The following is an 81692-nucleotide window of genomic DNA, read 5'->3' on the forward strand; positions in this document are numbered from 1 at the left end:
AACCGGCTGGGCGGCAAGTCAAACACCGGTGAGGGCGGCGAGGACGTCGACCGGCTGCTCGACCCGACCCGCCGCTCAGCGGTCAAGCAGATCGCCTCCGGCCGCTTCGGCGTGACCAGCCTCTACCTGACCAACGCCGAGGACATCCAGATCAAGATGGCGCAGGGTGCCAAGCCCGGCGAAGGCGGCCAGCTGATGGCCCAAAAGGTCTACCCCTGGGTGGCCCGGACCCGGCACTCGACCCCCGGCGTCGGACTCATCTCCCCGCCCCCGCACCACGACATCTACTCGATCGAGGACCTCGCCCAGCTGATCTACGACGCGAAGCGGGCCAACCCCTCGGCCCGGGTGCACGTCAAGCTCGTCTCCGAGGTCGGGATCGGCACGGTGGCCGCCGGCGTCACGAAGGCCAAGGCCGACGTCGTCCTCGTTTCCGGGCACGACGGCGGCACCGGCGCCTCGCCGCTCAACTCGCTCAAGCACGCCGGCGTGCCCTGGGAACTCGGTCTCGCCGAAACCCAGCAGACGCTCATGCTCAACGGCCTGCGCGACCGCGTGGTGGTGCAGGTGGACGGCCAGCTCAAGACCGGCCGCGACGTCGTGATCGCCGCGCTGCTCGGCGGCGAGGAGTTCGGATTCGCCACCGCGCCGCTGGTGGTTTCCGGCTGCATCATGATGCGCGTCTGCCACCTGGACACCTGCCCGGTGGGCGTCGCGACGCAGAACCCCGAGCTGCGCTCCCGTTTCAGCGGCAAGCCGGAATTCGTGGTCAACTTCTTCGAGTTCCTCGCCGAGGAGGTCCGGGAGATCCTGGCCGAACTTGGCTTCCGGAGCATCGAGGAAGCGATCGGCCACGCCGAAATGCTCGACACCCGTGAGGCGATCAACCACTGGAAGGCCGAAGGGCTGGACCTGGACCCGATCCTGCACGGTCTGGAGTTCGACGACGACGCACCGCTGCGCAACCTCACCGGCCAGAACCATGAGCTGGACAAGCACTTCGACCAGCGCCTGATCGCGATGGCCGCCGAATCCCTGACTGACCGCACCCCGGTCAAGATCGCCGTCAACGTGATCAACACGGACCGCTCGGTCGGAACCATGCTGGGCCACGTGGTCACCAAGACCTTCAGCACGGACGTGCTGGCCACCGACACCATCGACATCACGCTGACCGGCACCGCCGGCCAGTCACTCGGTGCGTTCCTGCCGGCCGGCATCACCCTGCGGCTGTTTGGTGACTCGAACGACTACGTCGGCAAGGGGCTTTCCGGCGGGCGGATCATCGTCCGGCCGGACCGCACCAACGTGTTCAAGGCGGAAAGCAACGTGATCGCCGGAAACGTGATCGGCTACGGCGCCACCAGCGGTGAGATGTTCCTGCGCGGCCAGGTCGGCGAACGCTTCCTGGTCCGCAACTCCGGTGCCACCGCGGTGGTCGAGGGGATCGGCGACCACGGCTGCGAGTACATGACCGGCGGTCAGACGCTGATCATCGGGCGCACCGGCCGCAACTTCGGTGCCGGCATGTCCGGCGGCACGGCCTATGTGCTGGACCTGAAGACCGAACGCGTCAACAAGCAGGCCCTCGAATCCGGTGAGCTGCAGCTGCGGGAACTGGACGCCGAGGACCGCGACATTGTCCATGGACTGCTCCTGAAGCACGCCGAGGAGACCGAGTCGCTGCTGGCGGCACGGCTGCTGGAGAACTTCGACGACACCGCAGCCCGCATAACCAAGGTGCTGCCGCGCGATTACGCGGCCGTCCTGCAAACCCGCCTTGACGCCATCGAAGAGGGTCTTGACCCCGACGGCGAAGAAGTTTGGGCTCGAATCCTGGAGGTTACCGGTGGCTGATCCACGCGGATTTCTTAAAGTACGTCAGCGCGAAACCCAGCCCCGCCGTCCCGTTCCGGTCCGCATCATGGACTGGAAGGAAGTCTACGAAGCCCAGGAAAAGGGTGTCCTGAAGGCCCAGGCCGGCCGCTGCATGGACTGCGGTGTGCCGTTCTGCCACCAGGGCTGCCCGCTGGGCAACCTCATTCCGGAGTGGAACGACCTCATCTGGCGGGACAAGGGCGAGGAAGCGATGGAGCGGCTGCACGCCACCAACAACTTCCCCGAATTCACCGGGCGGCTCTGCCCCGCGCCCTGCGAGGCGTCCTGCGTGCTCGGCATCAACCAGCCCGCCGTGACCATCAAGCAGGTTGAGGTCTCCATCGTGGACCAGGCCTTCGAAAACGGCTGGGTCAACCCGCTGCCGCCGGCCCGGCTCAGCGGCAAGACCGTCGCCGTCGTCGGATCCGGACCCGCCGGGCTCGCCGTCGCGCAGCAGCTGACCCGGGTGGGGCACACCGTCGCCGTGTATGAACGCGACGACAAGATCGGCGGCCTGCTGCGCTACGGGATCCCCGATTTCAAGATGGAAAAGGAGCACGTCGACCGCCGGCTCGAGCAGATGAAGGCCGAAGGCACCCGCTTCCGGACCGGCGTCGCCGTCGGCACCGACGTGACCTGGGAGCAGCTGCGCCGCCGTTACGACGCCGTCGTGGTCGCCACCGGTGCCACCGTCCCGCGTGACCTGCCGATCCCGGGCCGCGAGCTCGAGGGTGTGCACTTCGCGATGGATTACCTTGTCCCGGCCAACCGGATCGTGGCGGGGGAGACGGTCGAAAACCAGATCAACGCCGCCGGTAAGCACGTTGTCATCCTCGGCGGCGGCGACACCGGCGCGGACTGCCTCGGCACCGCGCACCGGCACCAGGCCGCATCCGTCACCACCCTGGCCATCGGCAAGCAGCCGCCGGCCGAACGTGCCAGCCACCAGCCGTGGCCGACGTTCCCCACCCTCTTCGAAGTGGCCAGCGCCCACGAGGAAGGCGGCGAACGCACCTACCTCGCCTCCACCGTGGAGTTCGTCGGGGAGAACGGCAAACTGACCGGCGTGAAGGTGGCCGAAACCGAATTCGTCGACGGCAGGCGCCTCCCGAAGGCCGGCACCGAGCGGATCATCCCGGCGGACCTCGTCTTCCTGTCGCTGGGCTTCACAGGCCCGGAACCGGCAGGAATCACCGAACAGGTCAGTGCCGAGTTCGACGGCCGCGGCAACGTGGCCCGCGACGGGTACTACATGACCAACACGGAGGGCATCTTCGTCGCCGGGGACGCCGGCCGCGGCCAGTCGCTGATCGTCTGGGCCATTGCCGAGGGGCGAGCCTGCGCCGCCGCGGTGGACAAGTTCCTGATGGGCAGCACCATCCTTCCGGCCCCCGTGGCCCCGACCGACCGGGCGATGGCTGTTCTGTAGGCCGTCAGATCCGGGTCTTCAGGTCATCAGGGGTTCACATCCGCTTCAGCTTCATCCATGCAACAGACCACTAGGGTAGGTATATGAGACGCGCTAAAATCGTGGCCACGTTCGGACCGGCAATCGCAAGCTTTGAGAACACTCTCGCGGTGCTGGAGGCCGGCGTCGACGTGGCCCGCATGAACATGAGCCATGGCGATTACGCCGTGCACGACACGACCTATGAAAACGTCCGCAAGGCAGCCGGGCAGCTCGGCAAGGCCGTCGCCATCATGGCCGACCTGCAGGGCCCGAAGATCCGCCTCGGCCGGTTCGTGGACGGACCGCACCTGCTCGCCGTCGGTGACACGTTCACGATCACCACCGAGGACGTCCCGGGCACCAAGGACATCTGTTCCACGACGCTCAAGACCCTCACCGAGGACGTCAACCCCGGCGATGCCCTGCTGATCGACGACGGCAAGGTCGCCCTCCGCGCGATCGACGTCGACGACGTCAAGGTCGTCGCCCAGGTGATCGTCGGCGGGTATGTCTCGAACAACAAGGGCATCAACCTGCCCGGCGTTGCCGTCAACGTCCCGGCCTTGAGCGAAAAGGACGAGGACGATCTGCGCTGGGCCATGCGCCGCGGCGTGGACATGGTGGCACTCTCCTTCGTCCGCGACGCTTCGGACATCAAGCGCGTGCACGAGATCATGGACGAGGAAGGCCGCCGCGTGCCGGTGATCGCCAAGATCGAGAAGCCGCAGGCTGTCGAGCAGCTGCACGAGATCATTGACGCGTTCGACGCCATCATGGTGGCCCGTGGCGACCTCGGCGTGGAACTTCCGCTCGAGGAAGTGCCGATCGTGCAGAAGCGCGCCATCGAACTGGCGCGTCGCTGGGCCAAGCCGGTCATCGTGGCAACCCAGGTGCTGGAATCCATGATCGACAACCCGCGCCCCACCCGCGCCGAGGCCTCCGACTGCGCCAACGCCGTGCTCGACGGCGCCGACGCGGTGATGCTCTCCGGCGAGACCAGCGTGGGCAAGTTCCCGATCGAGACGGTGAAGACGATGGCCCGGATCATCGAATCCACCGAGGTCCACGGACTGGAGCGCGTCCCCCCGCTGGGCACCAAGCCCAAGACCCGCGGTGGCGCCATCACCCGTGCCGCCGTCGAAATCGCCGACCAGCTGGATGCCAAGTACATCTGCGCGTTCACCCAGTCGGGTGACTCCGCGCGGCGCCTGTCGCGGTTGCGTCCGACCCGGCCGGTCTTCGCCTTCACCCCGGTGGAGCACGTCTGGAACCAGCTGGCGCTGACCTGGGGCATCCAGCCGGTACTGGTCCCCATGGTGAACCACACGGACGCCATGACGGCACAGGTTGACCGCAGCCTGCTGAGCATGGACCTCGTCGAGGACGGCGACATGGTGGTCATTGCCGCCGGTTCGCCTCCCGGAAAGGCCGGCTCGACCAACATGCTCAAGGTCCACAAGGTCGGCGACCTGGCCGACGCCGGCCTCGGCGAAGCCGAGGTCACCAAGGACAAGCTCGGCCCCTGGCCGGAAAAGAAGAAGCGGAACGGGAAAGCCTAGTTCCGTAGATTCAGAGGAAAAGGGAGGGTCCCCGCCACGCGGTTAGCGCGGCGGGGACCCTCCCTTTTTAGTTGCTGGGTGCCCGGGTCTTAGGGGCCGGGAACTTTCTGTTGCCGGGCCGGTCAGTTGACCTGGTTGATGATGGTCTCGGCGACTTCACGCATGCTCAGGCGGCGGTCCATCGAGGTCTTCTGGATCCAGCGGAAGGCTTCCGGCTCGGTCAGACCCATTTTCGTGGTCAGCAGGCTCTTGGCCCGTTCCACGAGCTTGCGGGTGGCGAACTGCTCCTGCAGGTCCGTCACTTCGCTTTCGAGGGCCTTGATTTCCTCGTGGCGGGAGAGCGCGATCTCCAGGGCGGGAATCAGGTCCGCCGGGGTGAAGGGCTTGACCACGTAGGCCATGGCGCCGGCGTCGCGGGCGCGTTCGACGAGTTCCTTCTGGCTGAACGCCGTCAGCAGGACCACGGGGGCGATCCGGGCCTTGACGATCTTCTCGGCGGCCGTGATGCCATCCATGATGGGCATCTTGACGTCCATCAGGACGAGGTCCGGCTTGAGTTCTTCGGCGAGCTGCACGGCCTTCTCGCCATTGTCAGCCTCGCCGACGACGTCGTAGCCTTCACCGCGCAGGATCTCGATGATGTCGAGCCGGATGAGGGTCTCGTCCTCGGCGACGACCACGCGGCGCGCCGGCTTGGTCGTGGGGTTTGACTCCGTCTGTTCTGACACGGGAACTCCTTGGAAAGGTACGGCGGGAACTAGACCATCTTAGGTTGTTACCGCTGGTGTACTGGGACCGATTGTTGGGTTCGATGCGGCGTCACTGGCGCGATTCTGGAATTCAGCCTATCTGGAGGTAGAGTAATTCCGCGCACTGGAAGCGATCGCGTTGCCCGCAGCACTGTTGCGGGGGCGATTGTGACACCGGTGTACTCCGCGCCCGAGTGGCGGAATGGCAGACGCGCCGCACTCAAAATGCGGTATCGAAAGGTGTGTGGGTTCGAGTCCCACCTCGGGCACGTGTTTTCCCTGTTCAGGGGCTTTTTGATGTTTTTTCGTGTGCACATTGTGCACACTCTCGCCTCTGATCTGATGTTCCGGGTGTGTGGGGTCCCGGGTAGACCTATTTGGTTGTGTGGGGGAGCGGCTGACTACGGCGGACCGCGTACCGCCCTGTTGGGTCCCTTCTGGGTGTTCATCCTCGTTCGTCCTTCCGTTGGGTTTTCGCGTTCACCACTTCATGGTGGCTAGGGCCGCCTACAACATGACTTGCTGATTATTCTTTGGATCGAGCCAGGGTTGCGGCCGGTCCGGAATTTCCGCTCTGATACCTGTTCATGGAGGAACGCGGGGGAACGGCATGACATGGCCACTGATCTGGAGCAGACCACGAGCTCGCTGAGCCTGGCCAGTCGGTAGGCGGGGCCGGCTGCTTCGAGGGCGAGTTGCAGGAGCTGCTGGGCTTTGCTGCCATGGCCTTACCACCAGTTAACCGGCCGCCGCAGCCATCATTTTCGCCGTCGTCGCCGCATCCGGATTTTGGGTATCCGGCTTCGCTGTCTTCGCTGTTTCGCGGTTGGAGCCGGCCTCCGGATCCAAAGCCAGCACCCCCGACGATCTCGGCCTCCGCCGTGATAACGCATGCTGGGCGAGCAGCGCGGCGACGATCCAGACCGGATCTTGACCGATCGCCTGTGTGATCGCGTCGGTCGTTCGTGGATACTCGGGCGTATCAGATGAGGAGTCCGTGGGGACCGGCTTGCGGGACGCATGGCATGCTATCCAAGGGACGCCCGTGGGAGACATTCGTTGCACGCGAATCGTGGTGGGACTGATCGATGAGGAAGAGAGCGAGTGCAGACCAAGATGAATGGATGGCTGCTGCGCGCCGCGGCATTCATCGCCGAAGTCGCCCGACAACTGTCATTGAAGGCGCCCAGGATACCTCTGGGCTCTACCCGATTGTCGCCGGCAGGAGGAATAGCTCGTGACCATTGATGACGACTGGCTGCGTGAGGATCGCATCAAACGGATGCGCTCGCTCGTCCGCTCGGGAGTAAAACACCTCATCTTCCTCCATGAGGCTGTACCGTTCTACCTCAGACAAGGGCAGGCTTCCGAGGAGCGAGTCGGAGAGCTAATGGGAGGACGGCAGGGCCAGTCATTTCGTGCACGCTTAGGCCCAGAGTCGCTACGCGACCACGAGATCGCCGTGGGGATGTTCATCGACAATCGACAGAACCGCGCCTTCGATAAAATCTACAAGTGGATTTCTGACGTCAACGCGGCGGCTCTGCGAACCTTCACTGATGAGCGTTTCAGGAACTATCAAGTTCTCGGTGACCCACCGCAGCTAACAACAAACCGCGGCGAAACCGGTGCAGCTGAGAGAGGGCTAATCGAACTCATCGCCGACATCCGAGGGCGGGTTCTCGAACTTACAGGGGCCCTTAGCGATCTTGGAGAACATGAAGATGTTGCGCCGGCGATACGCGATGCGTCAGGCGGTTGGCCCCATCTGCGCGGGCTAGTTGCAGACTCGATCATCGACGGTCACCTACGGCAAATGCGTGCGCGCCGGACACGAACGGAGATCTCAAGCGCAGTCGGCGCTTCCAAGGAAATCGTTGAGGCGACCTTCAAGGCACTCTCGGCGAAACATAACGAAGCGCCGTCGAAGGCTGCCCCCGATCTGAGCGACTGGTGGAGAGTTCTGCGTCCCCTACTAGCTGACCAAGATATCGACAAAGCCCTTGGGTCGACGGACGGAGCGCTCATCAAACTCGTGAGTAGTCAGGTGGCATTGGTGCAGAATCTGGGCGAACTTCGGAACAAGGTAGGGTCAGGCCACGGCAAAGCAGAGCACCCCGCGGGTTTGGGATCATCGCATGCACTTCTCGCCGTGGACACTGCCCACACGCTGACGCGCTTCCTCGCTCACTGACATGCAGCACGCGCTCCCGGCCATGGCGAAGACGCTCAGTGTGCCTGAGATGTATGCGCTCCAAACGCACAGTCGCATCCCGAAAGACCCGGCAAAAGCTATCGAGATGCTGGCTTGTTGTTGCCTGCGGCGCAGTGTCTCCGTCGAGTCAGGTGGAGCATTAGCTTTGCTCCTTGGGGCGTCCAAATCGAAAGCACTGCCAGGGCCGCACCAGCTAAACTGGGCAGCGCGCTCAGCAGGATTCCGAAACCTAGGTAATTGACGTTCTATTGCCGTTAAAACCTCTGAATCAGTCCGCAGGCGACTAGCAGTGCGCCGCCTACACCTCCAAGTGTCATCGACAGCTGTACCCACCTGTGCTTCTGCCAGGCAATGTCGGCCATCACGACAATCTGCCTAGTGATCACGGGGAGGATGTCGCGTTCCCTTAGTGCCTTGGCTAGATCGTCACTTTCCCAATACTGAGCATGCCCGAAGTAGATGAAGTTATCATCTGCCATTTTTTTGACGGCGTCAGCTTTGAGGCGGGGTCTGACGACGACAAGAGCGAAGAAAGCGCCAGCTAGCAGGGATAGGATGCCGAGCCAGAAAAAGGCCCCATTAAGCCAACCATTGAGATTTGAAAAGAGCCGTCCATTGGCGGACAGCGCCACAGTGGTCGCTATGATGGCCGATTCGATGGTGAAGGCGAATGAGGCTTTGGCGTCCACTTTGCCCGTCCATTCAGCTTGGGCTGCATGGATCTTCCAGGCATTGTCAATGGCATCGTTATCGTTCACGAAATCTTCCAGTGATAAGAAGACGAGTAATACGAGTAACTTCCCCCACCCATGGGTTGGCTGTGCGGGCCTGTCCACATATTCAACTTGTCAGATCCGATGAGCGCTCGTTCTTCAAGTTCGCTATACGTTCCGGCGCCTATGAACGTCTTGTGATTGCTTGTCCGGATGTCGCTGAGCTTGGCGGCCAAGTTGGGGCCGACTCCGATGGACACAAGATCGCTGTTGTTCCTGATACCAGACCTAACCATCAGTGTCGGGCTTGTCGCGATTCCAGAAGCATGAGCCAGGTGCCAGCCAGCCGCCTTTATGTCCGCAAAACTGCTCTGAATCATAGGGTCAAGAAGAAACGTCACCGCATGGTGGATCTGTAGCGCGGCAACAGCAGCCCGGGTCTCTTTACCCGCTCCACTGAAGACACCCATCACCCGATCGCCGTCGAAACTTCGTATGTGGCCATCATGGAATCTGATTATCCGTACACACGACTTGAGGAAGCCGGAGACCACGCTGGCCACGACTTCTTGGTCTGTCGTCGCCGCGACAAGCCCAGAGGAATTGACCATATCTGCGTAGAGAAACGTGGCACTGATCAACTTGCCGTCCGAGAACCCCATGTCATCGGGATCAGGAACGTCTTTTCGGGCCCCACTCCATAGCGTTGTCGACCATGTCTTCATTAGTTCGTCTACTGCCTGATCGACGTCTGCCTTGAGCGTCATGACCCATGCCCCAATCCTTGATCTAGTTGAGCTTGAAGCCTACTAACAGGCTCCGACAAGTTTCCGACTCGGCGGCCGTTGTCAGTCACCCCCAATACACTGATGACATGCCGCCCAAAATTCGAGCCTCATTTCGACCCCACTCCCGGTGGAAGTTTCAGAGACCGTCAGGTAGCGGCGACGATGACGCTGGAAATATCGACCAGTTGAAGTTGGTTCACGCGGAAGTTGACCGACAGCGAGCAGCCGTCATGCAGCGCACCAGCAACATGTACACACGAGCTGCCATCTTGATTACTGCGTCCGGAGTTTTCAGTACAGTTCAAGCAAATAACTGGGTAACAGGTTGGCAGTTCATCAGCATTAGCTTTTCCGTGGCAGCTGCAGTCATCGGCCTGTTGGCCATGCGCCCATCGAAGGGCGTTGAGGCTGATGCCACGCTCTCTTTCCAGGAGCGTCTTGATGCTGATCCTTTCAGCACTGAATACAGCATCGTCAGGGACAGCATGGCGGGTCTGACAGACGACATGAAGCGAATAGAGCGGGCAGCCAAGTTGATTCTCGTAGGCTATGGGATACTTGCGTTGGCGTGGATGGCGATGCCAATCACAGTGGGACTTATGCACGCGAAACTTATCTAGGAAGTAGAAACCGTGGGGAATAGCGACAAATCGGGAAGCCAGCCTCGGGTTCAGATCCCGTCGACAACGGTGATCATTCAAAAGGGTGGCGGCACGTTCAGCGAGAGCCGGAACACTCCAACGAAGCCGACGGCACCGCAGCCGCTGGCTCCGAAAAGGAAGTAAGCGCAGCAAAGCCCCTGTCATCGAGCCAAGGGCTTTGCTCTTTTAATTGTCAGCCATTTGTGCATAATAGGGGCAGACACGAATGAGGTTTCCGTGCAACGATGATCCGACGGCGATGTGGTCCATGACGGGTGATTCTGTGTCATGGACGATAGCGCTACGAGTGTCCGCCAGGAACCAATACCAGTGGCCAAAAGAGCAGTATATTTCGGTGGCTTTGTTGAATTCGCGAGGAAAGCTCGGGCCCGACTCCTGCCGCAAAAACTCATCGGCACCGATTGTCCCCACCAGTGGGCGGTAGATACCTTCGAGAGCCGCGTGAAGGACGGAACCGATGGAAAACGAACGGATCTCTCGCGCCGCGCTGTCGTGGCTCATGGAACCCCAGGGCGTAGCCGGGCTCGCGCTCACGCGGGCCACCGGCGCTAGGAGTGTGCTGAACTAAGTGGTTTTGAGGGGTTGGTGCGGGGCGTGTGAGCGCTTTGCCTGGCCCTTCAGGCATGTGCGGGTGGTCCGTGCGGCTTTCGTTCGGCGGTCGGTTATCGGTCCGGGCGGACACAGGGCCGCGATTGGGGTGGCTCTGGCCGTTCCGGGGCCCTGCGGGTGGCCCTGCCGGCCTTCACACGGTGGCCCAGGATCCGTTTTGGGTGGTGAGTCCGAGTTTCAGGAGTCGTTTGAGGTTCACCGCGGCGATGCGCAGCTGCCACCAGGCGTGGTTCTTCGTGGTCCCGCGGTAGCGCAGGCGCCGGTTGTCTCTCACGAGCCAGGCGATGGAGCGTTCGACCATGGGCCGGTGGCGGGTGTAGTCGGCTTGGAATCGCTCGTCCCGGGCTGCGGCGCGGTGTTCGCGCATCAGCGCGTGCTCCGGATGCAGCTCGATCGTCCGGCCCCGGGTTGCGGTCGTGCAGCGGGACCGCAGCGGGCAGCCCGTGCAGCCGGCACCGAACGTGGCCCGGCCCTTCGCGGTGATCGTGCGCACCAACCCGTTGGGGCAGGTCAGCGTCCCGGCTTGTCCATCAAAAGCGAAGTCATCGATCGTGAAGCCGTCCTCGATGGCCCTGGCCAGGGGCTTGGGCTTGATCAACGCGGTATGACCGGCCGTGGCGAGGGTCCTGAGCAGTTCCCCGGTCCCGTATGCGGAGTCCGCCAGCACCTGGACATCTGTGGTGATCGTCGGGTCCTGGCCCAGCAGCACGGCGCCGGCTTCCGCGTCGGTGGCGCCCTCGCCGGCGGCCTTTGTGATCGCCGCGGCGGTGACCAGGCCGGTGTCCGGTTCGATCACGATGTGGGCCTTGTATCCGTCCCGGCGCTCTGCCCGGGTCTTGTGTGCATGCCGGGACTCGGTGTCCACGGTGGAGATCACCCGGTCCGGGGCGACCCTGCGGGCGATCCGCCACCGACCGTCCGTGCCGTCGGAGCCGTCCGCGGGCTCGACGTCCTGCCCGGCGACCAGCGCCAGCAGCGCGTAGGCGTCGGCCGCCTTGGCGTCCAGGGTGTCGGGATCGACCGCGGCCAGCAGCGCCAGGGCGTCGGTCACGAGCGCGGAGACCAGCGCTTCTTTGGCGTCGGCATCGTCCCAGGCGATGTCGGGTTTGCCGGTGCGCGTGTAGTCATACCCGGTGGCGTGGGCGGCGAGCAGCTCCTTGCCGCCGGGGACATCGCGGCCGAACCGGCGGATCGCGGCGATCAGCTGCGTGATGGTGTCTTGCCGGGCCACGGCGTCATCGAGGACCGTCGAATCCAAGGCCCGCCGGCGACGGCCATTCAGCACGCCGGTGGAGGCGATGACGTCGGCGATGGCCGTCATGATCCGGTGCGGATCCGGGCTCGCGGCGAGCCGTTTACGCCAATACGTCAACGTGGTCGGGTGGAACGCGGTCTCGTTCAGCCCGTACCCGCAGGCTGCCTTCCACCGGAGGTCAAACGTCAACGCCTCCGCGGTTTCCCGGTCCGAAAGCCCCCGCAACGCCTGGAGCACCAGGACCGAGCCGATCACCGGAGCCGGCACCGACGGGCGCCCCCGCCCGGAGGGGAACAGATCCTCCATCATCGAATCCGGGAACAACCGCCCCCGGTGTTCGGCCAGGAACGCGAAAACGCTGCCCGGGACCAACAACTCCCCGGCCAGCGCCTCCACATCCAAATACCCGCGTTGCCCATCCTCACGACCCTGCATGACACCAGTCTTAAATCACCGGCCCCCAAAATCCAGCAGGCACGCCAGCATCCCCCAAATTATTCAGCGCACTCCTAGGGCGCCCTGCAAATCGCCTCGGGCCAAGCTGCTGCCGGTCCGGCGCTGGAACAGGAATCACCGGCCTCCTGGCTGACAGCAGCGCGGGAACCAGCGCCCCGTCATACAAGGGCCTTTGCAGTGCATACAGGAAGATCTTCGTGGCGCTCACGGGCGCTGAATGAGACTCACAGTAGGGTCAACGTCGTGATGAATGAAGGTTTGATCCACACGAGGGCTGCTGATTGGCTGTATGAAGCCATCGGGGACGTCGACGGTGACGTGTTCTTGGCCAGCCCGTTTCTTTCGTTTGACGTCTGTAACCGGCTGGCGCGAACCGCCGGCCCGTCTGATTCCAGCTGGCAGCTTTTCACGTGCCTTGATCCGAGCGCAGTTGCCAACGGCTACCTGTCAATCGAAGGTTTAAGGGAACTCAAACAAAGCGGCGTCACCATTAGCCATGTTGAACGGCTGCATGCCAAGACGTTCATTGTTGGAAGTCGTGGCTTCCTTGGATCGGCGAACTTGACCGGTGCCGGTCTGGGCAGCTCCAAGGCTGCCAACGTGGAGCTGGGTGTTGATCTGGGGGCAGCTCAAGTTGAAGCTGTCAGGAAAGCCATGGGCAAGTGGGTTAGCCGCGACGTTACAGAGCAGGATCTCGAGAAGCTGCTCAGTCAGGCGCAGCATCTGACCAGGGCAGACACGTCCGCTTCCGATGACTTGGATAGTGAGTCTGCTCTGGTTCTTGTGGAGCAGCTCCTGCTGGATGCGCGCGACAAGAATCGAACACTGTGGCTGAAGTCCGAGTACGGTGAGCCGGCGCTGGACCAGTGGCGCAGTGATTGGTTCTTCGGCAGCCCCGCGAAGGGCCGACCAAGCATCAAGACCGGAGATTTGGTTGTTATTTGCGCGCAGACCCGTGACTGCTACGCCGTCTTAGAAGTGACCTCCGAACCGGAGCTCCTGCCTGATGATTACCGTGAGGAAAGGGGTGGCGAAGCCGATCGGTGGCCATGGGTCAGCCGCACGATGCCGCGCTTTGTGCCGGATGAATTGCTGGAGCTCAAGGCCCATGAACTCGTCCGTAGCACCGGCGGTCTCCAGAACGGCCACATCAGGTTGAGGTTCGACCAGTTCACAAACGCGGTTCGCTCCCTTGCCAGGCTTGTCACTGACTAAGTCCGGCGTCTCAGCGGCTGATGCGTAGGTCCGAGGTCACAGATGGTCGCTTCATCCACGTGAAACGGGAATCTTGCGGTTAGGCGAGGCGACGAGTGCATCCTTCTTTGCTGAGCTGCGATCAGGCTCCACGGTACAGACAGCAAGGGCTTTGACGTTAGGCTGTAGTGTGCGCGTGTGCTATGCCAAGTTGTCGGGCTTAGCGGCCAGTCCCTCCGCCGGGCTTCGTATTTGGATCTGCAGTCAACACCTCATGAAGGAGAAGTTTGGTGGGCCACTCAGACCCTCGGTTTGAAGTTGTGGACCTCACGGCTTGGCTGTTGGACAGGGATGAGCCAGCTGGTGAGAATGAAAAGACTTGGTTCAGGGACCCTTTCGCACCTGATCACCGCTGGATCTACAAACCCAATCGACAACATCGAAGTGAGTTTGAGGACAGGTCAGAGCTTGTGGCAAGCATACTTGCCCAGCAATTCGGGATACCAGCTGCCGTCGTTCGACTAGCGACACTTAGGAGCTCCCAAGGGTGTCTTTCTCGGAATGTTGTTGTCGATGAAAAAAACGAACTCGAGCACGCATCACTGTACTTGTCAGAGTTCGTTGAGAACTTCGACCCGCGAGCAAAGGACTCAAAGGGCCATAGCCAGCAGTGGATCAGGACGATCTTGGAGCAGCTTGAGCCACCTATTGCAGGTCCGGTGAAGGGGCTGGCCGCTGTCGATTGGTTCGCTGGCTATCTGATTTTCGACGCACTTATAGGGAACACGGACCGCCACAGCGAAAACTGGGCAATAGAAATCACGCCCAGGGGAACAATGCATCTGGCGCCGTCCTATGATCACGCCACGTCTCTCGGCGTCACCACGCGAGGACCACGTCTGGAGAAGGTCCTCGCTTCGGAAGAGCTGTTGAGGCAGTTTGCGACCAGAGCCACGAGTCATCGGTTCGAGGGGGAGTCGAAGACGTCTTTGGTTGATTTCGCGGTTCAATTTCTAGCCGGCTGCAGTACCGAAGCGCAGCGACACTGGGCCGCGACCGTGCTTGAGTTCGACGTTGACACGGCGACTCGGATCATCGAGCAAAGTAGAATGTCAGTGCAGGCAACTAGGCTGGCCGCTAAGATCGTCAGTATCAACAAAGAAAGATTGGTCTCATGTCTCGGCTGCTGAATCGGCCATCGACGCCGGCTACCCTTCCTCAGACGAATTCGCTCCTCGTATCCTGGCAGAATCCTGAAACGCGCGCCTATGTCTTGCTTGGGCGTGCTGAGGAGCACAATGGGACGTACACCTTTCGGTACTTTCCGGGGGTAGAGAATAACCCCCATTTCCGAGCAATTCCCGGTTTCCGTGATGTCTCGCGCACGTATGAATCTACTGTTCTCTTCCCATTCTTTTCTGGGAGGTTGATGAGCCATAAGCGTCCCGATCGTGATGAGTGGCTCAAGAAGCTCAGGCTCCCTGCCGATGCTGCGCCATTTGAAATACTGGCTCGCTCTTTTGGAAGGCGTGTCGCAGACACGTACGAGATGTTCGCTGAGCCAGAGATCGATTCGGCTGAAGAGTCATTGCGCTTCTTGGTGCCCGTTCACGGCCTCAAGTACCAACAAGACGAGTCTCGTGAACTTGTTGACTCTGGGCGTCTGAAGCCAGGCGGACGCCTTCGTGTCGTGGCGGAGATGGAGAACATTGCCGACCCACGAGCGCGGGCAATCTACACTGAGACAGGCGAACGGATCGGATATATTCCAGCGCCCGTATTGGACTACGTGGACCTGCTGGATCAGCCTGGGTTGTTCGAAGCGACCGTTGCCGCTGTAAACCCTGCATCAGACGGCTTGCACCTCCGAGTTCTCATGTGGCTCAAGTGGAAGACGTTGCGGGCACATCTCCTTACGTGAGACTTACCTGCCTGGGCTAGCTTCTTGCCGTCTATTGCCACTGCTAACTTCTTACGTAGTGATTCGATGTTGTTGCCTAATGGTTGCCGGTCGCGATATCGGAAGAGCGGCTCCGTGGCGACGAGGCACCGATCACCTTCGAAGCGGGACCGGCGCATGCAGTTCGTCGATGTGCATCTGCCTGTTTCTGCTTTCACGACTATTCATGGCACTGCTCCAGGGCAGCTGCATGACGGGCATTATGCGTGGGATTCGAGTGGTGCTCTTCACAAGCGGGCGCAGTCCCTAGTGCACGTCTTCTGTCATTGCGGCCGCGCTATGTCGCTAACGCTTCGGGCGGAAGGCCATTTTTTTAATATCGGTAATGTTGATTGAAAGCTTTTTAGCCCCTTGCTTCGTTGCTCCCTCAACAATTACATGCGAATCCATGAGCTCATGAGCCTTGGTTATACCCAGCGCCGTGAAAAGCTCGCCTTTCATGTCATGCTCAAGGCGTATTGTTATTAGACTGCCTCGATTATCGCAATTGATCCATAGGGTTTCCTTGCCTTTTTCTTCCCAGCCTTCATGAGCGCTGCTGATCTGCCCCCAGTATGCTCGCGTGACTCCATCCGCGCTCGTGTCCGGCGTGATGTCCGCAATCCTGCGGAAGTAGTCAACGGCACGTACAGCCGTACCTCTGGCTGGCACGTCCAGCCAAAGGTTGGCGGGCGGGTAGTCTGCGCCGTTTCTCAGGTTGCTAAGGAGGCGGCTCAGTCCCGTTGTCTCGTGAGCTTGGGGGGCGTTGTTTGGGGACACCGCGTGCGCAGCCCCCGCACCTTGGTTGTTAGTGCCGACTGCGGGCGCACTCCCCGCGGGCGCGCCGGCGATCGGGTTAAGGGGCCGGGGTGCCTCATAGCGAATTTCCTTGTTTCCGCCGACGTTCAACTGCTGCGCGGCTGGATCAGCCGGGGCATCATTCTTCAGCCCGCCAGTAGGGTCATTGTAGAAGTCGCATTCTTCTTCGTGGGGGGCTCCGAAATGCGGAATCCGGCCGCTGGAGCTGTGGTTTACAAATCGTGCTTTTTGCTCGCAGCTTCGACATAGGAAGGTTGGACGGCGGTCTTTCAGCCAATGGTCTGGTTCTTGCTTTGCCTCTTTGCTGAGCATGGCTGCGTCCCATGCTCTATCGTCCTTGGTGCAGTAGGCTGTATCCATTCTATTTTTCCTCCCCATCTCTGATATCCCGCTTATCCTACCGTCAATGCAAACGCTCTCTTGAGGCCGCTGGATAGCGGTAAATTTTAGAGTGGACCAGGTTCTAGTGGAAACTTCGGCCGCGGGTGTCGCGCTCCGCTTTGAGCATCACGGGAGTACTTGGGGTGTAGCTGCTAGCCGGTGCGCTGGTACGAAAGAATCGACTGGTGGCACGGGTTCAAGCGCTACCCCTGCGAGAATGCATCGAGGGTTGTTCTTGGAGTGTGGGCGTATAGGACAAGCTTCGGCTTCAACTTCTGCGGCGTCTGAATCAGTGCAGCGCGGGCAGGGGCGAGGGGTTCCTTGTTGGTCTGGGCGCTGTATTTGTGCAAGGTGCCGTCCCTGGCGGTCAGCGAACAGGCTGGATCAGAAGCGATCAACGTATGAGTCACTTGCTCGGTTAGGGCGGGCAGGGAACCGTGGCGCGCCAGCCCTGGGCCGCCAAACACGCTGCTGCACCTTCGGGAAGGGTTCCGGTCATGCAGGTTTCTATTCCTTCGCCCATGAGGTGTCCGAAGGAGGCGTAACGCCATGACGCTCGTTGATTCCCAGCCTGATATGTGCCCCTACGTCGGGTGCTCGGTAGTGGCCGGGCGCCAGGCCCCGGCCAAGACGCCGAGGCCTGGTGGCACAGCGCGGGACGAAGGTGCAGCAGGCCGTTCCATCGAGTCCGAAGGGCCTCGGCCACTCGCCGGAGGCTGCATGCAGGTCGTCAAAAGAGAGGGTGTGCACAATGTGCACACCTTGGGCTTCGGATTCGGTTGTACTGGTGCCGGACTGGGCCGGATTCCGTATGTTTCGGCGGGAGTCCAGTGTTTGCAAGGGCTGGAACCCGGTTCGAGTCCCACCTCGGGCACGTGTTTTCCCTGTTCAGGGGCTTTTTTGTGTTTCTTCGTGTGGACAGTGTCCAAACTCTCCAGCCTCTGATCTGATGTTCCGGGCGTGTGGGGTCCCGGATAGACCTATTCGGTTGTATGGGGGAGCGGCCAGCTACGGTGGACCGCGTACCGCCCTGTGGGGGCTTTGTTGGGAGTTCATCTTTGTTCGTTCTTCCGTTGGGTTTTCGCGTTCACCACTTCATGGTGGCTAGGGCCGCGTGCAACATGACTTGCCGAATATTCTTTCGATCGGCCTCGTGCTGGGGCCGGTCCGGAATTTCGTGGACCAGAACGCGCCAAGGACGAAACAACAGATTGAAATCTTCAGCGGGCTCGGCCACGACGCAGTGGCCCGCGCATTCCGGCAGACGCGACCGAGCCGGACAACCCGTACCGGCTCAACGAGAAATTCAACGATTCCGTGACGAGCCGCGACCCGCGCATCGCCATGATCTGGGGCCAGGCCTCCAACGGTGTCATCGGCACCGGCGGGACCATGCCCTGGCACCTGCCTGAAGACTTCCGGCACTTCCGCAGCCGCACAGCCGGGCAGCCCGTCATCATGGGCCGCCGCACCTGGGATTCCCTCCCGGAGAACGCCCGGCCGCTGCCGGGGCGCCCCAACATCGTCATCACCAGCCTGCCCGGCTGGGCAGCTGACGGCAGTGCGCGGGCCTCAAGCCTGTTCCACGCCCTGGAGCTGGGGGCGGGCGCCGCGGGCCCGGGAGACCGGATGTGGGTCATCGGCGGGGGCGCGTCTACAGCGAGGCCATGAACGCTGCCGGCACGGCGGTCATCACAGTCATCGATAAGGTCGTCGTCGGTGACACCTACGCCCCAACCCTCGGGCCTGAATGGGTCATGGACGACGTGGACCCGGACCAAGATTGGCATGTCGGGGCCGACGGCAGCCGCTACCCGCCAGGCGCAGTCGGGCCGGCCACAATGCCGGGCTGGCGCCACGAAGTGCGCGGATGAAAGGGGAGGGACGGCGGGAGTCCCGGGTGCTCAAGCTCCATTATGTGTGCGGAGCCGGCGTAACCCTCCCCGCCGCTAACGGCACAATCCGCGGCTGTCACCATAGACTTCTGAAAACGCCCCTCACGCGAAGGAATCGACCAGCAAGCATGGACAACTATGCAGAGTTCCTGCACCGGCTCGATGCCGCCGCCAAAAACCTGAAAGAGCGTCACGACGCGCTCGGCCGCGCACGGGCAGTCGTCGCCGCGGTGCTGGAAGACAACGATTACGGCTACCGGCAGTGGACGCTGCGCCTGGACCAGGTGGAAAAGCTCCTCGCCGGCAAAGCAACAACGGGCAGAGCCGGACTCCAGGAACTGCACACCGTCGCCACCAACATGCAATCGATGTTTCGGACGCGGAGCGAGCGCGTCGAAGCGCGCCTTGCCAGAGTGGACGTGCGGATCGGCGAACTCGACGGTCCGCTCCACGATCTCAACCTCAACAAAGTCAGGCTTACCACGTCCCGGAGAGTGGCGGAGGAGCGCGAGAAGCTCGGCAGCGCTATGCAGGATCTGGCCGGGACTGCGGAAGGCGCCGACTCCGCAGGGACCGATGTCGGGCTGAGCAACGATCTGAAGAGAGCCCGCGAGGCCGTTGTCCTTGCCGAGGCGCTCCTGGAACTGAAGGAGAGCTAGGAATGCCGACAAAGACCACAGAGCGCTACGTCGCCGGGTTCAGTCCCAAAGAATGGACGGGGAAACCCCTCAAAGACTCGGCATCGATGTTCATCGGCGCCGGGTTCGTGACTTTCCTCCTGTGCTTGTTTTTCATGATCTTCATCCCGCTGCTGCGCGACATTGCAGTAGTCATCATTATCTGCAACCTCGTGGCCATCATCGTGATGTGCTCCACCATTGCCTCCAACGTGAAACGAGACAAGAGATGCCTGCAGCGCATGACGGATCAGGTCAACGCCTTCATCGTTGAGACGACCGGCGACCCGAAGGCCCAGATCAATCTGGGCAGGATGCAGACCATGGTCGAGAACAAACGGCACGTGGTGCAGCTGAGCATCAACGGGGTGCCCGGCATCGAGGTCAGGGTCCTGACAAAGCCCGATCAGACGACGCACATCAGCGCTCTGCTGACGTCGCCGGACTACGGGCTTGAAAGCTTTGACGTGCTGCTGGCCGACGAAAGCAAACGAAAACCCTAACGGGGCGGGGGCGGCCTCAGTACAGCCGGATGTTCGACTCCCGGTAGCCGCGGGAGGCGAAGCTGCCCGAATTCGAAGCTGCGGTCGTCCTTCCCCGGCCGGCGGCGGCGGTGGCCTTGGCCATCCGGTTCTGGAGCTTGCGCTTGGGCGTCCCACAGCTCCTGCTGGAGCTTGTGCAGCTCGTTTCGGGTGACCCGGTTGCCTTTCGAGTCGGTGTACTCCTCGCAGAGGGTGGGCTCCTGGGCGGCGCCGATCGGTCCGTAGGCGGTGTGACGTATTCGCCCCGGTCGGTCTCTTCGTTGCTGATCTCGTTGTCGCCGTGGAAGACACCGCCGGTGCCGCGGGTCCACTTCACGGTTTTGATCCGGTTGAACAGAGCCTCGCCGGCCACCGAACTGCGCGCCTTGTCGATGACGTTGCGGTACTGCCCGGTCTCCCAGTTGACGGTGTTGCTGCCTTGTCGAAGGTCACGGACCCTTCACCGGCTGAGAACTCGGTCGTCCGGTTGGTCGGGAACGGCAGGTCGGCTTTGAGCACCCGGGTCGGCTTAGCGTCGCGGGGGAGGGAGAGCCGCAAGTCAACGTCCTCGATGATCTCTTCGGCGTCAACTGGTCCTGGCCGTGGTCGAAGCCGGCCGCAGCCCCGGCACCGCCCGTCGTTCATGGTGACGTGCACGCCGACAACGTCATCAACACCGGCAACCGGGCGGTCCTGATCGACTTCGACACCTCCTGCTGGGCCCCGTCTCTCTGGGACCTGACCCACGTGCTGCACCGGGCCGGAACAAGCGGCAACACCGGGTACACGGCGGCCGGTCTCGTGTCCCTGTTTCCGTTCACGGACACTGAAATCGCCGCGGCCCTGGAACTGCGGAAGGTCGCAGCGATGATCGCCCGGGAGCACCGGAATTGCGCCGCGCTGGAGGCAACACCGCCCCGCGCTGGGGCCGCGGCTTAGGCTGAAGGCATGACGCCGAACCCTTCACCGACGCCGGCCCCAGTCGAAGTCTTCGTTCAATCCGGCCCGGCCGAGTGGTGGCAGAATTGCTGTGTGTGGGCGCCCGTCAGATCCGAGATGATGATCGAAACCTCATCCGACTGGGTGTACGCGAACTGCGCCCCGTCCATGGCTGTAGTCGTCATGAATCCATGTATGCGGATTGCCCGGCAGCTCTGCCCGGGTCATGCTTTCCGGGCGGCGGTCCCATCGTCTATCCTCAAGGAAGCCGTGTCAGCTGCCGCTTGACCGGATGAATTGGGGGAACATGTCCGAGCACAAGCCTGCCGCTGAACCTGAGGTTCGGCCCCGAGTACGACGCCGCGTCTTCGTGATCGTCGTGCTGCTGGTCTTAGCCGTGGTGGCCGGTGGGGGCGCATGGTGGTTCGGTTCCGAACTCCCGGACCGGCAGGCTGTAGCTGCCCGGGCGTCCGCCCAGGCTTCCGAGCAGGCGCTTGCGGACGAAGCCGCGAAGAAGAAGGCGGACGATTCGGCGGCGTTCTGGGCCGGTGTCGAGAAGGAGAACAAGGCGGCCGCCGAGAAGGAGGCCGCTCGACGGGCCGCCGCCGCACAAGCTCCGCCCGTCGACCGGATCAAGCCGCAAATGGAGGCCCAGGGCTGGACCCAGTTCTCGGGGGTGTTCTACTACCAGTACGCGGCCCCGTCTGAGTTCTCGTGCGGCTATTTCAACTGCATCGTCGTTCACGTCACCACCATGGCCGCGAACGGGTGCCCGGGCGGGCTCTACGTTGAAGCCACCGTGGACATGGGCAACGCGACCGTGGGAAGGGCCAACAGCATCACGGCCGCGCTGCCGCAGGGGAAAGACGCCATCGTGAAGCTTCAGGACACCACCGGCCACGGCGACAAATTCTCGCTGACCGACCTTCACTGCCTCGGCGGCTAGTACGGGCTTTCCGGGGCTGATACCAGCTGGGAGGGGCAACCGGTTAGCGCCACAATTGCTTGCCAGCAGGCGGACAGCCCACATAGGCTCAAGCAGGTGAGTGGCGGGGACGGCAATCCGAAAAGCGGAACCGACCAGCGACCCGTGAAGGAAACAAGCAGCATGGCTACAGGTACTGTCAAGTGGTTCAACGCCGAAAAGGGCTTCGGCTTCATCGCCCCCGACGACGGAAGCGCTGACGTGTTCGCACACTATTCGGCAATCGCCTCCAGCGGTTACAAGTCCCTGGACGAGAACCAGAAGGTCCAGTTCGACGTCACCCAGGGCCCCAAGGGACCCCAGGCGGAGAACATCCAGCCGCTGTAGCGTCACCGCAGGAGACCGGCCGGTCGGTGATCGCCTGGCCGGTCTCCTGCTATGTCCACACCCCCTTGCGACACCGCGCGGGCTGGGTTGGGCAGCAGTGCCCATACTTACCGGGCCGGACCATTTCCCCGAAATGCTCAACGGAAAAACGTTGTTCTAGCTAGTATCCACGCCAGCGCCACTCGCCCAAGTTGAAGCACACCCACTTTCGGTTAGCCGTGCCGTCAGCGTAACCGCAGCTAACGTCCACCGGGACGGACTCGCCAAGGCGTGGGTTTGTCCCGCAGGTGGATCCCCAAACGAAACGGAGTCTACGGCGCCGGACACTCGAACCCTACTGCCCCTCTTTGGCCTCCATAGCCTGCAGGAGACCGTCTAGTTAGCCCCTGCGTAGGCGAAGGACCCGGACGTTGTGAAAAATGATCAACCCCACTCCAACGCTGACGAATATGGCGTCTGGCCAGCGAGGCGGTTCCGTGGCAAGCCTGTATACGGCTGGAACCATGATGAATATGGCGAGGCCGATACCGAGCCAGGCTGAGAACCTGATTCGCTTTTGCTCTTCCCACGTTTTGGCAGCGGGCTCACTGCTGGTGGTGTGATCGTTGACCGGTCTGCTGTGATGCTCGGATTCCATGCGGCTGCCCCCTCAGGCTTGGTGTCCCGAGCCTACCCGAGCCACCCATCCCCTTCAGGAGCGGCTGCTGGTCGGTGTCGGTCCCGTAGAGGGTTCCTCTCACGGGACACGACAACGTTATGCCGTCGTGGGGCAGTTCGTGCTGCGTTCGGGCAAGGCCTTGAACGTGGACACCGTGCTGTCGGCGGCTGGTGACGCCGCCGGGGTTCCGTTGTCTTCGTGTGGCTCTGCTAGTCCGCGGTCAGCGTCTGAAGGGTCGCTGCCAGGTCAGGCAGCTGTCGACGCTTCCGCCCATGAAGGGGATGAACGGAGGTGGAATCGTTATGAGGTGCCTAGCGCCCGACAACCCTGCGCGGTCAGTCCCCGCACTGAGCGAGCGCATGACCAGGTGGCTGCCGCTCGTGGAGTCCAACGGCTTGTTCAACTTTGTCGAGACAGAGAAATGCCGCACCCTGTCAACGCTGGGTGCGGCAGTTTGGGGGAGGTCTTTGGTGGGGAGATTTGGGGGTGTGGACAGTGTCCACACTTTGGGTCTCGGACTGGGCCGTTCCGGGGCCGGACTGGGCCGGATTCCGTATGTTTGGGCGGGAGTCCAGTGTTTGCAGGGGCTGGAACCCGGTTCGAGTCCCACCTCGGGCACAGTGTTTTCCCTGGTCAGGGGCCTTTTTGTGCTTTTTTCGTGTGGACAGTGTCCACACTTTTGCCTCTGATGTGATGTTCCGGGTGTGTGGGGTCCCGGAACGGCCAATTCGGTTGTGTGGGGGAGCGGCTGCCTACGGCGGACCGGGTACCGCCCGTTGTGGTCCTGGGCTGCTGCGGGGATTTCGGACAGCGGAATGAGTGGATTCTTCTACGCTGCCAAGGCTGGCTGTTGATAACCATAGTGGACTTCGTTGGGGCGGCGGTAACCGAGCGCGGAGTGACGGCGCCGGCTGTTGTAAAACCCCTCGATATAGCGAATGACGTCGCTCCGGGCTTGTGATTTAGTAGCGTAAACGGTCCGATAAACACGCTCGTTTTTCAGGACGGAGAAGAACGATTCGGCCATGCTGTTGTCCCAGCACACGCCGGTGCGTCCCATCGAAGAGCGCATGCCCAGGCCGGCCACCAGGGCCCTGAAATCCGTCGAGGTATAAACGCTGCCCCGGTCGGAGTGCCAGATCGCGGACGGCTCGATCCGGGTCGTCGCGGCGGCGTTCTTGAGTGCGTCGGCGACGAGCTCGGTGCGCATGTGATCGGCGATGGACCAGCCGACGACTTTCTTGGAGTAGCAGTCGATGACGGTTGCGAGGTAGACGAACCCTTGCCACGTGTGGATGTAGGTAATGTCCTATGCCGACGAACTTCACCCCGGGCCGGTCGGCGGTGAAGTCCCGGCGGACCACGTCGGGCATGGCCGCGGCGGCCTCAGCGTCAGCCTCGGTCGTGATGCGGAACGGGCGTGGTTGACAGGCCACCAGGCCCTGGTGGCGCATGATCTGCCGCACCAACTCAGGTGAACACTCGGTCTGTTCCGCGGCGAGATCGGCGTGGATGCGCCGATACCCGTAGGTACCCTCGGACTCCTCGAAGAAGTGCTCGATCCGCGCTGTCAGGCCCTGCCGGCGCCCCGAGGTGGCCGATTGCGGACGGGTGGCCCAGTGATAGAAACCGGACGTCGAGACGGCCAGCCAGCGGCACATTCTCACCACCGAATTCAGATTGGCGGGCTCAGCTTTTTGGGAATCGATGAATTCATACTTGCTCACTACCGCTGCTCGCGCGCGAAGTAAGCGCTGGCTTTTTTCAAGAAGGCAGTCTCCGCCCGCAGCTCCTGATTTTCACGCTCGAGCTCCTTCAGACGGGCCCTTTCCGACACCGTCAGGTCCGCCTCCGTGCCGCCGTTGGCCTCACGGTACTTGACTAGCCAGTTGCGGAGAGTCTCGGGGCCGACACCATAGGCGGTGGCCACGTCCTTGATGGGCTTGGACGTGTTGATCACCTCGCGGAACAACTCGTCCTTGAACTCCTGGGGGAATCGCTTCCGTGATGCGGTCATGCTGATCTCTACTTTCGGTAGACCCCCATTTTAAGAGGGCTCACTGTCCGAGATCTCCGCGGCAGCCCATCCCTTATGGGTGTTCATCCTGGTTCTTCCTTTCCTTTGGGTTTTCGCGTTCACCACTTCATGGGGGCTAGAGACGCCTACAACATGACTTGTTGATTATTCTTTAGATCGGGCCAGGTATCGGCCGGTCCGGAATTTCTGCTTTGATACCTGTTCATGCAGGAATGCGTCGGGAACAGCATGACGCGGCAACTGATCCGGATCGGTCATGAGCTCGCTGAGCCTGGCCAGTCGGTAGGCGGAGCCGGCTTTGAGGCGCGTTGCAGGAATTGGTGGGCTTTGCGCCTCGTCGCCGGCCTGATCCACTAAAGGTTAAATCCGGGACCCGTATCTGGTTTGATCACTTTCTGATAGCAGCCCAGGTTGCCGGGCGTATGAGGAAAGCCTCCGCGCGAGTCCAGGGACTCAAGCGCGGAGGCTCCCGGCTCTCCAAGCTGGGGGGACTGGAGAGCCGGTCTAAGTCTACTGGCAGGGTGAGTTCATGACCGGTGGGCGGTGGGGAAGCTCGGCCTATAGGCCGGGTCGAGGTCCTTCGGCTGCTTGGCGCGGCGTCCGGACAGCCACCGCGCCATCGACCGTTCACACCTGTCACCGGAGCGGCCGCCACCTTGGACACTTCGCAGGGGTGAGCACACCACGACGAAGGGATCTTCCGGACGGTGGCGCCGCACGGCATCGCCGGGGACTTGGCGCACCAGCCCGGAATGGACGTCGCAGAATCCGGCAAGGGCTTCCTCCGCGAACTCAGGGATCGTTGAAAATCTTGGTCATGATGGGCTCTCTGACGTGGCCGGGCCGCTAATGGATGTGGCTTCCGCCGTTGATGTCGATGGTGGTGCCCGTGAGGTACGCGGATTCCTCGGAGGACAGGAAGGTGATGACGGCGGCGATCTCATCCGTGGTGGCGTTGCGGCCCAGGGGGATGCCGGCGTTGATGGCGGCCTCCTGCTCGTCCGTGCTGCCCACGCGGATGTTGGTGTCCACGGCGCCGGGCGTGATGGCGTTGACCGTGACGCCGGTGGCGCCGATTTCGCGGGCCAGCGCCTTGGTCAGGCCCAGGATGGCGGCCTTCGCTGCGGAGTAGGGGACCTTCCCGAACACGCCGCCGCCGCGCTGGGCGGACACTGAGGACATGTTCACGATCCGGCCCCAGCCGTTCTCAATCATGTCCGGCAGGAACGCCTTGGTGACCAGGTAGGTTCCGGTGGCGTTGACGTTCATGACCTTGTGCCAGAGCTCCAGCGTGGTTTCCAGGAAGGGGACCGGGGAGGTGATGCCGGCGATGTTGGCCACGGCGCCCACCGGGGGCAGGACGCCGGCGGCGACCTCGGCCTTGACGGCTTCGTAGGCGGCTTGGACGGAGCTCTCATCGGCGACATCGATCTCGTGGCCGAACGCCGGCACGTTGAACTCATTGCCGATGTCGGCGGCGACCTTGGCGGACTTCTCGCCGTCGAGGTCCAGGATCACCACGCCCCAGCCCTGGCTGGCGTAGCGGCGTGCGGTGGTGATCCCGATGCCCCGGTCCGAGGTGGCTCCGGTGAGGACGGCGGTGCGCTGGATAGTGGTGGTCATGATGCTCCTTGGATTACTTGGTGGTGGTTCAGATGAGGTCGGTGATGAAGCTTGCCGCTTTTGCTGCGGCGGCGGGTCGTTCGTCGTCCGTGATGTCCCGGGTTTCGAGTTCGAGGGAGAAATGGCCGGTGTAGCCGCTCACCACGAGGGCGCGGAGCCCGGCCGTGAAGTCTGCCTGCCCGTTGCCGATGCTGAGGTTGATGTTTCCCGGCACGGCGTCGCGAAGGTGGACGTGGGAGATGCGGCCCTTGTGGCGGGTGAGGTATTCCTGCGGGTCATCGCCGGCTGCCACGATGTGGCTGAAGTCCATGACGATGCCGACGCCGGAGCCCGCCAGCCGTCGCGCCAGCAGTTCTCCGCGCTCGAGGTTCCAGCAGAACCTTAGGAAGTGCAGTGATTCGGTCCAGAGTTCGACGCCGAATTCCGCCGCGCGTTGCGCGGCGTGGATGAGCTGGGCGGCGATTTCGTCCAGGTCCTCCTCGAGGCTTTTTACAGGTTCGTGGCTGAGGGCGCCGCAGGGTAGGACCAGCGCCTTCGCGCCGGTGGTGGCGGCGAGGGTGAGGAGGGCGTCCAGGTGCCGTTCGCGGGCGAGCCGTGCAGTGTCGTCGAGCACTGCGTTGAGGTCTCCGATGTCCCCGTTGACCGAGCGGACGGTCAGCCCTGAGGCAGCAACGTCCGCGGTCACCGAGGCAACTGCGGAGTCATCCAGGTTGTACGGGACATGGTTGCAGACGCCGGGGAGGGCGCCGAGGTCGATTTCATTAAAGCCCAGGCCGGTGATGGTCCGCAGGGCGGCCGGGAGCTCTTGGTGCCGGAAGCTGATGGATGAGCAGCCGAGCCGAGAGTTGAACATCGTCGTTGCTCCTCTGAACGAGCGGGGTGATGTGAATCACTGTAAGTGGATCTAGTGTCAACAGTCAACCTCGAACATTGACTGTTGACATTGCACCATGATGCCGGTCACACTGGCATATCATTTGTTAACAGTCGACAGCGGCGGTGCGGAAGCGCGGCCGGTTCCTCGAAAGGGATCAGAAATGAGCAATGAAGCTCTGAAGATGCGCGGCCACGTGCATGGCACAAAGGACGCAAGGCGCGTCGCCATTGGCTCCAGCGTCGGCGCAGTCATCGAGACGTACGACTTCATCGGCTTCGGCACGGCCGCAGCCCTGTACTTCGGCACGGCGTTCTTCCCCACCGGAGACCCTGTGACCGGGACACTGGCCGCCTTCGCTACCCTGGGCGTCGGCTTTGCCGCCCGCCCGATCGGCGGCATCATCGGCGGCCACCTCGGTGACAAGCTGGGCCGCAAACCCGTCCTGGTCGCCTCCCTGATCCTCATGGGCGTCGCCACCTTCATCATCGGCCTCCTCCCCACCTACAGCCAGGTCGGCCTCCTGGCCCCTGCCCTGCTGGTGTTCGTCCGCATCGTCCAGGGCCTGGCCTTCGGCGCTGAATGGGGCGGCGCCATCCTGATGAGCTACGAGCACGCTCCCTGGAAAACCAAGGGCAAATACACCGGAATGGTCCAGGCCGGTTTCCCGGTCGGACTGCTGCTGGCGAACCTCGTGTTCCTCTTCAGCGTCCAGCTCGGCGGCGAACTCGCCTGGCGCATTCCGTTCCTCGCCAGCATCGTGCTCGTCGTCGTCGGCCTGATCATCCGCTCCAAGGTCCCCGAGTCCCCCGTCTTCGAGGAAGTCAAGGACAGCGGCACCATCGTGAAGTCCCCCATCAAGGAGGTCCTCAAGACCGACTGGCGCAACATCGTCAAGGGCATCGGCCTGCGCATCGCCGAGACCGCAGGCTACGCAGTCTCCATCACCTACATGATCTCCTACCTCAACAGCCAGCACCTGGCCGACAAGACCCAGACGCTCGTGGCCCTGTGCATCGCCTCCGCTATCGGCATCTTCGCCACCCAAGCCTGGGCCAGGCTCACGGACAGGATCGGCCGGCGCCCGCTCTACATCTGGTCCTGCGCCTTCGCAGTGCTGTTCGCCATCCCGATGTTCCTGCTCGTCAACACCGGCATGTTCATCTTCATCATCGCCACCCTCGTGATCTCCTACGCCGTCTGCCAGAACTCCCTCGCCGGCGCCCAGGGTGCCTGGTTCCCGGAGCTCTTCCAAGCGAAGACCCGCGCCTCGGGCGCCTCGCTGGCCTACCAGATCTCGGCCATGGTCTCCGGCTTCACCCCCTTCATCACCACCCTCCTGTTCGTCAGCTTCGGCTGGATGGGCCCGGCGCTGCTCTTCGGCTTCTACGCAGCCATCGGCCTCTGGGCCGCCATGGTCACCCGGGAAACCTGGGGCAAGCGGGAACGGCAACTCGCCGACGAGGCCACCAAAAGCACCCCCCAGTCGGTGAACGTCTGATGACTGCGACACAGGAACTACACACACCCGAACTCCCTTCCAAGGAACGAATGACTCAGGAAACTGCCTCAGCACGCCTCGAACGCGTCAGCTCCGCGGCGTTCCGGATCCGCCACCACGCACTGAACATGGGCGAAGTCCAGGGCCAGGGCTACGTGGGCCAGGCCCTCGGCGCCGCTGACATGCTCGCCGCCGTGTACTCCGACCAGCTCCGCTACCGCGCCGAGGACCCGGAATGGGAGGCCCGGGACCGGTTCCTGCTCTCCACAGGCCACTACGCGATCGGCCACTACGCGGCCCTGGCCGAAGCCGGGATCATCCCGGTCGAGGAACTGGACACGTATGGCTCGGACGATTCCCGGCTGCCGATGTCCGGGATGTCCACCTACACCCCCGGCATGGAAATCTCCGGTGGCTCCCTGGGCCACGGGCTTTCCATCGCGGTGGGCATCGCGCTGGGCCTGCGCCACCAGGGCTCCGCGGCGAGGATCTACAACTTCCTTTCCGACGGCGAACTCGACGAGGGCTCCACCTGGGAGGCCGCGATGGGCGCCCACCACCACCAGCTCGGCAACCTCACCGCGATGGTGGACATCAATGCCCTGCAGGCCGACGGCAAAACCGACACCGTGCTCCGCACCGAACCTGTCACGGAAAAGTGGGAGGCCTTCGGCTGGTACACCCAGCGCGTGGACGGCAACAACATGGCCGATCTCCTGCAGGCCTTCGACAACGCAGCCGCCCAGGCCGCCGTCACCGGTCGGCCCTCCGTGATCCTCTGCGACACGAAGGTCGGCCGCGGCGTGCCGCTGCTGGAGGAACGCGAAAAAGCGCACTTCATGCGCATCGAAGAACACGAATGGCAGACCTGCCGCGAACAACTCACCGCAGGATTTGAAGGGACGGCCGGACGATGAGCACCACCACCACAGCAGTGAAGGGCACCGCCCCCAAGCTCAAGACCTCGGCCATGATCGCCTCCTTCGCCGACGCCGACCAGAAAACCGCCTCCGCACCGTTCGGACACGCCCTGGTCAAGGCAGCGCAGGAGAACGACAAGATCGTCGGCCTCACCGCGGACCTGGGCAAATACACCGACATGCACATCTTCGCCCAGGCCTACCCGGAGCGGTTCTTCCAGATGGGCATGGCCGAACAACTGCTCTTCGGCGCCGCCGCCGGCCTGGCCGAAACCGGCCTGATCCCGTTCGCATCCACATATTCCGTGTTCGCCGCCCGCCGCGCCTACGACTTCCTCTGCCTCGATTCCGCCGAACCGAACCTGAACGTGAACATCGTCGGCGGGCTGCCCGGCCTCACCACCGGCTACGGTCCCAGCCACCAGGCCACCGAGGACATGGCTATCTTCCGCGGCATGCCCAACCTGACCATCGTGGACCCCTGCGACTCGATCGACATCGAACAAGCCGTCCCCCAACTCGCCGCGTCCGACGGACCCACCTACCTGCGGCTGCTCCGCGGCAACGTACCCACCGTCCTGGACGAATACGACTACACCTTCGAACTCGGCAAAGCCAAAGTCCTGCGTGGCGGCAACGACGTGGTGTTCATCTCCTCCGGGCTGATGACCATGCGCGCCCTCCAGGCAGCGAAGGCGCTGGCGGCTCACAACGTGGACGTCGCCGTCGTCCACGCCCCGACGATCAAGCCGTTCGATGCCGCCACCGTCCTCGCCGAGATCAACACCGACCGCCTTGCCGTCACCCTCGAAAACCACAGCGTGATCGGCGGCCTGTTCGAAACCGTCGCATCCGCCGTCGTCACCGCAGGACTCGGCAAACGCGTGGTACCGGTGGCCCTGCCGGATGAGTTCCTCGACGCCGGTGCTCTCCCCACCCTCCATGACCGCTACGGACTGACGGTCCAGAAGATCGTGGCGAAGGTCCTTGCCGAACTGAAGTAGGACCGTTTCGATCGGATGTGCGGCGCCGAGCCAGCCGGCGTCGCGCATCTGTCGTAGGATCGACAGTTAACAAATCGACTGTAAACAGTCGACCACTGACATTGAGGATGTATGACGATGGCCGGAGCTACAGCACCGCTGCTGGGACTGCAGAAGAAGAGCCTTCGCGAGCAGGCCCTTGCCGCGTTGCGCGCCGCCATCACCAGCGGGGAACTGGAACCGGGCCGGCATCTGGTGGAAACGGAGCTGTCGGAGATGCTGCAGATCAGCCGCGGCACCCTCCGGGAAGCGCTGCGTCAACTGGAACAGGAAGGGCTGCTGTCCGCCGGGCCGCGGGGCAGGCTGTCGGTGCGTCACCTCGACGCCAAGGAAATCCGCGATATCTTCGCCGTGCGTGCCGCGCTCGAATCACTCGCCGCCCGGACCCTGTGCGAACTGCCGGACCGGGGGCAGGTCACGACTTCGCTTCGCACCGCGATAGAAGCCATGGCGGCGGCGGCGCAAGGCAGCCTGGAAGTGAGGATCGAATCCGACCTCGAGTTCCACAGGACGATGTGCCGGCTCACTGGCAACGAAACGCTGCTCCATTCCTGGGAATCACTGGAAGGGTCCATCCGGATGTCCATCATGTTCGCGGGCCAGGAGAAGGGCGTGAAAAACATGAGCGTGGACCGACACTACGACATCGTTGCGGCCATCGAGACAGGCGATGCATCCCTGGCCTGGAACACGATCCGGGAGCACATGGACACCGCCGCCGCGACTCTCGTGGCGTAATACTCGGTTCCCACGTTCGGACTGGAAGTCGCGCAGAGTCACATCACGCGTCGTGCGCAACAACCACTTGCTACTGTTTTCCGATGCCGATATCGGGTCTTCCGTCATTTAGTGGAGTGAGCCCACGACAAAGAAGTGCCGCACCCGGCCAATGCGGGGGCGGCAGGTGGGGGGTGTCATGTCGGTTTCTGCCGGTTCCGCCATGAGATGAGGGAGAGGAGGTAGATGGCCGTGAGTACAGTTCTTGAAGCAGACGAAGATGTTAGCGGGGCGCGAAATCAGTCTCTGCGGACCCCAGATCTCGAAGCGGAAAATGCAGGTAGCCGGGCGACAGCGGAGGTATCCTCACCTGCTTCGGTGCTGCTGCCGCAAGGCAGTAAAGAGGGTGTGCACAATGTGCACACCCTGGGCGTCGGATCGGGTCGTACTGGTGCCGGACTGGGCCGGATTGCGGAGGTTTTCGGGAGAATGGCGGAAATTCAAGGGCTGGAACCCGGTTCGAGTCCCACCTCGGGCACAGTGTTTTCCCTGGTCAGGGGCCTTTTTGTGCTTTTTTCGTGTGGACAGTGTCCACACTTTTGCCTCTGATGTGATGTTCCGGGTGTGTGGGGTCCCGGAACGGCCAATTCGGTTGTGTGGGGGAGCGGCTGCCTACGGCGGACCGGGTACCGCCCTAGGGGGTCTCTTCTGGGTGTTCATCCTCCTTCGTCCTTTCGTCGGGCTTTCGCGTTCACTACTTCATGGTGGCTAGAGACGCCTACAACATGATTTGCTGATAATTTTTTGGATCGACCCAGGGTTGTGGCTGGTCCGGATTTTCGGATCTGATACCTGTTCATGCAGGACTGCGGGGGGAACGGCATGACATGGCCACTGATCCGGAGCAGGTCATGAGGTCGCTGAGCCTGGCCAGTCGGTAGGCGGGGCAGGCTTCGAGGGCGAGTCGCAGGCATTGGTGGGCTTTGCTGCCGTGGCCTTCTCGCCAGAGAACCCGCAGACGCAGCCATCATTTTTCCCGTCATCGCCGCATCCGGATTCTGGGTATCCGACGTCGGGGCCTGGTCCCTGCCGCCAAGGGCCCGGTCTCCGCCGGCCGGGGCCGACAGCCGGGATGACCGTATTGGGCCCGCCGGCAGTTATCAGCGCGGCGAAGTCCTCCATCTCCGGGTCGTACTCGGTCTCCGGCGCACCGTTGGTCCATGACGCCGAGCAGGTAGTGGGCGTTCAGACGTTCGGTGATGGCGGCGCGCAGGCGGGCGTATTCCGGGGTGACAGTATCCAGTGGCGTCAGTCTGGGAGCAATCGGGGGGCAATCGGTACGGGCCGTGTGGGAGACGGCGGCCAATCCAGCACCGATACGGGGCCAGGCCTTGAAACGCCGAGGTGGTCGATACGCGTAGTTGGTATCGGCCACCCTTGCTACCCGGGACGCTGCCGGGGACTCAACGTCCTCTGGGCCATGCTCCGCGACGGCACCACTTACGCTCCTGCTGCTGTGGGGCTGAAGGTTGCGTGATGGGTTGCTAGCCGCTGTCGGAGGTGAGGTGCGGCAAGTGGAGCTCTGTCAGGCGCTCGTTGATGACCAATGCCAGCGGATTGCAGTCCTGGGTCGGTAACGGTTTTAGTCCGTTCAGATATGCATCCACGGCCCAATCGGCCGCGGTTGCCCCCGTACGAGAGATACGCCCACCAGGCTTCATGGACTTGGAGGTCTGCGAGCAGGGAGGCAATTTGGGTCAATTCCTGCTGGTATTCATCCACCGGGATCCGTACTTTCTGACCTCCCGAACTTCTCAGACCGTGCGGACGTCTGCAAGCCTCGGTAACCGAGCATGCCGGAACGTTCCGCAATCGGGACATGCCTGGCGTGGCCAAATTTGGCGTCATTCCTCCCGGAAACCAGCGCGAACTGGGCCCGGGGCTAGAAGGCGATACTGAGCTAGTACGCGGGGCTGTGTTCTATCCGCCGGGCCGAATCTCCCCATGTACCTGGATCGTAGGTCTCCGGCAAATCGTTGACCCGCCGGTCAGGGGATGTCCATCTCCCCTGAGTGCTCTCGTAGTTGTTGGAAGAGCACCGTCCCCTGGGCATCCGATGTCGGCCTGGTCCTAGTTCCTGGGTCCGCCGGACTTCACGACGCGGAGCATGCGGTGCAGGCTCAGGAGGATGGATTCGACGGCACTGGGGGCGTCCGTTGCTGCTTCCTCCGTGCCGGTGCGGGCGGTCAATTTCTTCACGGCAACGCCGGCCGTGTCCATCAGCTCGGCCTGCCGTTCCGGGCTCTCCTCTTCGAGGGAACGCAGGACGTCGGCCACGGCGGCCATGGCGTCGGCGAGCGGGACGGTGTATTCATCCGGTATAATGAAGGGTGTGTCTCCGGCCCAGATGACATCCGAGAGGACCTGCGTGACGTCCTGGACGTGGAACGTCACCCGCTCCAGGTCCCGGAGATTCCGGTAGTCCAGGTCCACATCCCGCGGATGGAGCCGTCGCCGGAGGTTGGCCTGCCGGCTGGCATCCGCTTTTTCGACCGCGAGTCTGACCATGCGGGCCGAGCCTGCCAATTCCTCGGAACGGCCCGACCAGTCCTCATACTCCGGCGGCCAGTTCTCCTTCAACGCCTTGCCCATGTCCCCCAATTGCCGGGCCAGGGCCAGACGCAACTCAGCGATTCTGAGGGCGGCGGCATTGAAATACAGCGGCGGGAACACGAGGAGGTTGACCAGGATTCCCACAGTGACCCCTGCGCCCATCTGAACGAGGTAGCCGAAGGAGAAGCTATCGGGGTTGTTCCCGCCGACCAGCAGGACCAGGAGAGCAGCCGTCGGGATCCAGTCGCTGCCGGATCCAATCCACGGGAGCCCGGCGAGGATGACTCCAAAGCCCATAACGATGGCAACCGACACCGGGGTGGGGTCCCCGAGGCTGACGAGCACGAAGGCCAGGCCGATGCCGATCGCCAGTCCCGCCAGCGTCTGGACACCCCGGCGGATGGACCCGGACACGTTCTCGTACATGGCGACGAGGGCGCCGAGCGGAGCGTAGTAGGGGTAGTCGGCTGCGGACCCGGGCATAAAGGGTGCAATTGCGAAGGCTATGCCGGCGGCCAGCCCCGCCTTCATGGCCAGCTGCAGCCGGGGCCACAGCAACGCCTGGGCCACGCTGCCGGACCCGATCCGCCAGAGTCTCGCCGCGGCGGAAGGCCGCGGAGTGCTTGCGTCGCTTACGTTGCCCATCCTGGTTCACCCTAGGGCGGGGGCGTTGTTACGACAAGTCGGCTCATTCAAACTGCAGAAGTGGTCTCCATTCAAAACTGCCATAATCAGCCGGACGGCCGCGGAGGAGCGGGGGTGAACCCGCGGGTGCGGCCCTTTTAGCTCGGGCGGGAACGTATCCGAATCCAAGCCCGTAGGCATTGTCCGTGAAGCCGGGCGCCGCGTTGGCTCCCTCATGGTCGAAAGCCCGACGGCTGCCGAAGTTGCGGCCGGGCTGTGGTTTCATGAACACGATGGCAGAGGCATTGTCCTTGCCCGAGGCCCGGGTTGATCAGCAACAGAGGCACCCCCGGTTTGCCGTCGGCAAAGCCCAGGTACCTCTGACGGTAAGAAAAAACCCGGCAACCAACAACCAGACGCCAATAACCGGGAACCAGCAACCCGTACCCCGAGACCAACAACCAGGGGCTCTACCGCTGGTTCCTGTCGGAGACCGGCCGTTCGGTCAGAAGACGATGACCGAACAGCAACCCTTCGAACTGCTCCGACGCTACCCGGCCCACGTGCTGGCCGAGGTTCAGGTTAACGCCCCGTTTGACCGGGCAGGGAACGCCGCCTTCCGCTGCCTCTTCAAAGACATCAGCGGCAACAACACCGCCCGGGAATCAATCGCGATGACCGCCCCGTGGTCCAGGGATTCGGCGCGCCGCAGAAACTCGCCATGACCGCCCCGGTCCTTCAAAGCGGCTCCCCGCCGGTGGACGACGAGGCCGAGGAGTATGTAGTTGCCTTTGCAGCGAGGACGTCGGCACTGACAGCACCAACTCTCAGCGCCGCGGTGATCCAGGCGTGGATGTCGCCGGAGTTCATTGAGCGGTGGAGCAGCAGAACGTCGATGAGCTCACGGGTCCCATCGGCATCGCCGTTGACCCTGCGGGAGGCAGCCCAGAACGCCTCGTGGGCGTTGGTGAAGGACCCGGACTCCCGCGTCAGGGCCAGGGCGGAAGAGCAGAAACTACCTGAACTGGTTCTACGGCTCAGGCTGGACGGAGCCCCGGGGATCAGCGTCTAGTGGAAGGATCACTCGGACCGCCAAGTGAACGTGTTCCTTGACCCCCGCAGCCCGTTCTCCTGCACTGAGGCGGCCCTCCAGGCCCCTCAAGCGTTCCCTGATCCGCGACAGAATCGATCCTGGGCGGCTTGTGCCCCGTCTCCAGAGTAGCTTGGGGGTCAGAGGAGCCCGGGTCGGCTGGCGAGGATGTAGTCAGCCGCGGCTGGCCCCATCATGCGCAGGCGAGGCCGGCCGTATCTGGACTTCATCGCCGAGGAACTCAACGACAGACCCGACGCCGTTTCCCGGCTACCTGACACCGAGGAAAGTCTTCACCAGACTATTGAGCGTGGATGTTGCTTCGACAGCTTGACGGCGCCGGTAATTCCATGGTTAGTGGGCAGGTTTTGTTATTTACTGGTGGTATCTGCATTGCTGCAAGCGGAAAGAGGCAGATCACCATGGATTCGGGCCAGCTGGTATGGATCATCGTCGTCATCGTCGTGGCACTCGTCATTGTTGGCCTGGTGGTCTTCTTCGGCCGCAAGCGGAAGCTGAACGCTGATCGGCGTCGGGCGGTCGAGATGCGCCAGCAGGCGGAGACAGATGAACTCGGCGCACGGGAGGGTGAAGCGAAGGCGGCCCGGGCGGAAGCGGACGCGCAGCAGGCCGAAGTGGATGCCGAACGCCTCCGCAGGGAGGCCCGCGATCGTCAGGAGGAGGCCCGGACTGTTCGTGAGGGTTCGCAGGAACGGGTCCGGGAAGCTGATCAGCTGGATCCGGATGTTGATGCCGGCGGACCCGGGGACGCGCGGCCTGCTCAGGGAACCGGGCCAGGATCAGCCATCTCCGGCGATGGCCAGAGCAGCCGCAACCCGGGCGGGCCAGAGGATTAGCTGAGGCGGCCGCTCTGATCCGGGGTGGATCAATTCCGTCCAACGTGTGAATATTTACGCTGAAGCGTCAGCAGAATCCGGTATCGGAGGACGAAATGAGGGCCAGGGTCAGAGTCATCGTCGGAATATTGGTGATCCTCTGGCTGGCGATCGGGGTCGCCGCGGCCGCGTAGCGGGCTATTTCGCCGGACAGCCGGCATCCTGCGCCTCGGTTGGAACTGTCGCGCTGACCATCGTTACGGGGCCGCTGAACTACACGGGCCTGAACCCCAGGATCGCCTGTGAGATTCCCCAGCCATCGCAGTAGCCCCGGACCCGGAGCCCGGAGGTCGGAGGTCGGGCCGGAACCGGCCTCTTGTGGAGAGCCGCCGCCGGTAGGCCTGGATTGCGGAGTACCCACCAGGGCGCCAGGCCCGGTGGCGGTGTCATTGTTGAACGTTGTTGAACGTTTCAAAAAATGAAAAGGCAGGTAACGGTCATGAACATTCTTCTCATCGTCGTAGTGGTCCTTGCGGTGCTGTTCTTCTTCGGAGGCGGGCTGGTTTCTTCTTTGAACTTCTGATCTGGGTTGGCGTGGTGCTGTTGATCCTCGCCGCCGTCGGTTTCTTCGTCGGGCGCAGGAGGAGCTGAAACCCCCGGGCTGGATGAGTCCGCGGAGAGTCGCTATCGGCTGGTGGGCCAAGGCCTGCCGCTGGCGGTGAATGTGCGGCGATCGCAGGGGTTTTCCGGATAGTCATTCACTCCCCGGACCGGAAATCAGGCGACGATGCTCATTCTCATACGACTACCGTGACGGGCTGCAGGTCCGGACTAGCAGCCCGCATCCTGGTGACCCATCAGCCGAACGCATGACGGGGGGCGTTTATCGGGCGAATCCAGTGCGGCACGGGGCGGCGTCGAGCCGTCCATGTCATTGCGAAGGTGAGCAGTCGTCAGATTTCCGGTGCCCGGCGCGAATCAGTGATGCGGGCCTTCTTGTCCTGGAATCACCTGCGGCCGCATTGATCAGATCCGGGGCGTGAACAGAGGCGTCCGGAAGATCGGCACGGTTCACGTCTGCACCGCGAAGATCGTCTCCGGTGAGGCCTGCTGGCCTTCCCACCTCCCGGCCCCGTCGGCTGTCGGCGCTCTCGCGGTAGTTGCCGTCCCGGGCGGCCCGGCCGTTCCCCTTACGTCAATGGGGCAGGAGCCGGCCGCGCCGGGGGAGCTTACATCCGCGCGAATTTGGCCTTCACCATCAGGTAAAGGCCGTAGCAGATCAGCCCGGCGCCGACGGCGGTCAGCATGTAGACCCCGTAAGGCTGCTCGCGCAGTGCCTTCAACCCGCCATCCAGGCCAGTGGACTCCTGAGGGCGGGCGTTGGCGGTGGCGATGATGAACAGCAATCCCACCAGAAACAGTGCGACGCCCTCGGCCACGTAACCGACGACGCCCAGCCCGGTCACAATGGACCGTGCGGTGCCCGAGGAGGGCAGCCGCAGATCTTTCTTGAACGATCCTTTGACTCCGAGGACCACGAAGATAAGGCCGGCGATGGCGATCCCGGCCCCGATGGCGATCAGCAGGACCGACCCCCCGGGTGCTTTGATGATGGAGACGGTGAAATCGCTGGTGGTCTGTCCGCTGTTCTTGCTGTTCCCGCTGGCGGACGCGGCGAACGTCACTGCGATGGCAGCGAACACCACCGCCTTGCCGGCTGCGGCAAGCTTCTTCCCGACCTTCTTCCTGGCCTCCAGCTGACCGTAATTGAACACGGCGTCACTGGTTTGCCAGAGTGCCAGAGCCACGCAGGCGGCGAATCCGGTCCACAGCAGCAGCAGTCCCGGCGGCTGGGCGGCGAGTTGGGCGACTGCGCCGGCCTGGTCCGCCTGTCCGGCCTTGCCCAGTGCCAGCTGGATGGCGACGAACCCGATCAGCAGGTGCAATAGACCGCTGACGGCAAAACCTGCTCTGGCCGCAATGACAAGAGCCCTGGAGTTCGATGCGTCCTCGACCGCGTTAGCGGCGTCGTCCAGCTCCTTCTTCATTTTCCGATCCTTCGTGCAAGCGCGCGCAGATGCCGTGGTTTGTAACACGCCCATTTTGTCACGTGAGTCCACGCTCACACAGGCCTGGGCTGAGCCAGCGAAGACAGCCGGTACCATCGTCGGTTTCCCGGCCGCAGCCCGGATTGCTTCGCGGGCAGAGGTACGGTACGCGAGCACACCAGACCATACCCGGGGCTTCGCCTCGGCGCGATCCCTGCAACGCTGGGTCAACACCGGGGAGGCGACGGCCGCCGTGACCGGACATGGCGGGTTAGGACGCCCGGCACACCGAGGGACTCATGCTCCCGTGGCCCTGCGAAGCTGAGCGCAAACGTGCTATCCGTCGCTGTCGGTTTCGGTGTTCTTGGTGCAGTTGTCGAAGGGCTTGCCCTTGGTCGGCGGCTCGCCCGCCGCGAGACGGTCCGACTCTCGAGCCCCGATAACGGACTGGGCTCCACCGGATCCGGCGTCGGCAGGTGAAGGTCCAGGCGGTACGGCCCCGGCGGGCGTGCCAGATCCGGTCACGGTCCGCTGCCCCTCGGTCATGGCGGGGTCGTTGAACATCTGCTCGACGGGCGCCTCACCTGACTTGGCCCGTTCCGGATGCGAGTGATCCCCCTGCGCCTTGGTGCCCGCCTCAGCGATGTCGACCGCTTCTCCCACATCTGCACCGGTGCGGGCGTGATCGGCCGTGACGTCGGCGCCCGGCGCGGGGTGCCCGGCCCGCGTCGCAGCGTCCTGGCCGCCGAGCGGATTCCCGGCCATCGGCTTATGCGTATCGGTTCCGGCCTTGCGCACGGGATCCACGGTACCGTCCGCACCGTAGTCACCCTCGGGGTACTGACCGATTTCCGATCCGGCTGTACGTCCAGGAGCCGTCCCGGCGTCGCCATAGTCGGCCGTCACGTAGCGCCCGGATTCTTTGGCCTGATCTCCCAAGGGTTCGGGCAGGCCGCCTTCACTGCCAGCCGCACCGTAGTCACCTTCGATGTATTGGCCTTCCTCGTCCTCAGCGTGGCGGCCGCTCTGCACGCCGGCCTTGCCATAGCTGCCTTCGACGTACCGGCCACGGAGCTCCCGTTCTTCCGGTTTCTCTTCCGTGGCCTCCTGATCCACGGGCACTTCGGAGTCGCTGCGGTCTGTCATGATCCTGCCCTCCCGAGACGAAGCCCTGCGTCTACTCCGGCGCAATTCAAGTCTAGCCAGAGCCACTGCACCGCAACAGGGGCGGCGGCGTCGGCCGGGACGGCGGCTTTGGCCGCCCGGCCGCAGCGAGGTGTGCAGGCGTCTCGCCGATCGTGCTTTTGCAGTCTCCGGACCCCCGGAGCGTGGCATGCAGGACTGTGCTCATTCATCGGTCGTTCTTGAGGGTTTTGGGGGCTGCGGATGACGGTGCTGCCGGGACCGGCGCGCCGGCGGCTGCGGGAGCCGTCAGCGGCACCTTACTAGTGATCCGCAGCGGGTTCCCCTGCAGCATGTGCTTCCCCTGCGGGGTGCCGGGCCTGTTCAGATGGTGTGCCAGCTTTTCTTCAGCGTACTTGCGCCGCTTTCCAATGATGCGCATCTGCTGAGTCGTCAGATTTTCGCGACGGACAGGGTGACCGGGATGACGGGCCCGTCCCGTGCCGCCGGGGGCGCCGTGGGCCGGATCCGGACCGGTGTTTTCGCTCATGAACGCATCGTCCCACAGCACTTCCCGGAGCAAAAGAGGGCCATATGCTGCCCTCGCGTGCGCTCTGCGTATGGGGAGCGGCACGTTGTCAACCGCCGCCGGACTTTCCTGGTGCCGCTGGCTCTCGGCTAATAGTCGGTGTCGCGCAGGGGCGCGCAGGCGCGCGCACCCTATGCTTCCGGCCCGCACGCGCGGCCCGTGTCCTTGTCAGCCTCCTGACGCACAGCTACCCTGATGCCAGACGGGCACAATGGTGGGCCACGGCCGGCAGATCCTGGGCGGGGCGGCTTCATACGGTTCACGACAAAGATGGCCAGCGTGCTGGGGCATGCCCGGGTGTTTGCCGTTGCGGTCGCCGTTCTGATTGTCTGGGCTTTCACCGGTCCGCTGCTCGGTTCTTCTGACACCTGGCAGCTGGTCATCAATACGAGCACGACCATCGTGACGTTCCTGATGATGTTTATCATCCAGAACACGGCGAACCGTGACACGGCGGCGATGCCTGTGAAGCTGGTTGCGACCATGCTCGAGCTGAAGGTCAGCAACCCCAAGCTGTACGACGCGGAGAACGAGGGCGAGACGGAGCTCGAGGACCAGCGCAAACGCATCGAGCGTGAAGGCGAGAAGGTGAACGGGTAGTAGCTCAGTCAGACTGCGTGCGGAGCCCACATCACTGGTTTCTCCAGAGCGTCCACGGGGACCGGGACCCGCACATGAAGCCCGATGCCCTGTCAACCGAAACTTATCAGTCACACATGTTGGGACTTGAAAAGACTTCGGGAGCGGCCGCTTGATCTTTCCTGCTGCCAGGCATAGGCAGAGGTGAGGTCCGGACGGACCGCACCTCTGCCTTCTGGCTGCGTGTCTCAGTGTTTCTTGAAGGCATCCTTGATTTTTTCGCCGGCCTGCTTCAGGTCCGCTTTGACTTGCTCGCCTTTGCCCTCGGCCTTCAGCCGGTCGTTGCCGGTGGCATCGCCGGCGGCTGCTTTGCCCTTGCCGTGGAGTTTCTCGGCGGCGTTGTGGATCTTGTCACCCAAACCCATGGTCGTTCTCCTTATTTGGCCGCCCCCGCGACGTGAATGCCGTGGAGGCCGACAGTTAATTGTAGGGACGGAACCGTCAAGAGTCGGTGCGCTGGGCGATCGGAATAGCCGGTGATTTGGGCCGGAATTGGCGGTCGGTGCCGGCCGGTGGGTCCGCCGCGTGGATTTTGGCACCGTTTCTTCGCTGCAGGCATACGGTTGTAATTTTCGGCCCCGGGTGGCAGGTCTTCCTCAGTGCTGAAATGGCACCCGGACACACAGAACAAACGTGACGCACCGCCGCCGCGTCCCGGCAAGCGGTTTCATCCACGAACGGTGAAGGCCCGTCAGCAGCCTGGATTTGCGGGGTCCTATGCGATCAACGTGTGCAGATCGACCCCGAAGAGGGCCACGAGAGGCCACAGGACAATCGCCGCGAGGCCTTCCAGAATATTGCCGGGAACGTTCCATGCCACGAGATAGCCGTGGGTGGCGGCGACCACTACCCCGATGATCAGATACACGATCCCGATCAGACCTATTCCGCGCCTGCCCATTTTGCGCCTGCCAATTCCGCGTATCATCGCTCATCTCCCGCTGCGGGGTGTGAATCAGATTATAGTATCGTCGGGGGCGTTCGGGGGAGTGTCACCATCGGCTCAGATCAGAGCCTCAACGCCTCTGGGATTGCCATCGAGTGAGCTTCTCAACTCATGCCTCGCCCCAGCTCATCCTTGAACTCCTGACTGAACCGCCGACGTGGTGCAGACACACTGCCGTTTTCTCTTTCAGGGGAAACCTCAGAGCACGTTCGACCGGCCTGCAGCGCGCAGACCGGCGGGACCGGCGTACCTGATCAGCACGATCCCCGGGAAAGCCCGCTCAAGGCCAGGGAATATCTGCAGCAGCGACCGCAGACGGTTGATCGCGCGGGTGCATTCATGGGTCGGGTCGGCATCGAACCCGACCGGCGGCGGTCGGGCACGCTGGGTGATGAGGTGGAAGCCTGCGCTGAACGCGTTCGCGATTACCTTCGCCGGTCGGTTCGAAAGAACCACTCACTAATGAAAACCGGCCGGACCCACACACCGTTTATCGGACAGTCCCCCGGGTGCACGGCGGTACGTGTATCAGGGTTGTCGTTCAGGCATCGAACCGGGTTTCTGGGGTCACGTTGCCGGAGACCCCGAGCAGCAGTTCTTCGGCGACTTGGGATAGTTTTTTATTCCGGTGGTTTGAAGCCCGGGTCAGGATGGCGAAGGCCGTTTCCTGGCTGCAGCGGTTTTGGGCCATGATGGCTCCGCAGGCGAGGTCGATTGTTGAGCGGTTTTTCATGGCGGCTTTGAGGTCTTCGGCCAGGAGCTGTTCGGTTCCTATCCGAACGGCCAGGCGCAATGCGTCGCCGGCGATCGTGGCGAAGTTTTCGGCGATGGTGATGGACGCTGGGGTGAAGGCCCCGGCGGCTGGAGCGAACAGGTCAAGCGCGGCCCAGGAATCTTTGCCGAGCTCAAGCGGGATTCCGAGGACGGCGTGGTAGCCATGGGTTGTGAGTTCGCGTTGGAACTCGGGCCAGCGCGGGTCGCTGTTGACGTCGTTGAGCAGGACCGTGGTGTTGGTTTCCAGTGCCAGCATGCAGGGGCCGCCGCCGAGGGCCTGCTCGATCTGGTCCAGGGCGAGTGCTTCCTCGCTGCTTCCGGCGATCGTGATAGTGCGCCGGCGCCGCCGCAACGCCACGGCGCACTCGACCGGATGGCCGATGGCCGGGCTGATGGTCCGGGCCGCGAAGAGCGTTAGCCCGTCCAGGAACTCTCTGACAGTGCCTGATTCCGTGATGAGGTCCTGGAGTTCAGAGACGGCGGATTCATCGGAAGGACTTGTCATGGACTCAGAATACGACGCACGGGAGCCCGTGTGCGCCGTTTTCATATCCGGGTGCCCGGCTTGTACCGGCCGGCCGTGGCGGCTTTCGCTGCCCTGGGCCATCGGCAGATTTCCGGCCGTGAGCGGCCGGGGCGGCCCGCGTTGTTCCGCGGGTACTCGTTCCGTGGTGAGAGCAGCAGACGAAATCCCTGGGGTCGCAGCGGTGCCCCCAGGGGCAACTCGCGGCTGGCTCCGGATGCCGATGACCTGGCGCAGGTTCTTGACGGCGGCGGGACGGGCAGCCACGTTCACATGGCGACGTTCCTGTTCCCCGCTGCCGTTCGCTTTTGGCTCCGATGATGTTTTCAGGTTCGAGGGCTTCAGGCATTGCCACGGTTGCCGGCACCACGCAGGTCAGGATTCGTTTCGATGCCTGAGGGGCGGCACCCCTGGGTTCCGGAGGGCGGGGAACGGGGCGTCCCTTATGGGTGGTGCGGGCCATGACGGGCGTTCCCGGATGCACGGCCCGGATGGCTCGGGCACTGTGTTGGGGCAGGGGCGTTGTCCCCGCAGTGCGGCGCTCCAGTTCATGGGTGACGAGCGTTAGCAGTTCGTGGGCGGAATCGGAGCCTGCCCTTTCCACGCACTTGGTGAGTGCGGTCCGCAGCCGGTACAGCTCGGCGGAGGGCACGCGGGGCCAGCGCCGGAACTTAGCGAAGATCCGTGAGGCGGGGGATTCATGCATATTCAGGCGGTAGACACTCATGCCGCCACCGCCCGCGCTGGGTAGGTGCGCCGGGTACTTACCCCGGGGTTCCCTTCGGGCCGGGTCCGGGCAGTGCCGGGAATACTCGCTGCGGCGATCCGGGTGTCCTGCGGGCGCGCAATCTGGAGTATTTGCAGGGCCTGCGGCTGGGCGGCTGCCAGTTTTCTCAGGTCCATGGTGAGGCTGCAGCCCGGCGCGAGTGAGGCTGCTCGGCCTGCTACGGGGAGGAGCCCATGGACGTTGCGGACGGTCAGTTCCCCGGTTGGGGTGACGGTGATGGTGCCGGAACCCAGGTCCACGGCTACAGTGACATCGAGTTTGCTGGTCATAGACCGGATCTCTCTACGATTCACGAGCGGCCTGCTGCCGGACCACTTCCAGACTACAGGCTTCCGGTGGGCCGCGTCACATTACCGTCATGGTTGCACCGTTGCCTCCTCCGAACCGGACGCATGTCCGGGGCATAGGGCACTCGTCTAGCGTGGGGGTGTGCCTATGCTTTCACGGGACACCGCCACCGGCCCCGGCGCTACGACAGCAGGCTCCTGCGTCTTCCCGCTCTCGGGCCTCGTGGCGCCGAAAAGCTGCCCTGCCTCATGGGCTTACGACGACCGTAAACGCGGCGAGGGAAGAACCCACGTCCAGGCCATGCTCTCCCTCCCGGCGCCGCCTGAACGTTCTCCGGGGCGATGCTCCGTGACGGCAACACTTGCACCCCGGTAACGGCGCCGGTTACCCGCCTGGCCGCCTGAGGCGCGACACCGGTCGTCTGCGCGGCCCCGGCGATGTCCGGGTCCAGGGCTTGACGAAGTCTTGCCCGGGTGCTATCAGGTCCGGGTCGCTATTAGGTCTAGCGTGGGGAGCAAGAGCCTGCGCGCATGAATGCGCGCCGGCAGGGGGCCGGACGGGGATCCGGGTTCGTCTTCGCATCAGTGGGGCCTGCGTCAGGGATTCACTAACAACGCCTCGGGGGTCTCGGAGGCGAAAGAACGGAACAGCGATGATGGCTGACCCGAAAAACCACCCGCACAACAGCTTTGCTGGCCGTGGCGTGTATCTGCTGGACGACCACGAGGTAGTGAGGCGGGGGCTGCGCCAACTGATCGAGTCCAATGGACTGGGCATCGCCGGGGAATCCGGGTCCGCGCGCGAAGCGGTCCGGCGGATCCCGGCCCTTCGCCCGGAGCTGGTGATCCTTGACGATGATCTTCCGGACGGTTCCGGTGCCGACGTGTGCCGGGCCATCGCCGCGGCGGAGCCGGGTATCCGGTGCGTGCTGATGACCGGGGACAGCGACGAAGCCGTGCTGATCGACTCCATCCTGGCCGGCGCGTGGGGGTGCCGGTCCAAGCAGGATGGCAGCATAGAACAGCTCAGGCTCATCCGGCGGGTTCTGGCCGGGCACACCGCGTACAGCGCCCGGTTCCATCCGGAGCTCGTGGCCCCGTTCTCCCTCCCCGGGCCGCAACGTCCGGATGAGATGCTCCTGACTCTCACGAGACAGGAAATGAATGCCGCGATCGGCCTGGGGAAAGGGCTGAGCAACCGCCAGATCGGCCAGGAGATGTTCCTTGCAGAAAAGACCGTGAAGAACATGGTCTCGACCATCCTGATGAAACTCGGCATGGCGCGCAGGACCCAGGCCGCCGTGCTCATCACCACAACCCTGAACCACCCCGAAGACCCCGCCGGCCGCGGCTACCGGTCCAGCCGGTTCCCGGATCTGATCCCGGAGGTCACGGCAGCACTGCTGAACTGCACCAGCGAGTCCCGCACAGTCCCGCCCACGAACGAAGCGCGGGCAGGGGACGCCGTCCGGCTTGCGGACGCCCTTACCGCGGCCCGGACCGGGCTGATGGTCACCCGCCCTTAACCAAGAAGCACATAGGAGCCGGACTCCGGCAACACGGATCCCGGCACCCTGCAGGTATGCCGGGGCATGACGTCTTGCCGCTGGTGGCGGATGGGGTTCGGCGTCCAAGGGGGCCGTTGTCCTCTGCGTCCACGCCCGGGACGGGCGTTGACTGGGATCTCGGGGAAACGGCGCGGCCCGGGACGCGAACGGCGTTCCCGGGTCCGACAAAGCAGGAGACCCGGCGGGTTTCCCCTTGGCGCTGTTTTTGGGGGCGTTGAGGGGGAATTACGGGACTCCCGGACAGGATGGCCTCAAGAAGCATCCTGGCAAGGCTTGTTCAGGGTTCCGCAACAAGAGCGAAAAGGGCCTCGCTGCGCTCGGACAGCACAAGCATTTCTCCTTGCTTTTTTGCTGCTGTTCTTATGGTGTTGACGGGTGGTTTCGTGGCCGTTGTAGGGTCGTGGCTACCCGGGGGAGACGGGTATGGCTTTGTTGCTGCGGCCGGACGACTCATCTCGTGACGGCTCCGTAGGATTGGCCGCCCGCCACCCCGCGATGACCCGACCGCTCATTGAGAGACGCGACAAGATCGCCGGATAAGGACACGACGGCGCGGTTATCTGCCGGGATCCACCCAACCGACAGACTGGAGGCTGTTTTGGCCAAATTGTGGGCCGGCATCGACGCCGGCAAAGCCCACCACCACTGCGTCGTGATCGGCGCCGACGGAAACCGTCTGCTCTCGCAGAAGATCCCCAACGACGAACCAGCCCTGCATGCCTCAGCCGCTGTATGAGGCAAGGTGCGGCAAGTGGAGGTCGCTCAGGCGCTCATTGAGGACCAAAGCCAGCAGATCGCTGTCCTGGACCGGCAGCAGAATCAGTCCGTTCAGATATGCATCGACGACCAACAGGTCCTGGTTGCCCCCGTACACGAAGTACGCCAACCACGCGTCATGGACTTCGAGGTCTGCGAGCAGGAACGCAACATGAGTCAATTCCTGCTGGTTTTTGTCCATCAGAACCCACACCCTCTTACCTCCCGAACTTCGCAGAAGTGCGGGATTTCAAGCCGTTGTTTGATCGCAGGACAAGCATTCCCCCGGTCTCCGATAAGGCTACGACTGCGCCCGCACGGCGGCCACCCTTTCTTCATCGGGCCACCGCGCACTGCAGTGTTCTGTCCCGGATGGCCGGAAGCTGGCACGACGGGCCCGGCAAGGGGCCGATACGGGCCTCGCTGCGCTCGTGCAGCATGGGCGTTTCTCTTGACCTCGCCGGGGCATATGCCGCAACGCGTTGGTTCCGGATCCGGGATGCCTGCGCGCCCAAGGTGTCAGGCCTGACCCGGTGTCGCCGCGAAGCAGCATCTCCCGCGCCAGGTCACCACTGCCACTTCCTGGCTGGGTGATGGTCCTTTGGCCCTAGCAGCAGGTCTTCCCGTTTGGAACGATTTTGGTAGGTGACCCCCGGGTGGGAGGGACCTGCACGAAGTGGCGGGTCGGTGGCGCTCAAACAACAGGAGTCTGTCGATGGGTTTGCCTTTGGACGCCGCTGTGGGCCGGGAACGGGCCCCGGGTTCGGTGCGCGTCTTTGTCGTCGATAGTCACGAGCTCGTCCGGGAAGGGCTGAGGGACTTTCTCGAGGGAGAAGGCCTCGAGGTGGTCGGTGAGTGCTGGTCAGCGGCCGAGGCCAGCCGCCGGATCGTGGAAGCGGGCGCGGACGTGGCGGTACTGGATGGGCGTCTGCCTGACGGGACCGGAATTGAAGTCTGCCGGTATGTGCGCTCCGTTGATTCGGATCTGCAGTGCCTGATGATGACCAGCTATGTCGATGACGAGGTGCGTCGCAGTGTCGTTCTTGCCGGCGCGGCAGGTTATGTGCTCCGGCAAGTCCGTGGCCACCACCTGGCCCGGGCCATCCGTCGTGCCGCGACGGGGGAATCGCTCCTGGGCCCTGACGTGCTGGAGCGAGTGAGGGCGTGGTTCGCCAACGCGGCGGCGGACCCGGGATTTGGTGACCTGACCGGCGCGGAGAGGGAAGTGCTGGCACTGATTGGCAAGGGTCTGAGCGACCGGCAGATCAGTGAGGCATTGGGTCTGGCTGAGACGAGGGTACGTGAGCTCGTTTCCACGCTGCTGGTCAAACTGGGGTTCGGAGGCAATGTCGGACCATCGGTCGCCCGGCCGACAGATGCACTCCCGTGAATCGACGAGAGTGAGCCGTCCGGCGGTCGGATCCCGGGCCTGAACAGTGCACTTCACATTGGGTTGCCGCTGTGGCGTTCGCCCGGCAGCGCATCCTCCACGGATGAGACGAGGAGAAGGGTCCGGTCACCTTCACGGGATTCCTCCCCGCCCCGGATACCCCTCGGCCGGCTCATGAAGAATCGTGGGACGAACGCCGCACACTGCTATCACCTGCGAGGACCGGCAAGTCATCCTTTTCGGATGAGGCGCTCTTCCCCGGGTGCGGTGCAGACGATACAACGCCCGCAATCGGGCCTCGCTGCGCTCGGGCAGCACAAGCATTTTCCCTATTTCTTTTTTGCTGCTGTCCGTTGGATTGCGAACGGCAAGCACTTCAGGAGATGACATGTCCCTCGTCCGCGTGCATAACTTCTCGGTCTCCCTCGACGGCTTCGGCACCGGCGAGGGACAGCAACTCGACGCTCCGTTCGGTCACGGAGGCTCACGGTTAATGGAGTGGGCCTTCGAGACGCGCACCTTCCGCGAGATGGGCATCCACGGGGAGTCGGAGGGATCCTTCGGCGTCGATGAGTCGTTCGCCAGCATGTGGGGCCCGGGAATCGGCGTGGAGATCATGGGGCGCAACAAGTTCGGCCCTCAACGCGGTCCCTGGGAGGACGAGGAATGGAAGGGATGGTGGGGCGATAACCCTGTCTTCCACACCCCAGTCGTTGTTCTGACACACCATCCCCGGCCGGTACTTGAGATCGAAGGCGGAACAACCTTCCATTTCGTGGACGCCGACCCCGTCTCCGCGCTCAAGCAGGCCCGTGCCTTGGCCGGTGACCTCGACGTCCGGATCGGTGGCGGCGTCAGCACGGTTCGACAGTTCCTCGAGGCCGATCTAGTCGACCACATGCAGATCGTCCTCGTGCCGATCGTCCTGGGCCGGGGTGAACGGCTCTGGGATGGACTCGAAGGACTCGAACAACGCTTCGACATCGAAGCGACCCCTTCCCCATCCGGAGATCTCCACCTGATCTTCACCCGTCGCACGGAGCGGTAGGCCGACATGGGAGCGATCGCCCGTGGACGACCGTTTTACGGGACAGTCTGACCAATTGAACTTCCACGAAGGGCGAGGCAGCATGCCCGACGCATCATCGTTCCAGGAGGCCGACCGGCTCGTGCCCTACGCCTTGTCTTTCTGCTATTTCTACCTACACCAGTACTGACATATGGTGATACGCACCACACGATTACCGTGCGGGAATTAAAGGAGACTCTCATGCTGCTCTGGATAGCCATCATTATCGCAGTTCTCTGGCTTCTCGGCCTGCTCGGCAACATCGGTGGCGGGTTAATTCACATACTTTTGGTTATCGCCGTGGTCGTCTTGATCCTCCACTTCGTTCGCGGCAGGTCCCGCACGTAAAATACAAAACTGTGGTCCGCCCCTGCTGGACAGCGAGGTGGGAGCTGCCGCCGTTCTCGGGCAAGGCCTGCAAGTCGCCTGAGGCGACCGACAGATGGCTCTGTACTGACGAACATGCCAGCCACCCGCCGGGCGCCCAGCCCTGAGGCGGGCGCAGAAGTCACCGGCAGCCGCTGACCTGGCCAGCTGCGCCGTTGTGCCTGGCCTGGTCGTTGTCATCGCCGCTGCCACCTGCGGCACCGAATGCGGACCGAAGAAAACGGGACCAGATTTGCGATTCTCTCATTAGATGGCCGTGTATTTGGAACGCTGATAACCGGCCTTTCGTCGTTCTGGGAACTCTATGGGTTCGGTCGTGCTTCTGTGCAGAGGGTTCTGGTCATGCGCGGTTCTATTCTTTCCGCCATGAGATGTCCGAAGGAGGTGCAACACCGTGGCGCTCGTTGATTCCCAGTCTTCCGCTTGCCCGGATGTTGGTGCCGGTCGAGGCCGAGCCCCGGCCAGGGCTCGGGCATGTGGGTGACACAGGTCTGAATGACGGCGCGGAGCAGACCGGCTTCTCCATGCCGGCAGGGTTACGGCCGTTTTGCTGGTTGTTGCACCAAAGTGGTCAAAATAGAAGGTGTGCACAATGTGCACACCTTGGCCGTCGGATCGGGTCGAACCGGTGCCGGATTGGGCCGGATTGGGGAGGTTTTCGGGGGAGTGGCGGTTTTGCAGGGCCCGGAGTCCGGTTCGAGTCCCACCTCGGGCACGTGTTTTCCCTGTTCAGGGGCTTGTGGGCCTCTGGATGTGGACGGACTGTTCACTTGTGGCACCTTCGGGGCCTTTGCAGCTGGTCGGCGCTGTGGCCAGGGTGCCTCCTTACTGATTGACTTGGCAGCAGGTTCGCTCGCTACATGTTCATGGCGGGGAGCAGCTGGAACTGCATGATTGGTCGGAGCCCCGTATATTTCGACTCGATGGTCCAAACGGCGGCGCCGTGGCTCGCTCCCTTCAGCGGGGTACCGTCTGACCTGTTGTCACCCCCTGCACCGAAGACCGACCCCGCCCGTCGCGCCGTGCCGGCGCGGGGCCGGTCTCGACTGTCTTTCCGGGGCGAGACATAACCGACACAAACAGCCGGATTTCTTAGTCCTGGGAAACCAACGGATCGTCCTGCTGCTGGTTCGGTGTGCCGCGACCGGACCCAATGTCTTGCCTGAATATGGCAAGGACTCACCGAAATCTCGATGGGCGCCCAGCCTCAAACTCCGGCGTGGTAGAAGCAGTAACCTCTGTGCGGAGGGTACTGCCTCTACAGATAAGTAGCCCTCAGCTGCCTACTCCGGCCGCCGCAGGCTGCCTCCACCTAGCCGTTGATGACCTGGGGTACGCCGAGTGCTTTGAGGCCTTCGACGCCGAACTCAAGGCCGTAGCCGGATTGCTTTGCGCCGCCGAATGGTATCCGGGGGTCCACGGCGCCGTGCTTGTTGATCCAGACGGTGCCGGCCTGGATGCGGGCGGCTACTTCGCGGGCGGCGGGAAGGTCCGAGGACCAGACAGAGGCGCCCAGTCCAACCTCGAGTCCGTTGGCCTTTTCCACGGCTTCATCCACGCTGCTGTATTTGATGATCGGCAGTGCGGGGCCGAACTGTTCCTCAGCCACGAGCGGGTTGTCGTTGTCTATGTCCGCCACCAGCGTGGTGGGGTAGAAGTAGCCCGGCTGGTCCGTCTCCGGGTTACCGCCTATCAGGATCCGGGCCCCGCTTTCGCGGGCCGCCTCGACGAGGTTCGCCACGATGTCGTACTGGGACTTGTTCTGCAACGGTCCCAGGACGTTGTTCTCGTCGAGCCCGTTGCCCATGGGCATCGCGGCGGCGACGTTGGTGAGTTCCTCGCAGACGGCGTCGTAGATATCCTCGTGGACGTAGAGGCGCTTGAGGGCGGCGCAGGTCTGGCCGGTGTTGATGAAGGCGCCCCAAAAGAGGTCCTGGGCGATGGCTTTGGGGTCTGCGTCGGGCAGGACGATGCCGGCGTCGTTGCCGCCGAGCTCCAGGGTGAGGCGTTTGACGGTGTCCGCGGAGGATTTGATGATGGCCTTGCCGGCGGCGGTGGAGCCGGTGAACATGATTTTGCCGATGGCTGGGTGGTCGGTGAGGCGGGCGCCGACGTCCCGGCCGCAGGAGACGACCGACAGCAGCCCTTCGGGCAGTTCTTCGTTGATGACCTTGATCAGGGCCAGGACGCTCAGCGGGGTGTTCCCGGAGGGCTTGACCACGGCGGCGTTGCCCATGCGCAGGGCGGGGGCAATCTGCCAGACGGTGATCATCATGGGCCAGTTCCACGGCCCGATGGCGCCGACCACACCGATGGGGCGGTAGTGGAGTTCGGCGCGGGTTTCGCCGTCGTCCACCACGGTTTCCGGTTCCAGGGGGATGGTGGCGGCGGCGCGCAGCCAAGCGGCGCAGGCGCCGACTTCGAAGCGGGCGTTGGGGCCGTTCAGCGGCTTGCCCTGCTCTCGGGAGAGCAGCCGGGCGAGTTCCTCTGCGGAGCGTTCGACGGCGTCGGCTGCTTTCAGGAGCGCGGCGGACCGGCCGTCATGGCCCAGCGCAGCCCACGCCGGCTGGGCAGCCTGGGCGGCCGCCACTACCTGCTCCAGGTACTCAAGGTCATGGATGGGGGCCTCGCCCACCGGGGTGCCTGTAGCAGGGTCAAAGATGGTCCGGGTTTCGCCCGAATCCTGGGTAATCGAGGTCAGAAGGGCATCGTAAGTTTCCATGGGTTGGTATTCCTCGTCGAGTAGGGAAAACGGTTAGGCGGTCGTGACCGGGTAGTCGAAGATGAAGGCGCCACCGGTGGCGTAGTTGGGGACGTCCGCCTGGACGGCTCCGCCTTCGGGGAAGACAGGGCACGGCCCAGTGCCTGATGGTCGTCGAAGTCTGCCTCAAAGACGGCAAAGTAGCCGGATTGTTCCTGCTGCCCTGACACGTCGAAGCTGTAGCGACAGGCAAGCATGCCTGGCAGTTTTTGCACCAGGGTCACGTGCGTTGTCTCGTAGTACTTAATGAATTGGGCGCGGTCAACGGGTTCCGGATATAGAACCAGGAGCTTATGCATCGGTCTGAACCTTTGAGGTTACGTCTTCTATTTCCGGGTTGCCCTGTGCCGTCATTCCGTGACGCTCTTCCCCGTGATGAATTCGGCGGCCCGTTCGGCGATCATGATGGTCGGGGCGTTGGTATTGCCGGTGGTGACGAGCGGCATGGTGGAGGCGTCCGCAACACGGATGCCCTGCAACCCATGGACCTTAAGGCTCCGGGGGTCGACCACTGCGAGGGCATCCACCCCCATCTTGCAGGTGCCGACCTGGTGGTGATAGGTGATTGCCGTCCTGCGGACGTAGTCTTCCAGTTCGTCGTCGGAAACCTCAGGGCCAGGGTAGAGTTCCTGCGCGCCCCAGTCCGACAGGGCCTGGGAACGCCCGAGTTCACGGCACTGGCGGACCGAAGCGACCAGCGAGCTGACGTCCTCTGCCGCGGACAGCGCTCCAAGATCGATCAGCAGCGGATCTTCTGCCCGTGGGCCACTCAGTTTGATTTCGCCGCGGCTCGCCGGGCGGACGATGCCGCCCATCAGTGTGAAGCCGTTTTCGGGGCCTTCCATCCCTTCGCCGTACATGGGAAACGAGAAGTGGATCGGCTGGGTGTCCGGTACCACCATATCGGGCTGGCTTTTCCAGAACAGGTGGGTTTCGGCGGGCGCGACTTCCGGAGCCGGCACCTCTTTCTTGGTGGTCGTGTAGATCACGGGCGAGAGCAGGTGGTCGTGAAGGTTTTTGCCGACGCCCGGCAAGTCCAGGACCGGTTCGATCCCGGCTTCTTCAAGTTCCTTCCTGGGTCCGATGCCGGAGCGCAAAAGCAGTCGAGGGGAATCGATGGCTCCTGCGGTCAGGATGGTCTCCGCGGCCTGAATGGTGTGAAGTTCTCCGCCCTTCTCAAACTCGACCCCGGTTACGGTGTCGGAGTCAAGCAGGAGGCGGTGCACATAGGCCCCGGTGATCAGGGTGAGGTTCTCATGTTCCGCCACTGGCTTGAGGTAGGCGTGCCAGGTGTTGAAGCGCTTGCCGTCCCTGACGTTCAGCTGCATTTTCGAGACGCCTTCGACGTCCCCGCTGTTGTAGTCCTCGTTGAGTTTGATCCCGACTTCCTGGGCGCCTTCAAGGATGGAATCCTGTACGGGGTTGGTCGGGAAGTCCTTCACCACGTCGAGCGGCCCGGAAGTGCCGCGCGTCGCGGACGCGCCGCCGTCGTAATTCTCGATCGCCTTGAATACCGGCAGGACCTCGTCCCAAGACCAGCCGTGGTTGCCCAGATAGGCCCAGGTGTCGTAGTCCTGCTTGGCGCCCCGTACCCAAATGGTGGCGTTCAGGGCATGGGAGCCGCCGAGCACTTTGCCCCGTGGCAGGTGAAGTTTGCGGCCGAGGCATCCATCCTGTTCGGTGGTGGAGTAGTCCCAGTCCTCGGGGCCGTGCCACAGCGCACCTAGCGAGTAGACGGTTGCAATGTCGGGGTTGGTATCTTCTCCGCCAGCTTCCAGTACGGCGACGGTTTTTCCGGCATCGATCAGGCGGCGGGCGAGCACTGAACCGGCCGAGCCTGCCCCGACGATGATGTAATCGAAACTTGTGGTTGTCATCTTTGACCTTTCACACTGTGACCCGCGGGATTAGTGCGGGTACCTATTAGTTGTTCGCCGACCCAGAGGTCTGACGTAGGAATGTAACGCAGTTCGCAGAGGAGAACAGGGCACGACGGGCGACCTGCGGCGACGGTTCTCGCTAGAGACGTCGAGCCGGGTTACTCGTAGTCGTAGAATCCCTTGCCCGTGGCACGCCCCAGGTGTCCCTTATCGATGAAGTCGCGTTTGAGGATCTCTGCGAATTCCCTGAGCTCCGGATCGTCACTGCGGGAGTTGAGGTTGTACGGGGTTTCCATGCCGATGATGTCGTAGATCTCGAACGGGCCGAAGGGTGAGCCGGTCGCCTTGCGCCAGGTCAGGTCGATCGTCGCCACGTCGGCGATGTCGCGGACAAACAGCCTGGCGGCCGCGGTCATAAACGGAACCAGCAGGGAATTCAGGATGTACCCGGGCTGTTCCTTCTTCAGCCGGACGGCGATCATGCCGATCTCCTCGGCGAACGTGGCCACGGCCTCCAGTGCCTGCGGGTCGGTGCCGGCATGGCCCATCACCTCGCCGGTGTTCTGCCGCCAGACCTCGTTCGCGAAGTGCAGGGCCAGGAACTTCTCCGGCCGCCCGGTGGCCTCCGCAATGTCGCTGGGCAGCAGCGTGGACGAGTTGGTGGCGAAGACGGTCTTTTCCGGGGCGACGGCGCCGGCCTTTGCCCAGGTGGCGCGTTTGATCTCCAGGACTTCCGGGACCGCCTCGATCACGATGTCGGCGTCCTTGAGCGCGTCGGCGAGGTCGCTGGAGGTCCGGATGCGTCCGACGGCGGCGTCCAGCTTTTCGGGGGTGGCGTCGGGCAGGTCACGCAGGTAGAGCGGCTTGAGGTACTCCCAGCGGTCAGCAAGTTTGCCGAGGATCTCGTCGGTGAGGTCATAAGCGACGACGTCTTTCCCGCTGTAGGCGGCCTGGAAGGCGATCTGGGATCCGAGGACACCCGTGCCGAGCACGGTGAGGTTTTGCATGGTGACTCCTTGGTTGTGGTTAGGTGGCTTGTTAGGGGGTATGCCGTGCAGGTCAGAGCGCCTCGAAGAGCCCGGCGGCGCCCATGCCACCGCCGATGCACATAGTCACCACGGCGTACTTGCCGCCGCGTTCCCGGGTGGCGTGCAGCGCGTGCCCGGCCATCCGGGCGCCGCTCATGCCGTAGGGGTGGCCGATGGAGATGGCTCCGCCGTCGACGTTGAACCGTTCCGGGTCGATGCCGAGGGTGTCGCGGCAGTGGAGGGTCTGGGAGGCGAAAGCCTCGTTGAGCTCCCAGAGGTCAATGTCGTCGATGGCCAGCCCGTGCCGGGAAAGCAGTTTCGGAACGGCGGTGACCGGGCCGATGCCCATCTCCTCGGGTGCGCAGCCGGTGACGGCGACGCCGTGGAAGATGCCCAGCGGTTCGAGGCCACGGCGGGAAGCCTCGGTTGCGTCCATGAGGACGACGGCGGCTGCCCCGTCGGAGAGCTGGGAGGCGTTGCCTGCGGTGACACTGAACCGGCCCGGGTGCTGCGCGTCCCGGTCCAGGACCGGGCGGAGCTGGGCCAGGGTTTCGGCGGTGGTGGTGGGCCGGTTGCCCTCGTCCTGGGTTAAGGGCCGGACCGCGTCGGTGGCGTTCCTGTCCTGCTGCGGGGACAGGGGGACGATTTCGGCGTCGAAGGCTCCGCGTCGTTGGGCTGCGGCGGTTCGCTGCTGGGACTCGGCGGCGTATTGGTCCTGGGCCTCGCGGGAGATGCTGTAGCGGCGGGCAACGAGTTCCGCGGTGTCGAGCATGCTGGAGTACAGGCCGGGAACATTGGCGCTCAACCATGGGTCCTGGGCGCGGTGGGCATTGAAGTGCTGGTCCTGCACCAGGGACACGGCCTCGGCTCCGCCGGCAACGACGATATCGGCGTCGCCGGCTTCGATCATGCGGGCTCCGAGGGCGATGGCCATGAGCCCGGAGGCGCACTGGCGGTCTACCGTCATCCCGGGCACCGTGATTGGTAGCCCGGCGCGCAGGGCGGCCTGCCGGGCCAGGTTCATTCCCTGGCTGCCCTGCTGCAGGGCTGCGCCGAGGATGACGTCGTCGATTTCCTCGGGGCCAAGCCCGGCACGCTGGACCGCGTGCTCAATGGCGTGGCCGGCAAGGGTCTGAGCGGGGGTGTCGTTGAAGGCCCCCTTATAGGCCCTACCGATCGGGGTACGGGCATAGGACACTAGGACTGTTTTGCGCACGGTGGATCTCCTGAAAGGCTTGCAGCGGGGGACGTTAGACGAAGGCGGAGATTCCGGTGAGGGCCCGGCCGACGATCAGTGTGTTGATCTGGTGGGTGCCTTCAAAGGTGTAGATCGCCTCGGCGTCCATGAAGTGCTTCATCACCTTGTTCTCCAGCACGATGCCGTTGCCACCAAAAACCTCCCGGCACAGCGCGACGGTCTGCCGGGCCTGGGAGGCGGCCAGCAGCTTGGCCAGTGAGGCATGATCTTCCTTCAGCTCGCCGCGGTCAGCCAGCCGGGAGGCCTGGACCAGCGCCCCCATGGATGAAGTGATGTTCATTTCGGAGCGGACCAGCAAATCCTGCACAAGCTGGAACCGCGCCAGGGGACGACCGAACTGGCGGCGTTCCGTCGAGTGCGCCAGGGCGGCATCGAAGGCCCCGATCGCATTGCCGAGCGCAGTCCACCCGACCTCCAGCCGCGTGGACTTCAGCACCTCGGAAATCTCTCGAAATGAGCTGACCCCCGGCAACCGGGCCGTGTCCGGGACGCGGACGTCGGTAAGGGTGATGTGGGCGTTCTGCACCGTGCGCAGGCTGTACTTTCCCTCGATCTTCTCAGCGAACCATCCCGGGGCATCGGTGGGGATGATGAAACCCAGGAAGCGGCCGTCCCCGCCGTCCTCCTTGGCCCATACGATGGCTCTGTGGCCCCAGGTGGCGTTGCCGATCCACCGCTTGGCGCCATTAATCACCCAATCCGCACCCTCCCTGCGGGCCGTGGTGGTTAGACCCCCGGCGATATCGGAGCCCGAGTCCGGCTCGGTCAGCGCGAAGGCACCGACCAGCTGGCCCATGGCCACCGCTGGCAGGATTTCAGCCTGCTGGGAGGGCGAACCGAAACGGCGCACCGACAGTCCGAACAGCGAGCCGCTGACACCGACGAAGGTGGCCAGCGAGGCGTCCTTGCGGGCGAGTTCTGCGGTGAGCAACCCGCGAAGCAAGTGGCTTGGCTCCTGACCGGTGTGCAGGTGTTGGCCCAGCAGACCCTGTTCGGCCAGTGACCGCACGAGTTCGAACGGGAACTCAGCTTTCTCCCACGCACGGTTCAGCCCGGCGTCGTCGAGGCCGGCCAGGAAGGAACGCACCTTGTCGAGCACCGCCTGTTCCTGGGGATCCAGCAGCGTCTCGAAGAGCAAGAGGTCGTGGATCTGGGTCTGCGTCTTGGTTGTGGTGGATAAGCTCATCCGAAAGCTCCTTGGCGGTTGCGCAACTCCGTCTTGAGCAATTTGCCGGTGGAGGTGCGGGGCATCTGGTCGATGAATTCGATGTGCTTGGGGATCTTGAATCGGGACAGGGCGGGAGCCACCGCCGCGCGGATGTCCTCGCCGCGCGTGGGCTCACCGCTGTCTTCGAGCACGATGAATGCCTTGCCGACCTCGCCCCACTGGTCGTCGGGCACCCCGACGACGGCGGCCTCGGCGACGCCGGGCACGTTCAGCAAGGCCGACTCAACCTCGGCCGGGTACACGTTCTCCCCACCGGAGACGTACATGTCCTTGTACCGGTCCCGGATCCAGTAGTAGCCCTCCTCGTCCTGCACGGCAGCATCCCCGGTGCGGAACCACCCGTCAGCAAAGGCCTCCGCGGTGGCCTCGGGGCGTTGCCAGTACTCGCGGATCACATTGGGGCCCACCGTTTGGATCTCCCCGATCTGCCCTGGGCGCGCAGGCTCACCGCCCGGGGCGACGAGGCGCACATCGACGAGGAACTGCGGCTTGCCGGCGGAGCCGGCCTTGCGGACCCCGTCCCCGGCGCCGAGCTTGAGTACCGCCGGGGCGGTTTCGGTCAGGCCGTAACCCTGCTGGACGGCGACGCCCCGTTCGGCCCAGCCGCTGAGAATGCGCTCGGGCACCGGGGCCCCGCCGACGATAATGGTCCGCAACGACGACAGGTCCGTCGTGCCGAACAGGTGATGGTGGGCCAGTGCGTCGAGCATCGCCGGCACCGCGAACACGCTCGTCACTGCCCGGTCCTGGATCGCGGAGAAGATGGCTTCGGGCTCCACCCCCCGGTGCACCACGATCGTGCCGCCCTTGAGGAAGGTCGGCAGCACCAGCCCGTTGAGCCCGGCGATATGGAACAGCGGGGCGGCGGCGAGGCACACCTCGTCAGGACGGATGTCCGAATCGATGAGGACGTTGATGTCATTGAAGAATAGGTTGCCGTGAGTGAGCACCGCGCCCTTGGGCTTACCGGTAGTACCGGAGGTATACATCAGCACCGCGGGATCCTCCAGGCCACAGCTGACCTCCGGTACCGGCAACGAATCAACCGGCATCTGCCCGTATGCGACTCCTGCGGTGCCGGTGCCGTCGATGTCCACCAGGACGCCGGCGGGGATCCTCTCGGCGATCATCCTGGTGGCTTCGGCCTGCTCCCGCCCGAAGAACAGCACCAGCGCACCGCTGTCCGTCAGGATGTACTCCGCCTCTGCGGGAGCCAGGCGGGCGTTGACCAGCACGCAGATCGCCCCGATCCGCGTGGTGGCGAACAAGGTCTCGAGCAGCGCCGCATGATTTGCACCCCAGTAGGCCACCCGGTCACCCGGACCGACCCCCTGACGGGCCAGCCAGGCAGAGAGTGCCTCCACCCGGGCAGCGAATTGTGCGAATGTCAGCGTTGCGCCCTCGAACTCCACTGCTACTCGATTGGGGCTCAGCATCGCACGCCGGCGCGGCCAGGACCCGATTCCTAAGTTCTGAAGGCTGGGCATGTCGTGTGTCTACTTTCGGTTTGAGGACGGACGTCTTTGTCGCATGTGGTCAGCGGGTTGTGATGAATTACGAGGCACCTTCGCTGGCGGATGCGAGCCGGAGGGGCGCGTCTGCCCAGAAGCCGAGGATCAGGTTGGCGAACTCCTCGGCCCGCTCGATCTGCGGCATGTGCCCGGTGTCTCGGAAGGCGTGCGTGCGGGCCTGTGGCAAGTGCTTGCTGGCGGCGGCAAGCTGGGCGAACGGGAAGATCTTGTCCTTCTCACCCCACACGACCAGGGCCGGCACGTGCTGGGCTGCGACTCCGTCCATCAACTCCTTGCGCCAGGCCTCGCGGGAACCGCGGAACGTGCCGAGTGCCGCGGCGGTGTCCAGGAAGACACGGGTGGCGTCCGGCCGCGAGGCCAGAAGGAATCCACGGCGAACCCTCTCGTCTGTGACCAGCGCAGGGTCGTGGAACAAGCTGAGCTCGAGCCGTCGCGCCGAGGCCGGGCTGGGCTTGCCCAGGAGCAGCTCGCCCAGTGGCCGGACCGACATCAGCCGGACTGGCAGGGCGACCTCGCGGCCGAAGCCGGCACTGCCGGCGAGCACGAGGCTGCGCACCCGCTCGGGAGACTGCAGCGACAGTTGCATCGCGACGGCCCCGCCGAGGGAGTTGCCCACCAGGTGCGCGGGCTCGGTGATGCCCGCCGCGTCCAGGAACGCCTCAAGGAAGCGGGCCAGGGCCGGCAGCGTGTACGGCTCGCGCAGAGGCGCGGATTCACCGAAGCCAGCCAGGTCGACGCTTACGACGCGGTACCCCTGGCCGGCGAGCAACTCGTGCTGCTCGGTCCAGTCCTCGAGGCTGCGGCCGATTCCGTGTACCAGCACGACCGGGGTGCCGTCCCCCTCGTCGCGGTACCGGACCTGTCCGCCGCCCACCGCGACGCTCTGCGTATGAGGAGCGCTCAGCCCCTCGGCCAGCGCGGGCGGCGGGACCTGAGCGCCGTCGTTGCGCTGGAAGCTCATGGACCCGTCCTCAAGCTGGCGGCGGCTGAAGAGCCGGATGTCCTTCATGTAGTTCTGGTGCAGCCGCCAGGGCACCCGCGAACCCTGCTTGGCCATCCCGTCCACTCCCCGCCGGATGTAGCCGGCGTCGAGGTCGAGGAAGGGATGGGGAGTTTCATCGGTGGGGGTGAGCGGGGTTGCGCTGGCATACCCGTTCTCGTCCAGATGCTGCAGGAGGTGGCATGCGTAGCGGCTGATCAGGTCGGCCTTCAGCGTCCAGGAGTTGTTGGTGTACCCCGTGACCACGCTCAGGTTGGGCACACCGGAGATCATCATGCCCTTATAGGCGAACCGCTCGCCGACGTTGACCTTCTCGCCGTCGACGCTCAACGTCATGCCGCCCAGCCACTGCAGATTCAGCCCGGTGGCAGTCACGATAATGTCGGCGGGAAGCTGCTCGCCGGATTCAAGTTCGATCCCGTCCTCGGTGAAGGACCGGGTGGCGCCGGTGGCGATTGAAGCTTTGCCGTCACGCAGTGCCGTGAACAGGTCACCGTCAGGGACCGCGCATATGCGCTGGTCCCAAGGGTTGTAGGGCGGATTGAAGTGCGTATCGACGTCGTACCCCGCGGGGAGCAGCTTGATGGCGTCCTGACGGATCTTGGCGCGAACCATGTCGGGCTTGCTGCGACTCAGTGTGTACTGCAAGTGCCGGTTCAGCCAGTTCTTCCACCGCAGGACCGAATAGGCCCCGGATGCGGGCAACACGCGCCGCAGCAGATCGGCCAGTGGGTCGACCGCCGGCACAGATGCGATGTACGTGGGGGTACGTTGCAGCATGGTCACATGCGCGGCCTTCTCCACCATGTTCGGGACCAGCGTCACAGCGGTGGCACCACTGCCGATCACAACCACGCGCTTGCCCGTGTAGTCAAGATCCTCGGGCCAGTGCTGGGGGTGCACGATCGGGCCGCGGAACCGCTCCTCGCCCTTGAACGCCGGCCGGTAGCCCTCGTCGTAGCGGTAATACCCGGTGGCACCGATGACCCACGAGGCGGTGAATCCGATGGTCTCCCCGGTGTCGGTCCGCTCTGCGGTCACCGTCCAGTGGGCGTCGTCCGTGGACCACTCCGCTGACAGGACCCGGTGGTGGAACCGGATGTGACTGGTGATCCCGTACTCGTCGGCGGTCTCCTCGACGTAGCGCTTGATCGACTCCCCGTCGGAGATCGCCTTCGGCTCCTTCCACGGCTTAAAGGAGTAGCCGAAGGTATACATGTCCGAATCGGAACGGATGCCGGGGTAACGGAACAGGTCCCAGGTCCCGCCAATGGCGCCGCGCGACTCCAAGACGGCGTACCGCTTACCGGGGCACTCTCGGACGAGGTGGGCAGCGGCGCCGATGCCGGACAGGCCAGCGCCGATTATCAGGACGTCAATGTGCTTAGTGGCCTCGGCCATCGTCTCTCCTTTGAAACAGGTGCGGGGGGTTGAAACAGGTGCTCGGGGCGGCCCCCAAGGGACGTGGGGACTTCGGCTTCGATGCCGTTAGCGCGGCCCGGGCCGCGTATGATCTGAGACACACTCTAGGTTGGCTGTGTGGCAGGACGCATGACTTCCCGTGCACCGGGGCTTGCCGGTTTGTGCAAGCTTAAAAACCGTCCGATTAAGGTGGGACCCGAGGGCGGTTGAGAGTCCACAAGTTTCATGACGTTGCTGAAGGAGGCGATCCATGACAGAGGTGCAGACGTGGTCCACGGATCTCTTACCGGAGAAGGTCCGATTCGGGGCGTGGGCAGAGAAGATGAGCGCGCTTCACATGAACTGGGACCTGTCCACGCCTGTCGAGGACAGTTACGCCGCCCGTATCCGCTACAGGTCGACCCGCAATGTGAAGGTCGCCGACGTGCGCTGCTCGGCGCTGGTGGGTCAACACGCCCCTTCGGCCGATACACCTGACGTCGTGGGCATCCAACTGCAGCTCAGTGGCCGGCTGAAGTGCACCTACGGAGACGACCGGTTCACCATCGAGCCGGGTGATGTGTTCATCTGGGACAGCGAACGAGGAGGCACGTTCGACAGCGGCGGGCAGCACCGCCAGCTGTCCTTGCTCGTCCCGATGGAGCGCGTCCCGCAGTCCATGGCGCTGATGCTCGAGGGCAGCCGCCCCCTCACCGCGCGGCCCGGCGCCGGCACGCTTTCCATCGCCGCGGACCTGATCCGCGGGCTCGCCCGCGAGATGGACCACCTCAGCGACGACGCCGTTAACCGGACGGTGAACAGCCTCCTGGATCTCCTCGACTCCGCGGTCGCGCCTGCCAAGGGCATCGCGGCTGGGCAGCGCACTGCCCTCCTCGCTACCGTCCAGCAGTACATCCTGGAGCGGCTCGACGACCGGCGGATGTCGGTAAGTTCCGTCGCCGAAGCCCACGGATTCTCGGTTCGCACCCTGCACCTGCTCTTCGCCGGGTCGGGGACGTCCGTCGCCCGCTGGACGCGCCAGCAGCGGCTCGAGCGCTGCCGGCGCGAACTGGCCGGCGCATCTGGCTCCACGACGGTCACCGATGTCGCCTTCAGATGGGGCTTCAGCGACACGGCTCACTTCAGCCGTGCGTTCAAGCAGGAGTTCGGCGTCCCGCCGACGGCAGTCATGCCCGGCCGCGGCCAACGGTGAGGACATCGGATTGTGTCCGATGATAGCCTCAAGCATTGGAGCCCTTTGCGCCAGGCCATGAAGTTCTCGCGGGAATGCGCCCAGATTGACGCGGGGGTTCAGGGCAGTAAATTCGCCGGTCATTCGGGCCTCACAAGAGCAACTCTCACCCAGCCGTGGCCGAATATTTAGCTGCAAAATGAACCGTCATTCCCCAGCGTCCCGACATTAACTGTGCAATGCCACCTCGGGTGGGTGTCCGATAGCAGTCGTCACCGACGCTTCGGAGATCACCAGGCCGATGCGGAGCCACATCACGCATTGCGTGAAACTGTCTTGGCCCGCACTGTCACTCCAGACTTCTGGGCCCGGCAACAAAATGGGCAAAAATGAGGGTGTGCACATGTGCACACCCTAGGCTTCGGATCGGGTCGTACTGGTACCGGACTGGGCCGGATTGGAGATGTTTGCGGGGGAGTGGCGGAAATTCAAGTGCTGAAACCCGGTTCGAGTCCCACCTCGGGCACAGTGTTTCTGCAGGTCAGGAGCCTTTTTGGTGTTTTTTCGTGTGCACATTGTGCACACTCTCGCGTCTGATCTGATGTTCCGGGTGTGTGGGGTCCTGGAAACGGCCTATTCGGTTGTGTGGGGGAGCGGCTGCCTACGGCGGACCGGGTACCTCCTCCCCGTGGGGCCTCTTCTGGGTGTTCATCCTCGTTCGTCCTTCCCTTGGGTTTTCGCGTTCACTACTTCATGGTGGCCAGGGCCGCGTGCAACATGACTTGCTGATTATTCTTTAGATCGACCTGGGGTTGCGGCCGGTCCGGGTTTTCAGCTCTGATACCAGTTCATGCGGGAATGCGGGGGGAACTGCATGACATGGCAACTGATCCGGAGCAAATCATGAGCTCGCTGAGCCTGGCTAGTGAGTAGGCGCGCCGGCCTCGAGGGCGATTTCCAGGAACTTGTGGGCTTTGCTTCCATGGCCTTCCCACCGCCGCCGCCATCATTTTTCCAGTCACCGCCGCATCCGGCCCCTGGTATCCGACGGAACGGGCGCCCGCGCTGGCCGTCGGAACTGGGGACAACGGCTCAACGCGGCCCACTGATCATCGGTAAAGACCTGGAAACGAGAAACACACCCAAGTCCTCCAGCCAGTGGTCAGCCTATTTGGGAGACACGCCCTACTAGGCCGATGCCTTGACTGGAGACAAGGCTGGCGGCACCAGACTAAATGCCAATAGCGCCTCACCGACATCATCGCGCGGCGCTCGGACCGGTCGGAAAGTCGTCACGTCACCGAACGCAGTCAGTGGTGTTGCGTCGGCGCACGCTTTGGTCCGCGGACCTAAGACGGGCCGCGCAATTTAGCCTCTTTCCCATACTCTTGGGGATCCCCGCTCGCTAGCATGAAGTGTCCGGACAGAGCCGTCCGGGCGGGTGTCAATGTCAGAAGGAAGCCCATGCCCGCAGCTACAGTGGACGACATCCTCGCAGATCTCCCCCTGGGTTTCGCCAGCCTTGCGCTCCGGCCCTCCCGCACAGACGCGGCGATCGAACGGTTCCTGATCGTCGACGCCGACGACGAGACCTCCGACAGTGCGGCTGCTTTTGTCCTGCTGATCGGCGTTCGCGGACGCTCCGCCTTGCCGGCAGTGCGGCGCCTCTTGAAGAACCCGCCCCTGGTCCTGGCCGTCAAGGGCAGCCCGGAGGAACTGGCGGAAGCCCAAGAGCTGCTGCGCGCCGCCGGAACCGGCCTGCTGCTGGTGGACCCGGCCGCGGATTGGGACCGCCTGCTGTCCATCGCCAAGGACCGGATCCAGCCGCCCAGCTACCAGCGCGAAGTGCTGACCCTCCTCGAAGAAGACCTCTTCGCCATCGCGCAGACCACGGCCCGCCTGACCTCCAGCCACGTGCTGATCGAGGACGCCGCCAACAAGGTCCTGGCTTACTCCACGGTCTCAAACGCCATTGACGAGCTACGCAAGGCCTCGATTCTGGCCCGGCGCGGTCCACGCAAATACGAACTCCTCCTAAAGGACCTTGGCGCCTACCGCGAGCTGCACCGGACCCGCCTGCCGGTCCGGGTTCCCGCCCGGCCCCAGGATGGTCTGCGGGAGCGCGTCGCCATCACCTTGTTCGCCGGCAACCGCATCATGGGCTACATCTGGCTCCAGGAAACCGGCGCCGGCTTCGGCGACGACGTCGACTACGTGCTCACAGGATCCGCCGCGCGGGCCTCCGCCGAGCTGATCCGCTACCGCAACCAGCAGTCCGTGCAAATGCGCGAGGACCGGATAGCGCGCCTTCTTTCCGGTCCGGCGGAAGCTGCGGCGAGCGCGCACAGCGAGAAGATCCCCGCGGACCGTCCCTCGGCCCTGATCCTGATTGGGCTGTCAGCCACCGAAGCCCAGGCAGACGACGCCGCGCTCAAGCATGGGGAGCTGGCCAACCTCGCCTCGATCCACGCGGCCGCCTACAAACCGTCTGCCATCGTGGGACAGTTTCACGGCGACACCGCAGTAATCATTCCCGGGCTCCAGTCCGCCAATGCCGAGGCCGGGCTACGGAGCCTGGCCGAGGCAATCGTCAAGGACGCCGCCAAGCACCTCGGCATCAGCCCCTTCGCCGCCGTCGGACCCGTCGTCCCCGACCTGCTCTCGATCCATTCCGTAACCGGAATATCCGAAGCCCTGCTGGGGTGTATGCGCCGGTCCGGCGACGCCCCGGTGGCCACGGTGGACGATTTCGAGACAGAGATCCTCTTCCACGACGCCGTCAAGAATTTCACGACGGCGACCTTCCGGCACCGCAGCCTCTGGGCCCTCCTCCGGGAAGACGCGGAACTGGCCGAAACCCTGCGTGCATTCTTCGACGCGTCTCTGGACGTAGCCGAATGCGCGAAGCAGATGAAACTGCACAAGAACACCGTCTACTACCGGATCGGAAAGGTCAGCCGGAACACCGGTCTGAACTTCAGCAATCCCCGCGATTCGCTGGTCGCCCTGCTTCATGTTCATGAGTGGGCCGGCACGCAGAAGGAGCACCTGGGCAGAAAATGATGACAGCACTCGATTCCCCGCCGCTTGGCCTGGTACTGGATGACATTGTCCGCAGCCACCGGCCCCGGACGGAAGTGGGCTCAGCTCCGGCAAATATTCCGCACCTACGGTCCCTGCCGTTCGACCGCTTCGGCATCGCGGTTGCCACGACGTCCGGGGAAGTATTCAGTTCCGGCGACGCGGACCGTCCGTTCTCTATCCAGAGCATCTCCAAGGTCTTCACCCTGGCGATGGCCCTCAGCGCCGATGACTCCGGCTCGTTGTGGTCCAGGGTCCTGCGCGAGCCGTCAGGGACCTCATTCAACTCCCTGGTCCAGCTTGAAGTCGAGCACGGGATCCCACGGAACCCCTTCATCAACTCGGGCGCCCTGGTGGTCACCGACCACCTAATGGAAAGTTCTCCCGACGCCGCCGCTCAGGTACTGCGCTTCCTCGCCGGCCAGGTGGGCCAACCGGGTCCTTTCATCGACGAGATGGCTGCAACGAGTGAACTCTCCAGCAGCAGCCGTAACCTGGCCCTCGCCCACTTCCTGAAGGAATTCGGCAACCTGCGGCGGCCCGCACAGGCCGTGGTGGAGAACTACGTCAGGCAGTGCTCCATCATGATGAGCTGCGTGGAGGTGGCCAAGGCGGCCCTTTTTCTTGCACGGGATGGCCGCGGAGCGCAAGGCGCCGTGATCTCCAGGAGCGAGGCCAAGCGCATCGGCTCGATCATGCTGACCTGCGGCATGTATGACGCAGCCGGCGAGTTTGCCTACCGCGTCGGACTTCCGGGGAAAAGCGGTGTGGGCGGCGGCATCCTGGCCATCGTCCCCGGCGAGTGCGCCATCTGCGTCTGGAGCCCGCGGCTGGATTCCAAAGGAAATTCCCTGGCAGGCACGGCGGCTCTCGCTGATCTGTCTGACCGCACCGGGTGGTCGGTCTTCTGATCTGACGACTGGCTGTCCCCCACCTCTCCCCCCATAACCTCCCCACATAACCCATTTAGATCTCTGACAGGTCGAAAGGATCATCCATGTCCAACAACTCCAATGACGAGGTTGGCTTGTACCAGGCCGATGGTGGCCACTCCCATGCTTCGGATGCCCTGATCCACGCGGAGGACGCGGGCTATCACAAGAGCCTGAAACCCCGGCAGATCCAGATGATCGCGATCGGCGGGGCCATCGGAACCGGTCTGTTCCTGGGCGCCGGCGGCCGGCTCAACGCGGCCGGGCCGTCGCTCGTCATCGCCTACGCCGTCTGCGGTTTCTTCGCGTTCTTGATCCTGCGCGCCCTGGGGGAACTGGTCCTGCACCGGCCCTCGTCAGGATCGTTCGTGTCCTACGCCCGCGAATTCTACGGAGAGAAGGCCGCGTTCATCTCCGGCTGGTTCTACTGGATCAACTGGGCCACCACCACCATCGTGGACATCACCGCCGCGGCCCTGTACATGAACTTCTTCGGCAAGTACGTCCCCTGGATGGGGGCCGTACCGCAGTGGGCGTGGGCACTGATCGCCCTCATCGTGGTCCTCTGCCTGAACCTCGCCTCCGTCAAGGTCTTCGGTGAACTTGAGTTCTGGTTCGCCCTGATCAAGGTCGCAGCCCTCGTCGCGTTCTTGCTGGTCGGCACCTACTTCGTCATGTTTGGCACCCCCGTGGGAGGCCAGGAAGTCGGCTTCAGCCTCCTCACCGACAACGGCGGCATCTTCCCCAATGGCCTGCTGCCCATGATCATCCTCATGCAGGGCGTGCTGTTCGCCTACGCCTCGATCGAACTGATCGGCACCGCCGCCGGCGAAACCGAAAACCCCGAAAGGATCATGCCCAAGGCCATCAACTCCGTGGTCTTCCGCATCGCAGTCTTCTACGTCGGCTCCGTCATCCTGCTCGCGCTGCTGCTGCCTTACACCTCGTATGAAAAAGGAGTCAGCCCGTTTGTGACGTTCTTCGGATCCATCGGCATCCAGGGCGTGGACGTCATCATGAACCTCGTGGTCCTCACGGCCGCGCTGTCCTCGCTGAACGCTGGTCTGTACTCCACCGGCCGCATCCTGCGCTCCATGTCAGTGGCGGGATCGGCCCCGAAGTTCGCCCAGCGGATGAACAAATCCGGCGTCCCCTACGGCGGCATCGCCATCACCGCCGGCGTCTCCCTCCTCGGGGTCCCGCTGAACTATTTGGTCCCCGGCCAGGCGTTCGAGATCGTCCTGAACGTCGCCTCCGTAGGCATCGTCGTCACCTGGGCCACCATTGTGCTCTGCCAGATCCAGCTCCAACGGTGGGCAGAGAAGGGCTGGCTCGAACGCCCCTCGTTCCGGATGTTCGGCGCACCCTACACCGGATACCTCTCCCTGGTTTTCCTGCTCGGCGTTCTCGTCATGGTCTTCATCGATTCCCCGCTCACGCTGCTGGTGACCCTGGTGGCCTGCGCGCTGATGGTAGGCGGCTGGTACGCCTGCCGGAAACGGATCCACGACATCGCTGAAACCCGCGACGGCTTCACGGGCGCCGCGCCTGTGCTGGCCAACCGGACCCCAATCCACTAATCGAACATCCTGATGCCGACCGGTCACACAACCCGAACTACAACCTGGAAGCCCTCATGAAGCCACGAAACCTGCTAAGTCCCGGCCGCCCCCGCGCCCTGCAGGAACGCCGCCCGCCGGCCGCGCCCAAAGGCAACCCGCCAGCGCCGAACGACAGTTGCGAAGACGGTTGCTTCTTCTGCACCGGACCGGAAACAGACTAGGCACCCCGAACCGTTCCGCTGAATTCAGTGGAAATGCCATGCCCGCCAACCCAACCCAAGAAGACAAACAGTGATGAAAACGGAGTCTGCATCTACCATGACCGCAACCGACACGCACCCAGTCGAAGGCGACACCATCAAATCCCTACAGACGGTCCTGGCGGCTATCCCGGACACCGTCAACGGCAGCGGGGCCCTGAAATCCGCCGGTCACGTGGTTGTTGATTCGCTCATAGCGCACGGGGTTGAACGCACCTTTGTTGTCCCGGGGGAAAGTTTCCTGGACGTCCTCGACGGGCTGCACGGCTCCGGCATCGAGACCGTGGTCTGCAGGCATGAGGGCGGCGCCGCCTACATGGCCGAGGCCGATGGCAAGATGAACCAGCGTCCCGGCGTCGCCATGGTTACCCGCGGCCCCGGGGCGGCGAACGCCCACGTCGGCCTGCACACCGCATGGCAGGACTCCACCCCGATGCTGCTCTTTGTCGGCCTGATTCCGTTCGCGCACCGGGACCGCGAGGCGTTCCAGGAGTTCGATATCAAGGCGTGGTTCGACACGGGCGCCAAGCGCGTGATGGTCCTGGACCACCCCGAGCGGGCCTCCGAAATCGTCGCCGAGGCAATGTTCGCGGCCATGAGCGGCCGCCCCGGCCCCGTGGTGGTGGGCCTTCCGGAGGACATCATCCGCGCCCGGATTGATCCGGCCCTGCATCCGGCCATTCCGGTGGCCTCGGGCGGCATGAGCAGCACGGATGCCGGCGCCCTCGCCGAAGCCCTGGCCCAATCCAAGAAGCCGCTCTTTGTCACCGGCGGGAACGACTGGAGCCAAGACGCGGCCCGGGAGCTCACGGAATGGCTGGAAAATCACCACATCCCGGCCGCGGCGGAATGGCGTACGCAGGGAACCGTCTCCTTCGACTCCCCCTGCTATGTGGGACCGATCGGCTACGGCCGGCCCCGCCCCACCTTCGACCTCCTGGAGGAAACCGACCTGCTTGTCTTCGTCGGGACGGTCCCGGGAGATGTGATCACGGACGGCTTCGTCTGCAGGCAGGACTGGAACAAGAAGAACTTCCTGGTCACCATCGATCCCTCGCTGCGCGGCCGCTCCGGCCCCGTCTCCCGCCAGATCCTGGCCAAGCCCGAGGCCTTCGTCCGGGATCTGGTGAACATCGCCGCCCCGGTCAAGGAAGAGTGGAAAGCGTGGACAGCCCGGATGCGCGCCGAGCAGCAGTCCTTCGCCAGGCTGCCGCCGTCGGCCCCCGGCGACGGGCCCGCGAAGATGAACACCCTGATGGCGAACCTCGTCCCGCTGCTGCCGGAGGACGCCATGGTGACGTTCGGGGCGGGCGAGCACACCAACTGGGCCCACCGGTACTTCCCCACGCGGCGCTACGCCTCGATGATCAGCGCCCGGAACGGCTCCATGGGGTATTCGGTGCCTTCGGCCATCGCCGCCTCGCTGGCCAGCCCGAACCGCAGGGTGGTCACCATCGCCGGCGACGGGGAATTCCTCATGAACGGCCAGGAGCTCGCCACGGCCGCCCAGTACGGGGCCACGCCGCTCATCATCGTGATGGACAACCAGGAATACGGCACCATCCGGACCCATCAGGAACGCCACTACCCGTCCCGGGTATCGGGGACGCAGCTGAAGAACCCCGACTTCGGCATGATGGCCCGGGCCTTCGGCGGTTTCGGCATCACGGTCACCGAGGACAAGGACGTGCCCGCCGCCCTCGAGGCCGCGCTGGCAGCCATCGACCAGGACGGCGTGTTCGCGCTGGTCCACCTCGTCGTCGAACAGCGGGTGAAGGCCTACTAGAGGTGTCTCCTAATGCTTGGGTTGGCTTTTTGGCACCATTGAGGGGTGAGTTCTCGTTATGCCTTGTTGTCCGATGCCCAATGGATGACCGAGGGCATCATCTACCGCTACCGGGCGGGTATTCCATGGCGGGATCTCCCGTCACATTTCGGGTCGTGGCAGACCGTATGGAAGCACCACCGCCGCAACAGCGCCAGCGGGACCTGTGATCAAGACCACGGGAACACCCATGTCCGGAGATTCAGATCGTACTTGTATTCCCCCCGACCGGGGGAGCGGTCCGGCATCGAACAGTGGGGAGACATCCCCAATGAGGATCTGCTGACTGCTTTCACCGCTGTGAATGCGCACCTCGTCAGGTCCGACGAACCAGTGGCCGATGACCAAGTTCGCGTCGGACCGGGCAACCTCTGGAGCGAGATCACCTTCCCGGCAACGTGAACAGAATGCAAAAGGATCGACTATTGTGGCCTGCTGGATGTCACGGCACCACGATGGGCGGGTTCGCCAAAGAGCACTTTCCCTGATCTTCGCCTCCGCCTCAAACGCCCCGTGGACCATCCCCTTCGTCATTCAACTCTGCGGCGAGTATGTCATCGAGTTGGGGGAGGATGTGTTGGCCTTCCTGACGCTGGAACTGCCAGATCGACCGGTTCTCCAAGAGGCTTACAAGCGGTTTTCCCATTAGAATCCTCAGTTCATCAGCCTTACGGGGCAGAGAGCTGCAAGCTATTGGCTAGATGATTACCGACGAAATGACACGAGATGAATACCCTCAACTAGCCAATGTGTCCCTTGCGGGACGCCCGTTCCGGGCTGAAAATGTGCTTGTGGTCGCCTGTCGACGCCGTGGTTCTATGGTTCTTTCAGGCCGTCGACTAGCCGGGCGCTGGGGATCACGCTGTGGGCCCTTCACTGTTTCTGTTGTTCAGGACGAGGACTAGATTCCGATTTTTCCCGGTGATCCCCGCGGGCGGCCGCTTTCCAATCAGCGGATGTGTTTGGTGAGGAGATGACGGGGGCCATGCTGGCCGAATCCCAGGATGAGGAACAGATTATTGCCAGGGTCGCTGCCCTGGATATCGGCAAAGCCGAACTCGTGTGTTGTGTCCGGGTCCCCGCGGACGGGAACCCGAAAAAGCGGTTGCAGGAGGTGTCCACGCATTCAACGATGACCCGATCCTTGACGGAGCTGGCCAACCATCCGGTGGACTTGCGTATCGAGCGGGTGGTGATGGAGGCGACCTCCGATTACTGGAAGCCCGTGTTCTATCTCCTCGAGGCCCACGGGCTCGAACCGTGGCTGGTCAACGCACGTGACGTCAGGCATCTGCCGGGACGTCCCAAAACCGACGTGCTCGATTCCGTGTGGCTGTGCAAGGTCGCCGAACGGCAGATGCTCCGGCCCAGCTTCGTCCCGCCTGCCCCGATCCGTCGGCTCCGGGACCTGACCCGGTACCGGATCGATCTCATCGGAGCACGGACGGCGGAGAAGAACCGGGTTGAAAAACTCCTCGAGGACGCCTGCATCAAGCTCTCCGTTGTGGCCTCGGATATTTTCGGGGTGTCCGGGCGGGCCATGATGGCGGCGCTCATCGCCGGCGAACGGAACCCGGTGCTCGCGCAGCTGGCTCGGTCGAGGATGCGGACGAAGATCACCGAACTTGAGGAGGCCTTCACGGGCCTCTTTGATGACCACCATGCCTTCCTGCTGGCACGGATGCTTGCCCGGATCGACGGGATAGACGCCGATATCGCCGCGGTCGATGAACAGATCGAGGCGGAACTGGCCCCTTTCGCGGAGGCGGCGGAACGCCTGGATGAGATCCCGGGCATCGGCCCCGTTGCCGCCGCCATTGTGCTGGCCGAAATCGGGGTCGACATGTCCCGGTTCCCGACCGAGGGTCACCTGTGTTCCTGGGCGAAGTTCTCCCCGGGCATCAACTCCTCGGCCGGGAAGAGCAAGGGCAACGGCTCGACCGGCCACGGCAACCGCTATCTCGCCCGGGTCCTGGGCGAGGCCGCCGTCGTGGCTGGCAGGACGGATACCTTCCTGGGCGAACGCTATCGAAGGCTCGCCCGCCGCCGGGGCAAGAAGCGGGCCATTGTCGCCGTCGGACGTTCCATTCTTGTCATCGTCTGGCACCTGCTGCAGGATCCGGAGGCCCGGTTCCGTGACCTCGGCGCCGATCACTTCAGCCGCCGCACCAACCCCGACACCATCAAACGCAACCACGTCCGCCAACTCGAAGCCCTCGGCTACACCGTCACCCTCACCACAGCAGCCTGACATCAATTTTCATGACCCATCCGCCCGGCCGTCCTCGCCCCCGGGCACCCCCGCACGCGCCGACACCAGCAACATCACCTCATTTTCGGACTAGCAGCCTTGAAGCTCTTGGCACGCTTGTCTGGCTGATCCGAGGTTGCGGACTGCGTACGAAGCCACGAATCGCGTTCCATTGGGCGCCGACTGTCCCGCAAGGGGTTCCCTAACGGGACACGACAACGTTATGCCGTCGTGGGGCAGTTCGTGCTGCGTTCGGGGAGAGGCCTTGATCGTTGGCACCGTGCCGTGGCGGCGGCTGGTGGCGCCGCCGGGATTCCGTTGTCTTCGTGTGGCTCTGTTAGTCCGCGGTCAGCGTCTGAAGGGGCGCTGCCTGGTCATGTAGCGGTGCGCCGATGGGATCGTGAATGGCTTGAAGGGAGGTGACGTGGTGATGGAGAGTCGAGAGGCTGAGCATGCCGTGCTGTATGCCCAAGACTCGGAAACGGGCGCGGGCATGACCCGGTTGCAGCCGCGGTTGGGCTTCTCCAGCAGGATCAAGTTTCAGGGCGAAGAAGCGCCGCGCCCTGTCGATGCGGGGTGCGGCAGTTTGGGGGAGGTCTTTGGTGGGCGAAGTGGGGGTGTGGACAGTGTCCACACTTTAGGTCTCGGACTGGGCCGTACCGGTGCTGGACTGGGCCGGATTCCGTATGTTTTGGCGGGAGTCCAGTGTTTGCAAGGGCGGGAACCCGGTTCGAGTCCCACCTCGGGCACGTGTTTTCCCTGTTCAGGGGCTTGTGACCTCCAACCCGTTGGCGCCTCCGCCGGCCTGGAAAATGACCGGCTGGCCCTGTCTGGAAGGAGGGATGGGCAGCGCCCCTAGGTGCAAGCCCCGACGTGAAGGGATGTCGGGTCGAGGGTGTTGTTGAAATCAGGCGGGCTAGTGCTTGGACCAGCGTGGACGGGATCGCTCGATGATGCTGGCGGTCGCAGCAGCTGCTGTGAGTGCTGCAGCCAGCAGAAGCGGCACCCAAACCGTTTGTGCGATGGTTGCACCCGCGACGGCTGTCCCGGCTGATCCTGCAGCGATCTTGAGTGCGCCTACCCAGATGAAGACCTGGCCGCGAGCCTCAACGGGTGCGTATTCGCTTCGCGCGGCGAGTGTTGCCGCGAAGAACATCGAGTTAGCGACCCCTGCCAGGCAGAAGGCAATGAGGGATGTGGGGAGTGTCGGAGTAAGCATCACCAGTGTCAGCGTTGCCGCGACGAGTGCAGCGAGGGAGCTCATGAGAGGGTCTGCGTCGCGGCGAAGCGGCCGAAGCATGAGCCCTGCTGATCCGAGAAGATTCCCTATCCCGTAAGCCGCAACCAGTGTGCCGGCGGCTGAGGCCCCGCCGAACGCAGGAGCTGTTGCAACGGCGTAGATCGGTAACGCGGCGACGGAGAATGCGACGGTCACGGTGAGCCCGAGTGTGCGGCGAAGCGGACCACGTTCCCATATCAGGCTCAGTGTTCGCCCGGGGGATGGTACGTCTACTGCCTTGTCGGGTGGCTCTTGCTTGGGGAGTGCGAGGACGGCTCCCGCCCCAACCACGGCGGCTCCGGCCAGAACCAGGGTCGCTGTAAGTGCGTCGGATGCTGCCGCGATCCACGCGACTGCTGCGGGGCCGAGGGTGCCGCTCAGCCCGTAGCTTGCGACGTCCAGCTTTGTGCTCTGCGTTGGCTGCCCTGCTCAGGGCCGGCGATGGAGGGCAGACGGCTGCTCACCCCGCCGGTAAGCATCGGCCCGAAGATGCCGGAGACAAAGAGCAGCATGGCTGGCCAGATCGCCACTGTGACCGGCAGGAGCAGCGCAGCAGCACCGAGCAGGACCCCGTGGAGGACAGCGGAGAGTGCGATCACCTTGCGCCCGTCACGGGCTGTATCGAGGTGTCGTGCGATGAACGGGCCGAGCAGGTGGGGTGCGGTGATTGATGCTCCCAGGAGTCCGGCCAACCAGCCCGGCATCCCGCAGGCGTGCGCGAGCAGCACGATAGCGACTACTGCGCCGCCGTCTGCGCTACGAACCAGGGTCGCGGCGAAGACGTAGCGTGCCAGCGCCCCGGCCCGACGGTCCTTCCTGCGTGGAACGCCGAGGCCAGCGCTACGGGTTGAGCCCGAGCTCATCGACAATCCTGCCAATAACGGCACGCTGCTTTTCGGTCAATCCTTGGAGGGGAAGCGGCAGGCTCGATTTTGAAGCGAGCCCCAACTGTTCTGCTATTGCCGCAACGACCCGGATACTCCCGCCAAATTCTGCAAATGACTGCCACAACGGTGCAAGCCGTTCGGACTCGGCCAACGCATCCGGGATTCGTCCTTCCAGGGCGGCCCGGGTGATCCGCATCGCCAGGGCGGGCAAGGTGCCCCCGATGACCGAGTACCAGGCATCGCAGCCGGCAGCCAGGCCGGCGGCGGCGTGGGCGTCGTCGGAAACTCCGATGGTCACGTGTTTGGGCACAATTGCCCGAATCTCTTCCACTCGTGCCGTAGCCTGCTGTGGGTCCGCTGGTACCCCTGGGATTTTGATAGAAGCGATACGGGGCAGTTCCGCGATGCGTCCGTAAAGCTCGGTGCCGAAGGTGAAGTGTGTGGTGCCGGGATTGTCATAGACGACGACGGGCAGTGACGAGTGCGCTGTGACCGTCCGGAAGAGTTCGAACACATCATCCTCAGTGAGGGGCTGATAGGTCATCGGCGCCAGCAGCAGCGCCGACGCTCCCGCCCGCTCGGCGTTTTCGGCGTTCGTCAGGACTTGTGAAGTCCGCAGCGCCCCGATCCCGATAAACACCGGTGTTTCGCCGGCATTCTCGACAGCCAGGTGCGCAACACGGCTCCGCTCATCATTGCTGAGGTAGGCGTAGGAACCGGTGGAGCCGAGCGCCGTGATGGAGTCGACCTTGGCCTCGCTGAGCCTCTGTACCAAGCGGATAAACGAAGCCTCGTCTACCGCATCCTGTGCTAGCGGGGTGATGGGAAAAGCACTCAAGCCAGTGAACATCGTTCCAACTCCCTTATGAGGATCCGAATGAAAGCAGTGTTTAGGCGCGTCCTGCTATGGCCCCATGAGCGGGCATCCGCGGGTGCCGGAACCTGCACGCCGTTGAGGAGGCAATTGCGCTGTGGGCGGTCAGCCCGCAAAGTCCAGATCGGCGGGACTGGGGTTCTGCTCCAGGCGCGCCGGGCGCCGTCGTCCGCCCCGCTGCGCAGCGGCGCCGGCGAGGACGACGAGCAGGATGCCCAGGACCTGAATGGCCGAGGGCCGCTGATAAAGGATGAGCAGTCCGAGCAGGATGCCCAGGGCTGGCTCGAGGGCCATCAGGGTGCCGAACGCGGTGGGCGTCATCCTGCGCAGGGCGAGCATTTCCAACGCGAAGGGCAGCACGGGCAACAGAATGGCCAGCCCGGCCGCTACGGCCAGGATCCCGAAAGTGAGGTGGCCGGCAGCTTGCGGGATGCCGACGACGGCTGCCGTCGCCGCAGCGATAGGCACAGTCATAGAGAGCGCCCCGATTCCGGTGAAGTGATCCCCGATCCGCTGGGTTAGCAGGATGTAGACGCCCCAGGCGCCGCCCGCCAGCGCCGCCCACGCCACTCCAATCGGGTTGAAGTCGCCCTGCCAGGGTTGCGTCAGTAGGACGACGCCGAGCAACGCCACGGCCGGCCAGATGAGCGCCTTCCTGTTGTGGCTGCGCACTGCGGCGACCGTCAGGGGTCCCAGGAACTCAATGGCCACGGTGGTGCCGAGCGGTATGCGTTCGATCGCGGCGAGGAACGCGATCGACATTATGCCAGTCGTGATCCCGAGTCCGACCAATGGCAGCACGTCGCTTCGGCGGACGGAACGCAGCGGCGGGCGGGCGATCGCCAGAAGAACGATGGCTCCCATACTGAGCCGGAGCCACGCTGTTCCGGCCGGGCCGACCTCCCCGATCAGATCCACCGACAGAGCAGAACCCAGCTGAATTGAGAGCATCGCCGTCACGGCCAGTCCCCACGGCGGGACCGCGACGTTCAAAGCGCTTCTCATGCGCATGTCAGTTCCCTTCATGGGGTGTAGGGGCCGAGGCTATCCGACGGCGGGCGATCCTGACGTCCGGCCCGAGCCGCGCCAGCCGGCCGGCCAGGTCGTCGGCGGCGGCGTCGAGCGCCTCATCGGTCATTGGGTGGAGGGCGTCGAGGATGAAAAGAGCCGTTGAGGTGTCTTCGCGGAGTTGGGTTCTCCGGCCTTGGCGCCAGTTCCAGCGCCGGCAGGTCACGCCCGCGTCATCGCACCACACCACCTCGCCCGGATCCGGGTGCTCAATCACCTCAATGCCCCCCGCGACGGTGTCAAACGCCTCCGTGCCGGCGGCCCGGAGAAGCCGGGGCGCCCCGATGTAGCAGGTAAGGTTTTCGCCACCCAGCGGTACCTGATGCAGCACCGAGACGGCGTTATAGATATCGGTGAGCCGGTTCACCCGCGGCAGACCGGACGCCGCGCGGCGCAGCAGGGCCTCGAGGCTGTTGCGGGTGCGCTGCGGCTTGGCGCCGAACGACTTGTAAGCCTCGCGCCACGCAGCCACGTGCGGCAGATCCTCCACAGGCCGGGCGCTCAGTGCTTCGCGGGCTGAGGCCTCCGCTGCTTCGAGCAGCGTGTCACTGGCCTGATCGCTTGGCCCCGGGACAAGCCCGTCGATTGCCAGCAGGACGGCGCGGTAGTCCGGCCGCAGCGAGAACACTTCGGCGGCGACTTTGCCGCCGCCGAGGAATTCCTGAAGTGTGCCCAGTTCACCCATCGGTCGCCTCCGGCCGGTGTCCTGATCCGACGCCCGGCTCGAAGACCGCGAGGGAGAATCTTGCCGGTTCCGTGCCCGGATTGGCGTAGGAATGTGCCACATCGCCTGGGAAGGTGATCGCATCGCCGACATCGAGGATGACAGATTGGTCTGCGATCACAACGGTGACCGTGCCCTGCTGCACCTGCAAGAGCTCCTTGGTGCCCGATGTGTGAGCCTCGCTCGCGTGACGGTCGCCGGAACCCAGGGTCCAGTCCCAGAGTTCCACCACATCCGGCGGTTCCGTACCGGCCACCAACAGCCCCCGGCCACCGGATTCCCCGCTCCACAAGGCCGCACCCTCACCGCGCCTGGTGACCTTCAGAGGCTTGCGCTGGGGCGACTCGACCAACGCCGGCAGTCCTACCCCGAGCGCGTCGCTGATCCTCAAAAGCGTCCCCACACTGGGGTTCGCAGCGCCCTGTTCGACGTTGACCACCATTCGGCGGCTCACTCCGGCAGCCTCGGCCAACTGGTCAAGCGTCCATCCCCGGGACTGCCGCTCCTGCCGCACCCTGCCGCCTATTGCTACCGCGAGGGCAGATGTATTCTCATCCATAAGTGCATCATACTGCACCCAGAGTGCACTGTGAACTTAGACTTGGTCCAGAGGGAAGCCGAAAGGGCCGACGGGCGGGCCTGACGACGGCTCGTGGACCTTTTCGGAGCGCGCCCAAGAAGATCCGCTTGATCATCGGCAGTTCGCGAGACGGGTCCTCCCCGGACACGTACTGCGGGGTGACGGAGGCGTCGTCGATTACCACGCCGGCGGCCTTGGCCCCGCCTTTGGCGGCTCCGGTAGAGACGTCGTCCACCGAGGCGGCCTCTATGCGGGCCAAGGCCGCGACGTCGTCCAGCAGGGCGACGGGGCCTAGCTCACAGATCGGAGACCTGGACCCGTTCGTCCGGCCTTGACCCTATCAGCGGTCAACAAGTGCCTCCGAACCCGGCGACAACACCCCCCGGATCATCAGTAACAGGGCAGGAAAGTCATACCGGGTCCAGCGACCATGTCCCCGGCGATAGGGAACCCAATAAATGTAACGGGGGGGGGGGGGCACTTTCATGGCCGGTAAGACCAGGAAACCCCCGGCACGGGGGTTTTCGCCGGGCGGTCCCTCCGCTAATTGGGGGGAAGCGGAGGGCCCGCAACTCACTGTACTGCGGCGTGGCTTGGGATCTCAAGGGGGATCCAGGCGACCGCTTGATGCCGGGTCTCCGCCATTCGCTGAAGGCCCTGATGGCTATGGAGTAGGACTCGCTTAACAGGCGTTTTTGGGCTCGGATGCGAGCACCACCCCGACGGATTCTCGGCCCGGGGCATCGGCTCAAACGAGGATCGTGGGGGTTGCAGTGTCCCCGGTGCAGGGTCGGCGCGTCAGTTGGTGGTTGCCGCATACAGGTTCAGGCTGGCGGAGAATACAATCCATGAAATGTAAGGGAGCATCAGTACCCCGGCGGTCCGGCTGATGGGGCCGAAGCGGAGAACTGTGACGCCTACTCCCAGGGCCAGGGCCGTGATGATAAGGAGTGCCAGCCAAAGGGCGGCGGTTCCGAGCATGGGATACATGCCGAAGAACGTTGGTGCCCACGACAGATTCAGGGCCAACTGGACGCCGTAGGCCAACATCGCGCCCCCGCGTCGGACAGACCACTGGCGCCATACGAGCCAGGCGGCAACGGCCATGGCTGTGTACAGCACCGTCCAGGTCATCCCGAAGACCCAGCCCGGCGGTGTCCAAGGCGCCTTGCTGGCGGTCGCGTACCAGCCGTTAGCGTTCGCGATGATGGCCAGCGAGCCCAGAAATGACACCGCGTGGGACAGGGCCAGAAAGCCCAGCAAGGCCGCTATCTGATGGCCGATGCCAGCTTTGCCCGGCATCGGCCGGGCGGGGATGGGTTGTTCAGATTTCGCGGGCACCGATACACCTTGGCCAATCCCGGGGCGGCCGTCAAACCGGACGTTACGCCGGGCCCGAACGTTGCCCTCAAATTCTCACAGGCAAGTGTCAAATGATGACCACATCGAGCTCTTCGGCTCCCATGTGGCTCCGCTAGTGCACAGGAGTTCGTTCGCCTGCTCCAGCAGCCGGATCCGCTTCCTGGCATCCCTGCTGGCTTCGCCCGGTAGTAAGGCCCGTCAGCTCCTTGTCGGGCTGGCCGACTGGGCGGTCGCTGACACCGCGGGCGACCGGTTCCTGAGAGTGCCTGTCTCAGTCCCTCGTAGATTCCTGAACCGCCGGGACTACTCTAAGGCATGAATCATCGAGTACAGACCTGGCACGACAAGCACAAAGCATCCCTGACACGAGGCCAGCGGGCCGCCGACGTCATGCGCAACGGCATGGGAAGCTGGCCCTTCGTCGGAAGCTTCATCGGGTTCATGCTGATTTGGGCCGCCATCAACACCTGGGCGCTGGCGAACAACGCCTGGGACCCGTATCCCTATATTCTTTTAAACCTCTTGCTCTCGATGCTGGCCGGACTTCAAGGCGCCATCCTGCTTATTGCCGCCAAGCGCCAGGATGCGATCGCCGCGGCGATGGCGCAGCACGACTACGACACCAACGTGAAAGCAAAAGAAGAGATCGAGCTTTTGATGGACATCAACAACCAACAACTGGAAATCCTGCACGAGCTAAGAAGGCTGGCGACCGCAAGGCCTTGACCTGGACCGCAGCCGGGAAACCTGACACGCCGTTATCCTCCCAATATCCGCGCACTGCACCGTGCGCAGGCCACAACGCAGAGGTCGGTGGATCTCACAGCCGGTGTCTGGCACTGGATGAGCATTGGGGCGGACTGGCTTTCACAGCTTCCCCATAGGCAATCGGTGCCCTGTTCCCATGTGGGGAGCCCATGATCAGGGTATGAGCGCATGGAGAAGAAAAATAGTTCCCGGGCTGGCAGCCGTCGCGGCGTTTCTCTTGGTCGCAGCCGGCGTGGCCGGTATCGATGAAATGGCCAACGCGAAAATCCCGGGTCTGGCCACCGGAAGCGTCCAGACAGCGACCATGAACACCGAGCCGGGGCTTGAGCATGTCTTTCTGGCTGGCCTGAACCAGGGCACACATCCCGGTGGTTTCCCGAATGATGAACCCCGGGAAGACAAGTACGACGAAAACTATCTTGAAACACTCCACTTCCCGCCACGTCCCCTGGCCTGAGAACACCGGACCACCAGCAGGCCATCGATACCGGAACGAAGAACTTCATGAGCTACTGGTACTACAGCACCGCGCTGGCCGGGGGCGATGCTGGTCGCTGGATGGAGGCACTCAGTTGGGAAGGACGCCGCCAGTGACGCCATGCACGCTCTGGACCGGATCAGTGGTGGAACTCCGATGGGCATGCTCTCTGAGATGACGGGCGTTGAGGTTAGCGCGGTGGCCAGGTGATGAGGTCCCACACCGTGGAAAGGAGGGGTGTTGACCAGAGCCTCGGACTCAAAGCACTGGACGCGCCAATAAGAGCCGCCGGCCCGGATCGACAGACGCTTCTCAGTCCAGGTTCATCCCTGCTCACCTGCACTGAGGATGGACCGCGCCACCGCCGTCAGACAATGAACTGAACCCTCGCCCCGCGGAGTTGGGCCAGCCAGGCCCTTGCCGGGGAACGGTTGGCTGTGAGAGGGCGCTGGGTACGGACTCACCTCCAATGGAAGGTCAGCCCTAACAACCAGCTGTTTGTGAGCGTCAGCTTCAGTTGATATCCGCTATCAGAAGTCTCGGCAGGTGTAACGGGGGAGTGTCCCTCCAGACCTCCTTGTGCGGTTGCCGGGCTCCTTCGTCACCGAGAGCAAGACCGGCAAGTTCCAGCCCGAACGCCGGCAGGCTCAACATCTAGATCGCGCTCGTCGACGAAAGGCCTCACAGCGACGCCCACGCCGGTACCGTGGGGGACCCTGATTTGCGGCAACAAGAACGACCACACCGTCCGCTACAGCCTCGGTCGTTCGACCTCGCCCATGGCCGTCCCCTCCTACTCGAAGGATGCGCCGTCCGATGACGTCCGGCAGCGACTTCCCGGCGCCGAGCACCTGACAGCTGCGCTCGAGTGGACCGAAGCCGGCCAACGTCGTTCGCGCCCCGCGTTCGATAGTCTCCCACCGGAACTCGTCCCCCATTCCAGAAGGTCTCCTCGGGTATCTCACACAGGGTAGGAGTGCGTTGGAACGAGTTCGCGGAAGTCATCACCCCACGTGGATGCGTGGGCGACGGGCGGGATCCGATTCGT

At 63.7% G+C, this 81692-nt stretch carries 69 protein-coding genes, 1 tRNA gene and 6 pseudogenes (1 of these 76 running past the window's edge); 37 read left to right on the top strand and 39 right to left on the bottom strand.

Going from position 1 to position 81692, the window contains the following annotated elements; genetic code table 11:
• From gltB to pyk, 3 genes are all read left to right on the top strand, one after another.
• Window positions 1-1857, top strand: the end of a protein-coding gene (gene gltB / locus AC50YM_RS08695) for a glutamate synthase large subunit (protein WP_494956559.1). The gene continues 2754 nt to the left of window position 1, outside the view; the window shows 1857 of its 4611 coding nt (coding positions 2755-4611); its start codon lies beyond the left edge, outside the window; the stop codon is at window positions 1855-1857.
• Complete coding sequence (locus AC50YM_RS08700) at window positions 1850-3307, top strand: glutamate synthase subunit beta (RefSeq protein ID WP_494956560.1); 1458 nt, start codon at window positions 1850-1852, stop codon at window positions 3305-3307. Before gltB ends, AC50YM_RS08700 begins: the two co-directional genes overlap by 8 nt.
• An 83-nt stretch (window positions 3308-3390) precedes the next feature.
• Window positions 3391-4887 carry a pyruvate kinase gene (gene pyk / locus AC50YM_RS08705; RefSeq protein WP_494956561.1) on the top strand — a complete coding sequence of 499 codons (1497 nt, stop codon included), beginning with the start codon at window positions 3391-3393 and terminating at the stop codon, window positions 4885-4887.
• Between the two features lie 122 nt (window positions 4888-5009).
• On the opposite strand, the gene AC50YM_RS08710 is transcribed toward pyk, so the two are convergent.
• Window positions 5010-5615 carry an ANTAR domain-containing response regulator gene (locus AC50YM_RS08710; RefSeq protein ID WP_494894039.1) on the bottom strand — a complete coding sequence of 202 codons (606 nt, stop codon included), beginning with the start codon at window positions 5613-5615 and terminating at the stop codon, window positions 5010-5012.
• 209 nt (window positions 5616-5824) lie between these two features.
• Between AC50YM_RS08710 and AC50YM_RS08715 the strand changes: the two genes are divergently transcribed.
• A tRNA-Leu gene (locus AC50YM_RS08715) sits at window positions 5825-5905 on the top strand.
• 469 nt (window positions 5906-6374) lie between these two features.
• Here the strand turns inward: AC50YM_RS08715 and AC50YM_RS08720 are convergent.
• Window positions 6375-6806, bottom strand: a complete 432-nt coding sequence (locus AC50YM_RS08720) for a hypothetical protein (protein ID WP_494956562.1) — start codon at window positions 6804-6806, stop codon at window positions 6375-6377.
• Window positions 6807-6873: 67 nt separating this feature from the next.
• Between AC50YM_RS08720 and AC50YM_RS08725 the strand changes: the two genes are divergently transcribed.
• Window positions 6874-7830, top strand: coding sequence for an abortive infection family protein (locus AC50YM_RS08725; protein ID WP_494956563.1), 957 nt, complete (start codon window positions 6874-6876; stop codon window positions 7828-7830).
• A 275-nt stretch (window positions 7831-8105) separates the two neighbouring features.
• On the opposite strand, the gene AC50YM_RS08730 is transcribed toward AC50YM_RS08725, so the two are convergent.
• Complete coding sequence (locus tag AC50YM_RS08730; RefSeq protein WP_494956564.1) at window positions 8106-8609, bottom strand: Pycsar system effector family protein; 504 nt, start codon at window positions 8607-8609, stop codon at window positions 8106-8108.
• Window positions 8606-9331, bottom strand: a complete 726-nt coding sequence (locus AC50YM_RS08735) for an adenylate/guanylate cyclase domain-containing protein (RefSeq protein ID WP_494956565.1) — start codon at window positions 9329-9331, stop codon at window positions 8606-8608. The genes AC50YM_RS08730 and AC50YM_RS08735 overlap by 4 nt, the downstream gene beginning before the upstream one ends.
• A 251-nt stretch (window positions 9332-9582) precedes the next feature.
• Here AC50YM_RS08735 and AC50YM_RS08740 point away from each other — a divergent pair, with 251 nt between their 5' ends.
• The gene (locus AC50YM_RS08740; protein WP_494956566.1) at window positions 9583-9972 is read left to right on the top strand and encodes a hypothetical protein; all 390 of its coding nucleotides are present in this window, start codon (window positions 9583-9585) and stop codon (window positions 9970-9972) included.
• A gap of 207 nt (window positions 9973-10179) precedes the next feature.
• Here AC50YM_RS08740 and AC50YM_RS08745 read toward each other — a convergent pair whose 3' ends face one another.
• Window positions 10180-10515, bottom strand: a complete 336-nt coding sequence (locus tag AC50YM_RS08745) for a hypothetical protein (protein ID WP_494956567.1) — start codon at window positions 10513-10515, stop codon at window positions 10180-10182.
• Window positions 10516-10756: 241 nt separating this feature from the next.
• Window positions 10757-12313, bottom strand: a complete 1557-nt coding sequence (locus tag AC50YM_RS08750; RefSeq protein ID WP_494956568.1) for an IS1182 family transposase — start codon at window positions 12311-12313, stop codon at window positions 10757-10759.
• A gap of 264 nt (window positions 12314-12577) precedes the next feature.
• On the opposite strand from AC50YM_RS08750, the gene AC50YM_RS08755 reads away from it, so the two are divergent.
• The 3 genes from AC50YM_RS08755 (at window position 12578) to AC50YM_RS08765 (ending at window position 15449) form a co-directional block, all read left to right on the top strand.
• On the top strand, window positions 12578-13549 hold the full coding sequence (locus tag AC50YM_RS08755; RefSeq protein WP_494956569.1) for a phospholipase D-like domain-containing protein: 972 nt from the start codon (window positions 12578-12580) through the stop codon (window positions 13547-13549).
• Between the two features lie 269 nt (window positions 13550-13818).
• Window positions 13819-14718, top strand: coding sequence for a HipA domain-containing protein (locus AC50YM_RS08760; RefSeq protein ID WP_494956570.1), 900 nt, complete (start codon window positions 13819-13821; stop codon window positions 14716-14718).
• A complete protein-coding gene (locus AC50YM_RS08765) occupies window positions 14703-15449 on the top strand; it encodes an HIRAN domain-containing protein (RefSeq protein WP_494956571.1) in 747 nt (248 codons plus the stop codon). The genes AC50YM_RS08760 and AC50YM_RS08765 overlap by 16 nt, the downstream gene beginning before the upstream one ends.
• Before the next feature lie 324 nt (window positions 15450-15773).
• On the opposite strand, the gene AC50YM_RS08770 is transcribed toward AC50YM_RS08765, so the two are convergent.
• Window positions 15774-16646, bottom strand: a complete 873-nt coding sequence (locus AC50YM_RS08770) for a hypothetical protein (protein WP_494956572.1) — start codon at window positions 16644-16646, stop codon at window positions 15774-15776.
• 1338 nt (window positions 16647-17984) lie between these two features.
• Here AC50YM_RS08770 and AC50YM_RS08775 point away from each other — a divergent pair.
• From AC50YM_RS08775 to AC50YM_RS08790, 4 genes are all read left to right on the top strand, one after another.
• Window positions 17985-18338: a dihydrofolate reductase gene (locus AC50YM_RS08775; RefSeq protein WP_494956573.1), complete on the top strand. Its 354-nt coding sequence runs from the start codon at window positions 17985-17987 to the stop codon at window positions 18336-18338.
• On the top strand, window positions 18335-18541 hold the full coding sequence (locus AC50YM_RS08780) for a hypothetical protein (protein ID WP_494956574.1): 207 nt from the start codon (window positions 18335-18337) through the stop codon (window positions 18539-18541). Before AC50YM_RS08775 ends, AC50YM_RS08780 begins: the two co-directional genes overlap by 4 nt.
• A gap of 149 nt (window positions 18542-18690) precedes the next feature.
• Entirely contained in the window at window positions 18691-19221 is a 531-nt protein-coding gene (locus AC50YM_RS08785; protein WP_494956575.1) for a hypothetical protein, read from the top strand.
• 2 nt (window positions 19222-19223) lie between these two features.
• Complete coding sequence (locus tag AC50YM_RS08790; protein ID WP_494956576.1) at window positions 19224-19742, top strand: hypothetical protein; 519 nt, start codon at window positions 19224-19226, stop codon at window positions 19740-19742.
• 16 nt (window positions 19743-19758) lie between these two features.
• Here AC50YM_RS08790 and AC50YM_RS08795 read toward each other — a convergent pair whose 3' ends face one another.
• Window positions 19759-20133: a hypothetical protein gene (locus AC50YM_RS08795; RefSeq protein WP_494956577.1), complete on the bottom strand. Its 375-nt coding sequence runs from the start codon at window positions 20131-20133 to the stop codon at window positions 19759-19761.
• 227 nt (window positions 20134-20360) lie between these two features.
• On the opposite strand from AC50YM_RS08795, the pseudogene AC50YM_RS08800 reads away from it, so the two are divergent.
• Window positions 20361-20699 (top strand): annotated as a pseudogene (locus AC50YM_RS08800) (phosphotransferase family protein); the annotation flags it as partial.
• A 56-nt stretch (window positions 20700-20755) separates the two neighbouring features.
• Here the strand turns inward: AC50YM_RS08800 and AC50YM_RS08805 are convergent.
• Window positions 20756-20884, bottom strand: coding sequence for a hypothetical protein (locus AC50YM_RS08805; RefSeq protein WP_494956578.1), 129 nt, complete (start codon window positions 20882-20884; stop codon window positions 20756-20758).
• 122 nt (window positions 20885-21006) lie between these two features.
• Between AC50YM_RS08805 and AC50YM_RS08810 the strand changes: the two genes are divergently transcribed.
• Both AC50YM_RS08810 and AC50YM_RS08815 read left to right on the top strand, forming a co-directional pair.
• Complete coding sequence (locus tag AC50YM_RS08810; protein WP_494956579.1) at window positions 21007-21645, top strand: hypothetical protein; 639 nt, start codon at window positions 21007-21009, stop codon at window positions 21643-21645.
• Between the two features lie 162 nt (window positions 21646-21807).
• Window positions 21808-22011, top strand: a complete 204-nt coding sequence (locus AC50YM_RS08815; RefSeq protein WP_120949954.1) for a cold-shock protein — start codon at window positions 21808-21810, stop codon at window positions 22009-22011.
• 1487 nt (window positions 22012-23498) lie between these two features.
• Here the strand turns inward: AC50YM_RS08815 and AC50YM_RS08820 are convergent.
• The 3 genes and pseudogenes from AC50YM_RS08820 to AC50YM_RS08830 all read right to left on the bottom strand — a co-directional run bounded on the left by AC50YM_RS08820 (window position 23499) and on the right by AC50YM_RS08830 (window position 27183).
• A pseudogene (locus AC50YM_RS08820) lies at window positions 23499-24686 on the bottom strand (IS3 family transposase).
• Window positions 24687-25553: 867 nt separating this feature from the next.
• Window positions 25554-26330 (bottom strand): SDR family NAD(P)-dependent oxidoreductase, encoded by a 777-nt coding sequence (locus tag AC50YM_RS08825; protein WP_494956580.1) that lies wholly within the window; start codon window positions 26328-26330, stop codon window positions 25554-25556.
• Window positions 26331-26358: 28 nt separating this feature from the next.
• Window positions 26359-27183, bottom strand: a complete 825-nt coding sequence (locus AC50YM_RS08830; RefSeq protein WP_494956581.1) for a sugar phosphate isomerase/epimerase family protein — start codon at window positions 27181-27183, stop codon at window positions 26359-26361.
• Window positions 27184-27367: 184 nt separating this feature from the next.
• On the opposite strand from AC50YM_RS08830, the gene AC50YM_RS08835 reads away from it, so the two are divergent.
• The 4 genes from AC50YM_RS08835 to AC50YM_RS08850 all read left to right on the top strand — a co-directional run bounded on the left by AC50YM_RS08835 (window position 27368) and on the right by AC50YM_RS08850 (window position 31406).
• The gene (locus tag AC50YM_RS08835) at window positions 27368-28705 is read left to right on the top strand and encodes an MFS transporter (RefSeq protein ID WP_494956582.1); all 1338 of its coding nucleotides are present in this window, start codon (window positions 27368-27370) and stop codon (window positions 28703-28705) included.
• Window positions 28706-28755: 50 nt separating this feature from the next.
• Window positions 28756-29622 carry a transketolase gene (locus tag AC50YM_RS08840; RefSeq protein ID WP_494956583.1) on the top strand — a complete coding sequence of 289 codons (867 nt, stop codon included), beginning with the start codon at window positions 28756-28758 and terminating at the stop codon, window positions 29620-29622.
• Window positions 29619-30629: a transketolase family protein gene (locus tag AC50YM_RS08845; protein ID WP_226759968.1), complete on the top strand. Its 1011-nt coding sequence runs from the start codon at window positions 29619-29621 to the stop codon at window positions 30627-30629. Before AC50YM_RS08840 ends, AC50YM_RS08845 begins: the two co-directional genes overlap by 4 nt.
• A gap of 117 nt (window positions 30630-30746) precedes the next feature.
• On the top strand, window positions 30747-31406 hold the full coding sequence (locus AC50YM_RS08850; RefSeq protein WP_494956584.1) for a GntR family transcriptional regulator: 660 nt from the start codon (window positions 30747-30749) through the stop codon (window positions 31404-31406).
• Window positions 31407-33515: 2109 nt separating this feature from the next.
• On the opposite strand, the gene AC50YM_RS08855 is transcribed toward AC50YM_RS08850, so the two are convergent.
• Entirely contained in the window at window positions 33516-34529 is a 1014-nt protein-coding gene (locus AC50YM_RS08855) for an FUSC family protein (protein WP_494956620.1), read from the bottom strand.
• 608 nt (window positions 34530-35137) lie between these two features.
• Between AC50YM_RS08855 and AC50YM_RS08860 the strand changes: the two genes are divergently transcribed.
• Complete coding sequence (locus tag AC50YM_RS08860) at window positions 35138-35347, top strand: heme-binding protein (RefSeq protein ID WP_494956585.1); 210 nt, start codon at window positions 35138-35140, stop codon at window positions 35345-35347.
• Window positions 35348-35390: 43 nt separating this feature from the next.
• Here AC50YM_RS08860 and AC50YM_RS08865 read toward each other — a convergent pair.
• Window positions 35391-35630, bottom strand: a pseudogene (locus tag AC50YM_RS08865) (IS21 family transposase); the annotation flags it as partial.
• Between the two features lie 396 nt (window positions 35631-36026).
• Here AC50YM_RS08865 and AC50YM_RS08870 point away from each other — a divergent pair.
• Entirely contained in the window at window positions 36027-36569 is a 543-nt protein-coding gene (locus AC50YM_RS08870; RefSeq protein ID WP_494956586.1) for a hypothetical protein, read from the top strand.
• A gap of 1208 nt (window positions 36570-37777) precedes the next feature.
• Here the strand turns inward: AC50YM_RS08870 and AC50YM_RS08875 are convergent.
• The 3 genes from AC50YM_RS08875 to AC50YM_RS08885 form a co-directional block, all read right to left on the bottom strand.
• Entirely contained in the window at window positions 37778-38596 is an 819-nt protein-coding gene (locus AC50YM_RS08875; RefSeq protein ID WP_494956587.1) for a DUF1206 domain-containing protein, read from the bottom strand.
• Between the two features lie 336 nt (window positions 38597-38932).
• A complete protein-coding gene (locus tag AC50YM_RS08880) occupies window positions 38933-39742 on the bottom strand; it encodes a hypothetical protein (RefSeq protein WP_494956588.1) in 810 nt (269 codons plus the stop codon).
• Between the two features lie 205 nt (window positions 39743-39947).
• Window positions 39948-40160, bottom strand: a complete 213-nt coding sequence (locus tag AC50YM_RS08885) for a hypothetical protein (RefSeq protein WP_494956589.1) — start codon at window positions 40158-40160, stop codon at window positions 39948-39950.
• Window positions 40161-40502: 342 nt separating this feature from the next.
• On the opposite strand from AC50YM_RS08885, the gene AC50YM_RS08890 reads away from it, so the two are divergent.
• Window positions 40503-40907 (top strand): low affinity iron permease family protein, encoded by a 405-nt coding sequence (locus tag AC50YM_RS08890; protein WP_494956590.1) that lies wholly within the window; start codon window positions 40503-40505, stop codon window positions 40905-40907.
• A 227-nt stretch (window positions 40908-41134) separates the two neighbouring features.
• Here AC50YM_RS08890 and AC50YM_RS08895 read toward each other — a convergent pair whose 3' ends face one another.
• From AC50YM_RS08895 to AC50YM_RS08915, 5 genes are all read right to left on the bottom strand, one after another.
• Complete coding sequence (locus AC50YM_RS08895) at window positions 41135-41311, bottom strand: CsbD family protein (protein WP_069951468.1); 177 nt, start codon at window positions 41309-41311, stop codon at window positions 41135-41137.
• Between the two features lie 350 nt (window positions 41312-41661).
• Window positions 41662-41874, bottom strand: a complete 213-nt coding sequence (locus AC50YM_RS08900; RefSeq protein WP_069951469.1) for a hypothetical protein — start codon at window positions 41872-41874, stop codon at window positions 41662-41664.
• A gap of 216 nt (window positions 41875-42090) precedes the next feature.
• Window positions 42091-42348, bottom strand: a complete 258-nt coding sequence (locus AC50YM_RS08905) for a hypothetical protein (RefSeq protein ID WP_494956622.1) — start codon at window positions 42346-42348, stop codon at window positions 42091-42093.
• Window positions 42349-42433: 85 nt separating this feature from the next.
• A complete protein-coding gene (locus AC50YM_RS08910) occupies window positions 42434-43171 on the bottom strand; it encodes a GAF and ANTAR domain-containing protein (protein ID WP_494956591.1) in 738 nt (245 codons plus the stop codon).
• A gap of 741 nt (window positions 43172-43912) precedes the next feature.
• The gene (locus tag AC50YM_RS08915; RefSeq protein WP_494956592.1) at window positions 43913-44245 is read right to left on the bottom strand and encodes a hypothetical protein; all 333 of its coding nucleotides are present in this window, start codon (window positions 44243-44245) and stop codon (window positions 43913-43915) included.
• Between the two features lie 674 nt (window positions 44246-44919).
• On the opposite strand from AC50YM_RS08915, the gene AC50YM_RS08920 reads away from it, so the two are divergent.
• On the top strand, window positions 44920-45789 hold the full coding sequence (locus tag AC50YM_RS08920; protein WP_494956593.1) for a response regulator: 870 nt from the start codon (window positions 44920-44922) through the stop codon (window positions 45787-45789).
• Window positions 45790-46429: 640 nt separating this feature from the next.
• Window positions 46430-46546: pseudogene (locus tag AC50YM_RS08925) on the top strand (IS110 family transposase); the annotation flags it as partial.
• Window positions 46547-46552: 6 nt separating this feature from the next.
• Here AC50YM_RS08925 and AC50YM_RS08930 read toward each other — a convergent pair.
• Window positions 46553-46789 (bottom strand): hypothetical protein, encoded by a 237-nt coding sequence (locus AC50YM_RS08930; RefSeq protein WP_494956594.1) that lies wholly within the window; start codon window positions 46787-46789, stop codon window positions 46553-46555.
• 513 nt (window positions 46790-47302) lie between these two features.
• On the opposite strand from AC50YM_RS08930, the gene AC50YM_RS08935 reads away from it, so the two are divergent.
• The 3 genes from AC50YM_RS08935 to AC50YM_RS08945 all read left to right on the top strand — a co-directional run bounded on the left by AC50YM_RS08935 (window position 47303) and on the right by AC50YM_RS08945 (window position 49394).
• Window positions 47303-47977, top strand: coding sequence for a response regulator transcription factor (locus tag AC50YM_RS08935; RefSeq protein ID WP_494956595.1), 675 nt, complete (start codon window positions 47303-47305; stop codon window positions 47975-47977).
• Between the two features lie 388 nt (window positions 47978-48365).
• Window positions 48366-49025 carry a dihydrofolate reductase family protein gene (locus AC50YM_RS08940; RefSeq protein ID WP_494956596.1) on the top strand — a complete coding sequence of 220 codons (660 nt, stop codon included), beginning with the start codon at window positions 48366-48368 and terminating at the stop codon, window positions 49023-49025.
• Window positions 49026-49247: 222 nt separating this feature from the next.
• Window positions 49248-49394, top strand: coding sequence for a lmo0937 family membrane protein (locus AC50YM_RS08945; protein ID WP_301231216.1), 147 nt, complete (start codon window positions 49248-49250; stop codon window positions 49392-49394).
• Window positions 49395-50745: 1351 nt separating this feature from the next.
• Here the strand turns inward: AC50YM_RS08945 and AC50YM_RS08950 are convergent.
• The 8 genes from AC50YM_RS08950 to AC50YM_RS08985 all read right to left on the bottom strand — a co-directional run bounded on the left by AC50YM_RS08950 (window position 50746) and on the right by AC50YM_RS08985 (window position 61521).
• On the bottom strand, window positions 50746-52155 hold the full coding sequence (locus AC50YM_RS08950; protein WP_494956597.1) for an aldehyde dehydrogenase family protein: 1410 nt from the start codon (window positions 52153-52155) through the stop codon (window positions 50746-50748).
• On the bottom strand, window positions 52131-52493 hold the full coding sequence (locus AC50YM_RS08955; RefSeq protein ID WP_494956598.1) for an EthD family reductase: 363 nt from the start codon (window positions 52491-52493) through the stop codon (window positions 52131-52133). The genes AC50YM_RS08950 and AC50YM_RS08955 overlap by 25 nt, the downstream gene beginning before the upstream one ends.
• 51 nt (window positions 52494-52544) lie before the next feature.
• Complete coding sequence (locus AC50YM_RS08960; RefSeq protein WP_494956599.1) at window positions 52545-54071, bottom strand: GMC family oxidoreductase; 1527 nt, start codon at window positions 54069-54071, stop codon at window positions 52545-52547.
• Window positions 54072-54232: 161 nt separating this feature from the next.
• Window positions 54233-55081, bottom strand: a complete 849-nt coding sequence (locus AC50YM_RS08965; protein WP_494956600.1) for a 3-hydroxyacyl-CoA dehydrogenase — start codon at window positions 55079-55081, stop codon at window positions 54233-54235.
• Between the two features lie 52 nt (window positions 55082-55133).
• A complete protein-coding gene (locus tag AC50YM_RS08970) occupies window positions 55134-56318 on the bottom strand; it encodes a thiolase family protein (RefSeq protein WP_494956601.1) in 1185 nt (394 codons plus the stop codon).
• Window positions 56319-56352: 34 nt separating this feature from the next.
• Window positions 56353-57546 (bottom strand): acyl-CoA dehydrogenase family protein, encoded by a 1194-nt coding sequence (locus AC50YM_RS08975; RefSeq protein ID WP_494956602.1) that lies wholly within the window; start codon window positions 57544-57546, stop codon window positions 56353-56355.
• Complete coding sequence (locus AC50YM_RS08980; protein ID WP_494956603.1) at window positions 57543-59075, bottom strand: acyl-CoA synthetase; 1533 nt, start codon at window positions 59073-59075, stop codon at window positions 57543-57545. The genes AC50YM_RS08975 and AC50YM_RS08980 overlap by 4 nt, the downstream gene beginning before the upstream one ends.
• 67 nt (window positions 59076-59142) lie before the next feature.
• On the bottom strand, window positions 59143-61521 hold the full coding sequence (locus AC50YM_RS08985) for an alpha/beta fold hydrolase (RefSeq protein WP_494956604.1): 2379 nt from the start codon (window positions 61519-61521) through the stop codon (window positions 59143-59145).
• Between the two features lie 271 nt (window positions 61522-61792).
• On the opposite strand from AC50YM_RS08985, the gene AC50YM_RS08990 reads away from it, so the two are divergent.
• The 7 genes and pseudogenes from AC50YM_RS08990 to AC50YM_RS09020 all read left to right on the top strand — a co-directional run bounded on the left by AC50YM_RS08990 (window position 61793) and on the right by AC50YM_RS09020 (window position 72624).
• Entirely contained in the window at window positions 61793-62734 is a 942-nt protein-coding gene (locus AC50YM_RS08990; protein WP_494956605.1) for a helix-turn-helix domain-containing protein, read from the top strand.
• 1443 nt (window positions 62735-64177) lie between these two features.
• Window positions 64178-65776, top strand: a complete 1599-nt coding sequence (locus AC50YM_RS08995; protein WP_353917536.1) for a PucR family transcriptional regulator — start codon at window positions 64178-64180, stop codon at window positions 65774-65776.
• Complete coding sequence (locus AC50YM_RS09000; RefSeq protein ID WP_353917537.1) at window positions 65773-66705, top strand: glutaminase; 933 nt, start codon at window positions 65773-65775, stop codon at window positions 66703-66705. The genes AC50YM_RS08995 and AC50YM_RS09000 overlap by 4 nt, the downstream gene beginning before the upstream one ends.
• 86 nt (window positions 66706-66791) lie before the next feature.
• Complete coding sequence (locus tag AC50YM_RS09005) at window positions 66792-68306, top strand: amino acid permease (RefSeq protein ID WP_353917538.1); 1515 nt, start codon at window positions 66792-66794, stop codon at window positions 68304-68306.
• 300 nt (window positions 68307-68606) lie between these two features.
• Window positions 68607-70334 carry a thiamine pyrophosphate-dependent enzyme gene (locus AC50YM_RS09010; protein WP_494956606.1) on the top strand — a complete coding sequence of 576 codons (1728 nt, stop codon included), beginning with the start codon at window positions 68607-68609 and terminating at the stop codon, window positions 70332-70334.
• 69 nt (window positions 70335-70403) lie between these two features.
• Window positions 70404-70544 (top strand): annotated as a pseudogene (locus AC50YM_RS09015) (transposase); the annotation flags it as partial.
• Between the two features lie 814 nt (window positions 70545-71358).
• On the top strand, window positions 71359-72624 hold the full coding sequence (locus tag AC50YM_RS09020; RefSeq protein WP_494956607.1) for an IS110 family RNA-guided transposase: 1266 nt from the start codon (window positions 71359-71361) through the stop codon (window positions 72622-72624).
• Window positions 72625-73540: 916 nt separating this feature from the next.
• On the opposite strand, the gene AC50YM_RS09025 is transcribed toward AC50YM_RS09020, so the two are convergent.
• The 8 genes and pseudogenes from AC50YM_RS09025 to AC50YM_RS09060 all read right to left on the bottom strand — a co-directional run bounded on the left by AC50YM_RS09025 (window position 73541) and on the right by AC50YM_RS09060 (window position 79338).
• Window positions 73541-73888, bottom strand: a complete 348-nt coding sequence (locus tag AC50YM_RS09025) for a hypothetical protein (protein WP_494956608.1) — start codon at window positions 73886-73888, stop codon at window positions 73541-73543.
• A 392-nt stretch (window positions 73889-74280) separates the two neighbouring features.
• Window positions 74281-74766, bottom strand: a complete 486-nt coding sequence (locus AC50YM_RS09030; RefSeq protein WP_494956609.1) for a hypothetical protein — start codon at window positions 74764-74766, stop codon at window positions 74281-74283.
• Entirely contained in the window at window positions 74744-75640 is an 897-nt protein-coding gene (locus AC50YM_RS09035; protein WP_494956610.1) for a dihydrodipicolinate synthase family protein, read from the bottom strand. The genes AC50YM_RS09030 and AC50YM_RS09035 overlap by 23 nt, the downstream gene beginning before the upstream one ends.
• A gap of 129 nt (window positions 75641-75769) precedes the next feature.
• Window positions 75770-76675 (bottom strand): EamA family transporter, encoded by a 906-nt coding sequence (locus tag AC50YM_RS09040; RefSeq protein WP_494956611.1) that lies wholly within the window; start codon window positions 76673-76675, stop codon window positions 75770-75772.
• Between the two features lies 1 nt (window position 76676).
• Window positions 76677-77417 carry a B3/B4 domain-containing protein gene (locus AC50YM_RS09045; RefSeq protein ID WP_494956612.1) on the bottom strand — a complete coding sequence of 247 codons (741 nt, stop codon included), beginning with the start codon at window positions 77415-77417 and terminating at the stop codon, window positions 76677-76679.
• Complete coding sequence (locus AC50YM_RS09050) at window positions 77410-78015, bottom strand: helix-turn-helix domain-containing protein (protein ID WP_494956613.1); 606 nt, start codon at window positions 78013-78015, stop codon at window positions 77410-77412. The genes AC50YM_RS09045 and AC50YM_RS09050 overlap by 8 nt, the downstream gene beginning before the upstream one ends.
• Before the next feature lie 103 nt (window positions 78016-78118).
• Window positions 78119-78340: pseudogene (locus AC50YM_RS09055) on the bottom strand (DUF808 family protein); the annotation flags it as partial.
• A gap of 494 nt (window positions 78341-78834) precedes the next feature.
• The gene (locus tag AC50YM_RS09060) at window positions 78835-79338 is read right to left on the bottom strand and encodes a TspO/MBR family protein (protein WP_494956621.1); all 504 of its coding nucleotides are present in this window, start codon (window positions 79336-79338) and stop codon (window positions 78835-78837) included.
• A gap of 375 nt (window positions 79339-79713) precedes the next feature.
• Here AC50YM_RS09060 and AC50YM_RS09065 point away from each other — a divergent pair, with 375 nt between their 5' ends.
• Together AC50YM_RS09065 and AC50YM_RS09070 are read left to right on the top strand one after the other, a co-directional pair.
• Window positions 79714-80124 (top strand): DUF1003 domain-containing protein, encoded by a 411-nt coding sequence (locus AC50YM_RS09065; protein WP_494956614.1) that lies wholly within the window; start codon window positions 79714-79716, stop codon window positions 80122-80124.
• 202 nt (window positions 80125-80326) lie between these two features.
• Window positions 80327-80623 (top strand): hypothetical protein, encoded by a 297-nt coding sequence (locus tag AC50YM_RS09070; protein ID WP_494956615.1) that lies wholly within the window; start codon window positions 80327-80329, stop codon window positions 80621-80623.
• The last annotated feature ends 1069 nt before the right edge of the window (window positions 80624-81692 follow it).

The sequence above is a fragment of the Pseudarthrobacter sp. RHLT1-30-1 genome (genome assembly GCF_059383415.1).

Excerpts from the sequence above, each read along its gene's own strand:
- AC50YM_RS08980 (WP_494956603.1), bottom strand. The coding sequence starts at position 59,075 with ATGCCCAGCCTTCAGAACTTAGGAATCGGGTCCTGGCCGCGCCGGCGT.
- AC50YM_RS08920 (WP_494956593.1), top strand. The coding sequence starts at position 44,920 with ATGGCTGACCCGAAAAACCACCCGCACAACAGCTTTGCTGGCCGTGGC.
- AC50YM_RS08880 (WP_494956588.1), bottom strand. The coding sequence starts at position 39,742 with ATGACAGACCGCAGCGACTCCGAAGTGCCCGTGGATCAGGAGGCCACG.
- AC50YM_RS08810 (WP_494956579.1), top strand. The coding sequence starts at position 21,007 with ATGTCCGAGCACAAGCCTGCCGCTGAACCTGAGGTTCGGCCCCGAGTA.
- AC50YM_RS09025 (WP_494956608.1), bottom strand. The coding sequence starts at position 73,888 with ATGAGCTCCCTCGCTGCACTCGTCGCGGCAACGCTGACACTGGTGATG.
- AC50YM_RS08735 (WP_494956565.1), bottom strand. The coding sequence starts at position 9,331 with ATGACGCTCAAGGCAGACGTCGATCAGGCAGTAGACGAACTAATGAAG.
- AC50YM_RS08805 (WP_494956578.1), bottom strand. The coding sequence starts at position 20,884 with ATGACGACTACAGCCATGGACGGGGCGCAGTTCGCGTACACCCAGTCG.
- AC50YM_RS09005 (WP_353917538.1), top strand. The coding sequence starts at position 66,792 with ATGTCCAACAACTCCAATGACGAGGTTGGCTTGTACCAGGCCGATGGT.
- AC50YM_RS08990 (WP_494956605.1), top strand. The coding sequence starts at position 61,793 with ATGACAGAGGTGCAGACGTGGTCCACGGATCTCTTACCGGAGAAGGTC.
- AC50YM_RS08785 (WP_494956575.1), top strand. The coding sequence starts at position 18,691 with ATGGACAACTATGCAGAGTTCCTGCACCGGCTCGATGCCGCCGCCAAA.
- AC50YM_RS09035 (WP_494956610.1), bottom strand. The coding sequence starts at position 75,640 with ATGTTCACTGGCTTGAGTGCTTTTCCCATCACCCCGCTAGCACAGGAT.
- AC50YM_RS08900 (WP_069951469.1), bottom strand. The coding sequence starts at position 41,874 with ATGATACGCGGAATTGGCAGGCGCAAAATGGGCAGGCGCGGAATAGGT.
- AC50YM_RS08770 (WP_494956572.1), bottom strand. The coding sequence starts at position 16,646 with ATGGATACAGCCTACTGCACCAAGGACGATAGAGCATGGGACGCAGCC.
- AC50YM_RS08835 (WP_494956582.1), top strand. The coding sequence starts at position 27,368 with ATGAGCAATGAAGCTCTGAAGATGCGCGGCCACGTGCATGGCACAAAG.
- AC50YM_RS08815 (WP_120949954.1), top strand. The coding sequence starts at position 21,808 with ATGGCTACAGGTACTGTCAAGTGGTTCAACGCCGAAAAGGGCTTCGGC.
- AC50YM_RS08975 (WP_494956602.1), bottom strand. The coding sequence starts at position 57,546 with ATGAGCTTATCCACCACAACCAAGACGCAGACCCAGATCCACGACCTC.
- AC50YM_RS08825 (WP_494956580.1), bottom strand. The coding sequence starts at position 26,330 with ATGACCACCACTATCCAGCGCACCGCCGTCCTCACCGGAGCCACCTCG.
- AC50YM_RS08995 (WP_353917536.1), top strand. The coding sequence starts at position 64,178 with ATGCCCGCAGCTACAGTGGACGACATCCTCGCAGATCTCCCCCTGGGT.
- AC50YM_RS08930 (WP_494956594.1), bottom strand. The coding sequence starts at position 46,789 with ATGGACAAAAACCAGCAGGAATTGACTCATGTTGCGTTCCTGCTCGCA.
- AC50YM_RS08765 (WP_494956571.1), top strand. The coding sequence starts at position 14,703 with ATGTCTCGGCTGCTGAATCGGCCATCGACGCCGGCTACCCTTCCTCAG.
- AC50YM_RS08885 (WP_494956589.1), bottom strand. The coding sequence starts at position 40,160 with ATGCGCATCATTGGAAAGCGGCGCAAGTACGCTGAAGAAAAGCTGGCA.
- AC50YM_RS08780 (WP_494956574.1), top strand. The coding sequence starts at position 18,335 with ATGAACGCTGCCGGCACGGCGGTCATCACAGTCATCGATAAGGTCGTC.
- AC50YM_RS08965 (WP_494956600.1), bottom strand. The coding sequence starts at position 55,081 with ATGCAAAACCTCACCGTGCTCGGCACGGGTGTCCTCGGATCCCAGATC.
- AC50YM_RS08940 (WP_494956596.1), top strand. The coding sequence starts at position 48,366 with ATGTCCCTCGTCCGCGTGCATAACTTCTCGGTCTCCCTCGACGGCTTC.
- AC50YM_RS09070 (WP_494956615.1), top strand. The coding sequence starts at position 80,327 with ATGAGCGCATGGAGAAGAAAAATAGTTCCCGGGCTGGCAGCCGTCGCG.
- AC50YM_RS08830 (WP_494956581.1), bottom strand. The coding sequence starts at position 27,183 with ATGTTCAACTCTCGGCTCGGCTGCTCATCCATCAGCTTCCGGCACCAA.
- AC50YM_RS08790 (WP_494956576.1), top strand. The coding sequence starts at position 19,224 with ATGCCGACAAAGACCACAGAGCGCTACGTCGCCGGGTTCAGTCCCAAA.
- AC50YM_RS08895 (WP_069951468.1), bottom strand. The coding sequence starts at position 41,311 with ATGGGTTTGGGTGACAAGATCCACAACGCCGCCGAGAAACTCCACGGC.
- AC50YM_RS08840 (WP_494956583.1), top strand. The coding sequence starts at position 28,756 with ATGACTCAGGAAACTGCCTCAGCACGCCTCGAACGCGTCAGCTCCGCG.
- AC50YM_RS08740 (WP_494956566.1), top strand. The coding sequence starts at position 9,583 with ATGCAGCGCACCAGCAACATGTACACACGAGCTGCCATCTTGATTACT.
- AC50YM_RS09060 (WP_494956621.1), bottom strand. The coding sequence starts at position 79,338 with ATGCCGGGCAAAGCTGGCATCGGCCATCAGATAGCGGCCTTGCTGGGC.
- AC50YM_RS08745 (WP_494956567.1), bottom strand. The coding sequence starts at position 10,515 with ATGAGCCACGACAGCGCGGCGCGAGAGATCCGTTCGTTTTCCATCGGT.
- AC50YM_RS08750 (WP_494956568.1), bottom strand. The coding sequence starts at position 12,313 with ATGCAGGGTCGTGAGGATGGGCAACGCGGGTATTTGGATGTGGAGGCG.
- AC50YM_RS08985 (WP_494956604.1), bottom strand. The coding sequence starts at position 61,521 with ATGGCCGAGGCCACTAAGCACATTGACGTCCTGATAATCGGCGCTGGC.
- AC50YM_RS08915 (WP_494956592.1), bottom strand. The coding sequence starts at position 44,245 with ATGACCAGCAAACTCGATGTCACTGTAGCCGTGGACCTGGGTTCCGGC.
- AC50YM_RS08845 (WP_226759968.1), top strand. The coding sequence starts at position 29,619 with ATGAGCACCACCACCACAGCAGTGAAGGGCACCGCCCCCAAGCTCAAG.
- pyk (WP_494956561.1), top strand. The coding sequence starts at position 3,391 with ATGAGACGCGCTAAAATCGTGGCCACGTTCGGACCGGCAATCGCAAGC.
- AC50YM_RS08945 (WP_301231216.1), top strand. The coding sequence starts at position 49,248 with ATGCTGCTCTGGATAGCCATCATTATCGCAGTTCTCTGGCTTCTCGGC.
- AC50YM_RS08960 (WP_494956599.1), bottom strand. The coding sequence starts at position 54,071 with ATGACAACCACAAGTTTCGATTACATCATCGTCGGGGCAGGCTCGGCC.
- AC50YM_RS09050 (WP_494956613.1), bottom strand. The coding sequence starts at position 78,015 with ATGGATGAGAATACATCTGCCCTCGCGGTAGCAATAGGCGGCAGGGTG.
- AC50YM_RS08855 (WP_494956620.1), bottom strand. The coding sequence starts at position 34,529 with ATGAAGGCGGGGCTGGCCGCCGGCATAGCCTTCGCAATTGCACCCTTT.
- AC50YM_RS08860 (WP_494956585.1), top strand. The coding sequence starts at position 35,138 with ATGACCGAACAGCAACCCTTCGAACTGCTCCGACGCTACCCGGCCCAC.
- AC50YM_RS09000 (WP_353917537.1), top strand. The coding sequence starts at position 65,773 with ATGATGACAGCACTCGATTCCCCGCCGCTTGGCCTGGTACTGGATGAC.
- AC50YM_RS08870 (WP_494956586.1), top strand. The coding sequence starts at position 36,027 with ATGTTGCTTCGACAGCTTGACGGCGCCGGTAATTCCATGGTTAGTGGG.
- AC50YM_RS09045 (WP_494956612.1), bottom strand. The coding sequence starts at position 77,417 with ATGGGTGAACTGGGCACACTTCAGGAATTCCTCGGCGGCGGCAAAGTC.
- AC50YM_RS09030 (WP_494956609.1), bottom strand. The coding sequence starts at position 74,766 with ATGAGCTCGGGCTCAACCCGTAGCGCTGGCCTCGGCGTTCCACGCAGG.
- AC50YM_RS09020 (WP_494956607.1), top strand. The coding sequence starts at position 71,359 with ATGCTGGCCGAATCCCAGGATGAGGAACAGATTATTGCCAGGGTCGCT.
- AC50YM_RS08955 (WP_494956598.1), bottom strand. The coding sequence starts at position 52,493 with ATGCATAAGCTCCTGGTTCTATATCCGGAACCCGTTGACCGCGCCCAA.
- AC50YM_RS09065 (WP_494956614.1), top strand. The coding sequence starts at position 79,714 with ATGAATCATCGAGTACAGACCTGGCACGACAAGCACAAAGCATCCCTG.
- AC50YM_RS09010 (WP_494956606.1), top strand. The coding sequence starts at position 68,607 with ATGACCGCAACCGACACGCACCCAGTCGAAGGCGACACCATCAAATCC.
- AC50YM_RS08950 (WP_494956597.1), bottom strand. The coding sequence starts at position 52,155 with ATGGAAACTTACGATGCCCTTCTGACCTCGATTACCCAGGATTCGGGC.
- AC50YM_RS08910 (WP_494956591.1), bottom strand. The coding sequence starts at position 43,171 with ATGACAAGTCCTTCCGATGAATCCGCCGTCTCTGAACTCCAGGACCTC.
- AC50YM_RS08875 (WP_494956587.1), bottom strand. The coding sequence starts at position 38,596 with ATGAAGAAGGAGCTGGACGACGCCGCTAACGCGGTCGAGGACGCATCG.
- AC50YM_RS08935 (WP_494956595.1), top strand. The coding sequence starts at position 47,303 with ATGGGTTTGCCTTTGGACGCCGCTGTGGGCCGGGAACGGGCCCCGGGT.
- AC50YM_RS09040 (WP_494956611.1), bottom strand. The coding sequence starts at position 76,675 with ATGCGCATGAGAAGCGCTTTGAACGTCGCGGTCCCGCCGTGGGGACTG.
- AC50YM_RS08850 (WP_494956584.1), top strand. The coding sequence starts at position 30,747 with ATGGCCGGAGCTACAGCACCGCTGCTGGGACTGCAGAAGAAGAGCCTT.
- AC50YM_RS08890 (WP_494956590.1), top strand. The coding sequence starts at position 40,503 with ATGCCAGACGGGCACAATGGTGGGCCACGGCCGGCAGATCCTGGGCGG.